The organism is Streptomyces angustmyceticus (assembly GCF_040701845.1).
Lineage (GTDB): Bacteria > Actinomycetota > Actinomycetes > Streptomycetales > Streptomycetaceae > Streptomyces > Streptomyces angustmyceticus_A.
In genome coordinates, this window is sequence record NZ_JBFBHQ010000002.1 from 571,493 (window position 1) to 684,051 (window position 112,559).

Annotated in this window: 101 protein-coding genes and 2 pseudogenes (2 of these 103 running past the window's edge); 57 read left to right on the forward strand and 46 right to left on the reverse strand. The window is 72.9% G+C overall.

Features of this window, described 5'->3' with window-relative positions; all coding sequences use genetic code 11:
* Both AB0411_RS06480 and gmd read right to left on the reverse strand, forming a co-directional pair.
* Nucleotides 1-240: the start of a putative colanic acid biosynthesis acetyltransferase gene (locus tag AB0411_RS06480; RefSeq protein ID WP_366416098.1), read on the reverse strand. 297 nt of this gene lie to the left of the window's left edge; 240 of the gene's 537 nt are visible here — the first part of the coding sequence; the start codon lies at nucleotides 238-240; the stop codon falls past the left edge of the window.
* Nucleotides 237-1,250, reverse strand: a complete 1,014-nt coding sequence (gene gmd, locus AB0411_RS06485) for a GDP-mannose 4,6-dehydratase (RefSeq protein WP_366416099.1) — start codon at nucleotides 1,248-1,250, stop codon at nucleotides 237-239. The genes AB0411_RS06480 and gmd overlap by 4 nt, the downstream gene beginning before the upstream one ends.
* 178 nt (nucleotides 1,251-1,428) lie before the next feature.
* On the opposite strand from gmd, the gene AB0411_RS06490 reads away from it, so the two are divergent.
* Nucleotides 1,429-2,373, forward strand: a complete 945-nt coding sequence (locus AB0411_RS06490) for a GDP-L-fucose synthase family protein (protein ID WP_366416100.1) — start codon at nucleotides 1,429-1,431, stop codon at nucleotides 2,371-2,373.
* Nucleotides 2,374-2,446: 73 nt separating this feature from the next.
* Here the strand turns inward: AB0411_RS06490 and AB0411_RS06495 are convergent, their stop codons facing one another.
* Nucleotides 2,447-3,916, reverse strand: coding sequence for a sugar transferase (locus tag AB0411_RS06495; RefSeq protein ID WP_366416101.1), 1,470 nt, complete (start codon nucleotides 3,914-3,916; stop codon nucleotides 2,447-2,449).
* Nucleotides 3,917-4,229: 313 nt separating this feature from the next.
* On the opposite strand from AB0411_RS06495, the gene AB0411_RS06500 reads away from it, so the two are divergent.
* Both AB0411_RS06500 and AB0411_RS06505 read left to right on the forward strand, forming a co-directional pair.
* Nucleotides 4,230-4,907 carry an AIM24 family protein gene (locus AB0411_RS06500; protein ID WP_366416102.1) on the forward strand — a complete coding sequence of 226 codons (678 nt, stop codon included), beginning with the start codon at nucleotides 4,230-4,232 and terminating at the stop codon, nucleotides 4,905-4,907.
* 163 nt (nucleotides 4,908-5,070) lie between these two features.
* Nucleotides 5,071-5,808 (forward strand): ribonuclease H family protein, encoded by a 738-nt coding sequence (locus AB0411_RS06505; RefSeq protein WP_366416103.1) that lies wholly within the window; start codon nucleotides 5,071-5,073, stop codon nucleotides 5,806-5,808.
* Nucleotides 5,809-5,850: 42 nt separating this feature from the next.
* Here the strand turns inward: AB0411_RS06505 and AB0411_RS06510 are convergent, their stop codons facing one another.
* Complete coding sequence (locus AB0411_RS06510; protein WP_366416104.1) at nucleotides 5,851-8,112, reverse strand: FUSC family protein; 2,262 nt, start codon at nucleotides 8,110-8,112, stop codon at nucleotides 5,851-5,853.
* A gap of 419 nt (nucleotides 8,113-8,531) precedes the next feature.
* Between AB0411_RS06510 and AB0411_RS06515 the strand changes: the two genes are divergently transcribed.
* A complete protein-coding gene (locus AB0411_RS06515) occupies nucleotides 8,532-9,077 on the forward strand; it encodes a DUF4232 domain-containing protein (RefSeq protein ID WP_366416105.1) in 546 nt (181 codons plus the stop codon).
* A gap of 66 nt (nucleotides 9,078-9,143) precedes the next feature.
* Here AB0411_RS06515 and AB0411_RS06520 read toward each other — a convergent pair whose 3' ends face one another.
* Nucleotides 9,144-10,100 (reverse strand): NAD-dependent epimerase/dehydratase family protein, encoded by a 957-nt coding sequence (locus tag AB0411_RS06520; protein WP_366416106.1) that lies wholly within the window; start codon nucleotides 10,098-10,100, stop codon nucleotides 9,144-9,146.
* 415 nt (nucleotides 10,101-10,515) lie between these two features.
* Here AB0411_RS06520 and AB0411_RS06525 point away from each other — a divergent pair, with 415 nt between their 5' ends.
* From AB0411_RS06525 to AB0411_RS06555, 7 genes are all read left to right on the forward strand, one after another.
* Nucleotides 10,516-11,331 (forward strand): thioesterase II family protein, encoded by an 816-nt coding sequence (locus AB0411_RS06525; RefSeq protein WP_366416107.1) that lies wholly within the window; start codon nucleotides 10,516-10,518, stop codon nucleotides 11,329-11,331.
* Nucleotides 11,328-12,944 (forward strand): MFS transporter, encoded by a 1,617-nt coding sequence (locus tag AB0411_RS06530; protein WP_366416108.1) that lies wholly within the window; start codon nucleotides 11,328-11,330, stop codon nucleotides 12,942-12,944. The genes AB0411_RS06525 and AB0411_RS06530 overlap by 4 nt, the downstream gene beginning before the upstream one ends.
* Before the next feature lie 277 nt (nucleotides 12,945-13,221).
* Nucleotides 13,222-13,485, forward strand: a complete 264-nt coding sequence (locus AB0411_RS06535) for an acyl carrier protein (protein WP_366416109.1) — start codon at nucleotides 13,222-13,224, stop codon at nucleotides 13,483-13,485.
* On the forward strand, nucleotides 13,485-14,714 hold the full coding sequence (locus tag AB0411_RS06540; RefSeq protein ID WP_366416110.1) for a beta-ketoacyl-[acyl-carrier-protein] synthase family protein: 1,230 nt from the start codon (nucleotides 13,485-13,487) through the stop codon (nucleotides 14,712-14,714). The genes AB0411_RS06535 and AB0411_RS06540 overlap by 1 nt, the downstream gene beginning before the upstream one ends.
* A gap of 200 nt (nucleotides 14,715-14,914) precedes the next feature.
* Nucleotides 14,915-16,450, forward strand: coding sequence for a phytoene desaturase family protein (crtI, locus tag AB0411_RS06545; RefSeq protein WP_366416111.1), 1,536 nt, complete (start codon nucleotides 14,915-14,917; stop codon nucleotides 16,448-16,450).
* Nucleotides 16,447-17,451, forward strand: coding sequence for a phytoene/squalene synthase family protein (locus tag AB0411_RS06550; RefSeq protein WP_366416112.1), 1,005 nt, complete (start codon nucleotides 16,447-16,449; stop codon nucleotides 17,449-17,451). The genes crtI and AB0411_RS06550 overlap by 4 nt, the downstream gene beginning before the upstream one ends.
* Nucleotides 17,448-18,518 (forward strand): DUF5914 domain-containing protein, encoded by a 1,071-nt coding sequence (locus AB0411_RS06555; protein ID WP_366416113.1) that lies wholly within the window; start codon nucleotides 17,448-17,450, stop codon nucleotides 18,516-18,518. Before AB0411_RS06550 ends, AB0411_RS06555 begins: the two co-directional genes overlap by 4 nt.
* 49 nt (nucleotides 18,519-18,567) lie before the next feature.
* Here the strand turns inward: AB0411_RS06555 and AB0411_RS06560 are convergent, their stop codons facing one another.
* Nucleotides 18,568-20,127, reverse strand: a complete 1,560-nt coding sequence (locus tag AB0411_RS06560; protein WP_366416114.1) for an FAD-dependent oxidoreductase — start codon at nucleotides 20,125-20,127, stop codon at nucleotides 18,568-18,570.
* A gap of 222 nt (nucleotides 20,128-20,349) precedes the next feature.
* Entirely contained in the window at nucleotides 20,350-21,540 is a 1,191-nt protein-coding gene (locus AB0411_RS06565) for a lycopene cyclase family protein (protein WP_366416115.1), read from the reverse strand.
* Between the two features lie 294 nt (nucleotides 21,541-21,834).
* Here AB0411_RS06565 and sigK point away from each other — a divergent pair, with 294 nt between their 5' ends.
* The 10 genes from sigK to tgmB all read left to right on the forward strand — a co-directional run bounded on the left by sigK (nucleotide 21,835) and on the right by tgmB (nucleotide 31,152).
* On the forward strand, nucleotides 21,835-22,422 hold the full coding sequence (sigK, locus tag AB0411_RS06570; protein ID WP_366416116.1) for an ECF RNA polymerase sigma factor SigK: 588 nt from the start codon (nucleotides 21,835-21,837) through the stop codon (nucleotides 22,420-22,422).
* Complete coding sequence (locus AB0411_RS06575) at nucleotides 22,419-23,165, forward strand: anti-sigma factor (RefSeq protein WP_366416117.1); 747 nt, start codon at nucleotides 22,419-22,421, stop codon at nucleotides 23,163-23,165. Before sigK ends, AB0411_RS06575 begins: the two co-directional genes overlap by 4 nt.
* A 269-nt stretch (nucleotides 23,166-23,434) precedes the next feature.
* On the forward strand, nucleotides 23,435-24,700 hold the full coding sequence (locus AB0411_RS06580) for an NAD(P)/FAD-dependent oxidoreductase (protein WP_366416118.1): 1,266 nt from the start codon (nucleotides 23,435-23,437) through the stop codon (nucleotides 24,698-24,700).
* Nucleotides 24,697-25,470 (forward strand): DUF1365 domain-containing protein, encoded by a 774-nt coding sequence (locus AB0411_RS06585; RefSeq protein WP_366416119.1) that lies wholly within the window; start codon nucleotides 24,697-24,699, stop codon nucleotides 25,468-25,470. Before AB0411_RS06580 ends, AB0411_RS06585 begins: the two co-directional genes overlap by 4 nt.
* The gene (locus tag AB0411_RS06590) at nucleotides 25,467-26,777 is read left to right on the forward strand and encodes a class I SAM-dependent methyltransferase (RefSeq protein ID WP_437041386.1); all 1,311 of its coding nucleotides are present in this window, start codon (nucleotides 25,467-25,469) and stop codon (nucleotides 26,775-26,777) included. Before AB0411_RS06585 ends, AB0411_RS06590 begins: the two co-directional genes overlap by 4 nt.
* Complete coding sequence (locus tag AB0411_RS06595) at nucleotides 26,774-28,069, forward strand: cyclopropane-fatty-acyl-phospholipid synthase family protein (protein WP_366416120.1); 1,296 nt, start codon at nucleotides 26,774-26,776, stop codon at nucleotides 28,067-28,069. The genes AB0411_RS06590 and AB0411_RS06595 overlap by 4 nt, the downstream gene beginning before the upstream one ends.
* Nucleotides 28,066-28,893, forward strand: a complete 828-nt coding sequence (locus AB0411_RS06600) for a DUF1295 domain-containing protein (RefSeq protein ID WP_366416121.1) — start codon at nucleotides 28,066-28,068, stop codon at nucleotides 28,891-28,893. The genes AB0411_RS06595 and AB0411_RS06600 overlap by 4 nt, the downstream gene beginning before the upstream one ends.
* Entirely contained in the window at nucleotides 28,890-29,600 is a 711-nt protein-coding gene (locus tag AB0411_RS06605) for an alpha/beta hydrolase (protein WP_366416122.1), read from the forward strand. The genes AB0411_RS06600 and AB0411_RS06605 overlap by 4 nt, the downstream gene beginning before the upstream one ends.
* Before the next feature lie 424 nt (nucleotides 29,601-30,024).
* On the forward strand, nucleotides 30,025-30,216 hold the full coding sequence (tgmA, locus tag AB0411_RS06610; RefSeq protein ID WP_167392716.1) for a putative ATP-grasp-modified RiPP: 192 nt from the start codon (nucleotides 30,025-30,027) through the stop codon (nucleotides 30,214-30,216).
* A gap of 6 nt (nucleotides 30,217-30,222) precedes the next feature.
* Complete coding sequence (gene tgmB / locus AB0411_RS06615) at nucleotides 30,223-31,152, forward strand: ATP-grasp ribosomal peptide maturase (protein WP_366416123.1); 930 nt, start codon at nucleotides 30,223-30,225, stop codon at nucleotides 31,150-31,152.
* 111 nt (nucleotides 31,153-31,263) lie between these two features.
* On the opposite strand, the gene AB0411_RS06620 is transcribed toward tgmB, so the two are convergent.
* The 3 genes from AB0411_RS06620 to AB0411_RS06630 all read right to left on the reverse strand — a co-directional run bounded on the left by AB0411_RS06620 (nucleotide 31,264) and on the right by AB0411_RS06630 (nucleotide 34,002).
* A complete protein-coding gene (locus AB0411_RS06620; RefSeq protein ID WP_366416124.1) occupies nucleotides 31,264-31,773 on the reverse strand; it encodes a hypothetical protein in 510 nt (169 codons plus the stop codon).
* A gap of 192 nt (nucleotides 31,774-31,965) precedes the next feature.
* Complete coding sequence (locus tag AB0411_RS06625; RefSeq protein WP_366416125.1) at nucleotides 31,966-33,231, reverse strand: acyl-CoA dehydrogenase; 1,266 nt, start codon at nucleotides 33,229-33,231, stop codon at nucleotides 31,966-31,968.
* Between the two features lie 312 nt (nucleotides 33,232-33,543).
* Entirely contained in the window at nucleotides 33,544-34,002 is a 459-nt protein-coding gene (locus AB0411_RS06630) for an RrF2 family transcriptional regulator (RefSeq protein WP_366416126.1), read from the reverse strand.
* Nucleotides 34,003-34,165: 163 nt separating this feature from the next.
* Between AB0411_RS06630 and AB0411_RS06635 the strand changes: the two genes are divergently transcribed.
* The 7 genes from AB0411_RS06635 to AB0411_RS06665 all read left to right on the forward strand — a co-directional run bounded on the left by AB0411_RS06635 (nucleotide 34,166) and on the right by AB0411_RS06665 (nucleotide 40,986).
* Nucleotides 34,166-34,681 (forward strand): (2Fe-2S)-binding protein, encoded by a 516-nt coding sequence (locus tag AB0411_RS06635; RefSeq protein WP_366416319.1) that lies wholly within the window; start codon nucleotides 34,166-34,168, stop codon nucleotides 34,679-34,681.
* Nucleotide 34,682: 1 nt separating this feature from the next.
* The gene (locus AB0411_RS06640; RefSeq protein ID WP_366416127.1) at nucleotides 34,683-35,681 is read left to right on the forward strand and encodes an FAD binding domain-containing protein; all 999 of its coding nucleotides are present in this window, start codon (nucleotides 34,683-34,685) and stop codon (nucleotides 35,679-35,681) included.
* On the forward strand, nucleotides 35,678-37,927 hold the full coding sequence (locus AB0411_RS06645) for a xanthine dehydrogenase family protein molybdopterin-binding subunit (protein WP_366416128.1): 2,250 nt from the start codon (nucleotides 35,678-35,680) through the stop codon (nucleotides 37,925-37,927). Before AB0411_RS06640 ends, AB0411_RS06645 begins: the two co-directional genes overlap by 4 nt.
* A gap of 174 nt (nucleotides 37,928-38,101) precedes the next feature.
* Complete coding sequence (locus AB0411_RS06650) at nucleotides 38,102-38,812, forward strand: response regulator transcription factor (protein WP_366416129.1); 711 nt, start codon at nucleotides 38,102-38,104, stop codon at nucleotides 38,810-38,812.
* Nucleotides 38,809-40,299 carry a sensor histidine kinase gene (locus AB0411_RS06655; protein WP_366416130.1) on the forward strand — a complete coding sequence of 497 codons (1,491 nt, stop codon included), beginning with the start codon at nucleotides 38,809-38,811 and terminating at the stop codon, nucleotides 40,297-40,299. The genes AB0411_RS06650 and AB0411_RS06655 overlap by 4 nt, the downstream gene beginning before the upstream one ends.
* Before the next feature lie 52 nt (nucleotides 40,300-40,351).
* On the forward strand, nucleotides 40,352-40,759 hold the full coding sequence (locus tag AB0411_RS06660) for a hypothetical protein (RefSeq protein WP_366416131.1): 408 nt from the start codon (nucleotides 40,352-40,354) through the stop codon (nucleotides 40,757-40,759).
* Entirely contained in the window at nucleotides 40,756-40,986 is a 231-nt protein-coding gene (locus tag AB0411_RS06665; RefSeq protein ID WP_366416132.1) for a hypothetical protein, read from the forward strand. Before AB0411_RS06660 ends, AB0411_RS06665 begins: the two co-directional genes overlap by 4 nt.
* An 81-nt stretch (nucleotides 40,987-41,067) precedes the next feature.
* On the opposite strand, the gene AB0411_RS06670 is transcribed toward AB0411_RS06665, so the two are convergent.
* Entirely contained in the window at nucleotides 41,068-41,727 is a 660-nt protein-coding gene (locus tag AB0411_RS06670) for an NADPH-dependent FMN reductase (RefSeq protein WP_366416133.1), read from the reverse strand.
* A gap of 177 nt (nucleotides 41,728-41,904) precedes the next feature.
* Nucleotides 41,905-42,159, reverse strand: a complete 255-nt coding sequence (locus AB0411_RS06675) for a WhiB family transcriptional regulator (RefSeq protein WP_366416134.1) — start codon at nucleotides 42,157-42,159, stop codon at nucleotides 41,905-41,907.
* 324 nt (nucleotides 42,160-42,483) lie between these two features.
* Between AB0411_RS06675 and AB0411_RS06680 the strand changes: the two genes are divergently transcribed.
* A complete protein-coding gene (locus tag AB0411_RS06680) occupies nucleotides 42,484-43,026 on the forward strand; it encodes an AAA family ATPase (protein WP_366416135.1) in 543 nt (180 codons plus the stop codon).
* A gap of 94 nt (nucleotides 43,027-43,120) precedes the next feature.
* Nucleotides 43,121-44,110, forward strand: a complete 990-nt coding sequence (locus AB0411_RS06685; RefSeq protein WP_366416136.1) for an ornithine cyclodeaminase family protein — start codon at nucleotides 43,121-43,123, stop codon at nucleotides 44,108-44,110.
* 133 nt (nucleotides 44,111-44,243) lie between these two features.
* Here AB0411_RS06685 and AB0411_RS06690 read toward each other — a convergent pair whose 3' ends face one another.
* Nucleotides 44,244-45,086 (reverse strand): alpha/beta fold hydrolase, encoded by an 843-nt coding sequence (locus tag AB0411_RS06690; RefSeq protein ID WP_366416137.1) that lies wholly within the window; start codon nucleotides 45,084-45,086, stop codon nucleotides 44,244-44,246.
* Between the two features lie 839 nt (nucleotides 45,087-45,925).
* Nucleotides 45,926-46,834: a LysR family transcriptional regulator gene (locus AB0411_RS06695; protein ID WP_366416139.1), complete on the reverse strand. Its 909-nt coding sequence runs from the start codon at nucleotides 46,832-46,834 to the stop codon at nucleotides 45,926-45,928.
* Nucleotides 46,835-46,918: 84 nt separating this feature from the next.
* Between AB0411_RS06695 and AB0411_RS06700 the strand changes: the two genes are divergently transcribed.
* Nucleotides 46,919-47,920 carry a PhzF family phenazine biosynthesis protein gene (locus AB0411_RS06700; protein WP_366416140.1) on the forward strand — a complete coding sequence of 334 codons (1,002 nt, stop codon included), beginning with the start codon at nucleotides 46,919-46,921 and terminating at the stop codon, nucleotides 47,918-47,920.
* Nucleotides 47,921-47,966: 46 nt separating this feature from the next.
* On the opposite strand, the gene AB0411_RS06705 is transcribed toward AB0411_RS06700, so the two are convergent.
* Nucleotides 47,967-48,545 carry a GNAT family N-acetyltransferase gene (locus AB0411_RS06705; RefSeq protein ID WP_366416141.1) on the reverse strand — a complete coding sequence of 193 codons (579 nt, stop codon included), beginning with the start codon at nucleotides 48,543-48,545 and terminating at the stop codon, nucleotides 47,967-47,969.
* 245 nt (nucleotides 48,546-48,790) lie between these two features.
* On the opposite strand from AB0411_RS06705, the gene AB0411_RS06710 reads away from it, so the two are divergent.
* Nucleotides 48,791-49,582 (forward strand): inositol monophosphatase family protein, encoded by a 792-nt coding sequence (locus tag AB0411_RS06710; protein WP_366416142.1) that lies wholly within the window; start codon nucleotides 48,791-48,793, stop codon nucleotides 49,580-49,582.
* 93 nt (nucleotides 49,583-49,675) lie between these two features.
* Nucleotides 49,676-50,113 (forward strand): protein-tyrosine phosphatase family protein, encoded by a 438-nt coding sequence (locus tag AB0411_RS06715; protein ID WP_366416143.1) that lies wholly within the window; start codon nucleotides 49,676-49,678, stop codon nucleotides 50,111-50,113.
* A gap of 87 nt (nucleotides 50,114-50,200) precedes the next feature.
* Here the strand turns inward: AB0411_RS06715 and AB0411_RS06720 are convergent, their stop codons facing one another.
* The 3 genes from AB0411_RS06720 to dacB all read right to left on the reverse strand — a co-directional run bounded on the left by AB0411_RS06720 (nucleotide 50,201) and on the right by dacB (nucleotide 53,956).
* Nucleotides 50,201-51,499 (reverse strand): globin domain-containing protein, encoded by a 1,299-nt coding sequence (locus tag AB0411_RS06720; RefSeq protein ID WP_366416144.1) that lies wholly within the window; start codon nucleotides 51,497-51,499, stop codon nucleotides 50,201-50,203.
* A 171-nt stretch (nucleotides 51,500-51,670) separates the two neighbouring features.
* Nucleotides 51,671-52,117 carry an RrF2 family transcriptional regulator gene (locus tag AB0411_RS06725; RefSeq protein WP_366416145.1) on the reverse strand — a complete coding sequence of 149 codons (447 nt, stop codon included), beginning with the start codon at nucleotides 52,115-52,117 and terminating at the stop codon, nucleotides 51,671-51,673.
* A 288-nt stretch (nucleotides 52,118-52,405) separates the two neighbouring features.
* On the reverse strand, nucleotides 52,406-53,956 hold the full coding sequence (gene dacB, locus AB0411_RS06730; protein WP_366416320.1) for a D-alanyl-D-alanine carboxypeptidase/D-alanyl-D-alanine endopeptidase: 1,551 nt from the start codon (nucleotides 53,954-53,956) through the stop codon (nucleotides 52,406-52,408).
* 358 nt (nucleotides 53,957-54,314) lie between these two features.
* Here dacB and AB0411_RS06735 point away from each other — a divergent pair.
* Nucleotides 54,315-54,592, forward strand: a pseudogene (locus AB0411_RS06735) (SAM-dependent methyltransferase); the annotation flags it as partial.
* 247 nt (nucleotides 54,593-54,839) lie between these two features.
* Here AB0411_RS06735 and AB0411_RS06740 read toward each other — a convergent pair.
* Both AB0411_RS06740 and AB0411_RS06745 read right to left on the reverse strand, forming a co-directional pair.
* Nucleotides 54,840-55,304 carry an ABA4-like family protein gene (locus AB0411_RS06740; protein ID WP_366416146.1) on the reverse strand — a complete coding sequence of 155 codons (465 nt, stop codon included), beginning with the start codon at nucleotides 55,302-55,304 and terminating at the stop codon, nucleotides 54,840-54,842.
* Complete coding sequence (locus AB0411_RS06745) at nucleotides 55,301-56,215, reverse strand: hypothetical protein (RefSeq protein ID WP_366416321.1); 915 nt, start codon at nucleotides 56,213-56,215, stop codon at nucleotides 55,301-55,303. Before AB0411_RS06745 ends, AB0411_RS06740 begins: the two co-directional genes overlap by 4 nt.
* Before the next feature lie 221 nt (nucleotides 56,216-56,436).
* On the opposite strand from AB0411_RS06745, the gene AB0411_RS06750 reads away from it, so the two are divergent.
* On the forward strand, nucleotides 56,437-57,090 hold the full coding sequence (locus AB0411_RS06750) for a MerR family transcriptional regulator (protein ID WP_366416147.1): 654 nt from the start codon (nucleotides 56,437-56,439) through the stop codon (nucleotides 57,088-57,090).
* An 89-nt stretch (nucleotides 57,091-57,179) separates the two neighbouring features.
* Here AB0411_RS06750 and AB0411_RS06755 read toward each other — a convergent pair whose 3' ends face one another.
* Complete coding sequence (locus tag AB0411_RS06755) at nucleotides 57,180-57,752, reverse strand: TetR/AcrR family transcriptional regulator (protein WP_366416148.1); 573 nt, start codon at nucleotides 57,750-57,752, stop codon at nucleotides 57,180-57,182.
* Between the two features lie 149 nt (nucleotides 57,753-57,901).
* Here AB0411_RS06755 and AB0411_RS06760 point away from each other — a divergent pair, with 149 nt between their 5' ends.
* Nucleotides 57,902-58,810 carry an NADP-dependent oxidoreductase gene (locus AB0411_RS06760; RefSeq protein WP_366416149.1) on the forward strand — a complete coding sequence of 303 codons (909 nt, stop codon included), beginning with the start codon at nucleotides 57,902-57,904 and terminating at the stop codon, nucleotides 58,808-58,810.
* A gap of 187 nt (nucleotides 58,811-58,997) precedes the next feature.
* On the forward strand, nucleotides 58,998-59,957 hold the full coding sequence (locus tag AB0411_RS06765) for an NAD(P)-dependent alcohol dehydrogenase (protein WP_366416150.1): 960 nt from the start codon (nucleotides 58,998-59,000) through the stop codon (nucleotides 59,955-59,957).
* Nucleotides 59,958-60,107: 150 nt separating this feature from the next.
* On the opposite strand, the gene AB0411_RS06770 is transcribed toward AB0411_RS06765, so the two are convergent.
* A complete protein-coding gene (locus AB0411_RS06770) occupies nucleotides 60,108-61,925 on the reverse strand; it encodes a TIGR03767 family metallophosphoesterase (RefSeq protein WP_366416151.1) in 1,818 nt (605 codons plus the stop codon).
* Between the two features lie 215 nt (nucleotides 61,926-62,140).
* Between AB0411_RS06770 and AB0411_RS06775 the strand changes: the two genes are divergently transcribed.
* Both AB0411_RS06775 and AB0411_RS06780 read left to right on the forward strand, forming a co-directional pair.
* Nucleotides 62,141-62,908: an HIT domain-containing protein gene (locus AB0411_RS06775; RefSeq protein WP_366416152.1), complete on the forward strand. Its 768-nt coding sequence runs from the start codon at nucleotides 62,141-62,143 to the stop codon at nucleotides 62,906-62,908.
* A gap of 88 nt (nucleotides 62,909-62,996) precedes the next feature.
* Entirely contained in the window at nucleotides 62,997-63,566 is a 570-nt protein-coding gene (locus tag AB0411_RS06780; RefSeq protein ID WP_366416153.1) for a YcxB family protein, read from the forward strand.
* A gap of 155 nt (nucleotides 63,567-63,721) precedes the next feature.
* On the opposite strand, the gene AB0411_RS06785 is transcribed toward AB0411_RS06780, so the two are convergent.
* Together AB0411_RS06785 and AB0411_RS06790 are read right to left on the reverse strand one after the other, a co-directional pair.
* Complete coding sequence (locus AB0411_RS06785) at nucleotides 63,722-64,501, reverse strand: hypothetical protein (protein ID WP_366416154.1); 780 nt, start codon at nucleotides 64,499-64,501, stop codon at nucleotides 63,722-63,724.
* Nucleotides 64,502-64,721: 220 nt separating this feature from the next.
* Complete coding sequence (locus AB0411_RS06790; RefSeq protein WP_366416155.1) at nucleotides 64,722-65,234, reverse strand: MarR family winged helix-turn-helix transcriptional regulator; 513 nt, start codon at nucleotides 65,232-65,234, stop codon at nucleotides 64,722-64,724.
* Nucleotides 65,235-65,316: 82 nt separating this feature from the next.
* On the opposite strand from AB0411_RS06790, the gene AB0411_RS06795 reads away from it, so the two are divergent.
* From AB0411_RS06795 to AB0411_RS06810, 4 genes are all read left to right on the forward strand, one after another.
* Nucleotides 65,317-65,760, forward strand: coding sequence for a hypothetical protein (locus AB0411_RS06795; protein WP_366416156.1), 444 nt, complete (start codon nucleotides 65,317-65,319; stop codon nucleotides 65,758-65,760).
* Between the two features lie 131 nt (nucleotides 65,761-65,891).
* Nucleotides 65,892-66,275 (forward strand): hypothetical protein, encoded by a 384-nt coding sequence (locus tag AB0411_RS06800; RefSeq protein WP_366416157.1) that lies wholly within the window; start codon nucleotides 65,892-65,894, stop codon nucleotides 66,273-66,275.
* Between the two features lie 206 nt (nucleotides 66,276-66,481).
* Complete coding sequence (locus AB0411_RS06805) at nucleotides 66,482-68,410, forward strand: glycoside hydrolase family 5 protein (protein WP_366416158.1); 1,929 nt, start codon at nucleotides 66,482-66,484, stop codon at nucleotides 68,408-68,410.
* A gap of 151 nt (nucleotides 68,411-68,561) precedes the next feature.
* A complete protein-coding gene (locus tag AB0411_RS06810) occupies nucleotides 68,562-68,858 on the forward strand; it encodes a hypothetical protein (protein ID WP_366416159.1) in 297 nt (98 codons plus the stop codon).
* Between the two features lie 30 nt (nucleotides 68,859-68,888).
* On the opposite strand, the gene AB0411_RS06815 is transcribed toward AB0411_RS06810, so the two are convergent.
* Entirely contained in the window at nucleotides 68,889-70,037 is a 1,149-nt protein-coding gene (locus tag AB0411_RS06815; RefSeq protein WP_366416160.1) for a Glu/Leu/Phe/Val family dehydrogenase, read from the reverse strand.
* Nucleotides 70,030-72,999 carry an FAD-binding and (Fe-S)-binding domain-containing protein gene (locus AB0411_RS06820; RefSeq protein WP_366416161.1) on the reverse strand — a complete coding sequence of 990 codons (2,970 nt, stop codon included), beginning with the start codon at nucleotides 72,997-72,999 and terminating at the stop codon, nucleotides 70,030-70,032. Before AB0411_RS06820 ends, AB0411_RS06815 begins: the two co-directional genes overlap by 8 nt.
* Nucleotides 73,000-73,186: 187 nt before the next feature.
* Here AB0411_RS06820 and AB0411_RS06825 point away from each other — a divergent pair, with 187 nt between their 5' ends.
* Entirely contained in the window at nucleotides 73,187-74,101 is a 915-nt protein-coding gene (locus AB0411_RS06825) for a LysR family transcriptional regulator (protein ID WP_366416163.1), read from the forward strand.
* Nucleotides 74,102-74,180: 79 nt separating this feature from the next.
* On the opposite strand, the gene AB0411_RS06830 is transcribed toward AB0411_RS06825, so the two are convergent.
* Both AB0411_RS06830 and AB0411_RS06835 read right to left on the reverse strand, forming a co-directional pair.
* Nucleotides 74,181-75,578 carry an amino acid permease gene (locus AB0411_RS06830; RefSeq protein WP_366416164.1) on the reverse strand — a complete coding sequence of 466 codons (1,398 nt, stop codon included), beginning with the start codon at nucleotides 75,576-75,578 and terminating at the stop codon, nucleotides 74,181-74,183.
* 370 nt (nucleotides 75,579-75,948) lie between these two features.
* Nucleotides 75,949-76,875 carry a LysR family transcriptional regulator gene (locus AB0411_RS06835; protein WP_366416165.1) on the reverse strand — a complete coding sequence of 309 codons (927 nt, stop codon included), beginning with the start codon at nucleotides 76,873-76,875 and terminating at the stop codon, nucleotides 75,949-75,951.
* 179 nt (nucleotides 76,876-77,054) lie between these two features.
* On the opposite strand from AB0411_RS06835, the gene AB0411_RS06840 reads away from it, so the two are divergent.
* From AB0411_RS06840 to AB0411_RS06855, 4 genes are all read left to right on the forward strand, one after another.
* Nucleotides 77,055-78,224, forward strand: coding sequence for an NAD(P)/FAD-dependent oxidoreductase (locus tag AB0411_RS06840; protein ID WP_366416166.1), 1,170 nt, complete (start codon nucleotides 77,055-77,057; stop codon nucleotides 78,222-78,224).
* Between the two features lie 28 nt (nucleotides 78,225-78,252).
* Nucleotides 78,253-79,644: a 2-oxoadipate dioxygenase/decarboxylase gene (gene hglS, locus AB0411_RS06845; RefSeq protein ID WP_366416167.1), complete on the forward strand. Its 1,392-nt coding sequence runs from the start codon at nucleotides 78,253-78,255 to the stop codon at nucleotides 79,642-79,644.
* A 45-nt stretch (nucleotides 79,645-79,689) separates the two neighbouring features.
* Nucleotides 79,690-81,219, forward strand: a complete 1,530-nt coding sequence (gene amaB / locus AB0411_RS06850; RefSeq protein WP_366416168.1) for an L-piperidine-6-carboxylate dehydrogenase — start codon at nucleotides 79,690-79,692, stop codon at nucleotides 81,217-81,219.
* Between the two features lie 355 nt (nucleotides 81,220-81,574).
* Entirely contained in the window at nucleotides 81,575-83,377 is a 1,803-nt protein-coding gene (locus tag AB0411_RS06855; protein ID WP_366416169.1) for a M28 family peptidase, read from the forward strand.
* A gap of 140 nt (nucleotides 83,378-83,517) precedes the next feature.
* Here AB0411_RS06855 and AB0411_RS06860 read toward each other — a convergent pair whose 3' ends face one another.
* From AB0411_RS06860 to AB0411_RS06880, 5 genes are all read right to left on the reverse strand, one after another.
* Nucleotides 83,518-83,844 (reverse strand): hypothetical protein, encoded by a 327-nt coding sequence (locus AB0411_RS06860; RefSeq protein ID WP_366416170.1) that lies wholly within the window; start codon nucleotides 83,842-83,844, stop codon nucleotides 83,518-83,520.
* 79 nt (nucleotides 83,845-83,923) lie between these two features.
* Nucleotides 83,924-84,766, reverse strand: coding sequence for a DUF1206 domain-containing protein (locus AB0411_RS06865; protein ID WP_366416172.1), 843 nt, complete (start codon nucleotides 84,764-84,766; stop codon nucleotides 83,924-83,926).
* Between the two features lie 175 nt (nucleotides 84,767-84,941).
* Nucleotides 84,942-86,231, reverse strand: coding sequence for a PP2C family protein-serine/threonine phosphatase (locus AB0411_RS06870; protein ID WP_437041433.1), 1,290 nt, complete (start codon nucleotides 86,229-86,231; stop codon nucleotides 84,942-84,944).
* Nucleotides 86,232-86,388: 157 nt separating this feature from the next.
* Entirely contained in the window at nucleotides 86,389-87,282 is an 894-nt protein-coding gene (locus AB0411_RS06875) for a Vgb family protein (protein ID WP_366416174.1), read from the reverse strand.
* Nucleotides 87,283-87,401: 119 nt separating this feature from the next.
* A complete protein-coding gene (locus AB0411_RS06880; protein ID WP_366416175.1) occupies nucleotides 87,402-88,148 on the reverse strand; it encodes a TetR/AcrR family transcriptional regulator in 747 nt (248 codons plus the stop codon).
* A 65-nt stretch (nucleotides 88,149-88,213) separates the two neighbouring features.
* Here AB0411_RS06880 and AB0411_RS06885 point away from each other — a divergent pair, with 65 nt between their 5' ends.
* Together AB0411_RS06885 and AB0411_RS06890 are read left to right on the forward strand one after the other, a co-directional pair.
* Complete coding sequence (locus tag AB0411_RS06885; RefSeq protein WP_366416176.1) at nucleotides 88,214-89,722, forward strand: hypothetical protein; 1,509 nt, start codon at nucleotides 88,214-88,216, stop codon at nucleotides 89,720-89,722.
* Between the two features lie 130 nt (nucleotides 89,723-89,852).
* Nucleotides 89,853-90,734, forward strand: coding sequence for a SigB/SigF/SigG family RNA polymerase sigma factor (locus tag AB0411_RS06890; RefSeq protein WP_366416177.1), 882 nt, complete (start codon nucleotides 89,853-89,855; stop codon nucleotides 90,732-90,734).
* A gap of 134 nt (nucleotides 90,735-90,868) precedes the next feature.
* Here the strand turns inward: AB0411_RS06890 and AB0411_RS06895 are convergent, their stop codons facing one another.
* The 3 genes from AB0411_RS06895 to AB0411_RS06905 all read right to left on the reverse strand — a co-directional run bounded on the left by AB0411_RS06895 (nucleotide 90,869) and on the right by AB0411_RS06905 (nucleotide 93,530).
* Nucleotides 90,869-91,288, reverse strand: a complete 420-nt coding sequence (locus AB0411_RS06895; RefSeq protein ID WP_366416178.1) for a PPOX class F420-dependent oxidoreductase — start codon at nucleotides 91,286-91,288, stop codon at nucleotides 90,869-90,871.
* 135 nt (nucleotides 91,289-91,423) lie between these two features.
* A complete protein-coding gene (locus tag AB0411_RS06900) occupies nucleotides 91,424-92,665 on the reverse strand; it encodes a PP2C family protein-serine/threonine phosphatase (protein WP_403146670.1) in 1,242 nt (413 codons plus the stop codon).
* 106 nt (nucleotides 92,666-92,771) lie between these two features.
* Nucleotides 92,772-93,530, reverse strand: a complete 759-nt coding sequence (locus AB0411_RS06905; RefSeq protein ID WP_366416179.1) for an IclR family transcriptional regulator — start codon at nucleotides 93,528-93,530, stop codon at nucleotides 92,772-92,774.
* A gap of 180 nt (nucleotides 93,531-93,710) precedes the next feature.
* Between AB0411_RS06905 and AB0411_RS06910 the strand changes: the two genes are divergently transcribed.
* Nucleotides 93,711-94,337 (forward strand): alpha-ketoglutarate-dependent dioxygenase AlkB, encoded by a 627-nt coding sequence (locus tag AB0411_RS06910; protein WP_366416180.1) that lies wholly within the window; start codon nucleotides 93,711-93,713, stop codon nucleotides 94,335-94,337.
* Between the two features lie 132 nt (nucleotides 94,338-94,469).
* Here the strand turns inward: AB0411_RS06910 and AB0411_RS06915 are convergent, their stop codons facing one another.
* The 4 genes from AB0411_RS06915 to AB0411_RS06930 all read right to left on the reverse strand — a co-directional run bounded on the left by AB0411_RS06915 (nucleotide 94,470) and on the right by AB0411_RS06930 (nucleotide 98,327).
* Complete coding sequence (locus AB0411_RS06915; RefSeq protein ID WP_366416181.1) at nucleotides 94,470-94,748, reverse strand: hypothetical protein; 279 nt, start codon at nucleotides 94,746-94,748, stop codon at nucleotides 94,470-94,472.
* 310 nt (nucleotides 94,749-95,058) lie between these two features.
* Nucleotides 95,059-96,546, reverse strand: coding sequence for a PLP-dependent aminotransferase family protein (locus AB0411_RS06920; RefSeq protein WP_366416182.1), 1,488 nt, complete (start codon nucleotides 96,544-96,546; stop codon nucleotides 95,059-95,061).
* A 222-nt stretch (nucleotides 96,547-96,768) separates the two neighbouring features.
* The gene (locus AB0411_RS06925) at nucleotides 96,769-97,533 is read right to left on the reverse strand and encodes an ankyrin repeat domain-containing protein (protein WP_366416183.1); all 765 of its coding nucleotides are present in this window, start codon (nucleotides 97,531-97,533) and stop codon (nucleotides 96,769-96,771) included.
* Nucleotides 97,534-97,718: 185 nt separating this feature from the next.
* Entirely contained in the window at nucleotides 97,719-98,327 is a 609-nt protein-coding gene (locus tag AB0411_RS06930; RefSeq protein ID WP_366416184.1) for a TetR/AcrR family transcriptional regulator, read from the reverse strand.
* A 100-nt stretch (nucleotides 98,328-98,427) separates the two neighbouring features.
* Here AB0411_RS06930 and AB0411_RS06935 point away from each other — a divergent pair, with 100 nt between their 5' ends.
* Nucleotides 98,428-99,363, forward strand: coding sequence for an alpha/beta fold hydrolase (locus AB0411_RS06935; protein WP_403146676.1), 936 nt, complete (start codon nucleotides 98,428-98,430; stop codon nucleotides 99,361-99,363).
* A gap of 174 nt (nucleotides 99,364-99,537) precedes the next feature.
* Here AB0411_RS06935 and AB0411_RS06940 read toward each other — a convergent pair whose 3' ends face one another.
* The 3 genes from AB0411_RS06940 to AB0411_RS06950 form a co-directional block, all read right to left on the reverse strand.
* Nucleotides 99,538-100,827, reverse strand: coding sequence for a glycosyltransferase (locus AB0411_RS06940; protein ID WP_366416186.1), 1,290 nt, complete (start codon nucleotides 100,825-100,827; stop codon nucleotides 99,538-99,540).
* 190 nt (nucleotides 100,828-101,017) lie between these two features.
* On the reverse strand, nucleotides 101,018-102,076 hold the full coding sequence (locus AB0411_RS06945) for a class I SAM-dependent methyltransferase (protein WP_366416187.1): 1,059 nt from the start codon (nucleotides 102,074-102,076) through the stop codon (nucleotides 101,018-101,020).
* Nucleotides 102,077-102,239: 163 nt separating this feature from the next.
* Nucleotides 102,240-103,436, reverse strand: coding sequence for an acyltransferase family protein (locus AB0411_RS06950; RefSeq protein ID WP_366416188.1), 1,197 nt, complete (start codon nucleotides 103,434-103,436; stop codon nucleotides 102,240-102,242).
* Between the two features lie 819 nt (nucleotides 103,437-104,255).
* Here AB0411_RS06950 and AB0411_RS06955 point away from each other — a divergent pair.
* Nucleotides 104,256-105,335 (forward strand): S1 family peptidase, encoded by a 1,080-nt coding sequence (locus AB0411_RS06955; RefSeq protein WP_366416189.1) that lies wholly within the window; start codon nucleotides 104,256-104,258, stop codon nucleotides 105,333-105,335.
* 50 nt (nucleotides 105,336-105,385) lie between these two features.
* On the opposite strand, the gene AB0411_RS06960 is transcribed toward AB0411_RS06955, so the two are convergent.
* From AB0411_RS06960 to AB0411_RS06970, 3 genes are all read right to left on the reverse strand, one after another.
* Nucleotides 105,386-105,952: a hypothetical protein gene (locus AB0411_RS06960; protein ID WP_366416190.1), complete on the reverse strand. Its 567-nt coding sequence runs from the start codon at nucleotides 105,950-105,952 to the stop codon at nucleotides 105,386-105,388.
* Nucleotides 105,953-106,289: 337 nt separating this feature from the next.
* Entirely contained in the window at nucleotides 106,290-107,318 is a 1,029-nt protein-coding gene (locus AB0411_RS06965) for an aminoglycoside phosphotransferase family protein (RefSeq protein WP_366416191.1), read from the reverse strand.
* A 393-nt stretch (nucleotides 107,319-107,711) separates the two neighbouring features.
* Nucleotides 107,712-108,632, reverse strand: a complete 921-nt coding sequence (locus AB0411_RS06970; RefSeq protein ID WP_366416192.1) for a hypothetical protein — start codon at nucleotides 108,630-108,632, stop codon at nucleotides 107,712-107,714.
* Nucleotides 108,633-109,589: 957 nt separating this feature from the next.
* Here AB0411_RS06970 and AB0411_RS06975 point away from each other — a divergent pair.
* The 4 genes and pseudogenes from AB0411_RS06975 to AB0411_RS38085 form a co-directional block, all read left to right on the forward strand.
* Nucleotides 109,590-110,282 carry a DUF1565 domain-containing protein gene (locus AB0411_RS06975; protein WP_366416193.1) on the forward strand — a complete coding sequence of 231 codons (693 nt, stop codon included), beginning with the start codon at nucleotides 109,590-109,592 and terminating at the stop codon, nucleotides 110,280-110,282.
* 122 nt (nucleotides 110,283-110,404) lie between these two features.
* Entirely contained in the window at nucleotides 110,405-111,157 is a 753-nt protein-coding gene (locus AB0411_RS06980) for an IPT/TIG domain-containing protein (protein ID WP_366416194.1), read from the forward strand.
* A 165-nt stretch (nucleotides 111,158-111,322) separates the two neighbouring features.
* Nucleotides 111,323-112,069: pseudogene (locus AB0411_RS38080) on the forward strand (IPT/TIG domain-containing protein); the annotation flags it as partial.
* A 45-nt stretch (nucleotides 112,070-112,114) separates the two neighbouring features.
* On the forward strand, nucleotides 112,115-112,559 hold the 5' portion of the coding sequence (locus tag AB0411_RS38085; RefSeq protein WP_403146782.1) for an IPT/TIG domain-containing protein. 590 nt of this gene lie beyond the right edge of the window; 445 of the gene's 1,035 nt are visible here — the first part of the coding sequence; it begins with the start codon at nucleotides 112,115-112,117; its stop codon lies off the right edge, out of view.

The following is a 112,559-nucleotide window of genomic DNA, read 5'->3' on the forward strand; positions in this document are numbered from 1 at the left end:
GCCGACCGACAGTTTCCACGGCCACTGCACCCGCACCCGGTGCCGTATCAGCACCCGTTCGCCGACGCGGGCGCCGAACGCCCGCAGCAGCGGGGGCCGCAGCCGCGGCGGGAACCACCACTTCATGAACACGAGGTTGAGCACGGCGAACCAGGCGGCCTGGGTCAGCAGCCCCCGGCCCTTGTCGTAGCCGGCGCCGCTGAATCCGCTCAGCCGGCGGGCGGTGGCGGGAGCCGTCATCGGTCCACCCGCACCCGGTGGCCGGAGAGCTCGTCCGCCAGCTGCCGTACGTCCGACTCGACCATGATCCGGGCGAGTTCGTCGAACTGCACCTTCGCCGACCAGTCCAGCAGGCTCTTGGCCTTGGACGCGTCGCCGATGAGCGCATCCACCTCCGAGGGGCGCTCGTACTTCGGATCGAAGCGCACATAGCGCTCCCAGTCCAGGTCCACCGTGGCGAAGGCGGCCTGCAGGAAGTCGCGCACCGTCGCGGCCACACCCGTCGCCACCACATAGTCGTCCGGCTCGTCCTGCTGGAGCATCAGCCACATGGCCTCGACGTACTCCGGGGCGTAGCCCCAGTCGCGGACGGCGTCGAGGTTGCCCAGGTAGAGGTGCTCCTGCAGTCCTGCCTGGATGCGGGCCACCGCGCGGGTTATCTTGCGGGTGACGAAGGTCTCGCCCCGCCGCGGGCTCTCGTGGTTGAAGAGGATGCCGTTGACGCCGAACAGGCCGTACGCCTCGCGGTAGTTGACCGTGGACCAGTAGGCCATGACCTTGGCGCAGCCGTACGGGCTGCGCGGATGGAAGGGCGTCGCCTCGTTCTGCGGCGGCGGGGTGGCGCCGAACATCTCCGAGGACGAGGCCTGGTAGAGCCGGGTCTGCACCCCGCTGGCGCGGATGGCCTCCAGCAGCCGTACGGCGCCCAGCCCGGTCACGTCGCCGGTGTACAGGGGCGCGTCGAAGGAGACCCGGACATGGGACTGGGCCCCGAGGTTGTAGACCTCGTCGGGTCGCACATCACGCAGCAGGTTCACCAGGGCGACCCCGTCCGAGAGGTCGCAGTGGTGCAGCACCAGTCTGCGGTCCGGGGTGTGCGGGTCCTGGTAGATGTGGTCGATGCGCTCGGTGTTGAAGCTCGACGAGCGTCTCATCAGCCCGTGCACCTCATAGCCCTTACCGAGCAGCAATTCGGCAAGATAGGAACCGTCCTGTCCGGTGATTCCGGTGATGACCGCGGTTTTCGGCATGGCTTCCCCCCACGAGAAGTGATGTACATCGGGATCGATCAATGGATTTCCCACGCGCCGGCGGACCGCGGGGGCGTGGACGCTACCCGCTCCCCGACCGGTGGTCGAGGGCGGAGAGCAGCAGGTATTTCCTGAAATAGCCGGTGGACGTATCGGGATGACTGACACAATCCGCCCCATGGATGACTTGCTGCCCACACCCGCCCGCGTCTTCGTCGCGGGCCACCGAGGCCTGGTGGGATCCGCCGTGGCCCGGCGGCTGACCGCCCAGGGCTATGACGTGGTGACCCGTACGCACGCGGAGCTCGACCTGCGTGACGCCGATGCCACCGCGGAGTTCCTGCGCGCCGCCCGGCCCGATGCCGTCGTCCTGGCGGCCGCCAAAGTCGGCGGAATCATGGCCAACAGCACCTACCCCGTGCAGTTCCTGGAGGACAACCTGAGCATCCAGCTCAGCGTCATCGCGGGTGCGCACCAGGCCGGGGTCCGCCGGCTGCTGTTCCTCGGATCGAGCTGCATCTACCCCAAGCACGCCGCGCAGCCCATCACCGAGGACGCCCTGCTGAGCGGGCCGTTGGAGCCCACCAACGAGGCGTACGCGATAGCCAAGATCGCCGGACTGGTCCAGATCCGCTCCTACCGCCGGCAGTACGGAGCCTCCTTCATCTCCGCCATGCCGACCAACCTCTACGGACCCGGCGACAACTTCGACCTGGAGACCTCGCACGTCCTGCCCGCGCTCATCCGCCGCTTCCACGAGGCGAAGGAGAAGGGGCAGGCAGAACTCACCCTCTGGGGCACCGGCACCCCGCTGCGCGAGTTCCTGCACGTCGACGACCTGGCCGCGGCCTGCGAGGTGCTGCTGCGCCGCTATGACGGCGACGACACCGTCAACGTCGGCTGCGGCGAGGACCTGACCATCGCCGAACTCGCCTCCTGTGTCGCCTCCGCGGTCGGATACGAGGGACGGATCTCCTTCGACCCGTCCCGCCCCGACGGCACCCCGCGCAAGCTGCTCGACATCAGCAGGATGCGTGCACTGGGCTGGTCGCCCACCATCCCGCTGGCCGAGGGCATCGCCCGCACCTACCGGGCGTGGCAGGAGGAGACGGCCCGGGTGTGAGACCCGTCCCCTGGTGCGCGGCCGGCGCCCGCCCCTCGGCGAGGCGCCGGCCGCACACCGGAGCCCTGTTTCCCTAGTAGGCACCGCGCCCGTCCACCACGGCGCGCACGGTCCGCACCAGCACACCGATGTCGCTGCCGTAGGACCAGTTGTCCACATAGCTCAGGTCCAGCGCCACGGTCTCGTCCCACGAGAGGTCGGACCGCCCGCTGACCTGCCACAGGCCGGTCAGCCCCGGCTTGACGGACAACCGGCGGATCTCGGTCCCGTCGTACCGCTCGACCTCCTCGGGAAGCGGCGGCCGCGGGCCGACCAAGGACATATGGCCGGCCAGGACGTTGAAGAGCTGGGGCAGTTCGTCCAGGGAGAAGCGCCGCAGCAGCCGGCCCACCCGGGTCACCCGCGGATCCCGCCGGATCTTGAACATCGCCCCGTCGTTCTCGTTGGCCGACTCCAGCGCGGCCCGCATCCGGTCGGCGGCGACCACCATCGTGCGGAACTTCCACATCCGAAACGGCGTCAGATCCCTGCCGACCCGGACCTGCCAGTAGAACACCGGGCCCGCAGTGGTGAGCCGTATGGCCGCCGCCACCGTGGCGAACACCGGCGCGAGCAGTACCAGCAGCAGCAGGGCCCCCAGCCGGTCGGTGGCCTGCTTCAGCAGCACCGGCAGCCCCCGTCGCGCCGCCGGGTCGATGTGCATCAGGGTCAGGCCCGCCGCCTTGGCCAGCCGGACCCGGTGCTGTGAGACGTCGATCAGCCCAGGAAGTATGGCCAGATTCCGCCCCTCGTCGTGCAACGCCCAGGCCAGCCGCCGTACCCGCGACGCCGAGAGCCGACGTCCCGGTGCCACGAAGACGAGATCGGCATCGAGTTCCGCGGCGCACCGCAGGACGGTCTCCCCGTCCAGCGCCCCTTCGGGCGACTCCCCGTCGGAGGCGATCCGCGCGGCCACGGGCAGCGCCGAGTCGGTGGCCTCCTCGCCGACGAGGCAGCTGCCGACGACCACGTATTCGTGGTCCGTGCGGTGCGCCAGCTCCGCGAGCACCACATCGACGGCGCCCGCCTCCCCGACGACCAGGACGCGTCGCAACGCCTGCGCACGGCGGCGCATCGCCAGCAGATACCGGTGTACGAGCTTGCGCCGGGCCACGCTCAGCCCCAGGCAGGGCAGCAGCGCGAGCACACAGACCTCGAGGTCCGCGTCGATCCGTGCCCCGACGCAGATGACGGCCAGCACGCCCAGCATGGTCAGCCAGTCCCGCACGACCGGCAGCGCCGCGTCGCCCCCGCTCAGTTCATCTCTGGTGTAACGATTCTTCGTTGTGCCGACCGCCAGCCACGCAAGACAGGCCAGCACCGCCGTGAGCCACGGCTGCGGCTGCCGTGTCACGGCACCGAGCACGCCGACCGGCACCAGGGTGCCCACGGCGTCCACGGCCCATGCCAGCCGCACGAGCCGGCGCTCGGCCGACCGGTGCCCGTCCTTCTCCCTGCGCTGCGGCGCACGCTCTAATCCGGCTGTTCCGGCGGGTGACTCCATCACCCGTGATCCGGCAGCTTCGAACAACCCCATGGCCCCCCACTTGGTCGTCCCCTCACCTTCCGGCGCGGCTGGAGCCCCCCGGCCACCCAATCCGCCTCCGTGTTCGGACGTGACGCTAGAGCACGTTGCGCCCGACTGCTGTGGTTTACCTAATTTGAGTGTTCTTGTGTCCCATTGTTTACAGGCCAACATTTTGTGTGATCGGGTTTCGGCCTCGCTCCGCGGCCCGCACCGGGCGGCCCGCACCGCCTCGTGTCCGCCGCCGGACTTCTCGATGTACCCGGTCCGCGTCCCGCTTAGCATGCAGGCCATGAACAGCGATCTCTTCTCCTCCGAGAACATGGCCACGCCCGCCACCGCGCCCGGCATGATCCAGCAGAACGCGAAGTCCATCAAGTACGCCCTGGACGGCGAGTGTTATGCACGGCAGGGCTCGATGATCGCCTACCGCGGCGACCTGCAGTTCGAGAAGCAGGGGCAGGGCGTCGGCAAGTTCCTCAAGCGCGCGGTCACCGGCGAGGGGTTGGCGCTGATGGCCGTACGGGGCCGGGGCGAGGTGTGGTTCGCGCACGAGGCCGCCAACTGCTTCGTCATCGACCTCGCCCCCGGTGACGGCATCACCGTCAACGGCCGCAATGTGCTGTGCTTCGACCCGTCGCTCTCCTACGAGATCAAGGTCGTCAAGGGCGCCGGCATGGTCGGCGGCGGGCTCTTCAACTCCGTCTTCAGCGGACAGGGCAAGCTGGCGGTGATGTGCGAGGGCAACCCCCTGGTCATACCCGTGTCCCCGCAGTCCCCGGTCTTCGTCGACACCGATGCCGTGGTCGGCTGGAGCAGCAGCCTGCAGACGACGCTGCACCGTTCGCAGAGCCTCGGTTCGATGCTGCGCGGCGGCTCCGGCGAGGCCGTCCAACTCCGCCTCGACGGCGAGGGTTTCGTGATCGTACGACCCAGCGAACTCCGCCCGGAGAAGGCAGCCGGCAACTGACCCGGACCGCCGGTGCGCCCCGCGGGACGGCGACGGAACAGGGCCGGCCCGCCGGACGCCGGCCCGTCGTCGGGGACCCTGCTGCGGTGGGGGACAGGGGCCCGCGGCGGGCCCGGCACCGGCCCCCGCGGAGGCGACTTCGCCCGGTGCGTCTCCGGCTGGCATGATCGCGCCCATGGCTGAACGCGTGATCGCCGCCTGTGACGGCGCGTCGAAAGGAAACCCCGGGCCCGCGGGCTGGGCCTGGGTCATCGCCGACGGTGCGGAAACCGTGGTGCGGTGGGAGGCCGGGCCGCTGGGCTCCGCGACGAACAACGTCGCGGAGCTCACCGCCCTGGAACGCCTGCTGGCCGCCACCGATCCGGCCGACGCCCTGGAGATCCGGATGGACTCCCAGTACGCGATGAAGGCCGTCACCACCTGGCTGCCCGGCTGGAAGCGCAAGGGGTGGAAGACCGCCGCGGGCAAGCCGGTCGCCAACCAGGAACTCGTGATGCGCATCGACGCGCTGCTCACGGGCCGCTCCGTGGAGTTCCGGTATGTGCCGGCGCACCAAGTGGACGGCGACCCGCTCAACGACCTCGCCGACCGGGCCGCCAGTCAGGCAGCGGTCGTCCAGGAGGCCGCCGGCAGCGAGCTCGGCTCCCCGGAGCCGCCGCCCTCCTCGGGCGCCGCCAAGCCCGCCGGATCCCGCCGGCCGGCCGCCGGCGGGGCGGCGAGGACGGCGTCGGCGTCCTCGCCGAAGCGGCGCACCTCGGGGAACTCGACGCGGACGCTCCACGCCAAGTTCCCCGGACGCTGCCGGTGCGGGCGCTCCTACGCGAAGGGCGAGCCCATCACCAAGAACCCGGACGGCTGGGGGCACCCCGACTGCCGCTCCGGTGCGGGCAGCGGCGGCTGAGCCCTGCGGTGAGCCGGGCCGCGGCCGCCGGGGCCCGAAGGGCTAGGGCTTGTTGCCCTTCGGGCCCGCCACCGGCACGCCGAGCGGGCGGGCGATACCCACCACCCCCTCGTCGAGGCGCTGGAGGTGCCGCAGCACGCGGAAGGTGACGGTGCCCGACTGCAGGGCCCCGGAACCGGCGGCGTCCAGCATCGCGGCGATGCTGACGCCCGATTCCACCGCGCCCTCGGTGGTCTCCTCCAGCACCCGCGCGACGATCAGGTCGATGTTGTGCGCGATCCGCCGGCCGGCTCCCGCCAGCCGCGGATCGGCCGCGATGGTCTTGCTGTACGGCACCAGTTCCGCCGTCGCCGCCAGGGAACGCGCGTGGTAGGCGGAGGTCTCCAGGAGCGCGACCAGGTAGCGGACGGTCCGCCGCCGTACGCGCAGCGGGGTGATCGGGTGCGTCAGGGGCTGGGTGGAGGCGCGCAGCTCGTCCAGGGCGGTGTCCAGATCGCGTGCCTTGCCCAGCAGGTCGACGGCCGGCCCGCCGCTGAGCTGTTCCACCGCGGCCGAGGCGACGTCCCGCAGCCGGACCAGCACCGTGCCCAGCAGCTCGTCCGTGCGGCGGTCCGTGTGCACCGGCAGCACGAGGACGGCGGCGATGATCCCGCAGGCGGCGCCCAGCGCCGTCTCCTCGATGCGCAGCACCAGCACGGAGAAGCTGTAGGTGTTGAGCAGGGTGTAGAGCAGCCCGAGCATCGCGGTGACGAAGAACGACATCAGCGCGTACGACAACGGCGCGGTGAACCACATCCCGAAGATGCAGAGCAGCACGAGGGCGAACGCGGCCCAGGTGTGGTTGCCGACCAGGCCGGCCAGCGCGACACCGGCGACCACGCCGAGGGCCGTGCCGACCAGCCGGCGGTAGCCCTTGACCATGATCTCGCCGGTGGACGCGGTGTTGAGGAAGACCACCCAGCAGGTCAGCACCGCCCAGTACCAGCGCTGGCTGGAGAGGAACTCGCCGCCGATGATGGCCAGGGTCGAGCCCACCGCGACCTGGAACGCGGCACGGGTGGTGGGCCTTTGGAACCCGGTACGGTCCTCCTCCGCCTCGTCGGTCTCCTCGGCGCCGACGATCGCGAGGTCCTCGGCGTCGAACTCCTCGCGGGAGCGGGTGGTGGCCGGGGAGTCGTCCGATTCGTCCTGCGGGCCGTCCAGCGCCAGGCGCAGACCCAGGACGGAGCGCGCGGCCTCACCGAGTCCGCGGAAGACGTCCTGGACGACGGGTGAGGCGCGCGGCAGGTTGTCCTCTTCGCGGTAGCCGAGCAGCCGGTTGCGCACATGGGCCAGCCCGGTGCCGCGGTCGTCGGGCGCGCGCCGCGCGACCAGCAGGAGCAGGGAGTTCAGGTCCCGGCGCAGGGTGACGGTGGCCTCGTCCTCGGTCCGGACGGGGGCCGTCGTGGCCGGTACGGGGGCGTGCGGGAGGTGCATGGTGAGGGTGTCGGCCCGCTCGGCGCTGCGGGCGTTGAGGATCAGCATGCCCAGGCGTTCGGCGGCGATCTCGGCCTCCGCGACGCGGCGTTGCACCAGTCGCGCCGCGGCCGCGTCCCGGGTGCCCTCCTCCAGGAGGCCCTGGATCATCAGGGCCGCCTCGTGCAGCCGGGCGGTGTGCCGCCGCAGGTCGTCGAGGACCTTGTCCCGTTCGTCGGGGCCGGCGTCCAGCAGTTCCAGCTGGGTGGCCAGCAGCTGGGCGAGGCGCGCCCGGAAGGCCTCGCGCAGCCGGTCCAGGGTGCGCTGGGGCGTCTGCGGGACGACGGCGAAGCGGACGACCGCGCTGCAGGCGAAGGCGATGCCCAGGGTCAGGTACAGCTCGGGGAGGGTGGGCACCGTGGCGTGCACGAACAGCGAGACGAAGTAGACCTGAAAGCCGATGAGGCCGAGCGCGGTGCCGCGGTCGCCGAACCGCCGGGCGTAGACGGCACTGAAGATCAGCAGGACGAAGAACAGGTCCCCGGGGACGACCAGGGCGTGCAGCACCGCCGCCAGGGACATGGCGGCGAGCGCGACCGGCAGGCCCAGCGCCAGCGTGATCGCCTGGCCGCGCACCTCCTTCTCCTTGACGGCGAAGGTGGCGACCATGGCGGCCATGGCGCCCGCGACCATCAGCGTGACGCCGGTGTGGAGCAGGGCGAGGGCGACGAGCGTGAGCACGATCGCCCCGACCGTCCGCAGCCCCGCCTTCAGTCGCAGCAGCCCTGGGTCGGATGCCGCGAAGCGGTCCCAGGTCCTCGTCCGAGCCCGCCGTATCGCTGCCCTCACGGTGCCGTACACTCCCACTTCTTGCCATCATCCGGGATGCCCCAGCATCGCACGTCTGATCGGAACGACTTCATCCGCATCGGCCCCGGGCCCCGCATGGCAGGTGTGAGCGCATTCCCCGCGAACTCCCCGCTCCCTTCGCTCTCTTACCTCCTCCTTCGCCTCTCTTTGCCCCGTTGCGCCCTCCTTTGTCGCTCTCGCGCCCTTGCTTTCCCCGGTGTTAGCCGCGCGTTAGCCGATCATCAGTGGGGGCGCCCAGGGTGGGTGGCGCGGAACGAAAGAGAACCCGCCGACCGGTCCCGCGGTCGGCTCCACGGCCGGGGGTGCCCTCGCGGGTGGCCGGGGAGCGCCGTGCGGGCCGGGCGGTGGACGCGCACCGGGGTCTCTCCCGGTGCCGGAGAAGAAGGAGTTGATGACTGATGACCATCCGTGGTCTGCGTACCGCCGTCACCGTCGCCGCCGCCGTTGCCCTCGCCGCGGGAGCGGGCGCCGGCATGGCCTCCGCGGCGGGTACGGCAGGACCGGGCGCCGCCGCGGCCGCCGCGTGCGGCCCGGGGACGCTGAAGGTCGCGACCACCAGCGCGGGGTCGAGCCAGGCCGGCATGAACCACCAGGGCACCTACCTGAAGGTGACCAACACCGGCGGGAGCACCTGCGCGATAGACGGGTACCCGGGGCTGGCGCTGGAGGGCGCCGGGCACACGGCCCTGAAGACCACCCCGCACCACGGTGACACCTACTTCGCCAAGGACCCGGGGGCGCACCGGATCACCCTGAAGCCGGGCGGGAGCGCCTTCGCGGACCTGGTCTGGACGCACGCCGGCCCGTCCTCCGCGCAGGCCAAGTACCTGCAGGTGTCCCCGACGGGCAGCAACTCGCACGGCGTCGTGGCGTTCGACAACGCCGTGGACGGCGGGAAGCTGTCCGTGACGGCCTGGTCGGCGACGCCGCCCGCCGCCTCCTGACCGCTGCCGGCAGGCCGGAGGCCCGACGCGTGGGGGCGTCGGGCCTCCGGCCTGCGGACGACCGGGTCAGCCGCGGGCGCCGGCCAGCAGGCCGCGGTACCAGTCGACGGTGGCGTCGAGGGTGGCGCTCAGCGGGGTCGGGTGCACGCCGAAGGTCCGCGCGAAGGCCGTGGAGTCCACGATCTGCGGCTCGGTGTGCTGGTAGAACATCTCCGCGTACTCGTTCATGAAGGCTTCGTCGAACGGTCCGAAGGGGCGCGGCTCGGGCAGGACCACACGGTGCAGCTGGCGCCCCACCCGCTCCTCGATCATCGTGTGGATCTGGCGCGTGGTGACGGCCGGCGCGGTGGGCAGATGCCACACCCTGCCGTCGCCCACCGGGAGTTCGCCGAGGGTGGCGAGGCCGGTCGCGACATCCCTGATGTCCGTGTAGCTGTGCGGCAGGTCGATGTCGCCCAGGCCGAGGACCTCCCCTCCGGTCAGCGCGCCGGGGAAGACCGCCCCGCCGAGCGTCGAGTTGAGCACGCCGGGGCCGACGAAGTCCGCCGCCCGCCCGAGGACGACCCGGGCACGCCCCGCGCGGTGGGAGTCGAGGTAGCGCTCGTCCAGCTCCGCCCGCATCCGTCCCTTGCGGCTGGTCGCCCGCCACGACGTGGCCTCCGTCATCACCTCCCCGTGCGTCGGGCCGTACGGGTACAGCGTGTCCAGGACGACCAGGCGGGCGCCCGTGGTCTCGACGGCGGCCAGCACCGCGCGCTGGACCCGGGGCATCACCTCGACCTGGCGGTGATAGTCGACGTTCACGCAGTGGTAGACGACGGCGGCGCCCTCGACGGCGGCCAGTGCCCCCTCCGGCGTGCTCACATCGGCCGCGCGCGGCTCGATGCCCTCGGCGGCGCCGTCCGGCCCGGAGCGGCTGACCAGTCGTACGGCGTGCCCGCGGCGGACGAGTTCGCCGGCGAGCGCGGTGCCTGCCGGTCCGGCACCCAGTACGGCGTGGAGGGGGCGTTCTGCAGCGGACATGGCGGTTCCTTCTCTACGGGGCGGTGGCCGGCGGGCGGGACCCGGGGGCGAGGAGCGGCGAGAGGCTTCACGGCGCTTCTCGTTCTGCGCCCTCGCTTCTGTTAGAGACTATAACGCTCGCGATGATGCGTAGCAATAGTTGTGCGGTCGTCCCGACTGCCGGGGCGGCTGCCGCCGTTGGTGTCAGAGGGCGGCGGTGCCGTGCGTGGTGTGTGGAGTGCGGCGGCGGGGGAGGGCAGGGTCGGCGTGGGCATCGGTCGTGTGCCCGGCCGGACGGCTCCCGGGCCCTGCCGGCCGGCCGTCCGTGGTGCCGGGGCCGCCCCGACGCCACGGCCGGACGCCGCCCCGTTCGGGGCGCCCGGCGCTACGAGGGCGGCGCCCGGACCAGTGCAGCGCGAGGCGAAGGGCGTGTGTCGTGGGTGTCGGTTTCACGGAAGAGTCGACGTCGGTGACGGTGGCGGCGTCGGCGGTGCCCCAGCGCGTGGTGCTCGCCGCCCGTCCGCAGGCGGCGCTGCGCCTGTACTGCGTGCCGCCCGCCGGGGCCGGCCCGGACTGCTATCTGCGGTGGGCGCCCCTGCTGCCGTCCTGGATCGAGCCGTGTTCCGTGGCGCTGCCCGGCCGGGGAGCCCGCTCGGCGGAACCGTCGCTGACCGATCCCGCCTACCTCAGCGCCCGGCTCGCCCCGGTGCTCGACGACTGGGCCGACCCCCGCCCGTTCGCCGTCTTCGGGCACAGCGCGGGAGCGCTGCTGGCCTACGAGGCGACCCGGCACCTGCGGCGCACCCACGGCCGCCTGCCCGCGCTGCTGGCGGTGTCCTCGCTGTCGGCGCCGCACCTCGACGCCTACAGCGCCGGTCTGCCGCCGCGCCTGACGGCCGGCCTGGAGGGCCTTCGCGAACTCGTCGGCCCGATCCCCGAACAACTGCTGGCCGACGCCCGTCTGATGGCCGCGGCCTGCACCCCGCTGCTGGCCGACTGCCTGCTGCTCCTGCACTACCGGCACCGCACCGGGCCCCCGCTGGACGTGCCGCTGGCCCTCTACGGCGGCGAGCAGGACCCGGTCACCCCCGTAGACGACCTCCAGTCCTGGAACGACCTGGTCACCACGCCCGCGGACCCCCGGCTCTTCCCCGGCGGGCACACCTACCTGCACACGGGGACGAAGGCGCTGGTGGACCACCTCACCGCTGCGCTGGACACCGTCATCAACCGGCCCGTGGCGACGGCATGACGGCCGCTTCGCCGGGCGGAGCCGCACGGCGCGCGGGCGCGGCCGCCGTGGTCTGCCTCGGGCTGTTCATGCTCGGCCTGGACCTGACGGTCCTCAATGTCGCCGTCCCCGATCTGCAGGGCGACCTGGACACCTCCACCGCGCAGGTGCAGTGGGTCGTGGACGGCTACGCCCTGGTGCTGGGCGGCACGGTGCTGGCCGTGGGAGCCTTCACCGACGCCTGGGGCCGGCGGCGTTCCTTCGTCTGCGGGGTGGCGGTCTGCGGGGCCTCCTCGCTCGGCGGCGCGCTGGCCGGTCACCCGTGGCAGGTGATCACGGCGCGCTGCTGCATGGGAGCCGGGGCCGCCCTGCTGATGCCGGCCACGCTGGCGGTCCTCCACCAGCTGTTCCCCGAGGCCCGGCTGCGCAGCCGGGCGATCGCCGCCTGGGCCGCGGTCGGCGGCATGGGCGGCCTGTGCGGCCCGGTCATCGGCGGCTGGCTGGTGGAGCACGCCTCCTGGCGCGCCGCGTTCTGGATCAACCTGCCGCTGGCCGGCACGGTCATCGTCCTGGCTCTGGTCCTGGTACCCGAGTCCCGGGCGCGGCGGCGCGACGGCTTCGACGTGCCCGGTGCCGTGCTGTCGGCCGCGGGGCTGCTGGCGCTGGTGTGGTCGATCACCGAGAGCCCGCACCGCGGCTGGACCAGCCCGGCCGCCCTCACCGGGTTCACCGCGGCCGCGCTGTTGCTGGCCGCCTTCGTCGGCCGGCAACTGCGCGCGCCCGCCCCCATGCTCCCGCTGCATCTGCTGCGGGTGCCGGACATCGGGGTGGCCGCGGCGGCCCTGGCGCTGATGTCCTTCGCCATGTTCGGGGCGCTGTTCGTCCTGACCCTCTACCTCCAAGGGGTGCTCGGCTACAGCCCCTTGCAGGCCGGGGTGCGGACGCTGCCGCTGCCGGCCGGACTCGCGCTCGGCGCGGTGTGCGCGGTGCCCCTGCGGGCACGACTGGGCGGCAGGCTCCCCGTCGTGGGCGGACTGCTGCTGGTGACGGCCGGCTTCGCCGTCCTGGCGACCACCACCCCCGACTCCGGCTACCCGCACTGCGCGGCCTTCCAACTGGTCGCGGGCGTGGGCGCCGGTCTGGTGGCGGCAGCCGCCACCGAGTCGGTGATGGGCTCGGTCGCCACCGACCGGGCCGGACTCGGCTCGGCCATCAACGACGCCACCCGCCAGGTCGGCTCCGCGCTCGGGGTCGCCGTCCAAGGCTCCCTGCTCGCCGCCGTCTTCACCTCGAAGTTCGGCGCCTCCCTCACCGGCCTGCACGCCCCGGCGCCGGTGGCGGAGGCGGCCGAGCACAGCCTGTTGTCCGTGCCCGCCCAGGCGATGCGCCTGCCCGGCCCACTGCGCGCCGGAGTGCTGGCCGCCGCGCGCCGGGCCTTCACGGACGCGATGACGCTCACCGCCGTCGTCGCCGGAGCCGTCACCCTGGTCACCGCCGCCGCGGCCGCCCGCTGGCTCGGCCGGCCGACGGGGCCCCACGACGCCCGCCTTGCCGCCGACGGCCGTGCCGGGCCGCCGGCCGCCGCCCCGGCCGCGGCCCGCGCAGGATCCGCCTCCGGGGTTATAGAGCGATAAGTCACTCGTACGGAGGTGCCTTCAAGGCCGCTGCCCGCGCACCGGTTCGGCGAAGGTAGGGAGCGCGAGACCGCTGCCCGCGCACCGGTCCGCGGTGCCGACCGCCGCCCGCCCGGAGCCGCGCGGCACGGCCCCGCCCGTGCCGGCCCGGTCCGGGACGCCCCGGTCCGCTGCGGAACGGGCGTGCGGTGCCCGTGCGCGCACCGGCGGACCGCGCCCGGACGGCACCGCGCCCGTGGCCTTCGCCGGCGCCACCCCACCCACCGAAGGAGTCACCGTGCCCACCAGTACCGAGCTGATCACCAGCACCCTCACCGAGACCTTCGACCTCGACCCGGCCGACGTCACCCCCGAGCGCACCTTCGAGGACCTGGGGCTGGACTCGCTGGCGCTCGTCGAGATGGGGCTGATGCTGCAGGAGCGCACCGGGATCTCGCTGGAGGACGTACCCCTGCAGACGACCATCGAGGAGCTGGCGGCCCTCATGGACGCCCGGGACGCCGGCTCGGTGCTGACCGCGGCACCGAACAGCGGGGCCTGATGACCGGTCAGTGCCGCGAGGTCGCCGTCACCGGCCTCGGGGTGATCAGCCCGGCCGGGATCGGCGCGGAGGCCACCTGGGACGGCCTGCTCACCGGCCGCTCCACCGCCGCCAGGGACCCCGGACTCGCGGGCCTGCCGGTGGACATCTCCTGCCGGGTACCGGACTTCGACACCGCCGCCCTGGTCGGCAGGAAGGCCGCCTGGCGGCTGGACCGCTTCGTCGCCATGGCCCTCCTCGCCGCCCGCCACGCCGTCGACGACGCCGGCCTGCGCCCCGCCGACTGGGACGCCGCGCGCGTCGGGGTGGTCATGGGGACCGGCACGGGCAGCATGGAGCGCTACCCCGGCGAGTTCGCCAAGCTCGCGGCCGGACGTCCCCTGGACATCTCACCGCTCGCCATCACCCGCAGCGTCCCCAACATGGCGGCCGCCGAAATCGCCCTCGACCTCACGGCCACCGGACCCAACTTCGCCGTCTCCACCGCCTGCGCCTCCGGCAGCAGCGCCCTGGGGGTCGCCCGTGATCTGCTGCGCGCCGGGACATGCGACATCGTCCTGGCCGGCGGGGCGGAATCCGCCTGCCACGCCATCCCCGCCGCCTGCTTCCACCGCATGGGAGCCCTCTCCCAGCGGACGACGGACCCCGCGGGCGCCTGCCGCCCCTTCGACGCCGGACGCGACGGCTTCGTCCTCGCCGAAGGCGCCGCCGTCCTGGTGCTGGAACGCCCCGCCCACGCGCGGGCCCGCGGCGCCCGCCCCCGCGCCCATCTGGCCGGCTACGGCGCGAGCTGCGACGCCTACCACTACGCCGCCCCCGATCCGGACGGCCGGGGAGCCGCGGCGGCCCTCACCGCGGCGCTGGCCGACGCCGGCGCGGCGCCCGCGGACATCGACCACATCAACGCGCACGGCACCGGAACCGGGCGCAACGACCTCGCCGAGGCCAGGGCGCTGCGCAGCGTCTTTCCCGAGCCCCCCGCCGTCACCTCCCTCAAGGGCGCGCTCGGGCACGCCATCGGAGCGGCGGGCGCCATCGAAGCGGCCGTCACCGTGCTGAGCCTGCAGCGGGACACCGTCCCGCCCACGGCCAACCACGAGGACACCGACCTCGACATCGACCTGGACATCGTGGCGAAAGTCCCCCGCACCACGGCCCAGTCCGCCGCAGCCAGCCTCTCCACCGGCTTCGGGGGCCAGAACGCCGCCCTGGTCTTCCGCTCCGCCTGACGTGCCCCCGGGCCGGCGAACAGCCCGGATGTGCGCCGGACTCCGCTCCTCGACGCGACGAGAGGACTCACCATGCGCCGTCGTACCGGGGCACGCACCCGCCCCGCCGCGCGCGAAGACGCATGCCGCGCGACCGCCGTCCCGCCCCCTGTCCGGCCCGGGGAGAACGCGCCCGTCCGGCGGGCCCGAGGGGGCGGTTCATGAGAGCGGTCAAGGGCCCCACCGACCACGTCGTGGTGGTCGGCGCCGGACTCTCCGGGCTGTCCGCCACGCTGCACCTGCTCGGCGCGGGGCGGCGGGTCACGGTCGTCGAGCGCGAGGCGCTGCCCGGCGGCCGGGCCGGCCGCATCGACCGCCACGGCTACCGCATCGACACCGGACCGACCGTGCTGACCATGCCGGACCTCATCGACGAGACCTTCGCGGCAGTCGGCGAACGGCTCACCGACCGGCTGGAACTGCGGGCACTGCACCCGGCGTACCGCGCCCGTTTCGCCGACGGCAGCGAGCTGGACGTCCATACGGACCCGCAGGCCATGGAGGCGGAGGTGGCACGGTTCGCCGGCCCCGCGGCGGCCCACGGCTACCGGCGGCTGCGGCACTGGCTCCAGCAGCTCTACGCGGTCCAGCGGCACCGCTTCATCGACGCCAACTTCGACTCCCCGCTGCAACTGCTGCACCCGGACCTCGTCCGCCTCGCCGCGCTCGGCGGCTTCGGCCGGCTCGACCACCGCATCGCCCGCTTCCTGCCGGACCCGCGGCTGCGCCGGGTCTTCTCCTTCCAGGCGCTGTACGCCGGTGTACCGCCCGCGCGCGCCCTGGCCGCCTACGCCGTCATCGCCTACATGGACACCGTCGCCGGGGTGTACTTCCCGCGCGGCGGGATGCACGCCCTGCCCCGCGCCATGGCGGCCGCGGCCGCCGACGCCGGTGCCGCGTTCCGCTACGGACACCCGGTCACCCGGCTGGAACGCAGCGGCGACCGGATCACGGCCGTGGTCACCGCGCACGAACGCATCCCCTGCGACGCGGTGGTCCTCACGCCCGACCTCCCGGTCGTCCACCGGCTGCTGGGCCGGCGCCCCCGCCGCCCGCTCCGCCTGCGCCACGCGCCCTCCGCGGTGGTCCTGCACGCCGGCACCGACCGCACATGGCCGCGGCTGGCGCACCACACGCTCTCCTTCGGCGCCGCCTGGGAGCGGACCTTCGACGAACTCACCCGCACCGGGCGGCTGATGAGCGACCCCTCGCTCCTCATCACCCGCCCCACCGCCACCGACCCCGGGCTCGCCCCTCCGGGGCGCCACCTGCACTACATCCTCGCGCCCTGCCCCAACACCGAGACCGGCCCGCGCGCCGGGGACTGGCACGACCTGGCCCCCCGGTACCGCGACAGCCTGCTCTCCGTACTGGAGCGCCGTGGACTCACCGGCATCGGCGCCGCCACCGAGATGCACCACCTGGTCACCCCCGCCGACTGGGCCGCGCAGGGGCTCGCCGCGGGAACACCCTTCTCCGCCGCCCACACCCTGGCGCAGACCGGCCCCTTCCGCCCCCGCAACCTCGTGCGCGGCACCGAGAACGCCGTGCTGGCGGGCTGCGGCACCACCCCCGGCGTCGGCGTCCCCACCGTGCTGATCTCCGGCAAGCTCGCCGCGGCCCGGATCACCGGCCCGCGGCCCATCCGCTCCCCGGCGGGCACCGTCCGCCCGACCCCGAGAGGCACCCCGGCATGACGGCTCGCGAACTGGACGCCGCAGGCATCACCGACCCCCTCCTGCGCGACGCCTACGCCCGGTGCCGCCGGCTCAACGCCCGGCACGGCAAGACCTACTTCCTCGCCACCCGGCTGCTGCCCGTGGAGCGACGGCCGGCCGTCCACGCCCTGTACGGCTTCGCCCGCCGGGCCGACGACCTCGTCGACGAACCCGGAGCAGGCCGCTCCACCGCCGACTGCGCACGGGCGCTCGACGCCCTCCAGCGCTGCCTGGAGGAGGCCCTGCGCGGGGGAGAGACCACGGAACCGGTGGTGCGCGCGGTGGCGCACACCGCTGCCGTGTACCGCATCGACCACCGGCACTTCGCGGACTTCATGGCGTCGATGCGCAGCGATCTGACGGTGACGGACTACCCGACGTACGAGGACCTGCGGCGCTATGTGCACGGCTCGGCCGCGGTGATGGGGCTGGAGATGCTGCCGGTGCTCGGCACGGTCGTGCCGCAGGAGGAGGCCGCGCCGCACGCCGCGGCCCTCGGCATCGCCTTCCAGCTCACCAACTTCCTGCGCGACGTGGGGGAGGACCTCGACCGGGGCCGGATCTATCTGCCCGCCGACCTGCTGGCGGCGCACGGCGTCGACCGCGCACTGCTGCGCTGGAGCCGCGACACCGGCCACCGCGACCCGCGGATCACCGCGGCCCTGGCGGCCGCCGCCGACCTCACCCGCGGCGTCTACCGCGAGGCGGCACCCGGCCTCGCCCTGCTCGACCCCGTCTCGCGCCCGTGCATCCGCACCGCGTTCGTCCTCTACGGCGCGATCCTCGACGCCGTGCGCGACGACGGGTACGCCGTGCTGCACCGCCGCTCGGTGGTCTCCCGCCGACGCCGCGCGGCCACCGCCCTCGGCGGGCTGGCCCGGCTCACCGCCGCCCGTATCGCCGCCCGCCGCCCCGCCGTGCCGCGCCCCGGGACGCCGCACTCCGGGGTGCCGCACCGCCCGCAGGAGGAGACGCCATGACCCCTCAGGCCCGCCGCCGGACCCACCAGACCCACGAGGCCCCTCAGTCACACGGGGCCCGACGGGCCGGCCGGACTGCGCGGCTCCCGCTCCGGCTGCGGCCCAGGCCCGTGCCGTGGGAGGCGCAGCGGCCGACCTGGCGCGAGGCCCGCCCCGCGCGCCTCGCCGACGCCGTCAAGGCCGCCCTCGCCCGCCCGTCCGGCAACTGGTTCGTCCTCGGCCCGTCCGACGGCATCGGCGCCCACCGCGCCGTCGGCCGCACCGTCGCCGGCGTCGAGGTCGTCGCCTGGCGCGACCAGGCCGGGCGGCTGCTCGCCGGGCCGGGGGCCTGCCCGCACCTCGGCGCGCCCCTGGACCGCGGCCCCGTGCACTGCGGCATCCTCCGCTGCCGCTGGCACGGACTCGCCCTGGACGGCGCCCCGTTCGCCGGCTGGAACCCGTTCCCCGCCCACGACGACGGACTGCTGGCCTGGGTGCGCCTCGACGCGGCCGGCGGCGAGGAGCCGCTGCCCGAGCCGGTGTTGCCGGTACGGCCGCGCCCGGCGGGTGCCGTCACCGCGGTCCACACCGTCACCGGCGGCTGCGACCCCGAGGACGTGATCGCCAACCGTCTCGACCCGTGGCACGGCGCATGGTTCCACCCCTACTCCTTCGTCGACCTCACCGTGGTGGACACCCCCTCGGAGGACGGCGCACGGCACGCCGACGGCATCGCCGTCGAGGTCTCCTTCAAGGTCGCCGGGCGCGCCGTGGTGCCGGTCACGGCCCTCTTCACCGCTCCCGAGCCCCGCACGGTGGTGATGCACATCGTGGCGGGCGAGGGGCAGGGCTCCGTGGTGGAGACCCATGCCACGCCGCTGGGCCCCGACGACCGGGGGCGGCCGCGCACCGCGGTCACCGAGGCGGTGCTCGCCACGTCCCGGCGCCCCGGCTTCGCCCTCGCGCGCGCGGCCGCCCCCGCCCTGCGCCCGCTGATGCGCGCCGCCTCGCGGCGGCTGTGGCGGGACGACCTGGCCTACGCCGAACGCCGCTGGGAACTGCGCAGCAGCGGACGCTTCCCGGGCTGACACCGGCCGCCGTTCGGCCCGCCGCGCCGGGGGCACGGGCACCCCCCGCTCACCGTTCGGCCTGCCGCGCCGCCCACCGCAGCGCCGCGGAGCGCCCCCTGCCCGGCACCGTCCACAGGGTCTGGCCGCGCACCCCCCAGCCCCGCAACAGCGCATTGGCCGCGAGGAACCCGGTCGTCGCGGCGCGCTCCATCAGCGCGACGGGGAACGGGGTGCGCACCGCGTCGCCCGCGACCACCACCCGCGGATCGGGCGTGTGCACCGTCGGCCGGTCGCCGAACCCGCCCACCGGGAACAACGGGCAGTCCGCCCGCCACTCGTCCCGCCGGTCGACGATCCGGACGCCGCGGGTCTCCGGGTAGACGGCGTGCAACTGCTCCACCAGGCGCCGCTGTACGCGTTCCCGGTCGGCTCCCGCGGCGACGGCGTAGGCGTGCAGTTCGAGGACCGAGCCGCCGGTGCGGGCCGACCAGCGGGCCGCCTCCCCCTCCCAGCGCTCCAGCACGCTGACGTTGTCCAACGAGCCGAAGCCGCTGGTGCCCAGGAAGCCGGGCCGGCCGGTGCGCACCCGCCGCTCCAGCCAGAGCCGCGACACCAGGAAGGGCGGCGCGGTCCGCAGCCGCCCGATCCGCGCCCGCCAGGCGGCGTCCCCCAACGTCTCGGACGCCGCGACGAGTTGACGCAGCCCGCCGGGGTCCGGCGCGAGCACCACCGCGTCGAACCGGCGCTCCTCGTCCCGCGCGACGACACGCACCCCGCCGTCCTCCGGTTCGACCCGCGTCACCGCCGTGTCCGTGCGCAGCCGCACCCCGTGCCCCGTCAGATACCGGCCGAGGGGGTGCCACAGGGCCTGCGGGAACGGCTCGGCGGGCACGTCGAAGAGCAGCCCTTCGCTGGAGCCGAGAAAGTAGATGTGGAACATCAACACCAGTTCCGCGGCGGACAGTTCCCGCGGGTCCGCGAAGAAGCTCCGGGAGAACACCTCGAACGCCAGGTGTCGCGCGGCCTCGGGGAAGCGGATGCGGGAGAGGAAGTCCTGGGCGCTGATGCCGTCCAGACGCTCGTAGACCTGCGGCACCCGTACGTCGAGCAGCGGCAGGGCCGCACCGGGCCGCATCCGCACCAGGTCCCGCCAGGTGAAGGTGGGGCTGAGCGCCGCGAAGCCCAGGGCGCTCCACGGCGGGGTGCGCGGCACCCGCGCGAAGCTGTCCCGCAGGCCCGCACGGTGGTGCAGCGGGTAGTCGGGCAACCGCCTGAGCACGTCCAGTCCCGGGTCGATCCGGCGCAGCAGCCCCCGCAGGTTGTAGTACTGCGGAAAGAACGCATGGAACCCACGGCTCATGGTCGCCGTCGAGCCGTCGGCGAGCCGCACGGGCCAGCCCGCCAGCCGTCCGCCCAGGTCCGCTCCCCGTTCGTACAGCGTCACCCGCACACCCCGCTCGGCCAGTGCGGTCGCGGCCGCGAGGCCCGCGATACCGCCGCCGATCACCGCCGCACCGGGCCCGCCGTCCGGGGCCCGCTCCCGCCCCGGCGGCCCCGGCACCCGTTGTGCCCGCCGGTCGCGACCGTGCCGCGCGGCCGCGCCGCGCGCCCGCCCGCCGGCGGTCATGTGCCCTCCGGGGAGGCGCACGACGCGGGCGGGACGTTCCCGGGCAGCCACGTCGAGGGCAGCAACGGCGTCAACGGCAGCATGGGGATCTGCGGCATCAGCGGCGTCGGCGACGTCACAGGTGTCCGTGGCATCAGCGGTCTGCGTGGTGTCAGCGGTCTGCGTGGTGTCAGCGATGACACGGTCTCTCTCCTCCGGTCCGGGGACGGACGAACGGCCGGTTCACCGCACGGTGACCCGACGTGGCAGCAGCGGGAGTTCGGCGGCGGTACGGAGCATGGGCAGCACCGGGGTGCGCAGGCCGATGGCGAGGTCCTCCCACAGGCGGGAGCGGCCGTCGAGGAACCGCAGCAGCCGCTCCATCGGCACCGCGCGGAACAGACCGGTGAAGAACTCGGCGCCGTCCACCCGGCCGCTGTCCAGCGCACGCAGCAGCACCGCGTCCATCGCCCGGTGCCGGGCCGAGTGCGCGGGCGGGGGGAGCGGCGGCCGGCCCGCCAGCAGCGCGGACACGATGTGCGCGGACTGCCGTTGGACAGCGGCGAAGGTATAGCCGGTCGACGCGCGGGTGGCGCCGCCCGCGGTCCCGATGCGGAACACCGAGCGGCCCGCCCGCCGCGGGAACCGCCCGTCGGTCATCGGGATCACGCCCTGCTCCACGGCGGTCACCCGGAACCCGCCCGGCCGCAGCACCCGCGCGGTGTAGTGGTGCAACGCCCGCTCGTAGGCGGCGGTGTCGAGGACCCGGCGGGAGAACTCGGTGTACTCCACGAGCGCGGTGTGCTCGCTCAGCGGCAGCACATACCCGAAGGACAGGCCCTGCGCGGGCTGCGGGGTGCGGAAGTCCATCAGATCCGCGGTCGTGGGGTCGAACGCCGGCTGCCGGGTGCGCACGAACCAGCCCCGGAAGTGCTGCTGGAGGGTGGTGCGGGCCGGCGGGAGCCGGCCGCCGGGACGGGAGTCGAAGGCCCAGCGCGCCCGGAGGACCACCGGCCGCCCCGCCGCGTCGCGCCCCCGTACCTCCGCGCCGCCGGCCACGTCCCGTACGGACTCCACCGTCGCGGCGACCCGGGCGACGCCGCCGTGGCCCGACAGCCGGGCGCCGACCAGCGCCTCGAAGTCGCGCGAGCGCAGCATCTTGTACCGGAAGGGCGCGGGCCGTCCCACCGTCGCCGCCCCGTCGGGGCCGTGCACGCGCAGCAGCTCCCACGAGGCGGTCAGCGCGGAGTCGAAGGCGCCGCCCGGCGCCTCCCAGTAACACCAGGTCCGTTCCTGCGGGGTGAGCGGCCCGTGCGGAGCGTCGACCAGCAGCACCCGTGGCGTGCCGGCGCCGGGTGCGGGGGCGCACAGCCGGTGGGCGAGCGACAGCCCGGCCGCGCCCGCGCCGACGATGACGGCATCCGCGTCCCGCACGCCCGGTCCTCCCTGCGCTCGACGGGCCCGACCGCGATCCTCGCGCAGCAAGGGGCCGGGAGGCGGTGTCCGACGCGCGGGAAACCGGCGGGCCGCGCGACGCCCGCGGCCCTCGCCGGCCGCTGTCCCGCCGTCAGGACCGCAGGCAGGCAAGGGCAGGATGCCGGGCCGGCGCCGTACCGGCCGGGCCCGCCCGCGGCGTCCGCCGGGGCGTACGTCAGAATCCTTTCCGACCAATCCAGGTGTCGCCCGGCGCCGAATCACTGGTGACCATGTCACAGTCCGGAGGTGTCCATGCCCGTCGCAGCCCGCGGCGACCGATCCTCAGCGCCGCATTCCGGTGCCCTGGAAACCCTGCTCGACCGCGTCTCCCGCGGCGACCAGCAAGCGTTCGAGAGTCTCTACACCGCGGTGGCCGGATCGGTACTGGGACTGGTGCGCCGGGTGGTGCGGGACCCGGCGCAGTCCGAGGAGGTGGCACAGGAGGTGCTGATCGACGTGTGGCGGTCGGCGGCCCGGTACGACGCGCGGCAGGGCAGCGCCATGGCCTGGATCATGACCTTGACGCACCGGCGGGCGGTGGACCGGGTGCGGTCGGCCCAGGCGGCGGCCGACCGCGACCACCGGGCCGCAGTGCACGGCTACACCACGGCCTTCGACGAGGTCAGCGAGCAGGTCGAGCGGCGTCTGGAGCGCGAGCAGGTGCGCCGCTGCCTGGGACAGCTGACCGAACTGCAGCGGGAGTCGGTGACGCTCGCCTACTACCGCGGGTACACCTACCGGGAGACCGCCGACCTGCTGGGCACGGCGCTGGGCACGGTCAAGACACGGCTGCGCGACGGTCTGATCCGGCTGCGCGACTGCTTGGGGGTGTCGGCATGAACACCGTCGATCTGCACACACTCACCGGTGCCTACGCCCTGGGCGCACTGTCCGAGCAGGAGGCCGCGGAGTTCGGCCGCCACCTCGCCCAGTGCGAGGCCTGCACCCGGGAGGTACGGGAACTGCAGGAGACCGCGGCCCGGCTCGCCCTGGCGGTCGCCGAGGTGCCCCCGGCGGACCTCAGGACCCGGGTGATGGCGGCCCTGCCCGAGGTCCGGCAGCTGCCGCCGATACCGCGCGAGGCGACCGTGCTCCCCATGCGCCGGCGGGTGCGCCACCGCCTGCCCTACCTCGCGGCGGCCGCCTGCCTGGTCGTCGCCGCGGTCGCCGGCGGACTGGCCGTCAAGTCCCGGCAGGACGCCGACGCACAGCGGGAGCGTTCCGTCCGCGCCGAGCAGCAGGCGGCCGTGGTCAGTGCCCTGATGGCCGCGCCGGACGCCACCTTCCACACCACGGCCCTCAAGGGCGGGGGCAGCGGGACGGTGGTGGCCTCCAAGCGGATGGGACGGGCGGCCTTCCTGTACCGCGGGCTGCCGGCCCTGCCGGAGCAGCGGGTGTACGAACTCTGGTACAGCCGCAACGGCAGCATGGTGCCCGCCGGACTCGTCGAGCCCGGCCGCTCCTCCGGCACGATGCTGCTGACCGGCGGACCGCGGGGCGCGGACGGCGTCGGCGTCACGGCCGAACCCCCGGGCGGCTCCAGCACTCCCACCAGCCCGCCGCTGGGCCTCCTGCGGGTATGACCCCGGGCAGCGGCACCTGACCCCGTAGCGGACAGGTGACCCGGAAAACGACGGATGACACCGGCGGCCGGCCTGGACCTCCCGGGGCCGGCCGCCGGTCCCGTCACCGCGCCCGGCCCCGCACCGCCGGCCCCCGCCCCGCACGCCGCCCGCGGCGACGGTCCGGAACATCAGGACCAATCCGCGCCGCCCCCGGCACCGAATCCTCCGTGAGCGGGCCGCCGCACCCCTGAAGCGGCCCGCCCCGACACGAGGAGGAGGCACCTGCTGTGGAGCGTCGACGGACAGCTGTGGTGGGCGGCGGGGTGGCGGGACTCACCGCCGCGTATGTGCTGCAGCAAGGCGGCTGCGAGGTGTCGCTGTACGAGGCGGACGACCGCCTCGGCGGTCACGCCCACACCCACGAGACGGTCTCGGCGGACGGCCGGGTGGTACGCGTCGACAGCGGCTTCATCGTCCACAACGAACGCACCTACCCGCTGCTGCTCCGGCTCTTCGGCGAACTCGGGGTGGCCACCCAGGACTCCGAGATGAGCATGTCCGTACGGTGCGAGGGCTGCGGCCTGGAGTACGCCGGCGCCCGCGGTCCCGCCGGGCTGTTCGCCCAGCCGCGCAGCGCCCTGCGGGGCCGCTACCTGCGGATGCTGACCGAGGTCCGGGCCTTCCACCGGGCGGCGCGCACCACGCTCGCCGCGGAGCGCGGGGACGGGCTGACCCTCGGAGAGTTCCTGCGCGGATGCGGCTTCTCGCGGTACTTCGTGACCCACTTCGTCACCCCGCTGGTGTCCGCGGTGTGGTCCTGCGCCCCCACGACGGCCATGGAGTATCCGGCCGTCTACCTCTTCCGCTTCCTGGAGCACCACGGCCTGTTGTCCGTCAGCGGCTCGCCGCAGTGGAAGACCGTGACCGGCGGCTCGGTCGAGTACGTCGGCCGGGTGGCCAAGCAGCTCACGGCGGTCCGCACCGGCACCCCGGTGCGCGCGGTGCACCGCGGCGGCGGCCGGGCCGGCATCGTCACCGAGGACGGTACGGAGCAGTCCTACGACGCGGTGGTGGTCGCCGTCCACCCCGACCAGGCCCTGCGGATGCTCGCCGACCCCACCGACGACGAACGGCGGGTCCTGGGCGCCTTCTCCTACTCGCGCAACACCACCCTGCTGCACGGCGACACCTCGCTGCTGCCCCGCGCCCGCGGGGCCCGGGCCTCGTGGAACTACCTGATGGCCTCCTGCACCACCCCCGCGGACAAGGTGCAGGTCACCTACCACATGAACCGGCTGCAGCGGCTGGACACCCCGGAGGACCACCTGGTCACCCTCAACGCCACCGACCGGGTCGCCCCCGACCGGATCCTGGCGCGCATGGTCTACGAACACCCCCTCTACACACCGGAGGCGGTCGCCGCGCAGCAGAGCCTGCCGCACCTGAACACCGCGGTCACCGCCTTCGCCGGTGCCTACCACGGCTGGGGCTTCCACGAGGACGGCTGCCGTTCCGGCGTCCGGGCCGCCGCGGCCCTGGGGGTGCGCTGGTGACATCCCCAGCGGCCACCCCGGCCGCCGCCCCCGCCACCGGCGTCCGCACCCCCGCCCTCTACACCTGCCTCGTCTCCCACGCCCGTACGTCCCCGGTGCACCACTCCCTGCGCCACCGCACCTACATGTGGCTGGTCGACCTCGACCACCTGCCGCAACTCCCCTCCGTCCTGCGCCCGTTGGCCCGGTTCGACGCCCGGGACCACTTCGCCGGCACCGCACCGACCCTCCGGGCCGGGCTGGAACGGTTCCTGACGAGCCGTGGGGTGCGGCTGGACGGCGGGCGGGTGCTGATGCTCGCGCACGCCAGGGTCCTGGGCCATGTCTTCAACCCGCTGACCCTGTACTGGTGCCACGACCCGAGCGGTGCGCCGCTCTGCGTCGTGGCCGAGGTGCACAACACCTACGGCGAGCGCCACTGCTATCTGCTGCACACCGACGCACAGGGCCGGGCGGAGACCGCCAAGGACTTCTACGTCTCGCCGTTCTTCCCGGTCGACGGCGCCTACCGGATGCGCCTGCCCGAACCGGCCGGCCGGCTCGATCTGACCGTACAACTGCGGCGCGGGGACACCAGGCCGTTCACCGCGACCGTGCGCGGCACCCGGCGGCCCGCGACCCCGCGGCACCTGCTGGCCTGCGTGCTGCGCCACCCCTGGTCGACGGCCGCCGTCTCGGCCGGGATCCGCCGCCACGGCATCGCCCTGTTCCTGCGCGGGCTGCCCGTCCAGCCCCGCCCCCGCCACCGTATCGAGGAAGGTACGCAGTGAAGACCTCAGCCCCGGACCGCACCGAAACCGCCCCCGCCCCGGCCCCCACACCCACCCCGGCCCCGGCGCGGGTGGACGCGGCCACCTGGCCGGATGTGGCGCGCGCCCCGCGCGCCTCGGCCGCCCGTACCGCCCTGACCCGGCTGCTCGTCCGCCGGGCACTCGCCTCCCTGCCGCTGCGGGTCGCGCTCGGCGACGCCCCCGTCACGGGCACCGAGGGCCCCCTGCTGCGGGTGCACGACCCGGACGCCTTCTTCCGCCGGATCGGAGCCGACGGGCTGATCGGCTTCGGCGAGTCCTACATGGCGGGGGAGTGGGACACCGACGAACTGGTCGCCGCGCTGACCGTCCTCGCCTCCCACGTCACCGCGCTGGTACCCCGCCCCCTGCAGCGGCTGCGCGGCGCCTGGGCGCACCGCAGGCCGCACGGACAGCGCAACACCCCGGAAGGCGCACGGGACAACATCCACCGGCACTACGACCTGTCCAACGACCTGTTCGCGCTCTTCCTCGACCGGACCATGACGTACTCCTCGGCCCTCTTCCGCAAGCGCCCCGCCGCATGGAGCGAGCTGGCCGGCGCCCAGCACCGCAAGATCGACCGGCTGCTGGACCTGGCCGGCGTCGGCGAGGGCACCCGCCTGCTGGAGATCGGCACCGGCTGGGGTGAACTCGCCCTGCGCGCCGCCGCCCGCGGCGCCCGGGTGGTCTCCGTGACCCTGTCGCAGGAGCAGCGCGCGCTCGCCATGGCGCGGCTCGCCGAGGCCGGTTACGCGGACCGGGTCTCGGTCGAACTGTGCGACTACCGGGAGGTGACCGGCGTCCACGACGCCGTGGTGAGCGTGGAGATGATCGAGGCCGTCGGCGCGGACTACTGGCCCGTCTACTTCGAGACCCTCCGGCGCCTGGTGGCGCCCGGCGGCCGGATCGCGCTCCAGGCGATCACCATGCCGCATGACCGGATGCGCGCCACCCGCACCACCTACACCTGGATCCACAAGTACATCTTCCCCGGCGGACTCATCCCCTCCGTCCGGGCCGTCGAGGAGTGCGCCGCGGGCGCCGGCCTGCGCGTACAGGGGAACGACGGATTCGGCGGCCACTACGCCGAAACGCTGCGGCTGTGGCGCGAACGCTTCACCGAACAGCACGCCGCGGTCGGCGCGTTGGGCTTCGACGCGGTGTTCCGCCGGATGTGGGAGTTCTATCTCGCCTACAGCGAGGCCGGCTTCCGCGCCGGCTACCTGGACGTCCGCCAACTGCTCCTGACCAGCGCCGGCACGTCGCAGGACGGAGGCCCGCGATGACGCGCGTCGCGCCCCGTCTCGCCGCACTGCTCGCCGGCTGCTTCGCGGGCCACCTGCCGGTGCGGCTGCGCGCCTGGGACGGCAGCGAAGCCGGGCCCAAGGACGCGCCGGTCGTGGTGCTGCGCTCACGCCGGGCGCTGCGCCGGCTGCTGTGGCAGCCCGGTGAACTCGGCCTGGCGCAGGCGTACATCGCCGGCGATCTGGACGTCGAGGGCGACCTCGCCGACGGACTGAGCCGGGTATGGCGCGCGGTACGCGCCCACGGCCCGGCTCCCGGCACCCCCGGCCCCCGGCAACTGGCCCGGATGGCCCGCACCGCCCTGCTGCTCGGCGTGCTGGGTCCGCGCCCGCCCGCACCCGGGGCCCCGCGGGCCCGGCTGCGCGGCGCCCTGCACAGCACCGCCCGCGACCGGGCCGCGATCAGCCACCACTACGACCTGTCCAACGACTGGTACGCGCTGCTGCTCGACGAGACCATGGCCTACTCCTGCGGCTACTGGAAGCGCCCGGCCGACCCGTCCTACGGTCCGGCCGACGCCCAGCGGGACAAACTGGAGCTGGTCTGCCGCAAGCTCGGACTCCGCCCCGGTGCCCGTCTGCTGGACATCGGCTGCGGCTGGGGCGGCCTCGCGCTGCACGCCGCGCGGGAGCACCACGCACAGGTCACCGCGGTCACCCTCGCGCAGGAGCAGCACGCGTTCGTGACCGCCCGCGTCCGCGAGTTGGGGCTGACCGAGCGGATCGACGTCGAACTCCGGCACTACCGCTACCTCACGGCGGACGGCTACGACGCGGTGAGCGCGATCGAGATGGGCGAGCATGTGGGCGACGCCGAGTACCCGGCCTTCGCCGCCCGGCTGCACGCCCTGGTGCGCCCCGGGGGACGGGTGCTGATCCAGCAGATGTCCCGTGGCGCCGCCGCGCCCGGAGGCGGCGCGTTCATCGAGTCCTACATCGCCCCCGACATGCATATGCGCCCGCTGGGGGAGACCGTGGGCTTGCTGGAGGCCGGCGGACTGGAGGTGCGCTCCGTGGAGTCGCTGCGCGAGCACTACGCACGGACCATCGCCGCCTGGCACCACACGCTGGAGACCCGCTGGCCGGAGTTCGTGGCGCTGGCGGGGGAACCGACCGCCCGGGTGTGGCGGCTCTACCTGGCCGGTTCCGGCCTGGCGTTCACCGAGCGCCGCATGGGCGTCGACCAGATCCTGGCCGTACGCCCCACACCGGACGGGGACGCCGGCCTGCCCGGCACGCCCTACGACTGGTACGCCGAGGACGTCCCGACATGACGGGACTGCCCTGGGCGGCCCTCGCCGTCAATCTCGCCGTGGCGGCCGGTGCCGCGTTCGCCGTCATGCTCACCACGTTCGCGCTCGCCCGGGCCAAGGGGCTGCACCGGCTGGTGGACATCGCCTGGGGAACGGCGTTCACGGCGGTGGCCCTGGCGACCTGTGCCCTGTCCGCCGGTCATGGGGACGACGGCCGGCGGATCCTGGTCACGGCCGCCACGGCGGTGTGGGGGCTGCGGTTGTCCGCCCACATCGCCCGGCGCGGACGCGGGCACGGTGAGGATCCGCGCTACGAGCGGCTGCTGGCCAAGGCCCCCGGCAGCCGCGACGCCTACGCCCTGCGCACGGTGTACCTGTTGCAGGGCGCTCTGGTGGGGCTGATCTCGCTGCCGGTGCAGGTGGCTCAGTACGTCCCCGTGCCGTTGGGGGCGAGTGCCGTCGCCGGCGCGGTGGTGTGGGCGACCGGCCTCGTCTTCGAGAGCGTCGGCGATTTCCAGCTCGGCCGGTTCCGGGCCAACCCCGGCAACCGGGGCCGCATCATGGACCGCGGCCTGTGGGGCTGGACCCGGCACCCCAACTACTTCGGTGACTTCCTCGTATGGTGGGGTCTGTTCCTGCTGGCCTGCGGCACCGTGCAGGCCGCCGCGGTCGCCGTGGTCTCGCCGCTGGTGATGTCGTACCTGCTCCTCCACGGCAGCGGCAAGCGACTGCTGGAGAACCACCTGGCCGACCGCCCCGGGTACGCCGCCTACACCGCTCGCACCAGCGGCTTCTTCCCACTGCCACCGCGCCGACAGCCCCACCAGGAGGACCCCCGCCCATGACGACAGGCCCGGCACAGCCCACGGAACCCGGTGGCGACGGAGACCGGGAACCGCACCGTCCGCTGGTCGTCCACCGGGCCCCCGACGCGCCACGGGCCGCCGTCCTGCTGCTGCACGGCGGCCGGGCCGACGGCCGCACCCCGCCGCCGCGGCTCAACCTCCCCGCGCTGCGGATGCGACCCTTCGGCTCCGCGCTGTCCCGGCCGCCGCGCGGGCGGGAACTGCTGCTCGCCTCCGTGCGGTACCGCTGCCGCGGATGGAACGGGCCGCAGGCGGACGCCGCCCGGGACGCCCGCCGGGCGCTCGACGAACTGGCCGCGCTCGCCGCCGGCGTGCCGGTCGTGCTCGTCGGCCACTCCATGGGCGGCAGGGCCGCCCTGCGCACCGGCGGGCATCCGGCGGTGCGCGGCATCGTCGCGCTCGCCCCCTGGTGCCCGTCCGATGAGCCCGTCTCCCATCTGCGGGACCGGACCGTCGTGCTGCTGCACGACGCACGCGACCGGATCACCGACGCCGAGGGCTCCCGGCTCTTCGCCGACCGGGCCCGGGACTCGGGGGCGCGGGCCCACGCGGTCACCATGCCGCGCGGCGGCCACACCATGCTCCGCGGCGCCCGCCAGTGGCACCGGCTGACCGTGGAGCTGGTCGCCGCGATCCTGGACGGGGCGCCGTTGCGGCTTCCGGCCGACGGAAAGATCCCCGGCTAGCCGCCCGCGCGGCACATACCGGCGGTCCCGTACGGCATCCCTTTCCGCACGCGTCCCGTCGGTCGCTCACAGGGCCGGGGCGCAGACAGCGGTGTGCGCGCTCCGGCGCGCGCTTTCGCCGCCGGACCGCCGTGCCGGGGCCCTTCCGCGTGCCCAAGTCCCGCATGGGGAAGTCTTCTTCCGGGTGGGGGATTTCCGCATGCGCTCCTGCCCGAACGGGCCGTCAGGACATGCCTCGACGGCGGTACTTGGCACGGCCGGCGAGTACGCGATCGTCGCTATTCAGTCAAGAGGATCGCCGGAAACGAGCAAAAGAGGCAACTTACTGACCAGATTGTCGCGTCTTCCGTGCAGAGTCATCAAACGGGACCCAGAAGTGTGCCCCGTGCCAAGGGCTCAGAAACCGGGCTTCGAAGGAGAAGGTATGCGACCGTTTGCGTTGAGCTACGCCCGTCCGGCGGTGAAAACACCGGCCACCACCCCCTACAGCTATGACGCCACACGGCAACTCAACGTCCTCCCGGACGGGCGCCCGGCCACTTGCAGCCGGGCGGTGCTGCTGGCGACCGGCACCACTGCCTCCACCGCCGGTTCCAAGACCCACTTCGACGACTGAGCGCCGATGACCGTCCTGGTCCTCACGTGCGAGGAAGACTTGACGGCGGACATCGTGGTGTCGACGCTGCAGGACCTCGGGGTCCCGCTCGTCCGCCTCGACCCCGCCGACCTGCCGGGGAAGGTCGCGCTGTCGGCGGAGTACGCCGGCGACGACTTCGACGGCTATCTCAAAGCGGGCGAACGCATGGTGAGCCTCGGCAGCCTGCGCTCGGTATGGGTGCGCCGCCCCGGCACCCCCGGGGCGCGCGCCCCGGAACAGTCCGCCTGGATCACGGCGGAGTCCGAGCAGGCGCTGTACGGCATGCTCTCCTGCACCCCGGCACGCTGGATGAACCACCCGGTCGCGTCGGTGCAGGCACGCAACAAGCCGTGGCAACTGCGCATCGCCCACCGCAGCGGATTCCTCGTACCCCCCACATTGATCACGACGTTCCCGGCCGTCGCCCGGCAGTTCGCCGCCGCCCACCAGGACCTGGTGGTGAAATCGGTCAGCGGAAAGCACCCCGGCGACCCGCCACTGGTGCTGCCCACCACGCGCATCAGCCCGGACGCGGACTTCAGCGGGGTCGCGGCCGGCCCCACCCTGCTCCAGCGGCACGTCCACAAGGAGGCCGACATCCGGCTGACCTGCGTCGGCGAGCACCTCTTCGCCGCCCGCAAGAAGGCCGATCCGGAAGAGGTGGACAGCCGTTTCACCCAGCACGGCACCTGGGAGCCCGCCGAAGTACCGGACTCCGTCGAACGGGCGGTGAGCCGCTATATGGCCACCGCCGGACTCGCCTACGGTGCCTTTGACTTCGCCGAGGACCCCGATGGGGCCTGGTGGTTCCTCGAATGCAACCAGGGCGGCCAGTTCGGCTTCGTCCAGTTGGAGACGGACCAGCCCATCGCCCAGGCCATCGCCACCTGGCTGGCGGTGGAATCCACCACCTGATTCCGGAGCAGCGGCCGGCCGCGGACCACGGTGCCGCGGCGCCGAGCCGCGCCGCTCCCGCTCGTTCCACGGTCCCGGCGCGCCGGCGCCCAGTACGGCGCGCCCGGGCCCCTACTTGCTCAAGACGTTCGCCACCACGATGAACAACCCGATCAGCACATCCACCCCGCCGACCCGGAAGGAGCCCGGCCAGCCCCGGCCCGCCACCCGGGCCGCCCACACCCCCCAGCCGAACAGCGCCACCATGTTGAAGCCCAGGGCGACATCGATCGCGCTCGCCTCGCCCCACCACCTCGCCTGGGCGCCGAGCAGCACCGCGATCGTCGGCACCATCGCGGCCACCAGCGGCCATTCGGTCAGCATGGAACGCACCGCGCTGGCGGTGACCTGGGCGTCCTCGTCCGTCCGGTGCGCGATGGAGTGGGCGTAGCCGTGCGCGGCGGCCGACGCCACCGCCGACAGCGCCACCCACAACGCGTCGTACCCGGGATCCGCGGGGGTGCCCTCATGGCCCAGCGCGGCCGCCAGCGCGCTGGCGAGCACCGAGCCGTACACCCCGCCGAACAGCAACCGCTGCAGAGGCTCCCCCCGTCTGGGAGGCGGCAGGGAATCGTTGCGCATCACGGACACGGCGCCACCTCCCAGGACCGACCGGGCCGCCCCGCTCCGGGAGCCCACCCGAGATGTAGCAGCCCCCGGCACGGAACCGTCCGAAGCTGCGCCGACGGCCCCGGCGAATTCCCTCCCCGCAACGGCGGCGCCTACCGCGGCCCGGCGCGGAACCGCGGGCTCCGCCCGGCGGGGGCAGCGTCGTCAGGCCCGCAGGGTCAAGGCGGGGTGCGTGCCGTTCAGGTAGTGGTCGCCGATGTCGCGGAGGCTGTGGGTGGGGGAGACCTGCGCCGTCAGGATGCGTGCATTGCGCCAGAACCTGTCGAATCCCAGGGCGCCCGCCGGGGAGTCCGCGCCCTGGGTGAGTTCCAGGACGCGGGTGGTGATGTCCATCGCCGTCCGGCCGGTGACGGCCTCGGCCGCGGCGACGAGGACCGCGATGTCGGCGCGCTCGTCCACCCCGAGTGCCTGGCCCGCGAGAAGACCCCGCGCCAGTGCCTCGGTCGCCGACTCGACCACAGCCGCGGCGGTGTGCGCGGCCGTCACCAGCTCCCCGTACGCGAGCAGGAGGTAGGGATCCGCACCCGGCCGGTCCGGGTACCCGCCGTCGTCCCGGCCCCCGGCCGCCCGGCCGCGCGGTGCCGCCCGGTTGAGGTCCCGTGCCTCGGCCAGCGCCCCTTCGGCGGTCCCCAGGCCGACGTGGACGAGGGCGAGCCGGAGCGCCAGCGGGGCGAGCGTGGCGAAGGGGGAGACGGCGTGCTCGTCCTGGGGGACGGCGCCGAGGACCTGGTCGGCGGGGACGGCGACGCCGTCGAAGCCGATGCTGCCGGCGCCCGTGAGCCGTTGGCCGAGGCGGTCGTGCTCGGCGTCGGCCGCCACCCCCGGGAGGGACGGGTCGACACAGACGACCACGGGATCACCGCTCTCGGCGCAGACCGCGCCGAGCACCAGCCGGTCGGCGACCTGGACGCCCGCGGCGAGCGTCGTGCACCCGTGGAGGACATGTCCGCCGTCGACCGGAGTCAGGGTCAGATCGGGGCCCGCCGTCGGCTCGGGGTCCGGGATGTCGGTGCTCCCGCCCCAGATCCACTGCTCGGCCGCCGCCCGGAGTTCGAGCGCGTCGGCCCTTTCCGGGGTGCTGAAGAACCGTGCGCTCCACGACAACGCATAGTGCCGGCCCAGCAGTTCGCCGATGGAGCTGTCCGCCGCGGCGATCTCCCGGACGACCGCGCAGGCGGTGCGCCAGTCGGTGCCGCGCCGGGCCGGTCCTGGTGGCATCAGCAGCGCGGGCAGCCCCGCCTCGCGCAGCCGGGCGACCTCGTCGAACGGAGGCTTGCCCGCACGGTCGCGGCTGAGGGCGTCGACGGCGAGGTCCTCCGCGACCTCCCGGGTGACACGGAGCCGGATTCCCTCGTCGGCAAGGTGGTCGGGCTCCGGGCGGGCGGGCCGTGCTGCGGATTTCTTCGGCATTGCGCCGTTCACCGTCCTGTCGGGTGCCTCCGGCGCGCGCAAGGAGCGGGCCGCCGCCCGGAGGAACGCACCCCGCCGGAGACCGCACGCCCACTTCTCCCGCCCCCGGATTCCCTAGTTTTCCCACTGGATTGATAGGAAAGAGGATGCGTCCGGACTGCGGGCGGATCAAGGGGTGTTCAAGGGGTGGACAGGCCGGTCTTGGCATCCGGACGTGTGCGGCGGACGCTCTCCGGGGCGGGCGCTCCCCGAAACGGGCGTTTTCCGGCAAGGACGCGCGGCCCGCCTCGGAGCGGACCCGCACGACACCCCTTAGGGGTTGGCCCAGGAGGCGGGGTTCTCGGTCAGGGCGGAGACCGGGTCCGGCAGCTCGGCCGACGCGACGTCGGCCAGCGAGACGCCGTCGAGGATCTGCCGGACGTTGGCCCGCAGGGCGATCCACAGCGGCAGCAGCGACTCGGCGGGCCCCGTGTACGACAACTCCGGCGGGCGGACGCCGCGTACCGATACCAGCGGCCCGTCCACGACGCGGATGACATCCGCGATGCTGATCTCCTCCGCGGGCTTGGCCAGCCGGTAGCCGCCGTTGCCGCCGCGCTGGCTGTGGACGAGCCCGCCCCGGCGCATGTCGTTCAGGATGCCCTCGAGGAATTTATGCGGAATGTCCTGTGCGGTGGCGATGGCCTCCGCCTTGAGCGGCCCCGCCTCCCGGGCGGCGGCGAGTTGCAGCGCCGCCCGCACGGCATAGTCCGCTCTGGCTGAAATCCGCATGCTCCGCATTATCCCGTAAGGGGCACGGCCCCCGGGCTCCGGGTGCACAACGGGCCCTGCCTTCGCACCCTCCTCGTCCGGTTGCGAGCCCGCCCGAGGCGGCGGAGGCTCGACGTACGGCATCGACTCCGAGGTGAGTGTCGTGGCAGACAAAGGCGTGCCCATGTCCGTGGCGCCGTCCACGGTCAGGGAGACACGAGGGCCCGGCAGCGTGGAAATGGCCCTCAGCGTCAACGGCGTCTCGCACGTGCTGGATCTGGAACCCCGGGTGAGCCTGCTGGACGCCCTGCGTGAGCATCTGGCTCTCACCGGTGCCAAAAAGGGCTGTGACCAGGGGACCTGCGGGGCGTGCACGGTCTGGGTCGACGGGCGCAGGGTGCTGGCCTGTCTGACACTGGCCGTCACCTGCGAAGGCCGCGAAGTGACCACCATCGAAGGTCTCGCCGAGGGCGACGAGCTGCACCCGATGCAACGCGCGTTCCTGGAGCACGACGCCTTCCAGTGCGGGTACTGCACCCCCGGGCAGATCATGTCGGCCGTCGCCGTGCTGGCCGAGGGGCACGCCGGGTCCGACAGCGAGATCGCCGAGTGGATGAGCGGCAACATCTGCCGGTGCGCGGCCTATCCCCACATCCGCTCCGCCATGCGCGAGGTGCGCGACCGGAAGACAGGACAGTGACGTGCGTGCCATCAGCTACACCCGGGCGACCGACGTCGGCGACGCGGTCGCGGCGGTGACCGGTGACCCCGGAAGTTCCTTCCTGGCGGGCGGCACCACGGAAGTCGACCTGCTCCGGCTGGATGTGCTGCGGCCCCACCGCCTGGTCGACATCAACCGGCTGCCGCTGGCCGGGATCGAGAACCGGTCCGACGGGGGGCTGGTCATCGGCGCGCTGGCCCGGATGAGCGAGGTGGCGGAAGCGCGGGCGGTCGTGGAGCGCTTCCCGATGCTCTCCCAGGCGCTGCTGCTCGGGGCCTCCGCCCAACTGCGGAACATGGCCTCCATGGGCGGAAACCTGATGCAGCGCGTGCGGTGCGGCTACTACCGCGACACCGAATCCGCATGCAACAAACGCGTTCCCGGCAGCGGCTGTTCCGCCCTGGAGGGCGTCCATCGCGGCCATGCGATCCTCGGCACGAGCGAGCACTGCATCGCCACCCACCCCTCGGACGCGGCGGTCGCACTCGTCGCCCTGGACGCCGTCGTGCACGTGGAGGGCACCCACGGCTCCCGCGGCATCCCGATCGACGACTTCTTCCTGCTCCCGGGCGACACACCCGAGCGGGAGCACCCCCTCACCCCCGGTGAACTGATCACCGCGATCGAGGTGCCCCCGGCCCCCGTGGCCCGGGGGTCGTGCTACCTCAAGGTGCGCGACCGCGAGTCCTACGAGTTCGCCCTCGCCTCGGCAGCGGCGGCGCTGGCGCTGGAGGACGGGGTGATCCGCGAGGTCCGGCTCGCCCTCGGCGGTGTGGCGACCAAGCCGTGGCGCGCCCGCGTGGCGGAGGGCGCCCTCGTGGGGCAGCGGGCCGACGCGGACGTGTTCGCCCGGGCCGCGGGCGCGGAGCTGGCCCCCGCGGTCACCCGGCCGATGAACGCGTTCAAGGCGGAACTCGCCCGGCGGACCCTCGTCCGTGCCCTGCTCACCGTTGCCGCACAAGGAGGCGGAACCGCATGACCACGGGCGCCACCCTCCCCGCCGTCGGCCGGCCCCTCACCCGCGTCGACGGCCCCGCCAAGGTCACCGGCAAGGGACGTTACGCGGCGGAGTACACCCTGCCCGGCACCGTGTACGCGGCGCTCGTCGGCGCCCGCACGGCCTGCGGACGGATCACCGGCATCGATACGAGCGCCGCGGAGAACGCGGACGGCGTGCTCGCCGTGCTGACGCACCGGAACCTGCCGAAGATCGCCGGCCCGCCCCGTCTGCTGCCGTCGCTGGCCGGGCACGCCGCCCCCGGGGAGAGCTTCTTCCCGATGCAGGACGAGGCCGTGCACTACTTCGGGCAGCCCGTCGCCATGGTGATCGCCGACTCCAGCGAACGCGCCCAGTTCGCGGCCCGGCAGGTCCATGTCGACTACGCCCGAAGCCCCTCCGTCACCACCCTCGACGAGGGCCGGGACCAGGCGTACGAGCCCGAAGCGATCTTCGCGGGGTTCCTTCCCGCACGCACGGTGCGCGGCGATGTCGAGGCCGGCTTCCAGGCCGCGACCCAACGACTCGACGCCACCTACCATTTCGCGGCAAACCATCACAACCCCATCGAACCGTCGGCCACCACAGCGGTCTGGGACGGCGACCGGCTCACCCTCTACGACGCCACCCAGGGCATCGTGGCGAGCCAGCACACCGTGGCGGCGCTGCTGGGCATCCCCCCGTCCAAAGTCCGGGTCCATGCGCCGTTCGTCGGCGGGGGATTCGGCTGCAAGGCCATGATCTGGCCGCATGTCACCCTGGCCGCCATGGCCGCACGCCAGGTGCGGCGCCCCGTCAAGCTGGCCCTCACCCGCGAGCAGATGTTCACCTCCTGCGGCCACCGCGAAGAGCAGGAGCAGCGCCTCGAAATAGGTGCCACGGACGACGGCCGCCTCACCGCCCTGCGGCACCACAAGCTCTCGCTGACCTCGCCCTTCGACGACTGGGCCGAACCCTCGCTCAGCATCGCCTCGCAGGCCTACGCCTGCCCCCACTACGAGGGCGTCTACCGGCTGATCCGCGGCAACACCATGACCCCGACCTTCACCCGCGGGCCCGGCGAGACCACCGGCATGTTCGCCCTGGAATGCCTGATGGACGAGCTCGCCCACCGCATCGGCGTCGACCCGGTGCAACTGCGGCTGCGCAACCACGCCCAGTACGACCCCGTCACCGGCCACCCGTGGTCGAGCGACGGCGCGGAGGAGTGCTACCGCCGTGGCGCGGCCCGTTTCGGCTGGCAGTCCCGCAACCCCGAACCCCGCTCCCGGCGGGACGGCAACTGGCTCATCGGCACCGGCATGGCCACCGCCGGATACCCGGTGTTCTTCCCCATGCAGCCGCAACGCGCCCGGGCCCGCCTCTACGCCGACGGCACCGCCGTGGTGCAGTCCGGCACCCAGGAGTTCGGAACCGGATCGGCCACCGCCATGACCCAGGTCGCCGCCGACGGCCTGGGCGTCGCCCTGGAGAACGTCCGGTTCGAGTACGGCGACACCGACCTGCCGAACGTCGCGGCGACGGTCGGCTCGGCCGGCGCCGGCATGATCAGTGCCGCGGTGCACACCGCGGCCACCACCCTCCGCGACCAGATGATCGAGCAAGCGGTCGCCGACCCCGACTCCCCGCTGCACCGGGCGGCCCCGGCCGACGTCGTCGTCCGCGACGGGCGGATGGCGCTACGGGACCGGCCCGACACCGGCGAGACCTACCGCGAGTTGATGCAGCGTCACTTCATGACCGACATGGACGCGCTCGGCAGCTGGAGCCCGCCGCCCCCGGACCTGCCGTACGGGCTCGCCACCTTCGGCGCGCAGTTCGCCGAGGTCGCCGTCGACCCGGACCTCGGTGTGGTCCGGGTGCGCCGGATGGTCGGCGCCTTCGCCCCGGGCCGGATCCTCAACGCCGCCACCGCCCGCGGCCAGGCCATGGGCGGCATGCTCTGGGGTATCGGGCAGGCCCTGCTGGAGGGGACCCTGGTCGACCCCCGCGACGGCCGCTGGGCCAACGCAAGCCTGGGGGAGTACCTGGTACCGGTCAACGCCGACGCCCCCGACGTCGACATCGAGTTCGTGGAGGTCGCGGACACGGTCGTGAACCCGCTGGGCGTCAAGGGCCTCGGCGAGGTCGGCATGGTCGGCGCCGCGGCGGCCATCGCCAACGCCGTCTTCCACGCGACCGGCTACCGCGCCCGCGAACTGCCCATCCGTATCGAGCACCTCCTGTAGCGGGCCCCGGCCCGCGAACCGCCTCCGCAGCCCTCCGCAGCCGCGCCATGCCCCGCCGCCACCCGGCGGCGCCACCGGCTTGCCCCGCATCCCGTACCTGCCGGACCGTGGCTGACGGCCGCCGGAACCCATGACGGATGATTCCGTCAGGCGGCGGTCACCACGGAGGGAAGCATGTACGGACAAAGCAGTACCGGCCGGGTCCTGCTGGTGGACGACGACGCGGCGATCCGGCGCTCGCTCGGGCGCGGGCTGCGGCTGAACGGCTTCGCCGTGGGGCTGGCGGAGGGCGGCCGGGCCGCGCTGGAGCGGATGGCCCAGACGCCGCCGGACGTGATGGTCCTCGACATCTCGATGCCCGACCTCGACGGCATCGCGGTGTGCCGGCGGCTCCGGGCGGACGGCAACGACCTGCCCGTGCTGATGCTGTCCGCGCTCGACGAGGTCACCGACCGGGTCGCCGGACTGCAAGCAGGCGGGGACGACTACCTCGTCAAACCCTTCGCCCTGGACGAGCTGGTGCTGCGGCTGCACGCGCTGCTGCGGCGCCGGCCGCCCGCCCCCACCGATGCCGTGCACGTCGGCGGTCTGGCGCTCGACACCGCGGCGCACCGCGCCCGCCTCGATGCCCGGGAGCTCGCGCTGACCCGGCGCGAGTTCGCCCTGCTGGAAGTCCTCGCCCGCAACGCCGGGCAGGTACTCACCCGCGACCAGCTGCTGGAACGCGTATGGGGCTACGACTTCGAGGTGCGCACCGACGCCGTGGACACCTTCGTCAGCTATCTGCGCCGCAAGCTGGAAGCCGGCGGGCGGAGCCGGATCGTGCACACGGTGCGCGGCGTCGGCTTCGTCCTGCGCGACGACGAGGACGGGGCGGCGCGATGAGGCTGTCCACCCGGATCGCGCTGGTGGTCGGCATGGTGGTGCCGGTCCTGGTCGTGGTGTCCGGCTGGCTCCTGGTGCAACTGGTCGGCAAGGACCTGCGCACCCAGGCGGATCAGCGCCTCGCCGCCCGCGCCCAGAGCGTGGCCGTGGTGGCGCGCGGCCTGCTGCGCGCCAGCTCGAACGACCGGCCCCGCGCCGAACAGGCCCGGCAGCGGAAGCTGTTCGCCGCGGCCCTGGACGTCGGCGTGCGGCTGGCCGGCCCCGACACCACCGTCATGGACGGCCCGCAGCCCGCCGTCTCGGTCCCCCTGCCCGCCCTGAACCGCCATCCGTCCACCGTGCGGTCGCGGGGCGAGAGCTGGCGGGTGCTGGCCGTGCCGGTCACCGGCGGCCCCGGGGTGCGCGGGACGCTGTGGCTGTTCTCCCCGGACACCGCGCGCGAGGCACAGCTCGCCGCGGTGCGCCGCCGGGTGATCACCGTCGCACTGCTCGCCGCCCCGCTGGCCGGTGCCGCGGCCTGGCTGCTCGCCGCCCGCGCGGCCCGGCCGCTGCGCCGTCTGCAGCAGGCGGCCGGTCGGCTCGACCCGCACACCAGCGCCGCCCGGCTGGATCACGCGCCGACGCGGATCACCGAGGTCGACGACCTCGCCAGGACGCTGCAGACCTTCCTGACCCGGTACGACGAGCAGGCCGCCCGCACCGCCGAGGCGCTGGCCTCGGCCCGCTCGTTCTCCGCCGCCGCGTCCCACGAACTGCGCACCCCGCTGATGAGCATGCAGACCAACCTCGACATCCTGGAGGCGTTCCAGGACCTCGACGCCGCCGACCGCGCGGAGACGGTCGCGGACCTCCGCCACGAACACGCCCGTCTGCTCGGCCTCCTGGTGATGCTGAGAGCGCTGGCCCAGGGCGACCTGGTCGAGGCGGACGCGTTCGCCGTCATCGACATGGCGGACCTCGCCGACGAGGCCGCGGCCGACCTCCGGCGGCGGTACCCCGAGGCCGAGGTGGCGGTCCACAGCAGTCCCGGGCTGACGATCCACGGATGGCAGCCCGGACTGCGCTCGATGCTCGACAACCTCCTGACCAACGCACTGGTCCACGGCCGGCCCGCCGGGGGCGGCGCCCCGGTGACGCTCTCCCTCCGGGGCGGCGAGGACGACGGCGTCCCGTGTGTCGTCCTCGGTGTCGAGGACCGCGGACCGGGGGTGCCGCAGCAGCGCCGGGAAGCGGTCTTCCAGCGCTTCCAGCGCCGTCCGGACAGCCCGGGATCCGGCCTCGGACTCACCCTGGTCGCCCAGCAGGCCGCCCTGCACCGGGCGCGGCTGCGGGTGCTGGACGGCCCCGGGGGCCGGGGCGCCCGCTTCGAGGTCGCCTTCCCCGCCGCGCCCGCCCACCGTCCCGTGCACCCGGCGCTGCCCGCGCACCGGGACTGGCTGGCCGACCCCGCGCACCGGCCACAAGGTTTCCACAAAGAACGTCCCTAACTTCTCCTCGCGGACGGGCACCGTGCCCGCCACGCACCTGAGGAGGACCTCCATGCGTACCCGGAACATCGCTCTCTCGTCGGTGGCTCTCGCGACAGCCGTGCTCGGTGTCGCGGGCACCGCGGTGGCCGACAGCGCCCCGGCACCGTCGGCCTCCGCCAAGACCCGTACGGGAGACGGCGCGCAGGCCCTGTGCAAGCGCGCCCCGAAGATCGAGAAGCGTCTGCACAGGGCACTCGGACGGCTCCAGGGCAAGGCCGGGGTCCGCGGCTCCGTCGCCCGCCTGGAGAAGCGTGTGGAGAAGGCGAAGGCCGCCGGGCACACCGAGATCGCGACCTTCCTCAACCACAAGCTCACCCACCGCAAGTCCCTCGTCCCCACCCTCCAGCAGCGGCAGAAGGACCTCGCCAAGGTCGCCACCTGGTGCCGCACCCAGCACAACGACGCGGCCTCGTCGTGACCCGGACCGGCCAGGCCGCGGTGCTCGCGGCGATCACCCTGGTGTGCGGCGCGCTCGTCGCCGGATGCGGCAACGGGGTGCGCACCGAGGGCGACGCCCCCCACGCGACCCCGTCGTCCTCCGCGCCCGCACCCGCGCCCTCCGACCTGTCGGACATGCGCAAACTGGTGGACGACGCCGCGAGCGCGGCGGCCGCCGCGGACTCCGATGCGGCCGCGGATCGCTGAGCCCTCCGGACACGGCACGCCGTCCGGCACCGCCGTTCCGCCGCCCGAGCGCGCCACCCGGGCGCGCTCGGGCGATCCGGCTCAGTCCTCGGCGCGCTGGGTGACCGGAGCCCCGGTGCGGTCGCCCGGGAACTCGTACCACCGGCGTTGCAGACAGACATAGCGCGCATCGGCCTCGACGAGACGGAGGAAGGCCGTCACGGTCTCCTCCAGACGCTGCTGCAACGCGGGATCGGACAGCTGCCCGTCCTCGGTGAAGCCCTGATGGGCCGCGGCGAGGCTGAACATGTCGGGGTAGACCCGGGTGCCGAGATGCTCCAGCGGAACCCGCAGCGCCCACAGCCCCCGGTTGCCGCCGACCAGGGACGGGGAGGCGGAGACCAGCAGCGCATGCTTGGTCTTGAACGGCTGCGGCCTGACCCGCGAGACCCAGTCGATCGCGTTCTTCACCACTCCCGGCACGGACGCGTTGTACTCGGGGGAGGCGAGCACGAAGGCATCGCAGCGCTCCAGCCGGTCACGCAGCGCCAGGGCACCGTCCGGCAGACCCTGTTCGGCCTCGACATCGCCGTCGTAGAGCGGCATGTCGAACTCCCGCATCCCGGCGAGATCCACCACGGCGCCCGCCCCGGTCATGATGTGCCCTACCAGAGCAGCCAGCCGGGCGTTGGTCGACCCCGCCCGCAGGGCGGCGCCGAGCACCAGCACACGCAGCGGTCCGGGGTGGGCATCCGTGGGCATGGGGACCGTCCTTCCGGCGCAGGAGAGCGCGTGCCCGTTGCCGCACACGCACGGCCACCGCCCGAGGTGACGAAAGCGTACCGGCGCGCAGGCGGCGCACCCGGCACCCACCACGCCATGTCCCGACCCGCTCCGCGAGCGCCACCACAGCCGGGACCGCCGCGGGCACCCACACCCCTACGCGGAGGCGCGCGCCCGGTTCCTGGCGGCCCGACGCCGCATGGCGCGCCGCTCGTCCTCGCTCATCCCGCCCCAGACACCCGCGTCCTGGCGGGATTCCAGCGCCCACTGCAAGCACTGCCCCATCACCGGGCAGCGGCGGCAGACGGCCTTGGCCTCCTCGATCTGCAGGAGCGCGGGGCCGGTGTTGCCGACGGGGAAGAAGATCTCCGGGTCCTCTGCGCGGCATACCGCGTCGTGGCGCCAGTCCATGGATACCTCCGAAAGTCCGCGGCCGGGCACGGTCGAGTCCCTTACTGCGAGGCGCGGGGCTGCCTGCTCACCTGCTCAACTGCCGTACCCGGCCATCTTGTCGTCCTCGCGTGCCCGATCCTGGGCGCGCAATGCCCCGCCCTCCACAACCGGCGCGTTCCGGTCCGGCGAGGCGGCCGCACCATTGCCCACGGCCGTCACACCGCCTACCCTCCACCCGCCGCGGCACTCCCACCCCGCTCCACCCGGCACACGCAGCCGGACCACCCGCGCCCCGCATCCGAGCCCGCTGACCGACGGCCGCAGCACCCCTAGGATCAGGCCATGCTGACTGTGCTCGTCAACGGCCTGCCCGGAGCCGGAAAGACGACGCTCGCACGCGCGCTGGCCGACGAGCTGACGCTCCCCCTCTTCAGCAAGGACGCGCTCAAGGAGACCCTGGCGGACACCCTCGAAGCGGTACGCCCGCCCCGGTGCACCCCTCGCGAATGGAGCCGCATCCTGGGCGCCGCGGCGGGCGAGAGCCTGTGGACGCTGCTCGGCGACGCGCGCGGCGCGGCCGTCCTGGAGAGCCCCTGGCACGCACAGCTGCGTCCCGTCGTCAGGTCCGGGCTGCGGCGGGCGGGCGTGACGACGGTGAACGAGGTGTGGTGCGATGTGCCCCTGGAGGTGGCCCGGTCCCGCTTCGCCGCCCGGGCCGCCGACCGCCACCCGGTGCACGGCGAAAGCACCGGCGCCCAGGCCGGCGAGTGGGAGGTGTGGGCCCGCGGAGCCGAGCCCCTCGGGCTGGGGGCGGTCCACCGGGTGGACACCACGAAACCGGTCGATGTCCCCGCCCTGGCGGCGTTGCTCACCGCCACCCGCTGATCGTTCACCGAACGACCACACGCGGGGGCCTTCGCCCGCCGCCACGGCTCGGCGTAACGTCGCCCGTACCGCTGTGATCAGGAGGTCGAGACGGATGCTGGTACTGGGGCGTGCGCAGGTCGAGACGCTGCTCGACATGGATTCGCTGATCGACGCCCTGGCGTCGGCCATGACGGACCTGAGCGCCGGCCGCGCTTCCGCACCGGACCGCGTCGCCGCCCTGGTACCGGAACGGGACGGCTTCCTGGCCGCCATGCCGGGCTTCGTCCCGTCGGCCGGGGTCCTCATGAGCAAGCTGGTCTCCGTCTTCCCGCACAACGGGGGCACCCCCGTGCCGACCCACCAGGCACTGATCGTCGTCTTCGATCCGCACACCGGAGAACCCACGGCGCTGCTGGACGGCACGGCCCTCACCGCCGCCCGCACCGCCGCCGCTTCGGCGCTCTCCGCGCGCCTGCTGGCCCGCGAGGACGCCTCCGTGCTGGCGGTCCTGGGCACCGGGGCGCAGGCCCGCTCGCACGCCGAGGCGATGTGCCGGGTCCGCCCGATCCGGCACATCCGCGTGGCCGGCCGCGACCGGGCCAAGGCGGTCGCCCTGGCCGACGCCCTGTCAGCTGACCTCCAGGTCCCCGCCGAGGCGACGGCCACCTACGCCGAGGCACTCGACGGCGCGGAGATCGCCGCCGCGACCACCCACGCCGTCGACCCCGTGATCCGCCGCTCCTGGCTGACGCCGGGCGTGCATGTGACCTCGGTGGGCTTCAACCCGGACGGCCGGGAGATCGACGACGCCACGGTGGCCGAGGCGCTGGTCTGCGTCGAGTCACGGCAGGCGGCGCTGGCGCCCTTCCCCGCCGGCAGCAACGACCTGCTGCTCCCGCTGCGCGACGGCATCATCACGGAAGCACATGTGCACGCCGAACTGGGCGAACTCCTCGCGGGCAGCAAGCCGGGCCGCTCCTCACGCGACCAGATCACCCTCTACAAGTCCGTCGGAGTGGCGGTGCAGGACGCGGCAGCCGCGGCCCTGGTCGTCGCCGAGGCCCGCGAACGGTCGGCCGGGACGGACATCCGGCTGGCGTGAGGCCCCTCCGCCAGGTGGCTCCGACCGCACGGCACCACGCCCTCCGGAGCTTTCCCGACGGGCGCACCCCCGTCGGCCGTGCAGGGGCGCGACGTCGTCACCCAGGGATCCCGCCCCGCTTCCCGGCACCCCTTCACCCCTGGAGGAACTCCACGACGGTGCGGGAAAAGCGGCGGGGGTCATCGAGCCACGGATAGTGGCCCGCGCCCGGCTGGACGGCCAGTTCCGCCCGGGGAAGCAACTCCGCGATGCGGGCCGCGATCCGAGGAAGCGGGCCGCTGTCCAGCTCTCCTGCGAGGATCAGGACCCGGGCGTCCCAAGCGGCGAGGGCGGCACGGGTCGCGGCAGGGTCGAAGGCGCCGGAGGACGCGTAGATCTCCGCGGCCGCGTCGTTGCTCTGCTCGACCTCCGTCGCCGCGTGCGCCCGAGCGGTCGTGTCCCAACGGCCGTAGAAGAACGGCACAGCGGCATCCCAGTCGTCATCGGTCGCCGTTCCGGCCCAGACCTTCTCGTAGGCCGCGTGCGCGGTACCGAACCACGGCTCGGCCGCCCGCAACGCGGCCGCCTCCCTGCGGTGTTCCTCCGTGAAATCGACCCCGAGGGCGCGGGCCCGTGCCGTGACCAGCGTGAGCGTGCGGATGCGCCGTGGGTGGCGCGCCGCGTGGAGGAGGGCGAGATCGCCGCCCGCCGAGTGCGTCAGCACATCGACCCGCTCCAGCCCGAGGTGCTGACGGAGTGCCTCCACATCGGCCACCTGCCGGTCGCAGCGGTAGGTGGCCGGGTCGTGGGGAACGCCGGAGTCGCCCGTGCCCCGCAGGTCGAGCAGGATCAGCTGCCGGTGCCGCGCCAGCCCGCCGAGATCGCCGAGGTAGGCCGACGCGCGCATCGGCCCTCCCGGCAGGCAGAGCAGCGGTTCGCCCGCACCCACCACGTGATAGGCGAGTTCGGTCCCGTCGGAAGCGGCGAAGGCAGGCATGGCGCCATCCTCATGAGCCGTGACGCCTCTGACAAGCGGGTTCTTGACGAGCGGCTCCCGAGGAGCGGTTCCTGACGAGCGGCTCACGCCGAGGCCGGACACGGCGGCCGGCCGAGGCCAACGACCACCACCCCGCGCCCTCTCCGGGGCGTCAGCGGCCGTACGTCCGGTGGCACAGCCGCAGAAGGTCCGCACGGACGCGGCCGGACGCCATCCGGCACATGAAGCCGGTATCGACGTTCGACCGCGGCGCCGACCGGCGGTTCTTCGGGGCCGCGGCTGCGGGGCGCCGATGCCGGGGCGTCGTACGCACCGGGGCCGTGTGTGGCCGCGGCGGCGTGATCCGGGCGGGGCGGGGCAACCCCGGGTGCACCGCCCGCTGCCGCCGCTGAGCAGGCGCCTCGTGCCGGGGAGCGGCATCTGCCGTGGACAACGTCGTATGCCGTTTCGCATGCGAGGTCGTGTGCCGTTTCGCCTTCCGCTTCATGGACGCCACGTCCACCAGTTGTTCGTGGGACGCGCCCTGCGTGGGCTGCAGCAGCGGTGAGGGCCGGGCCGGCGCGACCGTGCGTCCACCCGGTCCGCGACCGGGATCGTGCAAGGGTCCGCCGGCCGGAAGGGACACACAGCTGCTGGTGGCGAGGAGGACGACCGCCGCTGCGGTGAGGCGAAGGAGTAGTGGGCGCACGACCTCACGGTGTCGGAGGCCCGCGGGCTGTCCAAACGACGCGCCGGGCCTCCACGCGGACGAAGGACAAAACCGAACTCTCGTGGGACTCCTGAGCCGACGGGGAGAGGAAGGCGAGTCCGGGACCTCGAACGGCGTCCTGCCGGGGCGCTCACGCCGCCGCGAAGGTGCGCGCCAGCTCCTCGGCCACGATCTGCGCGCCCGGTGCGAACCACCGCCTCCGGTGCCGGACGAGCTGCACGGGCACGGGCGGCGCCCCCGGACCGTCCACCACCGTCAACCGGCCCTCGTGCAGGTGGCGTTCGACGGTCACCCGCGGCAGCAGCGTCAGACCGAGACCGGCCGCGACACACGACCGGGCGGCATCGATACTGCCGAACCGGGTGATCCGGGGCCGGGCACCGGGCAGGCCCAGCAGCGTACGGACGAGCCGGTCACTGTACGAGCAGCCCTCCTCGTGGACGAAGAAGCATTCATCCGCCAACTCCGCCCAACCGGCGGCGCGTCCGGCCAACGGATGGCCGGGCGCCGCCACGTACGCCAGCGGCTCGTCCGCGATCCGGCGGGCCAGCAGATCGCTCTCGTCCACCTCCGGCTCCAGCAGCAGCGCGATGTCGAGCCGGCCGGTGCGCAGTCCGTCCACCGCCGTTGCCGTGCTCGCGGCGTGCAGTTCGACGTCCAGGCGAGGTTGCGTGCGCCGCAACGAAGCGATCACCGGGGGCAGCCGTGAGGCGCACAGCGAATCACCCGCGCCGACGGCGACCTGCCCCTCGACCGCGCCGCCCGCCGCGTCACCCTGCCCGGACGCGGTGGCGGCCGTCGCACGGAGCCGGGCCACCGCGTCGAGCACCTCCTCGGCCTCCTCCAGCAGCCGCACCCCGGCCCGGGTCGGGACCGTCCCCGACGGCATCCTGTCGAACAGCGGGGTCCCCAACTCCCGTTCCAGAGTGCGGATGTGGACGGTGACCGTGGATTGGGCGAGATGGAGCGCGCGGGCCGCGGCGGTGAAGCTTCCCGCCCGGGCGAGCGTCACGAACGTGCGCAGAAGTCTGGTGTCCACCGTGCCCACGGTATCGCGATTCCCGATGGGAGCGAGCGAATACCATCGTTGGACGCGATCGCACCGCCCTGCCATCGTGAAGCCATGACCACGCACACGTTCCCCGCCGGCCAGGACCCGCACCCGGACACCACCGAGAGCCCGGACGCCCTCCCGAGCCCGTCCGCCGTCGAGACCCCCGAGACCCTCCCGAGCCCGGACGCCGTCGACGTCCTGCGGTACTCCGCCTTCACCACCGACCCGGCGGGTGGCAACCCGGCCGGTGTGGTGCTCGATGCCGCAACCCTCGACGACGCCCGGATGCTCGCCCTGGCCGCGGAGGTCGGGTACTCGGAGACCGCCTTCGTCACGGCACATGACCACGCCGCCCGCCGCTACCGGCTGCGCTACTTCAGCCCCCGCGCCGAGGTCGCCTTCTGCGGACACGCCACGATCGCCACGGCCGTGGCCCTCGCCTCCCGCACCGGAGCCGGTGAGCTGCTGTTCGACACACCCGTGGGCGAGATCCGGGTGGGGACGAGCCTCGTCGACGGACTCGTCCGGGCCACGCTCACCAGCGTGCCGGCGCACTCCCGCCCGGCCGAGGAGGCCACCCAGGTCGAGCCGGCGCTACGGGCCCTGCGCTGGACCAGGGACGACCTGGACGACGCTCTCCCGCCGCACATCGCCTTCGCGGGCAACGACCACCTCGTCCTGGGCGTCCGCAGCCGGGCACGACTGGCCGCCCTCGACTACGACTTCGACGCGCTGCACGACCTCATGCGGGACCAGGGCTGGACGACCGTGCACCTCGTCCACCGCGCGTCCCCCGACCGCCTCGACTTCGACGCCCGGGACCCCTTCCCCGTCGGCGGCGTCGTGGAGGACCCGGCAACCGGCGCCGCCGCCGCGGCCTTCGGCGGTTACCTGCGCGCCCTGGGCCTGGTCACACAGCCCCTGCGGGTGCACCTCCGGCAGGGCGAGGACATGGGCAGGCCCAGCGACCTCTACGTCGACCTCCACCCCGACGACCCGCGGGCGCGGGTGACGGGCACGGCCGTCCCCCTCCCGGCCCCGGCCGCCCCTGTCCCCGCTCCGGGCCGCTGAGCCCGGCGACGCGGGGGAGGGGCGCCGGAGAGGGGCGGGGCGCTGCTCACATGGGAAGGGACAGCAGACGCACCGGCCCGCTCCCGCCGGGCCAACGCGCCCCGGCGCGCAGGGGGATCCACATGGTCCGCAACGGCATGACCACGGGCCCGTCGGGTTGCTCGACGTGTACGTCCTCCTCCCGCGTCCGCCAGCCGAGGCGCTGGTAGAGGGGGACCAGATGCGGCCGGCAGAAGAGGAGGCCGCACTCCGGTCCGCATGTCCGGGCGTGCTCCAGGGCGCCGGTGACCACGAGCCGCGCCAATCCGTGCCCCCGCAGTCCGGGAGCGACGACCACCCCGCCGAACCCCACCACCTCCGTCTCGACCGGCCCCACCGCAAGGGGCAGCGTCACCAGACCGGTGTGCGCCACCAGGCGGCCGTCCCGCCTGATGCCGAAGTGCTCCTGCTTGGGCAGCCACGTCAGACCCGCCTCGGCGACTCCGAAGGGGTCATCGTCGTCCCCGACGATCTCGTGCAGCTCGGTCGTCGAGTAGCGCGCGAGCCGGACCACCGCGGGCGGCGCCGAAGCCGGGGGCGCCGACGGCAGGTCTGCTGACGTCGGGGCCGATGAAGCCGGGTTCACCAAAGCCGGGTTCACCGACGTCGGGTTCGCTGCACTGGGGTCCGCCGAAGTCGGTTGCTTCGAAGGTGCGTTCGTCGTCATTCTCCGCATCATGCGGTCCGTACGGGCGACAGGCAACGCCGGTCCTGCGGACTCGCTGGTGCTGTGACCACACGGGCTCACCGGTTGAGGAATGCGGAGGCGTGGTAGCTGCCGGCTGGCGCTGCGTACCGGCGAGGCCGCGCCGTCCCGGTACTCTGCACGCCGTGATCAACTCCCATGCGCGCCTTGACGATGCCGATGTGGCGATAGCCGCGGCGGGTGCCGGTGCGGATGCCGTGCGCGCCGGGTACGGACGGCGGCTCACCCGCATCGACAAAGGTGCCGGGGACTTCGCCACCGACGCCGATGTGGCGGCTGAAGAGGCAATCCTCGGCGTCATCCGTGCCGCGCGGCCGGAAGATGCGGTGCACGGCGAGGAGGGCGGGCAGCAGGGCGCGGCCGACGCGGCGCGCCAATGGTTGGTGGACCCCTTGTGCGGCACGCTCAACTACGCCGTCGGCACCACGCTGGTCGCCGTCAACGTGGCACTGCGCGACGGCCCGGCCGCGGTGGCTGATCCGTTCAGCGGCGAGGTCTTCCACACCGACGGTCGGACCGCTTGGGTTCGGCGTGACGGCAGCGACACGCGGCTGGCGCCGACCGCTGCCACCCAGTTGGTGGACGTGAACCTGGATCCGCCCTTTCCGAGCGCGCCTGGATTCCGGGCTGTGGACCTGCTCGCCCACCCTGGATTCGTCGAACGGTTCCGGCCGCGGGTGGTGTCCACGACCCTGGCGCTGGCCTGGGTGGCGGCCGGCAAGCGCGCCGCATACGTCACCGACGGTGGTGACCTGACGGAGAGTGTGCACTTCGCCGCCGGCATCGCACTGTGCCGGGCTTCCGGCTGTGTGGTCACCGGAGTCGACGGCGCTCCGACCGGGCCGGCAGGCCGTGGGCTCGTGGTGGCCGCGGACGCCGAGACTCACGGGCTGCTGTTGTCGATGATCCGCGGTTGACGCCGGATCGCGCACGGTGCCTGGTCCGCCCGGGCCGGCCTCGCGATCACCGGGACGCTGTTCCCGTCCCGGGCGCAGCACTAGGGTGCACGGATGACGGAGAACTGGAGCGACTGGGACCCGGGAGTCATGTCCTTCCCCTCGGGCGCACTGGTGCGCGGCCGCGGACTGCGCAACCCCCTTCCTCCAGGACCGACGCCCGCCTTCGCCCTCTATCTCCTCGGCAAGCAGCCGCCCTCCACCGAGTGGGAGGCACGCTGGCTGCCCTGGCCTGATTTCCGGCTCCCGAAGGACCGCCGGCAGGCCCGCCTCGCCTTCGAGGAGGTACTGACCCGCGCGGCCGACGAACGCGTCGAAGTGGCCTGCGACGGCGGCCGTGGACGGACCGGAACGGCGCTGGCATGCATGGCCGTTCTGGAGGGGGTGCCGGCGGACGAGGCAGTGGCCTTCGTCCGCCGGCACTATCACCCTCGCGCCGTGGAAACCCCCTGGCAGCGACGCTACGTGCGGAACTTCGCCGCCGACGGGTAGCGCGGCCGGCGGCAACCGCAGAGCAGCCCGCCGCAACCGGACCTGCGCATGCGGGCAACCGCTCGGCCCGCCCCTGGCCGCGCCCGCCTAGAGCCCGGGATCGGGGCCGAAGACCTCGTAGTGGATACGCGAGGCGGGTACGCCGGCGGCCAGGAGCTGGGCACGTACCGCCTTCATGAAGGGCACCGGCCCGCAGAGGTACGCGGTGGTACCGGCCGGAACGGCGATCTGCGTCAGATCCATCATCCCGGAGCGCACGGTCACCGGATCCACCGCCCCTTCCGCCGCTTCGCCCGTACGCCACGCCCCTTCCTCTTCCCCGCCCGGCAGCCCGTCGCCCCGCCGGAGTCCGTCGTCGTGAGGGAGTGGGGCCTCGTACCAGAGTTCCGCTGTCGCATCGGCGAGTTTGCCGGTGAGCCGGTGGAGGTCCGTACGGAACGGATGGGTGGCAGGCGACCGGTCGGCGTGGGCGGCGACGATGCGGCGTCGGGAGCCGGTGGTGGCGAGATGCGCGAGCATGGCCATCATCGGCGTGCACCCGATGCCCGCCGAGGCGAAGAGCAGCGGACCCTCGCCGTCGTCGCCGAGCACCACCTCACCGAACGGCGGGCTGACGTGCAGGATCTCGCCGCCGTGGACATGCGCGTGCAGAGAGCCGGAGACCTCGCCCGCGGGATCGTCGGACGGGGCGCCGGGCCGGCGCCAGCCCACCACCCGCTTCACGGAGATCTGCAGCCCGTCGTCCGGCTGTCCCGACAAGCTGTACTGCCGTATCTGCCGTGCACCGTCGGGAAGTTGCACCTGTACGGAGACATACTGGCCGGGGCGGGACGGGGGAACGGGCGCACCATCCGCCGGACGCAGAAGGAAGGTCGCGACCTCCGCGGTCTCCTCGATACGTGCCGCCACTCGGAAGGGCCGCCACACCTCACCGTCCGGCGCACCCGCCTCGTCCAAGAGCTGCTTCTCGACGGCGATCAGCGCGTGGGCCATCAGCCAGTACACCTCGTCCCAGGCCCGTACGACCTCGTCGGTCACCGCCTCGCCGAGCACCTCCGCGATGGCCGCGAAGAGGTGTTCCCGCACGACCGGGTACTGATCCGGCCGCACCCCGAGAGAGGCGTGCTTGTGCGCGATCCTCGTGAGCAGGGCATCCGGTCGGCCGTCCGGGTGCTCGATGAGATGACGGGCGAACGTGACGACGGCCCCGGCGAGAGCCCGCTGTTGGCCGCCGTTGGCCTGGTTGCCGCGGTTGAAGAGGTGGCGCAGCAGCTCGGGGTGGGCGGCGAACAGCTTCTCGTAGAAGAGCGTCGTGATCTCACCGATGGCTCCGCTCACGGCGGGCAGGGTGGCACGTACGGTCTCGGCGGACTTCGGCGACAGCATCGGCAACTCCGGACTCTCGAAGGGGGAGGGGGAGGGTAAGGAAACTGGCATCTGAGATTCGCATTTTTGGGTGTGCGGTGGGGGGTGAGGGTGGGGCGTGGGGGTGAGGTGTGTGCGGGGTGGGGGGCGGCTCTGTGGTGGTGCGGGTCGGAGGGGGCGAGGCCGACGCGCTCAGTCCGCGGGGCGAGGTGTCAGGCCGAGAAGGAGCGGCCCGGTCGGGGCCTCGACCAGATCGGCGATCGAGAGCGGGTCGAGTGAGGCGTAGAAGGCCTCCTGCGCCACCCGTAGTGCGCCGCGCAGCCGGCAGCCGCCGCGCAACGGGCAGGGCGGGTCGTCCTCGCAGCCCACGACATCATCGGTCCCCTCCAGCTGACGCACCAGACGCCCCAGCGAACCCGCGCGCCCCGCGGTGGTCAGCGTCAGCCCGCCGCCCCGTCCGCGCCGCGCCTCGACGGCGCCGAGGTGCTGAAGCTTGCTCACCACCTTGGCGGCATGGGTGTACGGCACGACGACGGCGCTCGCCACCTCGCGGGTGGTGGGGGCCTCGTCCGTGTCGCCGAGCACCGCGAGGCGCATGGCGATACGGAGGGCGATGTCGGTGCTCTTGGTGAGTCGCACCCCTGCACTCTATATAAGTGGCATTCTAGATGCCAATTTACGCTCCTCGCGCGAGAGGGGCGCCGCCGGTCGATCAAGGCGGGGGCGGGGCGGGCCGACCTCACCGGCGGGGCGGGCCGACCTCACCCCGCGAGACGGCGCGCCAACTCAAGAAGCTCCGGCAGCCTCCGCCCCCCACCGAACCCGGCAGTGGCACAGGCAGAGGCGGGAGACGCCGGACACCACGCCACTCCGCCAACGCCGGACGACCGTGCCGCCGCCCGCCCACTGCCTCCCCCTCCGCCTCGTTCAGCCGCGGCCCGCGGCAGCCTGTTGCTGGAGACGGGCGGCGACATCGGCCACGTCGTTCCCGGTGGCCAGGACGCCCTTGATCCTGGCGTTGGGGGTGGACGCGCCGTTCACGCCGGCGAAGAACACATCGAAGTGGCCCCGCCGCGTCTCCAGATAGCCGGCCGCGGTCTCCGCGCCCACGGCCAGTCGGTCGTTGAGGGCGTCACCGCCCGCCACGGTGCCGGTCTTGGCGAAGACCTTGCCGCGTGACGGGCAACGGCGGCAGGAATCCGCCAGGGTCCCGTCGACGCCCAGGACCGGCAGTGAGGTACGGAAGATTCCGGCGTCCCGGGTGTGCTGCCAGTACGTCAGGATCTGCGCCAGGGCGCGTGGTGTGGTCCGGTCGGCCGGGTTGCCGCCGCGGCCGTCGGCGAGCTGCACGGCCTTGCGGTCGATGTGCGCGTGGTCCAGGAACGAGGCCAGCACGGGGAAGCCGTTCTCGCAGTCGGGGCTTCCCGTACTGGTGGCCATCAGGCAGATCCCGAGGTTCGCCCCCAGGTTGTGGCTCACTTTGAAGATGAGCTCGGCGTACTCGGAGTACCGGGGCGAGGTGTACCGCGCCACCGCCGGCGCGCCCTGGTAGGACTTCGGCACCCGCCCGGCCGGGTTGGGGCCGATCTCCTTCGCACGGACCTCGACCCCGGCCTGTTTCAGTGCCTCGATCATGGCCGTCCGGCCGAAGGCATTCGGATCCTTGACGGCCGACACCCGCAGGACGGGAGCGGACCCGGCGGCGATGGTGCCGGACAGACGGATGCGGGTGCCGTCGGGGGAACTGCTCACGGTGATGTCGGACGGCTTGTCCGCCGCGACCGTGCGGACGGCTGAGGTGACGTGGTAGGGCGCGACCTTCGGGCGCCACTCCAGGCCGGCCGGGGCACCCGCCTTGGCGCCGGGGGAGGTCAGCAGGTCGATGAGGTTGTCGTTGATGATCAGCGGCGTGGGGGTCGGGTCGAGGACCGGGTCCGGGCGGAACAGCCGTGCGTCGACGACCACATCGCCGTCGACCCGGCGGATTCCCGAGTCGTGCACCTGCCGTGCCAGGTGGTGGACGCCGGCCAGTGGGTCCTGCGGGGTGAGGGTGGCGCCCGGGATGCTGTTGGCGTAGGTGTGGTCGATGGTGGTGAAGGCGACGGTGCCGTCCTTGCGGGTCCGGCCACCGAGGGTCAGATCGCCCTGCGCGACCAGGACCAGGTTGCCCTTGAGCGTGCTGTTGCGGCGCTGCCCGACGGCATGGATCGGGGTGACGAAGCGGTGGGCGCTGCCGAGGGTGTGCCAGGTACCGCTGACGCTGACCAGCTTGGCCGTCGAGCCGGGGATGAAGAACTGGTCGGCGTATCGGTCCTGCGTCACCTTGCCGGTCTCCGGGTTCTGCTGGAACAGCCCCCACCGGGCGTGCCGGTAGTCCGGCTTCCGCATGATCGACGTGATCCTCGGGTCGAGCGCCCCGGGTGTGGGGGACGGCGCGGCCTGGACGAGCCCGATGAGGACGACGCCGACGGCCACCACAACGCTCAACGTGCCGACGAGACGCCTGCGGCTGGACCGGACAGGGACGGAGGATGACATGCGGACTCCACCGATGGTGTAGATCTATCGCTTATATACCGCTATATCCCCTCGAAGGTACTGCTCCCCGCGACCACCGGAAGGCAGGTGCGGCCGGGCTCTTCGACGGACTTTCCCGCGACCCTCGTCAAGGAGGTTCCCGAGCGGTCGTCCCGAACCCGAACCGGGTGAGCGTTGCCGGTGCGGCCGCAGGGCCGGGCCCAAGGGCGTCGTCGTCCGGCTTCCGAGGGGAAAACCCCGCGCGTCAGGGGGGCGCGAGGGCTACGGTCTCGGGATGCATGAGGGAGACGGATACTTCGGTCAGAATGCCGTGCCGTTCCACATCAGCCCTACGCGGTGGGCGTTCGAACCTACGACGTGGCCACTCAGGCGATGAGCTCGCACTACGTGACGATCGTGGACGGGCGCGCCGAGTACGAGTCCATCCCGTTCCGGTACGTATGGCCGGCCGAACTGGATCCGATGGCGCGTCTCGCCGGGCTGCGGCTGCGCGACCGGTGGGCGGAGTGGACACGAGCTCCGTTCACCAGTGAGAGCAGCCGCCATGTCTCGGTGTGGGAGAAGCCCGTCGGCTGAGGGAGCAGGGGCGGGGTGGACGGCTCGATCCCCGAGGGGCGGACAAGCACGCGGAGGCTCCTGGCCGGACAGCTGATCTCGGCAATCACCCGTCTGCCAGGAGCTTTTCCGCATGGGTACCGCCTCTGGCTCACCTCCCGCCACCTGCAGTCCAGTTGAGGCCGGCTTCCGTTTCCGGGGCCCCAAGCGGGCTCGAACTGCCGATCAGTCTTCTGTGGCGGGCGGGCGGGGCGGGGCCGGGCTCCGTCTATGTGGCTCCGCGGGACGCGGGAACCGCGAGGTCGCGGCGGGGCGGACGCCGTACCCTCGCCGATCGCAGCCCCAGGAACACCAGCAGCCCGAGGGGCGACAGCAGGATCGTGAAGACGAGCAGGGGCCCCATCAGCAGGGCGGGGATCCTGAGTCGTCTGGCCTCCCGGTACATCCACTGCCCGAGGAGAAGATCCCAGGCAATGACCTGCGACCAGATGGCTCCCGCGCCGTCCGCGAGCGCGGTCAGCTCGCGGAAGGTGCCGAGGTCCGGGCTGCGGACCGCGGTCCAGAGTTCGGGGAACACCGGGACGGCGAGCGCGAGATAGACGAGCAGCACGGGCACCACGGTCAGCGGTGACCCGGCGATGCGGGCGGTCGGGCCCCATGCGGGGGCGAAGATCATGAGCAGCCAGACGGGTGCGGCCAGCCAGAAGGAGAGCTCGAAGAGGAATCCGGTCATGACACGAGTTCCTTCGAGGCGCTGACGTCTTCAGCGGTTGCCCTGCCCGCAGGGGGAGTCGGAACCCGCAGGGATCCGTACGTCCCGAGAACGGCGGCCACCAGGATCAGGCCGGCCGCCCGCAGCGTCACGCCGTCCGGCTGGATCAGCGGCTGACCCCGCAGCGCCTGCCAGAGGACCAGGGCGAAGGCGGCGGCGTACACGCCCGAGGCGAGCAGCACCAGGCGCAGCCGTACCCGGTCGTCGGCAAGCCGGGCGGAGCGGGGTGCGAGGGCGGTCAGCACCATGACCAGCAGCGGCAGGAGTTGCAGTGCATGCATGCCGACGAAGTGCGGGATCCGCAGATCTCCGCCGGTCGTCGACCAGCCGGTCAGCGGCATGGCGGGACCGCCGTCCGGCACGCCCACGCTGTGCGCGCCGACCACCTTGGAGACACCGCGCCGCTGCCCTGGCGCGGGCTGTGTCATCAGGAATCCGACGGCGGCCCCGGCCAGCGCCAGGGCGATGCCCGAGCGCATCGCCCAGGCGGACGCACGGTCGGCGATGCGGGCGCGGAGCAACAGCACGGCGACGGCGAACGTGCCGAGCCACAGGATGACGACCGTGACGGCCATCGCGTTGAACAGCGACTCGTCGAAGGGCGTTTCGTGGTTGAAGTGGCTCCGCTTCCCGCGCATCGCCTGCCCGGCGATGATCACCATCTCGACGAGGCTGGCCAGCGCGACGACCGTCCCCGCCCACCAGCCCACGCGCCGGCCTCGGGGGAGCAGCGAAAGCATCCAGGCCAGGGAGAGGCAGTACGCCACGAAGGAGACCGAGAACTTCAACGGCTTGGCCCAGATCGGCGCGCCCACCAGCACGCGGTCGTCGGCGACGAGCCCCACGGCCGAGACGACCGCCATCACCACCATGGCCGCCGAGATCAGCACCAGCGGCCGATGCCACGCCCGCCAAGGAGCCGAAGGCCCCCACGACGGCACGGACCACGAAGACGGAAGTAACGAAGACATGATGACCCCCTAATGGATAGCAGCACTATCTGCTATCTGGTAGCCCAACTATCTATGATGGGAGGCGAAGCTGGCAAGGGCCGGCGAGATGCGCGGGTCGACGGTCGAGGAGTGAACCGGCAGTGCGAATGGGAGAATTGAGCCGAACAACCGGAGTGCCGGTGCCGACGATCAAGTACTACGTCCGTGAGGGGCTGCTGCCTCCGGGCGAGCTGACCAGCCCGAATCAAGCGACCTACGGCGAGGTGCACGAGCGCCGGCTGCGGCTCATCCGCGCCCTGCTCGATGTGGGCGGCATGAAGGTGGCCGAAATCGCGGACGTACTGACCGCCATCGACGACCCCGCGCGTCCGCTGCACAAAGTGCTCGGTGCCGCCGCGGACCGCCTCGGCGCATCAAGCGTCGAACACGACGACACCGAGTCGGCGGCCGCGCATGCCGTCGTCACCGACCTCGTCTCCCGGCGTGGCTGGCGGACGCATGAGGCGGACCCCGCCGCGGCCGACCTGGCCAAGGCCCTTGCCGCCATGGCCCGGTTGGGGCACGGGGCGTTCGTCGAGGTGCTCGACGACTACGCCGACGCTGCCGAGCAGGTCGCCCGCGCCGACCTCGCGTACGTGGGCCGGCGGGTGTCGGTCGAGGACATGGTGGAGAGCGTGGTGATCGGAACCGTACTGGGTGAGGCGGTGTTCAGCGCGCTGCGCCGGCTGGCCCATGTGGACGCCTCGGCGCAGCGGTACGGCGCGGACGGGCCGCCGGAGCCGAAGACGAGCTGAGCCGGCGCATGTTGGGGAAGGCTCGGTGAAGGGGCTCGCCGGTCCCGGCAGGAGTGTGCACTACCGGGGCCTGCTGACCGTCGTCGCGGCTACGCGAGCGTGGTGAGCCACTGGGAGACGGCGGTGTCGATGAACTCGTCGGTGACGTGGCTGCGGTCGAGGAAGAGGCGGGCGAGGACCGGGCCGTAGAGCAGGGTGTACTCGGCGGCGTCGAGCTGGACGCCCGAGGGCTCCAGCAGTTCGTTGAGGGCCGCGCGGCGGTCCTGGCCGATGCGTTCCAGGGCCTGGGCGCTGTCGGGGTCGTGGTCGGCCTGGGCGGTGACGGCCAGTACTGCGGTGCGGATGGCCGGTTCGCTGATGCCGTCGCGCAGGCTCTTCAGCCAGGCGGTGGCAACGGTGCGTACGTCGCTGCCCGGCTCGGGGTAGTTGCCGAGGTCGGGGCCCTCCAGGATCAGGTCGAAGAGCAGCGCGGCCCGGTTGGGCCAGTGCCGGTAGAGGGTCTGGCGGGTGACGTCGGCGCGCTCGGCCAGCAGTGCGTACGTCAGGCCGGTCGGTCCGACCCGGGGCAGCAGCTCACGTGCGACCGCCAATACGCGATGGCGGGTGCGCTGAACGCGTGGGTTGGTCGGGGTGGGCTGGCGGCGGTGGAGGGGCTCCTGCATGGGACCCATCCTATCCATGAATCATACGGGTCGTGTGATTCAAGCCACACATCGAATCATACGCGGCGTGTGATACAAAGAAATCACACGCACTGGATGATTCATGGTGCGTGCCGTACCCCCGTCACCCCCTCCTCAGGAAGTGCCTGATGTCTCTTGCCATTACCGTCTCCGCGTACGGCGGACCCGAGGTTCTCGCCCTGTCGCAGGTCGCCGCCCCCGAGCCGGGGCCGGGCCAGGTCCGTGTCCGGGTGCGAGCGAGCGCCGTCAATCCGATCGATGTGCGGATCCGCGCCGGGATGATGCAGGGCGTCTTCCCGGTGACGTTCCCGATGGTCCCGGGCTGGGACGTGGCCGGTGTCGTCGACAAGGTCGGCGAGGGTGCCGCCGCGTCGGTCGGCGACGAGGTCTTCGGCGTCGCCCCGGCCGGCGGCTACAGCCAGTACGCCGTGCTCGACCGGCCCGTCGACAAGCCGAAGGAGCTGTCGTTCGAGACCGCGGCCGCGATGGTCACGGTGGGTGAGGCCGCCTACCGGGCGATCGAGCACCTCGGTGTGCAGCCGGGGCGGACACTGCTCATCCATGGCGCCGGCGGCAGTGTGGGCGCCCTTGCGGTGCAGGTGGCCGTGGCCCGTGGAATCACCGTGATCGGCACTGCCGCCGAGCGGGATCTTCAGCGCCTCACCGGCCTCGGTGCGCGCGCCGTGCGCTATGGCGAGGGCTGGGCGGAGCGTGTGGGAGCCGCCGCGCCGGGCGGTGTGGACTTCGTGTTCGACGCCTCGGGCGCGGGGGTGCTCGCCGATTCCGTCGCCCTGGTCGGCGAGCCGGGCAGGGTCATCACGATTGCGGACCCGGCCTTCGCTGAGCACGGGGTGCGGTTCACGGGCATGGACCCGGCCGACCGCTGCCCCGAAGCTCTTCCGCGACTGGCCGGCCTGATCGCGGCCGGCAAGCTCGATGTCCCCGTCTGGCGCGCGTATCCGCTCGCCGAGGCCGCCCGGGCCCATGCCGACATCGAGGCCCGCCGCAACAAGGGCAAGGTTGTCCTGCTGCCCTGACCCGGGCTGGGTGCTTGGCGTCATGCGCCGCCCGGGTCCCCGCCGTTCTCGGCCACCGGCTCCCCGGCCACCACGGCCCCGAGGCCCGCGCCCCCGGGCCGCACGCCTTCGTGCACCGTCAAAGCCTCGTCCCCAGCCGCTCCCCAACCCCCACTGCCCCACCGCCATCCCCCGAAAGGACCACGAAATGAAGGCCGCCCAGATCACCCGCTACGGTGCGCCGACTACCCTGCAGATCAATGACGTTGACCGTCCCGACCCCGGCACCGGCGACGTGCTGGTATCGGTCGGGGCGTCGAGTGTGAACGGGCTCGACACGATCGTTCGTTCCGGGGGAGTGCGTGTCGTGACCGGGTTCCGGTTTCCGATCGGCGTGGGGCTGGACTTCGCCGGTGTGGTCGCGGCGACCGGGGCCGACGTGTCCACGTACCAGGTGGGAGACCGGGTGTGGGGCACGGTGCAGCCGCTCAAGCGGTGCACGGTCGCCGGCGCCGCCGAGTACGTCGTGGTCCCCGCGGACCGCATCGGGCCCGCGCCGGCCGGCTTCGCGCCGGTGGAGTCGGCCTCCCTGGTCGTCGCGGGAACGACCGCGCTGATCGCACTACGGGACACGCTGCAGCTCACCGGCGGGGAACGCGTCCTGGTGCGGGGCGCCGCCGGCGGGGTCGGCACGGCCGCCGTGCAACTCGCCCACGCGATGGGGGCTCACGTCACCGCGCTGTCCCGCGAGCGCCATGCGGGGGCGCTGCGCGAGCTGGGGGCCGACGAGGTCTTCGACTACGGTTCCACCGCGCCGGAGGAGACCGGACCGTTCGATGCCATCTTGGACACCGTCGGCTCGGAACTGAACTCCTTCCGGCGTCGGCTGACCCGTCAAGGCAGGATGGCCACCATCGCGCTGTCGGCATCCTCCATGGCCGCCATCGCCGCGTCGAGCGTGCACGGCGCCCGCCGCATCCGCACGTTGAGCGCCAACCCCGACACCGCGTTGCTGCGCGACCTGGCCGACCATGTGACCTCCGGTGGGCTGCGACCCGTCGTCGACAGCGTGTATCCGCTGACCGACATCGCCTCGGCGCATCAGGCATTCGAGCGAGGCGGAGTGGTGGGCAAGCAGGTGGTGGCCGTGGCGGCGACGGCCAAGTAGCCCTCGTATGGGGGTGGCGGCCGGCTCGGCGGCCATGGTCGGGTCGGCCGGCCGTCCGGGAGACGGTGCCCGCGACCTCGTCGGCGTCGGGCGCCCGGCGGGCCGATGGGCACATGGGGGCGACCGTGCCCCACAGGCCGGACGGCCCGCTCAGCCCCGGCGGACCAGGAGTTCGGTGTTGCGGTCCGCCGGGGTGCCCGCCATTTTTTCGTGGACGCCGTCGGTCAGGCCGGCGGCGAGGCCCGGTGCGTTGTAGGACAGCTCGCGGTAGAGCGAGGCGAGGCCGACGGCGGAGAGGTCGTCGAAGTCCGTGTGGTGCGGGGCGGCGGATTCGATGAGGGTGGTGAACAGGGACAGTGTCCCGTCGTGGTTGTCGGCGAGTTCGATGATCCGTGCGTGCTGCGGATAGTCCACGTGCGAAGCGGTGTTGACCTCCCAGAAGGAGCGGGCGGCCGTGGGGTGGGCGTGCGGCGTGATGTGGTTGATGTGGCTGTGGCCGTTGATCCACGCCACCACGTTCGGGAACCGGCTCAGCAGCGCGATGACCTCTTCGCCGTCGTGCCGCTTCTCCTCCGAACGGGCCGCGTCCGGGCGCCGGGTCATACTCGGGCTGTGGTGGTGGCTGAACACCAGGATGTGCGCGTCGTCGGCGCCGGTGTTGCGGACCAGCCGGCCGTCCGCGTCGTAATGGCGGGAACTGTGGGCCGCCAACGTCCGCTCCAGCCAACGGAGTTGTTCGGTGCCGAGCGACCCTTCGTAGTGGCCGCTGCGGTAGGTGGTGTCGATGCTGATGCCGATGACGCCGTCGGCGACGGTGAAGGAGTAGTACATCCGGTCGCCGTCGAGGTGGTTGTCGGTGTAGCCGTGGCCGACCGGCCCCGCTCCCTTGAAGGCCGGATCCAGGTGGGCCCGCAGGTATTCGTGGGGCGTGAACATCCGGCGGCGCTCGTCGGCGGTCACGGTACGGGCTCGGGCGGCGTTGTGGCGGAGGATGTCCTTGAGCACGGTGCTCTTGGGGTCGCCGCCGGTGTCCAGCACCTTCGCGAAGGCGGCCACCTCGGTGTCCGGTACGGAGAACAGCTTGCGCGCCCCGGTGATGTAGTCGGCCAGCTCGGGGTCCTGCGGGGCCAGGGCGCCGCCCGGCAGGTCGTCGTGGTTGCCGGGCGTCGAGTACCACGGAAGCCGCAGGCCGGGGCTGACGACCGGGCGCCTCGCGGCTTCGAGGTAGCCGGGTATCCGCGGCAGGCCGCGTCTCTTGTCCTGGTCGCGCAGGGGGTCGTCCGGGTGCCAGTACAGCGCGAGGCCGGAATTCTGCACGCCCTCGTAGGCCGTCGGGTCGCCGGTGTTGGGGGTGATGCGGCCCCCGCTCATGAGGGTGAGGAACCAGTCCAGCTCCACCATGGAGTGGTTGTCGATGTTGTCACCCGTGGACATCACGAAGGCGGGCGGCCGCCCGGTGTGCGGTCCGCTGCGGACCGCGTTGGCCTGCTCGACCAGCGACACCGCACCGGCCACCGACAGCGCCTCCTGCGCCCGCCACGAACCCGGCGATCCGGCGCGCAGGAACTCGCTGCGCAAGGGGCTCTGGACATCGGCCACATGGAGATCGGTGAACTGGACGAAGCACGCCAGGGGAGTGCGCCGGTCCTGGCGCCCGGACGCCGCGGCGGCGAGTTCACCGCGGACGACCAGGGGCCATCCGGGGCCCGAAGTGATCCGGCGGTAGCCGCCGCTGCCGGTGAGGCGCGCCGCGGTGTCCAGTGTGGTGGCCCCGTGCGGTGCCGCGCGTCGCGCACCGGTGCGGGCCGGCGACGTGCGGGTGAGGGGCTGTGCGGGTGCGCCGCCCGGGGCGCCGCTGCTGCGCCGGCCCGGCAGTGCCCATGCGGCACCGACTCCGGCGACGGCGCCACCGGAGCTGAGGAGGAAGCGACGACGGTTGGTGGGGAAGTGGGTTTCAATACCGGCCATGAGGCCCTCCGTGCCGTGGCCGGCAGTGCCTGACCACAGCGGGGTCACCAAGCGGAATTTCTCATTCCAGAGCGTGGCCGGGGAGCGTGACCGGAAGCTGAACAGGTCCGGAACTGGGCACACCGATTGCCCGTCGGTACGGTCCCGTTGCCCGTCGGTACGGTTCCGTTGCCATTCGGTGTGGCCCGTTTGCCCGCCCCATGACAGGAGAGGTCATGCCCAGTAGCGTCGCCCCGGTCCGGATCACGTCCTACGGCGCCCGCTGGGGCGCCCCGCCCCGGCATGACACCGGCGCCCTCGTGCTGGATGTCCGGGACCGGATGTGGGACCCGGCCGACACCGCCCTCACCGAGGCCCTCGTTCCGCTCACCGGACTGGACCCCGCGGTCCGTGACTACGTCCTCTCCGCCCCGGACGCCCGGGGGACCGTCGAGCGCACCGGCCGTCAGATCCTGGCCCTGCACCGGGCCGCCGCAGACGAAGCCGTTCATCTGTACGTTGCCTGCTGGTACGGCCGCCACCGCGCTCCGGCCGTTGCCGGGGCGGTCGCCGACTGGCTGGCCGAACGCGGTACCCCCGCCGATGTCGAGCACCGCGACATCGCCCGTCCGCTCATCCACCGCGAACCGGCGAAACAGCTGGAGTCCTGCGCGTTCTGCCGCATCGTCTCGGGCGCCGCGCCCGCCCGGCTCGTCCGTGAGTGGCCGGAGGCCCTGGCGATCGTGCCCCGCCGGCCGGTCGCCCCCGGTCACCTCCTGGTCGTCCCGCGCCGCCACGTACGGGACGCGACGACCGACCCGGCCGTGACCGCCGCGGTGATGCAGCGCGCGGCGGAACTGGGCGCGGAAGTGGCGGGCGACCTGAACATCATCACCGCGGTCGGTCCGGCGGCGACACAGACGGTCTTCCACGCCCACGTCCATCTGGTGCCCCGGCGCGACGGTGACGGGCTTCCGCTGCCGTGGACTCCCCAGCGGCAGTGACGGCGACGGGCCGCCGGGCCGCGGCACCCCGACCCCGCCGCGCCCGCGCGGATGCCGGGGCTACGATCTTCGTTCGGATACTTCGGCGGTGAACGTGGATGAGCGGGGGCAACGGGGCATGGCACGGGTGGAGTTGTCGTACAGACCGACGGTCGAGGACTTCCGGGAGGCGCTGGGCGCCCGGGCGAAGGTCTCGGTGTCGGCCCGCCGCACCCGCCGGCTCCTGGCGCTCGTGGCCCTGTGCCTGGTGAGTGCGGTGGCGCTGTCGTTGGCGGGCGACGACAGCGTGGATCCGCCCGTCGTCGTGATGGCGCTGGTCTTCCCGCTGGTCCTGCTGGGGCAGACCCGGATGCAGGCCAGGAGCCTCCACCGGCTGGCCGCGGCGAAGGGCGAGCAGCGGATCGTCGTGGACGAGTCCGGCGTCACCGTCGCGACCGAGCACGGCACCAGCAGCCTCACCTGGCAGGCCGCGCCCCGCTACGCCGAGACGCCCCGGCTCTTCGTCCTGCTGAGCGGTGACAAGAACGCCTCCGGTGTCACCCTGCTGCCCAAGCACGGGGCGAGCGGGGCGGGGGATGCCGACCGGCTGCGCGCCCTGCTCGACCAGCGTGCCTCGCGTGTCGGGACCGTGGCGTCACAGGGGCGGGCGGGCTCGTAGGACCGGGGCACGCTGAAGGGTCGTGTCGGCATGCTCCTCGGTGTGCCTCGTCGGGGGCCCGGTGTGTGCGGCGCGTCCGGGCGGCCCGGCCGGCGTGCCTCGCCCCGGCCCCGACGCTTCGGGTGACGCACCTGGGCAGCGCCGCTCCCTGTCGTTCAGTGCTGTGAGGCGGGGACCGTTCGTGGCCGTGCGCTGGGTACCGCCCGGTCCTCCTCGTCGGTCCGGGGTGTGGGCCGGCCCAGGTGGAGGGCGGTGACGAGGTCGACGGACGGGTCGAGCGCGGCGTCGATACGGATGTGCAGCAGCGGACCGCCGCGGGTGAAGAACGCGGTGCCGAGGGCCGCGTTGAGCCGGGCGGCGGCGGTCGAGGTGACGGTGATGCCGGTGTCCATGCGCAGGACGGCGGCCTCGGTGTCGATCGCGGACCTGGTGCGGGGCCGGGTGAAGGTGCCCAGGGTGGTCTTCGTGCCGCGGCTCAGGACGGCGTGCAGGGTGCCCTGGGAGAGGTCGCCGACGAAACCGGTGATCTTGACGACCTTCTTCGTCTTGATGTTGATCAGTGCGATACCGGCGCGGGAGAACCGGAGCTCGCCGCCGACCTTGCCGCCGCTGTTGGTGACCGCGCCGCTCTTGATGCCGAGACGGATGCTGCCGGTGGAGTAGTGCGGGCTGATCTGGCCCTGGGTGTCGATCTCCGCGATCGCGACGCCGCGGGACTTGAGCGCGGCGAGGGTCTTCGGGGGCGCGTCGAAGCGGGCCGAACCGCCCCTGACGGGGACCTCGGTGCTTCCGGCGAGGCGAGGGGCGCCGGCCCGGCCAGGGGGCGGCGTGAGGGAAGCGGGAGTGCTGGGGGAAGGGCGTACCGGGGCGGCGGCTGCGAGGAGAGTGGTGGTGAGCGCCAGAACGGCAGCCGTGGCGAGAGGGCGGGCGCGCATGCAGGTCCCTTTCTCCGGTGGGGGCCGAGTGCCTGCGGAGGCACCCGTTTCCGTGATGGTGTGATCACCCTACGTGCTCGATGGTGCGGGTCGGCGGTGGCGGCGGTGCGCCGGGCCGGGGCGTACGCCGCTCAGCCCTGCGACGGCGAGGCGGCGGAGGGCGAGGAGCGTCGTATGCTGCTCGGCCCGCGGCGGCGAGCGGGTGCGGCGTCCGCGCCGGTCAGGGGTGGTGCCCCTCCAGGCTGATCAGGAGGGTGCGCAGCGCGGCATTGAGCTCCTGCTGCTGTTCGTGGGTGAACGCGGAGAGCAGGGTGCGCTCGGCCTCGGTCTTCGTGGCGAAGACCCGCAGCGCGCGGCCGAGACCGCGCTCGGTGAGTGTGACGAGGACGCTCCGGCGGTCGTCCGGGTCGAGTTCCCTGCTGACCCACCCTTTGGCCTCGAGTCGTGAGACGCGGTTGGTGACGGCTCCGGTGGTCAGCTGCATCTGGGCCATCAGGTCTTTGGCGCTGAGGCGATGGCGCGGAGCGGCCCTGCGCAGGCAGGCCAGCAGCTCCAGCTCCCACAGCTCGATGCCGTGCCGGGCCAGTTCGCGCTTGAGCTCGATCTCCATGTGGTGCGCCACCCGCCGCAGGCGGTAGGCCAGCGCTTTGGATTCCAGGTCCGCCGGGCCGTGCGAACCGGAGATGACGTCGATCATGCCGTCGACGCGGTCGCGGGGCGAGCTTTCGGTCACGCGTCGGACCTTATCAGCGCGTTGACCAAAGAACGAACGTTAATTATCTTCACGTTAAGCTATTTGGCTCCAAGGAGGCATGATGAGCAGCACGCGGGAAAAGGTCGGCCGGGTCGTCACCGGCGCCGGAATGGTGGCGGCCCTGCCCTCGGTCTGGCAGACCGTCACCCACATCACGGACGACACCTATCGGGCGCCCGAGGCGCGGGACGGCGCGGGCCATGTGCAGTACCACATGGCCCGCGAGGCCCTGATCACCGCGGGAAGCCTGGCGGCTGTCGGGATCGGCGTGCTCGCGGGGCCGCGGCGCGGCCGGGAGCTGTGGGGCGCGATGGCGGCCGCCGGGGCCGGTTTTGCGGCGGCGATGTGGTCCGGGGGCCCCACCACAGGTGTCTGGGCGCCCAACAGGAAGGCGTTCGCGGTGCATGTCGCCTCCACCGCCGGTCTCGTCGCGGGCGTCTGGCTGCTGCGTCCCGAGCGGGGGAGGGCGGGCGTCGAGCGCACGGACCGGCGTTCCGGAGCCTGAGGAAGTGTTAGCCGGGTGTTAGCGGATCAACAGCGGTTCGCCGCAGGCTGGTTCCCAAGGCTCCTCCGGACCGCTGAAACGCCGGATCGCGGACCCGTGGAGCCGCAGGACCGGAACCATCAGGGGGAACCATGTCGGACCACATCACGCACCATCGCGGCCGTAAGACCGTCGCCGCCACGCTGATCGCCGCAGCGGCACTGGTGTTGACGGCCGCCTGCCAGCACTCCGCGTCCGGCGCGGCGGAATCGCGTTCCGGTGCTGCCGCGGCCGCCGCGGGTGCCCCCGCCGCGAACGCCCCGATCGTGCACGCCCCGATCGTGCACGCCGCCGACTCCGGTGCGGCCCGGGTGACCACCGTCGTCGCCGGCCGCGGCGCCCACGCCGGAACCCTCTCTGCCGCACATGCCGTGACCGTCCGTCTGCTGCCTTCGGCCGGCGGCCGGGACAAGAAGATCGAGCCGGGCAGGGTGCTGGTCGTCCCGCGGGACGAGGCGCGACACTCCCGGCTGTAGTGGCCGAGCCGCCGTCTCCTCCGCCCCGACCGCCCCGGAAATCCCGCCGAGGCGGTATGGCATCGTCCGTCACCCGTAGGTAGCTTGTCGATGCTCCGTCGGTGGTGTGCTGTCGCGCGGGGCTGCTCGTCGGGCGGACCCGGCGGGGACACCCGACGGAGCGGGCGGATGATGTGAAGCCTTTCTTACGTTCGGCGTGCGGAGCCGTGGCGGTATGCCTCGGCCTCATCCTCACGGGCAGCGGGGTCACGGGAGCGGTCGCCGCCCCCGTCGTGCGCGAGGCAGCCGCTGCCGCCGCCGGGTCGACGTCACCGGCACCAGGACCCGCCCCGGCATGGACCGCCCCCCTGTCCACCAGAGGCCGCTACATCGTCGACGCCGACGGGAAGCGGATCCGCTGGAAGTCCGGCAACTGGGACGGTGCGCAGGGCTCGTGGAACGGTTCGGGCGACATCGATGACGCGGGCAGCCACCACAGCGGACAGAACTCCCACGGCATCCCGCTCGGGCTCGACCGGGTGGGCATCGCCGTGCTGCTGCGCGACTTCCGCGCACTGGGGCTCAACAGCATCCGGCTGCCGTTCTCCAACGAGATGGTCCACTCCACTGCGCCGGTGCCGGACGCCGCGGTGGCCGCCAACCCGCAGCTGCGCGGCAGGACACCGCTGCAGATCTTTGACGCCGTGGTCGAGGCGCTGACCGCGGACGGCTTCGCCGTCATCCTCAACAACCACACCAACACCACCCGATGGTGCTGCGGCCTCGACGGCAACGAACGGTGGAACAGCCGCCAGGCCACCCGGCAGTGGGAGGACGACTGGGTCTTCATGGCCCGGCGCTACCAGGACAACGGCCGTGTCGTGGGGGCGGACCTCTACAACGAGGTGCGCCGCGACGGCTGGGACGACCCCAACTGGGGCCGGGGCGACAACCACGACTGGCAGGCCGCCGCGCAGGAGGCCGCGGACCGGATCCAGACCGAGGCCAACCCCCGGCTCCTCCTCATCATCGAGGGCATCAACTGGACCGGGCTGCCGGTGGACGGACTGCCGCACGGGCGCCCCACCCTCGCCCCGGTCCGTACGCTGTCGCACACCCTGGTCCGCTCCGGGAAACTCGTCTACTCCGCCCACTTCTACGGCTACACCGGTCCGCACCACAGCGGCGCCACCGGGGTGGGGGAGACCAACGACCCCCGCTACCAGGACCTGAACGGCGACCAGTTGCGCGCCACGCTGCGCGAGCAGGCGTTCTTCGTCTCCGCCGAGACCGGGCAGCACTTCACCGCGCCCCTGTGGATCAGCGAATTCGGCATCGGCGCCGACGAGGGCGGCCAGGCCGCCCGCACCTGGTTCACCCGGATCACGGACTACCTCGCCGCCACCGACACGGATTTCGCCTACTGGCCGCTCGTCGGCTGGAGCACCGATGCCCAGGGCCGCCCGGCCGGGGACAGCTGGGCCCTGCTGCGCTACGACAAGGACGGGAGCCGCAGCGGGATCCTCGACGGTGCCGACTGGCGAGCGGCGGCGTGGCACCGGCTGATGACGGCACCGCAGCGGACGGGGCCGGTGCCGCCGACCCCCGCCTGGCACCAGCTCACCGTCGACCACCGCGACTTCGTCCAGTCCCTGAGCACTCGGGCCCTCGGCGACTGGGACGTCGGTGCCCGCAAGGCGGCCTGCCCCGACGGGGAGCGGCTGATCGGCATCGGCCACACCGGGGGTCGCGGGCTGTGCACCGACGCTCCCACCGCCCGCGCTCTGCGCGCGCCGGGAAGCACCCCGGAGGTCGTACGCGACGAGCGGTACGTCCCTGCCGGCGGGGACTGGGCTCCCGGCTACCGCAAGCTCCAGTGCCCGCAGGGCAGCTTCCTCTCCGGCTACAGCCTGCGCGGCGAGCGGGTCTCCGCCGCGGTGTGCACGCCCGCCCGCACCTCGCTCGGCACGGCGGGGGAGACCGTCTGGTTCGACCGTGGCGACCACCGTCCGCCCGGCGACCCCGGTGGGGACTTCGCGTACGGCCACTACAAGGGCCAGTGCCCGTCCGACGCCTACGCGGCGGGCATCGCCCACACCAGCCGCCCCGGCCACCGGGACAGCCCCGAGGCCCTGCTCTGCCGGCCCCTTTCCTGACGGGGCCGGTCCGGGAAGTGCGGTGCCCCTCGGGGCCGGTGCCCCTCAGGGCGGCGGGGGCCGACTCCGGTGCCGTGACGGGACCCGGTTCCGGTGGCCGTGACGGGTGCCGGCCCCGGTGACCGTGGCGCGTCGTGATCGTTCTTTGGTCGTGAACAGAATCGCCACCGCCTCGGTCCTCTCCCTCTGCTGCCTGGTTCCGGCTGTGCCGGCCCAGGCGGACGGACCCGAGAGGATGCCGCAGGTGGCCGGCCACCGGCTGGTCTCCGCCTACGCGGCTCTCCACTACGACACCTCCGTTCGGCTCAAGGACGGGCGCGGTGCGGGCCGCCATGTGCTGTGGCCTGCGGCCTGGAAGGTCTGTGCGCAGGATCCGGCGGCGGGCGCCCCGCTGCAGGGCCGGCGGGTCACGCTCACCGTCGTCAAGCGCGACGAGTCGTGCCCGTAGCAGTCGCGCGCCCGCCGGCCGGCGGGCGCCTCAGCCGCGGGGGAGGCGCCCCTTGCTGTGCATGGCGGTGCGGACGCGGTCCTCGGCCAGGCTGCGCCCGGCGGCGTGCGGCGTGACGCGCTGCTGCCGGGCCGCGTCCAGCACGGTCATGGTGTTGGCGCGCAGCCGGGTCGAGACCGTCTCGACGATGGTGGACGTGTCGGGCCGGAACCCGGAGTAGCGGGCGTCCATCGCGAAGGCGGCCGCGACGACGCCGCCGGCGTTCGCGACGAAGTCGGGCAGCACGGTGATGCCGCGCTCCGCCAGGATGCTCCGGGCGTCCGCGGAGGTGGGCAGGTTGGCGCCCTCCACGACCAGCTTCGCCTTGATCTCGTGCGCGGTGGTGCGGTCGATGACGTCCTGCAGGGCGGCGGGTACCAGGATGTCGCAGTCCACGGTGAGTTCGCCGCCCGGGGCGAGCACGGCGCCGGGGGAGTGGCGGGTGACGAACCGGTCGCCGTGCTCGTCCCGGGCGGCCAGAAGCGCGTCGACGTCGAGGCCGCTGGGGTCGTGCAGTGCCCCGTGCGCCGTGGACACCGCGACGACGGTGGCACCGAGTTCGGCGAAGCGGCGGGCGGCCGCGCTGCCGACCGCACCGAAGCCCTGGAGGGCGACCCGGGAGCCGGCCATCGGCAGCCCCTGGTGCCGGGCTGCGGCGTCGGCCGCCTCGGCGACGCCGTAGCCGGTGACGCCCAGCTTGTCGTAGGCCACGCCGCCGAGGTGCTCGGGAGTGCCGACGGCGGCGCCGCGGTCGCCCAGCTCGTCCTGGATGAGGGCGGCGTCGCTCTCGGTCAGGCCCATGTCGAGCCCCATCACATACTCGCGGGGCACCTCGTTGGACAGCGCGCGGGCGAAGGCGCGCAGCACCGCCTCCTTGTCGCGGGCGGCCGGGTCGGCGACGATGCCGGCCTTGGCGCCGCCGTAGAAGAGGTCGACGGCGGCCCACTTCCACGTCATGACGCGAGCCAGCCGGGCCACCTCGTCGACGGTCACGCCGGGACCCATGCGGGTGCCGCCCTTGCCGATGCCGCGCGCGGTGTTGTCGATCACCAGGACGCCCTTCATGCCGGTGCGCCGGTGCGAGACGACGACGATCTTCTCGGGGCCCCACTCGTCGACGAGGGAGAGTGCGTCAGTCACGGGTGTGTTCCTTGTCGGTAGGCGGAAGGGACGGTGCGGGCAGGGCGGAGGCGCCGGCCGGGGGCAGTGCCCGGGCGATCAGCTCGGCGAGGTGGGTGCCGCCGCGATCGGTCTGCTGGGCGATCTGGGTGCGGCAGCTGAAGCCGTCGGCCAGGATCCGGGTGTCGGCGGCGGCCGAGCGCACCGCGGGCAGCAGCACCTGTTCACCCGCGGCGACCGACACGTCGTAGTGGCCGCGTTCGAAACCGAAGTTCCCGGCGAGGCCGCAACAGCCGGAATCGAGCGCGGTGTTGTCGATTCCCATCCGGGCCAGCAGCGTGGCGTCGGCGCCGAAGCCGGAGGTGGCGTGCTGGTGGCAGTGGGTCTGGCTGAGGGAGCGGCCCTCGACCTGCGGGGGCTGCCAGCCGGGTGTGTGGTGGACGAGGAGTTCGGCGAGGGTGAGGGTCGCGTCGGCGAGGGCGCGGGCGTCCTCGTCTCCGTCGAGGAGTTCGGGGAGGTCGCTCTTGAGGGCCGCCGTGCAGCTCGGTTCCAGCCCGACGACGGGGGTGCCGACGCGGACATCGGGAGCCAGTGCGGCGACGGTCCGCCGGGCGATGCGGCGGGCGATGCCGAGCTGCCCGGTGGTGATCCAGGTGAGCCCGCAGCACTGGGTGCCGTCGGGGACCCGCACCCGGAAGCCGGCGTGCTCCAGCACGGCCACACCCGCCTTGAGGACCTCGGGGCCGAAGTGGTTGTTGAAGGAGTCGACCCACAGCAGGACCGGGCCGCGCCGGCCGTCGCCCTGGGGCGTGCGGCGGCGGAACCAGGTCAGGAAGGTCTGGTCGGCGAAGCGGGGGAGGTCCCGCTGCGCGGCGATGCCGCCGAGCCGCTTGACGGCGGGGGCCAGGCGCGACGAGGCGAGCGCGTTGACCAGCCCGGGGACCCGGGCGGCCAGGCGCGCCAGCAGCGGCAGCCAGCCCATGGTGTAGTGCGCGGCGGGCCGCAGACGCCCCTTGTAGTGGTGGTGGAGGAACTCCGACTTGTAGGTGGCCATGTCCACGCCGACGGGGCAGTCGGCGCTGCATCCCTTGCACGACAGGCACAGGTCGAGGGCGTCCCGGACCTCGGTGGAGCGCCAGCCGTCGGTGATCACCTCGCCCTGGGTCATCTCGTACAGCAGCCGGGCGCGGCCGCGGGTGGAGTCCTTCTCGTCCCGGGTGACCCGGTAGCTGGGGCACATCACATCGCCGCGGTGATCTGCGGAGCGGCACTTGCCGACGCCCACGCAACGGCGGGTGGCCTTGGCGAAGTCGCCGTCGTCGGCGTGGAAGGGGAAGACGGTGGCCAGGGGCAGCGGGGTGCGGTGCGGGCTGACGCGGAGGTTGCCGTCGACGGGCAGCGGACGCACGATCATGCCGGGGTTGAGGCCGTTGTCGGGGTCCCAGACGTTCTTGAACTCCTCGAACAGGGCGATGACGTCGGGCCCGTACATCAGGGGCAGCAGCGCGGAGCGGGCCTGGCCGTCGCCGTGCTCGCCGGACAGCGAGCCGCCGTGCGCGGCGACCAGCCGGGCGGCGTCGGCGAGGAAGGCGCGGAAGACGGCGGTGCCCTGCTCGGTGCTGAAGTCGAAGTTGATCCGGACGTGCAGACAGCCCTCGCCGAAGTGCCCGTAGACGGCGCCCCGCAGCTCGTAGCGGTGCAGCAGCTCGGTGAACCGGCGCAGGTAGGAGCCCAGTTGGTCGGGCGGGACGGCCGCGTCCTCCCAGCCGGGCCAGGCCTCGGCCCCGCCCTCGGCGCCGGTGCCCGGGGGCAGGCGGGTGGCCAGGCCCGCACCGTCCTCGCGGATCCGCCACAGGCCGCGGGCACGGGCGGGATCGGTGACGATCTCGTGGCCGGTGCAGCCGGCCCGCTGCGCCGTTGCGGCCAGCGCTTCGGCCTGCCGGGGCAGCGCGTCCGCGGGGCCGCCGAGTTCCGCGAACAGCCAGGCCTGCCCGGCGGGCAGGGTGTCGATGGTGGCCCTGGTGCCGGGCCGGGTGACGATGTCGGTCAGCGCGCGGTCGAGTCCCTCCAGGGCCAGCGGCTCGTGCCGGAGCAGTGCGGGGACCGCGTCGGCCGCGGCGCCGGCGTCCGGGAACCCGAGGACGACCAGGGCCCGTGCGGGGGGAGGCGCCAGTAGGCGGACGGTGGCCGAGAGGACGACGGCCAGCGTGCCCTCGCTGCCGACCAGGGCTCTGGCGAGGTGGAAGCGCCGCTCGGGCAGCAGTTGTTCCAGCGCGTAGCCCGACACCTGCCGGGGGAACTGCCCCAGTTGGGTGCGGAGCGTCGCCAGATTGCGCCGGGCGAGCCGGTCCAGGGCGGCGATCAGCTCTCCCCGGTCGTCTCCCGCGGCCACGGCCGCGTCGATCTCCGCACGGGTCATCTCGCCGAGCCGGACCACCGTGCCGCGGTAGGTGACCACCTCGAGTTCCACGATGTTGTCCGCGGTGCGGCCCCAGGCGAGGGAGTGCGAACCGCACGCGTTGTTGCCGATCATTCCGCCCAGGGTGCAGCGGCTGTGGGTGGAGGGGTCGGCGCCGAACAGCAGGCCGTGCTCGGCGGCGGCGCTCTGCAGGTCGTCCAGGACGATGCCGGGCTCCACGGTCGCCGTCCGGGCCTGCGGGTCCAGCGCGATCAGCCGGTTGAACCAGCGGGAGAAGTCGAGCACCACGCCCGGCCCGACGGCCTGTCCGGAGGTGCTGGTGCCGGCGCCGCGCGCGGTGATCGGCACCCCCAGGCGACGGCACACGCGCAGCGCGTTGAGGACGTGCTGCCGCTCGCGGGGGAAGACCACGGCCAGCGGGATCCGGCGGTAGTTGGAGGCATCGGCCGAGTACTGGGCGCGGCGACCGGCGTCGCCGGCGACCGTGCCGCAGTCCGCCTCGTCGAGGGCGGCGGCCACCGCTGTCGCATCGAGGCTGCCGACGTCCTGGGCTGTCGAGGTCACCGTGCTCGCTCCTTCTGGATCACCGGTCGTGTTCCGCCTGGTCCCGACCACGATGTGGGCCGCCGGGGGCCACGGACAAGGCCCAGCAGGACGAAAGAATGCGGTCTTGAGAGAAAGGAATGCTGAGGCTCGCGTTCGAGGGCGGCGGATGCTTATGCTCGCCTCCCGCGTTCGTTGGGAGCCCGCGTTGCTGAAGCCACTGCATCTGCTCACCCTCAAGGCCGTCGTGCGCAGCGCCTCGTTCGCCCTGGCGGCCCGCGACCTCGGCTACACCGCCTCCGCCATCTCGCAGCAGATCTCCGCGCTGGAGAAGGAGACCGGCCTGGTGCTGTTCGAGCGGGAGGCGCACGGCATCCGTCCCACGGCCGCGGCGCACCGGCTGGTCGACCTCAGCACCCATGTGCTGGCGGCCATGGACGATCTGGACCACCAGGTGCAGGAACTGGCCACCGGCGCCACCGGCCGGCTGCGGCTGGGCAGTTTTCCCACCGCCGACGTGCGGCTGGTGCCCTCCGCCCTGTCCGCGCTCGTCGAGAGCCATCCGCGGGCACGGATCCAACTGGAGGAGGGCGAGCCCGAGGAGCTCATCACCGCACTCAGCCACGGCGACCTCGATGTCGCGCTGGTCTTCGAGTACGGGCTCAGCCCCCGCCAGTGGCCCGCCGGCCTCACCCGCCACCAACTGCTGCGCGAGGACCTCGTCCTGCTCCGGGCCCGTGACAGCGGCCTCGGCGGACAGCTGTCCCAGCTGTCCGGGGCCCGCTGGATCACCAGCCGGGAGGACACCGCCGGGGCCCGCTCGTTCGTCCGCCTCTGCGCGGCCGCCGGTTTCGAGGCCGCCGTCGCCTTCCGCAGCAACAACTACGACGTGGTGCGGGAGCTGGTCTCCGCGGGTCTTGGTGTGGCCGTGGTCCCGGCGCTCGGCCATGTGCCCGGCGACGGCATCGAGGCGACCCGGGTCACCCAGCGCTCCGCGCACCGCACGGTGATGGCGCTGCACCGCAGCGAGAACAGCAACCCGCTGCTGCCCGCGGTGCTCCGCTGCCTGCGGCGCGCGGTGCCCGCCGGCGAGGCGTATCTGCACCCCGCGCCTGCCGGGTGACCGGCCGGGCGCGGGCGGGCTCCGCCGCTCCCGGGGAGGGGGGAGCGGCGGAGCGGCCGCGGGGACGGCTGACCACCTGTCACGGAGTGGGTGCGGGCTCGGGTTCGTCGGACTCCGACATCCGGTCGAGGTCGTCGAGGTCCACCGAGCCGCCCGGCATCACCTTGCGGGTGCGGCGGTATCCGTAGCCCGCGTAGATGGCCAGGCCGACGACCAGCCAGCCGCCGAGCCGCACCCAGGTCTCCCATTGCAGGAACGACATCAGCCAGACCGAGAAAGCCATCCCGAGGACGGGCACCACCGGCATTCCCGGGCAGCGGAACCCGCGCTTGAGGTGCGGCTTCCGGTAGCGCAGGACCAGCACGGAGGCCGAGACCACCACGAACGCCAGCAGCACCCCGATGTTGGTGAGTTCCGCGACCGCGTTGATGGGCAGCAGACCCGCTAGTACGGCCGACACGGCCCCGATCAGCCAGGTGGCGCGGTGCGGGACCTTGCGCCGGGGGTGGATGGCGCCGAACCACGCCGGCATCAGCCCGTCGCGGCTGAGGGCGTACCACAGGCGGGAGGCGCCCATCATGAAGGAGAAGGTCACGGTGACGATGCCGATGACCGCGCCGACGGCGATCACATTGGCCAGCCCGCTCAGCCCCACGCTCTGGAACGCGCTGGAGATCCCGCTGTTCGGATTGAGCTCGCTGTAGCGCTGCATCCCGGTGAGCACGATGCAGACCAGCACGTACAGCACCATGGAGACCGCCAGCGACAGCATCATCGCCTTCGGCAGCTTGCGCCGTGCCTCCACCGATTCCTCCGCGGCCGTGCTCAGCGCGTCGTAGCCGAACACGGCGAAGAAGACCGTGGCCGCCCCGGTGAAGGCCCCGCCGAAGCCGAACGGTGCGAAGGGATGCAGGTTGCCGGTCCTGACCTTGGTGAAGCCCACCACGATCACCAGCAGCACGATGGCGATCTTGACGACGGTCAGCACCGTCTCCACCCGGGCCGAGGTGCGGGTGCCCCGGGTCAGCAGCCAGGCCACGCCGAGACAGATCGCCACCGCGAGCAGATCGACCCGGTGGCCGGCGCCGGTGCCCGGGGCGCCCAGGGCCCAGGCCGGCAGGTGGATGCCGACGGCCTCCAGCAGGAAGCCCAGATAGCCCGACATGCCGATCGCCACGACGGCGACGATGGCGGTGTACTCCAGGAGCAGGTCCCAGCCCACGATCCAGCCCACGATCTCCCCGAGGACCGCGGCGCAGTAGGTGTAGGACGAGCCCGCCTTCGGCACCATGCCGGCGAACTCGGCATAGGCGAAGGCCGCACAGAGCGAGGCGGCTCCGGCCACCAGGAACGAGATGAGCACGGCGGGCCCCGCGACATCGCGGGCGACGGCCGCGGCCAGGCTGAAGATGCCGGCCCCGATGATGGCGCCGATGCCGATCATCGTCAGCTGGGTGAGGCCGAGCGTGCGCACCATGCGCTCACCGCCGGGCTGTTCGTGCGGCAGTGTTCGCCTGAAGATTCCCTGGGGGCCTCTTCCCAGCAGTGCGCGAAGGGGGGAATTGGGGGTGTGATGGGGGGACATCGCTCGCTCCCTGTCAGGCAACGGCGGCACGACGGGCCACCGTCGTGGCGGGGGTCACCACTGCCCGAACCCTCACCCACGATCCTCCCCGGCAAAAGGGACCGCAGCGCGACAACTTGCGGGGCTGAGGGCAAGCGGATCTGGTGGAGGAGAGCCGCAGCGCGAGAAGTCCGGATTCTGCTGCATGCTGCATCTTGTTGCGGTGGTGGGCCGACCCGCCCAGCGGGAAGCCCCGTTGGGGAAGCGGCGGACGGCCCCCGTCCTACGGATCGCGGCGGGCCGCCGTGCCGCGCCGGGCCCCGGACACCGCCCGCAGGACGTCGATCAGCGCCGCCACCGTCGGCCGGTGCTCGACGGAGGAGCGGCACATCACCACGATGTGCCGCTCGACCTTCTCCCGCAGCCGTACGACATCGAGGCGGGAGGCGCGCAGGCCGAGCATCAGATCCGTCACCGTGCTCACCCCGATTCCCGCCTCGACCAGCGCCAGCGTGGCCGCGGTGTCGGTCACCTCGTGCTGGACGAGGGGTTCGACGCCCGCCCGCCGGCACGCGGTGCGCACCGCGCGGCCGTAGTAGCTGTCGGCCGACGGCAGGATCCATCCCAGTTCCCGGGTCTCCGCCAGGCCGATCACCTCACGGCCGTCCAGCGACCCGGCGGGCACCGCCAGGGAGAAGCGCTCGCGGTACAGCTGCCGCACCTGCAGGGCGGGCTCGCGCGGAATCGGCACATCCGGGTAGTCCAGGCCCAGTGCCAGGTCCACCGCTCCGGACGCGACCGCGTCGTGCACCTCGTCCACGTCCATGTCGCGGCTGTGCACCGTCAGCCCCGGATGCACCCGCCGCACCTCCTGCAGCGCCCGCGGCAGGATCTCGGCCGCCGCCGTGGCGAACAGCCCCACCTGCAGCACCCCGGAGATCTCGTGACGGGTGCGCTCCAGTGCCTCGACGGCTTCCGCCTCCGTCGACAGGATCCGCTCGGCGTGGCACGCCAGCGTCCGGCCGGCATCGGTCAGCTCCACCCGCCGCCCGACCCGCCGCAGCAGCTCCATGCCGGCGGCCTTCTCCAGCGCGGCGATCTGCTGGGAGACCCCACCGGGCGTGTATCCAAGGGCCTGTGCCGCCGCGGTGATCGTGCCGCGCCTGGTCAGCTCCACCAGGGACCGCAGCTGGGCGCTCGTCCAGTCCATATAGAGATCGTAATAGATCGGACGCACTAACTGTTCGTAGACGTCAACGGTTGGAGTGCTGCACGATGACGGGCAGCTAGCTGATCAGCTCTTCTCGCCATGCACTGACAGCCCCGCCACGCGCCGGACGGACACCCCGGCGCAGGCGCCGGCCTCCGGAAGGGATCGGCCTCTTGTCCATGTCATCCAACTCCCGCACCGTGCCGCCGACTGCCGACGTCGTGATCGTCGGCGGCGGCGTGATCGGCACCAGCATCGCCTTCCACCTGGCCGAGGCCGGAGTGACCGATATCGTCGTCATCGAGCGCGGCGAGCTGGGCAGCGGCAGCTCGGGCAAGCCCATCGGCGGGGTGCGGGCGCAGTTCTCCGACCCGCTCAACATCGCGCTGGGCAGCAGGAGCCTGCGGGCCTGGCAGGACTTCGGACAGCGCCCCGGCGCCGACATCCGGCTGGACGACGTCGGCTACCTCTTCCTGCTCACCAGCGACCAACAGGCCGCCGACTTCGAGACCTCGGTCCGGATCCAGAACGAACTCGGCGTCCCCAGCCGCATCATCGGCCCCCGCGAGGCACAGCGGCTGTGCCCCTACGTCACCACCGACGGGCTGGTGGCCGCGGCCTACTCCCCGACCGACGGCCACGCCCGGCCCGGGCTCGCGGTCCGCGGCTATGCGCACGCCGCCGCCCGGGCCGGCGTCACCTTCGCCACGCACACCACCGTCACCGGACTCGACACCACCGCGGACCGGGTCACGGCCGTCCACACCGATCACGGCCGGATCACCTGCTCCACGGTCGTCTGCGCCGCGGGCGCCTGGTCCGCGCGGCTCGGCGAGATGGCGGGTGTCCACCTCCCCGTGCGTCCGGTGCGCCGCCAGCTCGCCTTCACCGCGCCGCTCGCGCCGCCCGCCCCGCGCATCCCCTTCACCATCGACTTCGACTCGACGGCCTACTTCCACAACAGCGACGACGGCCTGCTGTTCGGCCTCGCCGACCCCGACCAGGCCGACGGCTTCGACACCACCTGGACCCCGGACTGGCTCACCCTGTTCCGCGCCGCCGCCCGGCGCAGGGCCCCCGCCCTCGCCGACATGGCGACCGACGGCGGCTGGGCCGGACTGTACGAGGTCACCCCGGACCACAACGCACTGATCGGACGCGCCGGAACGCCGCACAACTTCCTGTACGCGACCGGGTTCTCCGGCCACGGCTTCCTGCAGGCACCGGCCGTCGGCGAGATCGTGCGCGACCTCCACCTGGAGCGCACCCCGTTCCTCGACGTCACCGCCTTCGGCGCCGACCGCTTCACGACCGGAGCCGAGACCCGCCCCGAAATCCACGTGGTGTGAATCCCCCCGACGGAAGGACGACCTGCCGATGATCAGCCAGTGGCACCTGCGCGCCGCGTTCGCCCAGCGGCTCTCGGACATGTACGGGCGGGAAGTGCCCGCCTACACCACGCTCGTGGACGTCTCCCGCGAGGTCAACGAGGACGTGCTGAAGGCCCAGGGCGCCGACGCCGAGCGCCTGGGCTCCATCGGCCGGGTGACCGCGGAGCGGCACGGCGCCATCCGCGTCGGCACGCCGGAGGAACTCCGCCAGGTCGCCCGCGTCTTCGGAGCCCTCGGCATGCGCCCGGTCGGCTTCTACGACCTGCGGGAAGCCGCCGCCAGCGCGGTCCCCGTCGTGTCGACCGCGTTCCGCCCCGTCGACGGCGAGGAGCTGGCCCGCAACCCCTTCCGCGTCTTCACCTCCTTGCTCACCCCCGCCGACCCCCGGTTCTTCGATCCCGAACTGCGGGCCCGTCTGGAGAACTTCCTCGCCGGCCGTGAGCTCTTCCCGCCGGAACTGCTGGACCTCGCCGACCGTGCGGAAGGCGCCGGGGAACTGTCCGAGGCGGATGCCGAACGGTTCCTCCACCTCGCCGTGCGGGCCTTCGAGCTGTCCCCCGAGCCCGTCGACCAGGCCTGGTACAGCACGCTGGAACGGGTCTCCGCCGTCGCCGCGGACATCGGCGGCGTCCGCAGCACCCATATCAACCACCTCACCCCGCGCGTCCTGGACATCGACGAGCTGTACCGGCGGATGACCGAGCGCGGCATCGAGATGATCGACACCATTCAGGGGCCGCCCCGCTGGAAGGGCCCCGACGTCCTGCTGCGCCAGACCTCCTTCCGTGCGCTCGCCGAGCCCCGTGCCCTGCGCACCCCGGACGGCAGCGTGATCAGCGGGGCCCTGCGGGTGCGCTTCGGCGAGGTCGAGGCCCGCGGTATCGCCCTCAGCCGTACCGGCCGGGCCCGCTACGACCGGCTGCTCGCCCGCGTCGACGAGGAGGCCGCAGGCCTGCCCCGGCCCGACCGGGACCGACTCGCCCGCGACCTGTGGGCACAGGAGATCCCCGACAGCGAGCAGGGGCTCGCCGCACAGGGCCTGGCGCACTTCACCTACCACGTCGCGCCCGACCGGCCGCGCGACGGAAGCCGGCCGCCCGCCGGGCTCGGCGACCTGCTGGAACAGGGCTGGATCCGGGCCGAACCCCTCGTCTACGAGGACTTCCTGCCCCGCTCGGCGGCCGGCATCTTCCAGTCCAACCTCAGCGAGGAGGGCTCCCGGAACAACGACCAGCAGGGGGCCGCCTACGACAGCGCCTGGCTCTCCGGCGTCCTGGGCCGTGACGTCCTGGACCCCTTCGACCTCTACGAGGAGCAGCAGAACCGCTCCCTCGGGCAGGTCACCCGCGAACTCGGTCTCGACGGCACGCCCGTCTGACCCCCGGCCCGCCACCCGCACCCCTCCACACCCCTAGGGAGCACCATGACCCGCACCATCCTCCCCACCACCGAGGACCTGCGCACCCGTGCCCGCGGCAGCCTCGCCGCCCTCGGCGTCACCGTCCCGGAGGGCGACGACTTCGCCGCCCGCAGCCCGATCACCGGCGAGGACCTGTTCGGCCTGCGCGCGGCCACCGCCGCCGACACCGAGGAGGCCGTCGCCGCCACCCGCGAGGCGTTCCTCACCTGGCGCACCACCCCCGCGCCCCGCCGCGGTGAACTGGTGCGCCGCCTGGGCGAGTTGCTGCGCGACCACAAGGGCGAGCTGGCCGATCTCATCACCATCGAAGCGGGCAAGATCCGCTCCGAGGCGCTCGGCGAGGTCCAGGAGATGATCGACATCTGCGACTTCGCCGTCGGCCTGTCCCGCCAGCTCTACGGCCGCACGATCGCCTCCGAGCGCCCCGGCCACCGTCTCGCCGAGACCTGGCACCCGCTCGGAGTGGTGGGCGTGATCTCCGCGTTCAACTTCCCCGCCGCGGTGTGGTCGTGGAACACCGCCGTCGCGCTGGCCTGCGGTGACACCGTGATCTGGAAGCCCTCGGAGCTCACCTCGCTGATCTCGCTCGCCTGCGACCGGCTGCTGGCACAGGCCGCCGAGGACGTCGGCGCCCCCCGCGATGTGCACCGCCTGCTGCTGGGCGACCGCACCCTCGGCGAGAAGCTCGTCGACGACCCCCGTATCGCGCTGATCAGCGCCACCGGCTCCACCCGCATGGGACGCGAGGTCGGCCCCCGCGTCGCCGCCCGCTTCGGACGCAGCCTGCTCGAACTCGGCGGCAACAACGCGGCCGTGGTCACCCCCTCCGCCGACCTCGACCTCGCCGTACAGGGCATCGTCTTCGCCGCGGCCGGCACCGCGGGCCAGCGCTGCACCACGCTGCGGCGTCTGATCGTCCACCGGGACATCGCCGACACCCTCATCGCACGGCTGACCGCCGCCTACCAGAAGCTCCCCATCGGCGACCCGTTCGACGAGGCCACCCTCGTCGGCCCGCTGATCTCCACCACCGCCCTGGACACCATGCAGGACGCCCTCACCCGGGCGCAGGCCGAGGGCGGCAAGATCCTCGCGGGCGGCAACCGGCGCCTCGCCGACGCCGCGCCCCGGGCCGGATACGTCGAACCGGTCATCGTCCGCGTCGACGAACAGACCGACGTCGTCCGCGAGGAGACCTTCGCCCCCATCCTGTACGTGCAGACCTACGAGACCCTGGAGGAGGCCATCGCCCTGCACAACGACGTCCCGCAGGGCCTCTCGTCCAGCATCTTCACCCGCGACCAGCAGGAAGCCGAACTCTTCCTGTCCGCGGAGGGCTCCGACTGCGGCATCGCCAACGTCAACATCGGCACCTCCGGCGCCGAGATCGGCGGGGCCTTCGGCGGGGAGAAGGAGACCGGCGGCGGCCGCGAGTCCGGCTCCGACGCCTGGCGCGCCTACATGCGCTCCGCCACCAACACCATCAACTACTCCAGCCGCCTCGCCCTCGCCCAGAACGTCAGCTTCCTCTAGGCGCCGGACGGGCCCGCGCCCGCACCGAAACGTCCTCGACCGCCCCCGTCCTGCCGTGCGCAGGGCGGGGGTTCGTCGTGCCCGGGGCGTCCGAAACCGCCCGCGGACCCGGCCAAGTGCCCGGTTATCGGGCGCCACCTGCCGTTTTTCGTCAAACACGGCGCTGCACCGGGACATCCGTTGACGCGGTGGGTGCCGCGGTGTGATGGTACGGCGGCCTGGGTCATGGACATGTCGCCCTTCCGCCGTGCGGACGCCGCCCCACGGGGCCGAAGCCGGCAGGACGACGACACCGCGAAGACCCGGCGCTCCACCAGAACCTCCGTCGGTAGCACTCCCTACCCCTCAAGGAGCCATGGTGTTCCGAAGACTCGCGGTGGCCGGCGTATCGCTCGCCGCCACCCTCCAGGCAGCCCTGCTGCCCCTCGCCCCCACCGCGGCGGCCGCCCCGCAGGCCGCCCAGCCGCTCCACCCGCCCGTCACGGCGATATCGGCCGTCGACCGGGCTGCGCACCACGCCACCGCCCGCACCCGGGCCGCCGAGGCCCCCGACATCGACGTGGCCAAGGTCCAGGCGCATCTGACCGAGCTGAACGCCATCGCCACCCGCAACGGCGGCACCCGCAAATCCAGCGGGCAGGGCTACCGGGACTCGGTCGCCTATGCCAAGGCCAAGCTGCAGGCCGCCGGTTACACCGTCACCGAGCAGCCCTGCACCTCCGGCTGCGCCTCCGGCGCCGGCCCCAACCTGATCGCCGAGTGGCCGCAGGGCGACGCCGGCAACGTGTACATGTTCGGCTCCCACCTCGACAGCGTGGGCGCGGGGCCGGGCATCAACGACAACGGTTCCGGCTCGGCCGCGCTGCTGGAGACGGCGCTCACCCTCGCGCAGCAGCACCCCACCATGGCGGCCCGCGTCCGTTTCGGCTGGTGGACGGATGAGGAACAGGGCCTCAACGGCTCCGACTTCTACGTCAACTCCCTCTCCTCCGCCGAGCGCTCGAAGATCAAGGCGTACTACAACTTCGACATGATCGCCTCGCTCAACGGCGGCTACTTCATCAACCACCTGACCTCGGCGGCCGCCCAGCCGATGAAGGCGTACTGGGACTCGCTGGGCCTCCAGCCCGAGGAGAACACCGAGGGCGCCGGCCGCTCCGACGACTACTCCTTCGAGCAGGCGGGCATCCCCACCTCCGGATACGCGATGGGCGCCAGCGCCCGGAAGACCTCCGCACAGGCGGCCAAGTGGGGCGGCACCGCGAACCGCGCCTACGACTCCTGCTACCACCAGTCCTGCGACACCACCAGCAACATCAACGCCACCGGACTGAACCGCAGCGTCGACGGCATCGCCGCCACCCTGTGGAAGGTCGCCGTCGCCGACACCGCACCGGCGAACGACTTCTCCCTGACCGCCGGCCCCGCCGCCGGCAGCGTCGACCCCGGGGCCTCGGCCACCAGCACCCTTTCCACGGCCACCACCAGCGGGTCCGCGCAGACGGTGACGTTGTCGGCCTCGGGCGCTCCGGCCGGTGTGACCGTCTCCTTCAGCCCCGCCTCGGTGACCTCCGGCGGCAGCTCCACCATGACCCTCGCCACGACCTCGAGCGCGGCGCCCGGCACCTACCCCCTCACCGTCACCGGCACCGGGTCCGTCACCCACACCACGCCGTACACCCTGACGATCAAGGGCACCGGAGGCTGCACCACCCAACAGCTCCTCGCCAACGGCGGGTTCGAGAACGGCACCACCCCCTGGACCGGCGACACCGGCGCGATCGGCGCCCACGCCGGCCAGTCCGCCCACAGCGGCAGCAGGTTCGCCTGGCTCGGCGGCTACGGCTCCTCCGCCACCGACTCCCTCGGCCAGTCGGTGACCGTGCCCGCCGGATGCAGCAGGGTGACCCTGACGTACTGGCTGCACATCGACACCGACGAGACCGACCGCACCGCCTACGACACCTTCAAGGTCAAGGTGGGCAGCACCACCCTGACGACCCTCTCCAACACCGATGCGTCGAGCGGCTACACCCAGCGCTCCCTGGACCTGAGCCGGTACGCCGGCCAGCGGATCACGCTGACCTTCACCGCCACCGAGGACTCCAGCCTGCAGAGCAGCTTCGTCGTCGACGACGCGACCCTGCAGACCGGCTGACCGACTGCCTGACCGAGCCGGCCGCCCACGACCGGTCCACCGCTGCCGGCTGGTCCGACCGACCGATCGACGGCCGGAGGGGCGGGCGCCCCGCGCCCGCCCCTCCGGTGCCGTCTCCCTGCGTTCGCCGGCCCGCCCGGTCAGGCGGGCGCCTCGTCCGTCGCGTAGCACGACGCGGCGTAGTGCCCCCGGTCGCCGGTGGGCGTCCAGCCGCCGGTGCCCTGCCCGGGGTCGGCGAGGGTGAAGCCGTTGTCGAGCAGTTGCGCGCCGAGGGACGCGGCGGGGAAGCCGCTGCCGTCGGGCGTCTCCTCGACCGGCCACAACGTGACGAGCAGGGCCTCGGTGTCGCCGGTGTCGGGCTCGCTGTCGAGAGTGGCGACTTCGAGGTGCCAGCGGCCGTTGCGCACAAAGGCCTCGGCGCGGTAGGCGGCGCGTGCGGCCGGGGCGTTCTGATGGGTTTCGGTCATGCGAAGGGTGCTCCTGTCGTGGGGGAGGGGCCGGACGTCCTGGGACGATTCTGCGGGACGGCGGCCGGATGGCGCCGGTTCAGATGTTCCGCCAGCGGGCCATGGCGAAGGAGAAGAGGCCGAACAGCGCCAGGCCCGCGGCGATCGCGGCCAGCAGCCAGGGGCCGGCCGAGGTGTCGGCGAGGGAGCGGAGCGTGTCGTCCATGCCCTTGGCGCGGTCGGGGTCGTAGGTCACCGCGGCCTTGACGACGAAGATGCCGGCAACCGCGAACACCCCGCCGCGGGCGACACCGCCCGCTACGCCGAGGACATCGACCCCGCGCCTGACGGGCCGCGACATCCCGCTCCGGTCGAGGTGCTTGTGGAACGAGCGCAGCGCGGCCCGCACCGCGATCCAGATTCCGGCCACGGCGATGCCCACTCCCGCCGCGGCCACCAGCCAGGGGCCGCCGGGCAGATTCAGCGCGCCGGCCGTGGCATCCCGGGACTGCTGGTCGCTCGCCCCGCTGCCGCTGCCCTTCTCCCCCGCCGCGAAGGACAGCACGGAGAACGACACCACGGCGTAGAAGACGCAGCGGGCGAGCGAGAGCAGCCGCGTCCCGGTCTTGTGGCCCTCGGGCCCCGCCGCGCCGAAGGCCGCCTCGGACAGCCGCCACAGCGCCATCCCCGCCAGCCCCAGGCCGAGCGCCCATATCAGCACGCTGCCGAACGGCCGGGCGGCGATCTCGGCCAGCGCTCCGCCCCGGTCGGCCTGCTCACCGCTGTCGCCGAAGGCGATCCGCAGCGCCAGCACGCCCACGAGCAGGTAGATCACGCCCCGGGCCGCGAACCCACATCGTGCCGCGGCCCGGACCGCCGGGCTGCGGGCGGCGCGGTGGGCGGTGCGTCGTCCGATGTGCGGTAGCGCAGTAGTCGATGGCATCTGTGACCTCCAGAGGGCTTCTGCCCCGACGTCGGGGCGCACCCGGCCGGTCGCGGGGACCGACGAGAGCGTGATGCTTCTGCCCCGTCGCCGGGGACGCACTCCGGATTTCTCCGGAGGAGGGACCCCCATGGCCCGTCGTCCGCCTCCTGCGGGGGACCCGTGCCCTGGCGCCCTACAGGACGTCTCTGGTGGGTGTGGCCCAGGGAGTCGCGAGAGGCGGCTCGGCGGTGCTGTGCTCCGGGAGGCCGGCGAGGGCCTCGACCCGTGCGGGGCGGTAGGGGGTGGGGCCGCTCCACTCCAGCAGCAGGACCGTGGCGTCGTCGCCGAGCCGTCCGCCGTGGTAGGCGAGATGACGCCTGATCAGGCGGCGCAGGGTCTCCGGGACGGGCAGCCCGTCGGCATGGTGCTGGATGAGGAAGTCGGTGAAGCCGTCGAGTCCGAACTCCCGGCCCTCGTGGTTACGGGCCTCGGTGATGCCGTCGGTGTAGAGCAGCAGGCGGTCGCCGGGCTCCAGCTGCTCCCGGCTCAGGGTGGGCAGCATCCCCAGGTCGGTGCCCATGGGAGGAGCGGGCGGGCAGGTCAGGCTGAGTGCGGTGCGCCCCTTGCGGATGATGACCGGAGTGGGGTGGCCCAGGCTGGTCCAGGTGAGCGTGCCGGTATCGGAGTTCAGCTCGGCCAGGATGCCCGTGGCGTAGCGGCTCGAACCGAACTGTTCCACGAGGGCGTGTTCCACGGCCTCGGCGATCGACAGGATTCCGGCGTTCTGCCGGCGCCGGTTGCGGCTGGCGGCGACCGCGAGGTTCGCGGTCAGCCCGGCTGCCGTGTCGTGGCCCATGGCGTCGAAGAGTGCCAGATGCACGGTCTTGTCGGCGATCGCGTAGTCGAAGACATCACCACTGACCTCGTAGGCGGGCTCCATCACCGCGCTGATCAGCACCCGGTCGGTGGCGAAGGTCCGCGGCGGCATGATGCGCCACTCCATCTCGGCGGCCACATTCATCCTCCGGCGCCGCACCAGCTGGGCATAGGTGTCGCTCGCCCCCCGTTTGCTGACGATCATCAAGGCGATCAGCCCGGCGAGGTTGCGCAGGTCCAGGGCGGCCTGGGAGTCCATCTCCGTGTCCGGCGCGGCCGAGGCGCGCAGGACGCCCAGCCGCTCGGTGCCGTCGAGCAGCGGAACCCACCAGTGCCCCGCCTCGGTCGTGGGGCCCCCGACGATGCCCCCGGTCTGGAACGCCCGCCCGGCGAGGGTGCCCTCCACCCGCACCACGTCCGGCGGCGCCGTGGCCCCGCCGCCGGCGCCGGGGCCACGGCCGGCGAGCAGGCACAGGACGTCCTGCTGCAGATCGGCCAGGTAGACCAGCACCCCCGGCCAGCCGACCCGGGCCGCATGCTTGACGACCAGGTCCGGCAGCTGCTCCAGCGTGATCACATGGCTGGCGGCGATCAGGTCACCCAGCATCCGGGCCCGGGCGTCTGGACTGCTCATGCCGGCACCTCTCCTCGGATCGCAGCTCGCCGAGCCTTCGCCCCGTGTGCTGTCCCTACGGCGGCACCGTCGGTCGCCCTTGCTCCCAGCGGCGCTGCCTGTGCTCTCGATGGTGACACCGACAAGGGGCTCAGGGCGTCATCCGGGCGATCGCGCCGGTCTCCAGTGCCACGTACAGCGTGCCGTCGGTCCCGAAGGCCAGGCCGTGCGGTTCCGCATCGGGGGTCGGCAGGTCGTACTCCTCGATACGGCCTTCGGGAGTGAGGGAGCCGATGCGGTTGGCGCCCCATTCGGTGAACCAGCAGGTGCCGTCCGGGCCGGTGACGATTGCGTGCGGCCGGCACGCCGGGTCCGGCAGGGGGAACTCGTCGATCCGTCCGCGGGTGGTGATCCGGCCGATCCGGCCGGCGCCTATCTCGACGAACCAGAGCGCGCCGTCCGCGCCGCAGGTGATGCCGACCGGCGCGGCGTTGTCGGTCGGGAGCCGGTGGAGGGTGAGGTCGCCGTCGAGTCCGAGGCGGCCGATCGCGTGCGCTTGGTTGAGGGTGAACCACAGGGCGTCGTCGGGGCCGGTGGTCAGGGCGGAGGGGAAGGCGCCGGTGAGGGGCAGCGGGAACTCCGTGACCCGGCCGTCGGTGTCGATTCGCCCGATGCGGTCGGAGTGCAGCTGGGTGAACCACAGGGCGCCGTCCGGGCCGGACGCCATGCCGAACGGGCCGCAGCCGGGATCGGGCAGGGCGAACGAGGTCGCCTTCCCGTCGACCGTGATCCGTCCGATCCGGCCGTCCTGGCTCCGGGTGAACCACAGCGCTCCGTCGGGTCCCGGGGTGATGACGGCGGGCCCGCAGGAAGCGGAGTCGAGTGCGTAGTGGTCCAGCCGGCCGTCCGGCGCCAGGCGGGCGATCCGACCGGCGTGGACCAAGGTGCACCACAGGGCGTCGTCGGGGCCCGTGGTGAGGGTGTAGGGGCCTGCGTGGGCGTCGGAGACCGGAATCTCCTCGAACGAGACGGTGCGGCGGGACATCGGCTGGCTCTTCCCTGGAAGCTCTTTACTGCAACGGATGTTGCATTAAGAGACTCTCACGGGTCCCGCCGCACGCGCAACGGAATTCTGGGCGCGATCTTCCGGGCGCGACCCCGCCGCTACCCGCCCGCAGGCGCGTCCCGGCCCGGCAGGCGCGCCGCGATGCCCTCGACGAGGAACGCCAGGCTGAGCGCGAACTGCTCGTCCATCCCGGCTCCCGAGGGGGCGGTCATCCACTCCGTGAGCAGGGGGTGGCGCCCGCCCTCGGCGGCCAGCGCGCGGGCGGCGGTGATGGCCTCGCCGAGCTGCTGCGGCGAGTGGAGTCCGTACCGGCGGCGCATGGCGAGCTCCTCCGCCTCCTGCTGTGCGCTGCCGAGGATGTGCCGGTCCAGGAGGGCCGCATAGGTCATGGCCTCGCCGACCGGGAGGCCCTGGCCCACCAGCACCTGCAGGAGGAACTCGGTGCGGCGCATCAGGTGCGGGCCCAAGGGCGGGCGGGTGGGCATGAGCTGGGCGTACCAGAGGTGGCGCTTGACCATCGCCCAGCTCTCGGTGGCCAGGGCGTGCAGGTCGGCGCGCCAGTCGTCGCCCGGCGCGTCCGGCACCGGGATCTCCGCCGTGACGCTGTCGAGCATCAGGTCGACCAGGCCGTCCTTGCTGAGGACGTAGCGGTACAGCGCCATCGGTGTGTAGGGCCCGAGCCGCTTGGCGACCGCCGTCATCGTCAGCGCCTGCGCCCCGCCCTCGTCCGCCACCGCGACGGCTGCCCGCACGATGTCGTCCCGCTCCAGGGGGCTGCGGCGCCGCTGCGGCGAGGGCTGGGTCCAGATCAAAGGGGCCGGTGAGCTGCTGGAATGTTCCTTCACGCACCGAGTTTATCGAATCAAGCTAAGGTATATGCCATATACGCAAGCCGAGGGAGATCGATCGCATGAGTCAGTCAGCCGCCCCGGCCGGGGTGCGTCTGGGCATCGTCAGGGGCATCAGCTACGGCCTGTTCGGAACGCCGGACAGCTTTGTGCCCGCGATGAGGAAGCTCGGCGGCACCCTGGTGCGGGTCTACGTCTACTGGGGCCAGGTCGAACCGGAGCCGGGACGCTACGACTGGACGGTCGTCGACGCGATCCTCGGCCAGCTGGATCCGGCCGACGAGGTGTGGGTGACCGTGTGCTCCAGCTCCCCGTGGGCGACCCGGCACCCGAGCGGCTTCCTGCCGTCCTCGCCCGCCCGCGACCCGCGGCAGTACGAGCGCTTCGTCGGCGACCTGGTGGGCCGCTGCCGGGGCCGTGTCCACTACTGGCAGTGCAACAACGAGCCCAGCAACACGGGTCTGCTGTGGGCGGGAACCGCGCCGGACTACGTCGAGCAGCTCACCGCCTTCCACCGCCGGGTGCGCGCCGCGGACCCGGCGGCACGGGTCGTCCTCGGGGGATGCGGCTACGACGTCCTCGCCGCTCCCGCCGACGGCCCGGCCCGGCAGTTCTTCGACCACGTCCTCGCACACGGCCGCGACGCCTTCGACCTCTTCTCCGTCCACCTCTACGGCGACCCGCACGACATCCCCGAGCAGGTGGAGACCGTCCGCCGGATGATGCGCCGGCACGGCTACGAGCGGCCGGTGGTGGCGGGGGAGTACAACGGGCCGACACTCTTCGAATTCCCCGACGCCCAGGCCGCGTTCCAGCAGACGATGATGGCGGCCTTCGCGGAATCCGGCCGGGACACCCCGAAGACGCGGCCCGCGGAAGCGGCAGCCGATGCGGTGTCGACCGCGACCGCGTCCCCGGACGAGGCATCCCACGAGCCCCCCGACCGTGCGGCCATGCGGATGCTCTACGCCGGCGCGGCCCAACTCCCGCCGCAGTTGCGGATGTTCATGGAGGACTGTCCGACCGAGCTGGCCGCGAAGCGGGACCGGATCAACTGCCGCCAGCTCGTCACCCGGAACATCCTCGCCCTCGCCGCCGGTGTGACCCGGACGGCATGCTGGAACCTGGCCCCCGAGATCCCGGGCTACCGCGACCGGCTGAACATGATGGGCTTCTTGTTCGGCAGGCTCGCCCTGATGGACTACGAGGGCACCGCCCTCACCCGGCGCCACCCGTCCGCCGACACCTTCGCCCTGCTCACCGCCTGTCTCGACGGCACCACCCAGGTCCGCCGCCTGGCGGCCGACGCCCGGCCGGAGGTGTACGCGTTCGAGGTGACCCGCACGGGCCGCGGTCCGCTGCACGTCCTGTGGACGGCCGGGGACACCTTCACCGGGGAGGACGAACCCGCGACGCCCGTCGACTGGCCGTGGCCCCATGCGACGGTCCACGCCCTCGACGCGTTCGGCAGCCGCGTCCCGGTCGAACCGGACGGCGCCACCGTGCGCCTCCACGCCTCGGTCACACCACTGTTCCTGTCCACCGGGCCGGAGGCGCCGGCCCGGAACTGAACTGGTCCGCCGGGCACGAGGGTTGCCCGGCGGCGCGGGCAAAGAAGGACAAACGACCGGGACATGCCCGTGGCGGCGTCGGGTAGGGGAGCGTCCGACGGGGGCTCAGCAACAGGCGGGAGCCAAGAGCATGAGCAGCAACAGCACCTTGAACGCCGGAACGGAGCCGCAGACCACCTCGAAGGAGAGCACCGCTCCGGCTCCGACGGTGCTGCCGCAGATCCAGGTCCCGCAGCGGGTCGCGCCCTCCGACGCACGGGAGTTGTCCCGGCAGTTCCTGGAGCGGTTGCACGACGTGGAGGAGGGGACGCCCGAGTACCAGTACGCGCGCAACACCCTCATCGAGATGAACCTCTCCCTGGTGCGCTATGTCGCCCGCCGCTTCTCCAGCCGCAGGGAGTCCACGGAGGACGTCCTGCAGGTCGGGACGATCGGCCTGATCAAGGCCATCGACCGCTACGACCCCTCCCGCGACGTGGAGTTCACCACGCTGGCCGTCCCCTACATCCAGGGCGAGATCAAGCGGTTCTTCCGCGACACCACCTGGTCGGTGCGGGTGCCGCGGCGCCTGCAGGAACTCCGCATCGACCTGGCCCGCGCCCGGGAGGAGCTGGAGAGCGAGGGCGGCCACGAGCCCACCGTCGCCGACCTCGCGGCCCGTCTGGACATGCCGGAGGGCGAAGTGGCGGAGGGGCTGATGGCCAGCAACGGCTACGACAGCGACTCCATAGACCGGCCCATCCAGACCGGCGGCAAGCGGGAGACCGGACTCGTCGCCGACCTCATCGGCACCGAGGACCCCGCCCTCGCCCTGGCGGAGGACGTCCAGGCCCTGAAGCCGCATCTGGTCGAGCTCGACGACCGCGACCGCACCCTCCTTCAGCTGCGCTTCGGGGAGGAGATGACGCAGGCCGAGATCGGCAAGGAGCTCGGCCTCTCCCAGATGCACGTCTCCCGCCTGCTGACCCGTGCCTGTGCCACCCTGCGCAAGGGACTCCTGGCCGAGAGGTGACGCCCGCGCTGTGGGGGCCACGGGGCATCCGCTTCCGGCGCGCGCCGTTCCGCGGGAGCGAGGCGGGCGGACGACCGGCCTGCGACCGCCGCCGTACCGCGCCGGCGGGGGAGGGAGGGCCGGCCCCGCCGTCGTCAGCCCGCCTGGCTGCTGTCCTTCATGCTGCCCCAGCCGTGCCAGCGGTCGATCTCGATCCAGGCACTGACCCGGCGGCGGTCCCGCTGCGGGTACGGCTTGCCGAGGTACTGCCGTGCGAGCCGGTCGATGTCGGCGAGCCCTTCGTCGTCACGGAATGCGGCGACCCGGCCGACGACGCTGAGGTGTGTGTACCAGTTGCCCTCGTCCAGCACGGTCAGCGAGACCCGCGGGTCGTTGCGGACATGCTCCAGCCGTTTGCGGCCCTCATCCATGTTGACCAGGATCCGGCCGTCGTCCCAGAGGTACCAGGTGGCCGTGGACACCGGCTGCCCATCCGGCCGCAGCGTCGTGATGACGGCCGGATTCGCCTTGCCCAACATGGCGACTGCTGCATCGGGAAGGGGTGGTTTCGACATACGAGGCGCTCCTCAGTACGTGCGTACGGTGCCGTCGGCCGTCCGGAACGGCCAACATGATCGACTGTACTCAGCTCACCACCGGCATCCGTCTCGCGCTTCGCCGCCACACCGCACACCTCCGCCGAGGCCCTGTTATTCGGCGGCCACCCGGGGGGAGCAGCACCGTCCGGGCAGCGGTTCCGCCTCCTGCGGTGCCGCCGACGCGCTGCCGGCCGGCTTCCGCAGCAGGAGCATGGCGGCGTCGTCGTGCAGCTCGCCGCCCACGTGCGCCAGCAGGTCCTCGTGCAGCGCGGCGAGGGTGCGGGAGGGCTCCTCCGACAGGTGCCGGGACAGCCGTTCCACGAGCGGATAGAACTCCCGCTGGTGGTCGCGGGCCTCGGTCACCCCGTCGGTGTAGAAGAGTAGTTGGTCGCCGTCGGACAGGGAGATCTCCTGGAGCGCGGGGGCCTCGCCGGCCAGGGACCGCAGGCCCAGGGGCGGGGCCGGACGGACCGGCTCGACGGGCAGCACACCCGAGTCGTGGACCAGGAGCGGAGCGGCATGCCCGCAGTTGACCAGCTCCATACGGTCGGCCTCCGGATACCCGGCCAGTACCGCGGTGACGAAGTCGTCGGGGCCGAGGTTGCGGGCGAGGCTCCGCTCGATCCGGTGGACCACGTCGAGCAGGTCGGGCTCGTCGTAGGCAGCTTCCCGGAACACGCCCAGGACCAGCGCGGCGATGCCCACCGCCGGCAGCCCCTTGCCCCGGACATCGCCCACGATCAGCCGGACCCCGTACGGCGTCGGCACCAGCGCGTACAGGTCCCCGCCGACCCGGGCCTCGGCAGCGGCGGCGCTGTAGCGGACCGCCGTCTGGAAGTGCCCGACCGTCGCCGGCACCGGCTTGAGGAAGGCGTGCTGGGCGGCCTCGGCGACGGAGCGCACGGCTGCCAGCACCTGTTCGCGGCGCCTGCGCAGGGCGCTGGCCAGACCGCTGGCCAGCGTCACGGCGGACAGCGTGGACAGGACGATCGCCTGCTCGGCGCCCGGCGCCCCACCGTGCACACCCAGCGCCGCACCCAGGGCCACCGCCAGGACACCGATCCGGAGCACCCCCCACGGCCCGCTGGTGGCCGCGGCCAGCGCGGGGCCCACGGCGAGCAGCGGCAGCCAGCTCATACCGGTCCCGCCGGAGAAGGCGAGGACCGCCACGGCCGCGATGATCAGCACCGGCACGCCGGAGGTGCAGTGCCGGCGAGCGCCTGCCGCACCGGCCGCCCCGTCGCCCCGGGGCTGGACGAGGTGTCGGACGGCTTCCCGCAGGGCGGAGAACGGGTTCGTCAGCTGCCACCGCGGCCGGTGGCGGTCCTGGTGATGGATCCGGGCTTGGCGCATGGAGTGGTTTGGGGCTCGCTTCCCTACTCAGTGCACTGACACAGTCAAAAATGTCCGTTTCCTCAAGGAAAGCGGCATCTGCGGGGGAGCGGCAAGGGCCGGGATTTCAGATAGTGAGCGAGAGTCCCCTGGTCACACGGCTCGCGGTCGGCAGCAGCCGGTTGCGGACCTCATCGATACGGGAGACCCGGTCGGCCCGGAGCGAGACGCCCAGGGATCCGAGCGTCTGACCGCTGTAGACCGGCACCGCGACGCAGAACGTGCCGAGCGCGTACTCCTCCATGTCCGTGACCAGCGGCGCCATGGGCAGGGTGTGGAGCTTGCGGAGCAGTTCGGCACGGCCGGTGATGGTGCGGGGTGTGAGGTCGGCGAGGGGGTGGCGGGAGAGATAGTCGTCCCGGGCCTCGTCGTCCAGTTCACGCAGGACGCACTTGCCCAGCGCCGTGGCGTGCCCGGCGTCCTCGAACCCCACCCAGAGATCGACCCGGGGCGCCCGGGGGCCGTCGACGATCTCGGCGACGCGGATCTCGCCGTCCTCGTAGAAGGTCAGGTAGGCGGCGGCCGACAGATCGTCCCGCAGTGCCGTGAGTGCGGGGCGGACCCGGTTGAGCAGCGCCTGCCCCTGCCCGCCGGCATGCAGGGTCTCCAGCCGGTCGCCCAGGACGAAACCGCCGTCCGCCAGCTTCCGGACGTACCCGTCGTGAGCCAGCGTGCGCAGCAGGTGATACGTGGTGGCCAGCGGCAGCCCCGTCTCGCGTGCCAGCTGTTTCGCCGGTGCGCCGCCCTCGTGCGCACCCACGGCCTCCATCAGGCGGAAGGCCCGCTGGACGGAAGTGATGAGCGTAGGGCCGTCTCCGTTGCCCATGTCTTCAGCGTGCGCCCGGCGCCCCGCGCAGGCAAGGCCGGCCCGGGGCGGGCGCTCGCGGAGGCGTAGCGCCGGCGGGTGCGCGCGCGGTGGCTGCCGCGCGCCGGACCGACGGAGCCGAGCGCCCCGGCGCGCAACGGCGCACAGAACACACATTCGATTATTGGGTACCCTGACACCATGGCCATGCACCTCCAGGGCTCGCTCTTCGACCAGGCCGACGAGATCCGTCTCGGCCCGCTGGGCGGGCTGCGCAGGACCGAGCTCGGCGACGGGGCCTGGCTCGACCTGCTGCCCGGGTGGCTCGGCGGGGCCGACGCCCTGTTCGCGCGGCTCGCCGCCGAGGTGCCCTGGCAGGCCGAGCGCCGGCGGATGTACGAGCAGGTGGTGGACGTACCGCGGCTGCTGTCCTTCTACCGCGCCGACGACGCGCTGCCGCACCCCGTACTCGACGAGGCGAGGGACGCGCTCTCCGCCCACTACGCCACCGAACTCGGCGAACCCTTCACCACCGCCGGACTCTGCTACTACCGGGACGGCCGCGACAGCGTCGCCTGGCACGGCGACCGGATCGGGCGCGGCAGGCGCGAGAACACCATGGTCGCCATCCTGTCCGTGGGGGCGCCGCGCGATCTGCTGCTCCGCCCGCGGGGCGGCGGGCACGCCGTACGGCACCCGCTCGGGCACGGCGACCTGCTCGTGATGGGGGGCTCTTGCCAGCGGACCTGGGAACACGCCATCCCCAAGACCGCACACGCGGCGGGGCCGCGGATCAGCATCCAGTTCCGGCCGCACGGCGTGCGCTGACGCCGGCCCTTCCTTCCGCCGCGGGGCCGTCGCGGATCCGGGTGAGGTCTCGGCATGCGCACATCGGTGTGCACAAAGGGGCAGGGCCCCCGAGTCCGTGTCGACTCGGAGGCCCTGCAAAAGGGGGTGCGGTCAGTGGCGGTGGCAGACCAGGTGCTCCCGGTGCCAGGTACGGGTCCAGTAGCCGTGGTGACGCACGCCGTGGTGGTCACGCCAGGCCGGGTGCCAGGTGCGGGTCCAGTGCCCGTGGACCATGTGGCACCGGCCCCTGTCGATGTGTCGCGTGGGCGAGTGGTCTCCGGGGTGCGACGGCGCGGCCGAGGCGACGCCCACCGAAGAGAGGAGGGCGCCTCCGGCGAGGGCAACGGTGGCGGCGCCGAGGGCGATGGCGCGCTTGAATCCGTCAGTCATTGAGGATTGCCTTTCTGCATTGCCATGGTGCGAGATGCCCCGCCGATGGCCGGGCAGGACAGAGAATGCACCCGCGACGCCCACCAAATCCGGCCAACACCAAAGGCTTTACACAATCAAGAAGAATGGCGAAACAGAGTAATTATCGGACTAATGTGGCCGGAGGGGTGAGATCGTCGCCCGGTGGTCACGGTGAGGTCGGGCGGCGTTGCGGGAGCTCGGGGGAGGACGCCAACTCCGGGGCGGCGCGCACCGGGTGGCGGTTCCGCCCCCGACGGGCCCGCTCGGAAGCGTGTCCGAGGCGGGCGGCTCAGACGACCCAGTGCTCCCGCCGGCTGGTCCACGACGGTACCGGGCCTTCGGCGAGGGCGGTGGCCATGCGGTGCACGGCGTCCCGCAGGGTGTCGGGGGAGGTGGTGTACGGGATGCGCATCCGTTGTTCGAACAGGCCCGGGTCGGGGGCGAAGTGTGCGCCGCCCTCGATCCGCACCCCGTGGTCCAGGGCCCGGTCGGCCAGCGCCGAGGCGATCGGCGCGCCGAGGTCGACCCACAACGACAGCCCGCCGGGCGGCAGGTGCCATGTCCACTGCGGCACGTGCTCGGCCAGGGCCGCACCCAGCGCCTCGCGCTGCCGGCGCAGCTGTTCCAGGCGGGGCGGCAGCAGTTCCCCGGCGCGGTCCAGCAACGAGAGGGCCAGCAGCTGGTCCAGGACCGAGCCGCCCATGTCGGTGGCGACGCGCTGCCCGGCGAGTTCGGTGACCAGCCGCGCGGGGGCGCGCAGCCAGCCCATGCGCAGACCGCCCCAATGCGTCTTGCTCATCGAGCCGATGGTGATGACCCGGCCGGCTCCGCCGGGCGTGGTGCGGGAGGCGAAGGGCGGTGGGGCGGGGACGTCGAGCGCGAGGTCGGCCAGGGTCTCGTCGACGACCAGCCAGGCACCACAACGTCCCGCGGCGCGCAGGATGCGGACGCGCTCGTCGTCGGGCATGAGGCAGCCGGTCGGATTGTGGAAGTCGGGGATCAGATAGGCGAGTCGGGGGACCGACTGGCGGAACGTCGATTCGGTGATCTCGATGTCCCAGCCGGTGTCGGTCACCGGGACCGACAGGGTGCGCAGCCGGGCGCGGCGGATGGCCTCCAGCGCGTTCGGGTACGACGGGTTCTCGACCATGACCCGGTCACCGGGGCGGCACAGCAGTCCCAGGACGAGTGTGAGCGCGTGCTGGGCGCCGGCGGTCACCAGGATCTGTTCGGGCACGGTGGCCAGCCCCCGACGGGTGAACCGGTCGGCGACGGCGGCGCGCAACTCCGGGAGCCCGTAGGGGTGGTAGCCGGGAGTGTGCGCATGCTCGGCCAGGCGAGGGGCGACCTGGGCGAGGGCGTCGACGAGGGTCCGCTCCGGCAGTCCGGGGGCGGCCCTGGCCAGGTCGATCGCGGTGTCCTCGGGGCCGAGGAGCCGGGTGATCCCGCTGGGGGCCCGGCCCTCCGGCAGGGTCGTCCAGGTGCCGGAGCCCCGGCGGCTGTGTGCGTAACCGCTCTCGCGCAGCAGGTCGTACAGGGCGGTGACGGTGGCCCGGCTGGTGTTCAGGGCGGCGGCCAGTTCCCGTTCGGCGGGAAGCCTGACGTGCAGCGCGAGACGCCCGTCCAGGATCAGCACGCTGATCGCCCGGGCCAGGTGGCGGTAGGCCGGACGCGCCCGCGCCGGGTCGGGAAGCATCGCGGCGAGCTGCCGGCTCCCCACGGTCCGGTCGCTGCGCTCCGCCCCTTCCCCGTGCCGGAACGGACGCGCCTCGGCCATACGAATCTCCCGGAAATGGATCGTGTTCCCCGGGCCGGTCACTCTACCGACGTGACCCAACGGCCGTGCACGGCATGGGCTCCGGGCGGCGTGGCAGGTGAGGTGCACGGGTCTTGAGGCGCACGGGTCCGGCGGCCCCCGCCCGCGGGGGAGACGACCCGGCGTGCGACAGGGACGGCACGGGGCCACGCAGGCCGCCCGGGGCCGCCCCGCCGACGAGCTTCAACCCCGTTGGTGCTCCTGCAGCAGCGCCACGATCGCGGCGTGCCCCGTTTCCGCCTGCCAAGTGGCCCCGCCTCTTCCGTCCGGTGCGCTGATCGTGACCTCGATCAGCTCCGTGCCCTCGGGGCGGGGGCTGCGCAGGATCACGCACTTGTCGTCGGGGGCGGTGCGCGCCTGCCCCCGCAGCTCGTGTGCGAGGTCCTTGCCGCACTTCTCGCGGGCGAGGCTCTCTGCCGTACGCCCCTCTGCATCGGTGCGATGAGGGTCGGCGCCGTGGTGCAGCAGGGCCCGCACCACCGCGATCGATCCCCGTTCGGCCGCCGCCATCAACGGGGTGCGCCCGCCCTGGTCCGCGTCGGGGTCGGCCCGCGCTTCGAGCAGGAGGCGGGCGGTGTGGTGGTGGCCGCCGGAGGCCGCCCACATCAGGGGTGTGCAGGACGTGCCGTCGTCCTCCCGCCGGTCGGGGTCGGCGCCATGGGCCAGCAGTTCGCGCACCGCCTCCCAGTGGTCCCAGGCCGCCGCCGCACACAGCGGCAGGCCTTCGCTTCCCGGCGCTCCCCTGCTCTCCGCATTGGGTGCGGCGCCCGCTTCCAGGAGCAGCCTCACCATCTCCGTGTGCCCACCGACCGCGGCGAGGTACAACGGCGTCTCCCCGCCGGGGTCCGGTGCGGACGGGGAAGCGCCCTGTCGCAGGAGCGCCGCCGCCCGGTCCACCTCGTCCTCGTAGACGGCGGCGATGAGTCGCCGCGTCAACGCCTCGGTCATGCACGTTCCTTCCTCGGGAGCGTCATCGCTCGTGCGCAGGTGCTCCGGGAAGAGACGCGCAGGGTGCTCCCGGAGGTCGAGGCTAGTTCCGGGATCCTAGGGTGTCGACGCAATTCCGGAGCCGGGGCGTCCGGCAGGTCGAGCGGGGCCGCCGATGCCTCAAGCGGCCTGCCGGCGGGGCCGGTTCACCCGCGGTTCCGGAAGAGCCGGTCCAGGTGGTGGCGGAGGACCGCCGTGGCGGCCTCCGGGGTGCGCTGGCCCACCAGGACGCTGGTGCCCAGGCCCGCGGACAGGGCGAGGAGGCTGATCGCCTCCGTGCGCACGTCCATGTCGGGCGCGGTGAGGCCGGCGTCGCGCGCCCGCTCCAGTTGGCTGGCCACCAGTTCCTCGGCGGCATTGGGGCCGTCGATGAACGGCTGGGCGGCCAGGGCCTCGTCCGTCACGGAGAGCACGGCGTAGGAGGTGTAGACGAGGTGGAAGGTCCGGGTCTCCTCGTCGGTGGGGAGCGCTTCGAGGAGCACGGCCTCGATCGTCTCGCGCGGTCCGGGTGCCTCGCCGACGGCCCGGACCCGGTCGGCGATGCGGGCGCCGAACCCGGTGGTCAGCTGCTGCAGTCCATGGAGCAGCAGCTTCTCCTTGGTCTCGAAGTAGTACTGCACCAGCCGCAGGGACACTCCTGCTTCGGCCGCCACATCGCGCATCCCGATGGCGTGCAGTCCGCGCCGCCCGGCGACCCGGACCAGCGCCTCCGCGATCTGGGTGCGCCGTTCCTCGTGGTCCACGCGCTTCGGCATCAGCCCGTGCCCTCCGCCTCGTTCGTTCCGTCCGGCCTGCGGGATCGGCTACATGGTACCGCTGTACCACTTTGGTGATACGGTGGTACCACTAAACCTGATGAGCCGGAGGTGGCCTGCTGTGCCCGACACCACGACGCGCGACCGCGACCGCGCCGTCGGCCGCTATGTGAACGAGGCCGTGCGCGACCGCTACTTCGCCGCGTGCGACGCCGTCTACGCCCTGGGGCCGGCCCCGAGCGGGGAGTGCGACGTGGAGACCCGCTTCGGGACCACGCACGTCTACCACTACGCGCCGACGGACCCCGGCGCCGCGGCCCGCACCCCCGCCGTCCTGGTGCACGGCGCCGGCGGCAACTCCTCGCAGTGGTACCCGAACGTCGCCGCCCTGAGCGCGCAGCGCCCGGTCTATGCGCTCGACACCCCGGGCGACCCGGGCCGCAGCGTGCACCGCGAACCGATCCACCAGCCCGAACGTGCCGCACAGTGGCTCGACGAGGCCCTCGAAGGACTCGGACTCGACCGCGTCCACCTCGTCGGGTCCTCCTACGGCGGCTGGCTCGCCCTGAACCAGGCACTGCACCGGCCCGGCCGACTGGCCTCCATCACCCTGCTGGACCCCGGTGGCCTGGAGAAGGTGGGACTCCGGTTCTTCGTCTGGATCTTCGTCAGCCTCTTCGCGACCTGCGCGCCGAAAGCGCTGCGCCCACGCCTGGCCGCCTGGCTCGACCAGCCGGTCCTGGTGGTGCCGGAACTGCGCGCGATGGTGCGGCTGGGCGTGCGCGCCTACCGCATCCGCCGCCCCGCGCCGCTCCCCCTCAGCGAAGCGGAGCTGCGCCGCATCCGTACCCCGCTCCACCTGCTGCTCGGCAAGCGGAGCCTGCTGGTGCATCCGCGACGGCAGCAGGAGCGTGTCCCGCGCCTGGTGCCCGGCGCCCGCGTCGAGATCGTCGCCGACACCGGTCACGGACCCCAGATCGACCACGCGGAAGCGGTCAACGACCGCATGGTGAGTTTCATGGCCTCCCTCGACTGAGGTGCGTGCGCCGGCCTGACGGGGGAGGGCGGGGCGGCCGGGCCGGTCGGCGGCCGGCTGCTCGGACCTTCAGGCGCCGGACGGTCCGGATCGGTCGGCCCGGCGGCTCCGAGTGCCGTCCGCGGCGACGCGTGCGGATCCGTGCTCATGCCCGCCGACACGCGTCAAGCGGCCTCAGCGCCCCGGGTCTTGGCCCTCCGCGCCGCCTCCTCGGCCCCCATTGCTGTCGCCTCCGGCCAACTGCTCCACCGCCGCCAGCACCCGGCCGGCGCCGTCCTCCGTGGCGAGCAGCGCCGCCACCTGCCGGGCGCGACGGCCGTATCGGGGGTCGTGCACGGCCTTCCGCACCGCGGCCGCGAGATTCTCCGCCGTCAGCCGCTGGAAGGGGACCGATCCGGGGCTGACGCCGAGTGAGATGAGCCGTGCCGCCCAGAAGGGCTGGTCCAGCATCATCGGCACCGGGACCGCGGGCACGCCCGCGCGCAGACCGGCGGCCGTGGTGCCGGCCCCCGCATGGTGGACCACGGCTGCCATCTGCGGAAACAGCCGGGCGTGCGGGACCTCGCCCACCGTCAGGACCTCGTCCCCCTCGACCGACAGACCGGCCCAGCTCGACTGGACGACGCCGCGCACCCCGGCGATCCGCAGGGCGCGTACCAGGAGGCGTCCGAGCCGTTCCGGATCGCTCGGCGCCATGCTGCCGAAACCCACGAACACCGGCGGCGGGCCGGCCCGGAGGAAATCGGCCAGCCGGGAATCCGGCGTCCAGTCGGGGGGCTCCGACGGCCACCAGTAGCCCGCGACCTCCATGCCCGGCCGCCAGTCGGCGGGCCGGGGCACCACCGCCGGACTGAAACCGTGGTGGACGGGCCATGTCGCCCGACGCCGGGCCAGAGCCTCCGGCGTCACGCCCAGCCTGCGCTGCAGATGACGCACCCCAGGTGCGAAGGCCCGGGCCAGCAACGACTGGGCACACTGTCCCAGGGCCCGGTTGGCGAACGGGCCCCACGACGGCATGTCGAAGATGACCGGCGGGAACTCCCGGGTGGGCTCCAGGGGCTGCAAGAACACGCCGATGCTGGGAAGTCGCAGACCCTCCGCCGCCACCAGCCCCAGGGGCGCCAGGCTGCTGGAGAACAGGAGGACGTCGGCTCCCGAGGCGCAGGCGCCCGTCACCGCGTCGGCCATCTCCGGCGCCAACTCCCGTGCCAGCTTCATCTGTTCGACCTTGGAGAGGCCGGCGGTCTTCCCCCGTTCCCGCCCCTGCGGGTCGTCCGTTGCGGACGTGGCGTACCGGTCGAGCGGCAGGGGGTGGAAGCCCAGGCCGCTGCGGCGCACCAGCCCGGCCGAGCGCTCGTGTGTGGCCATCACCACCCGGTGCCCGGCGCGGTGCAGCCGGGTCCCCAGGCCGGTGTAAGGAGCCACGTCCCCGTGCGAACCTGCGGTAGCGATCAGGATGTGCATGGTCGGCAGTGTTCCGTTTCGTCGGCTGCGATGATTCCGGCCGCGCTCGGCTTCACTCGGGTGGTGTACCGAGGAAGTTCTTGTTCAGCCGAACGTGCGGGAAAGCAACCGCAGTTGTGTGGTGGACGAGGGCCGGGCGGCGTTCCCTCAGGGGCAGCGGGGCGCCTCCGCGGGCGGTTCGGCGCCGCGGTCAGTCGCGGCGTGCGACCACCCGGTAGGCGTTGGACAGCCGGGTGCGCCGGGTGAGCGGGGCCAGCGCTGTGTCGAGCCCTATGAGGACGACGAGCACGGGGGCGACGGCCAGCAGGCCCAGCCGGCGGACCCAGCGGCTGAGCGGTCCCGGCCGCTCGGGCAGCCAGGGCAGATCCTCGCTCGGCAGAACGGACTTGAGCAGGTTCACCGCCGCCGACGTCAGATCCGTGGGGACATGGGGCTCTTGCCGGTCGGTGGCCACGACGGTGAACCCCTGCTCGGCCAGTGCGCCACACAGGTTGTCCAGGGGGACGAAGTGCAGATGCTGCGGCTGGAGCCACGGGCCCCACCACTGGCCGAGCAGCCGGGCGGAGGTCGATTCCGGGTCGGGCACCTCCACCAGGAGATGCCCTCCGGGCCGTAGCGCGGTGTGGGCGGCGGCCAGTTCCTGCCGTGGCGCCAGGGTGTGTTCCAGGTAGTGGTGCATGCTCACGACGTCGTACTGGCAGGCGAGTTGGCCCGCCATCCCGACGAAGGAGCCGCGGTAGGCCCGCGCGATGCGGCCCTCGCGTGCGGCGATCTCGACGCCCTCGCCCCAGTCGAGCCCGTGGAAGTGGGTGTCCGGGTGGATCCTGCGGGCCTCGGCGCAGAAGTGGCCGTGACCGGTGCCCACGTCCAGCCAGCGTAACGGGCGGCCGAACGGGAGCAGGGCGCGGGCGCGGGCCCGGTAGAGCCGTACCGCGAGGGGCGAACCGGCCAGTCGTGCCATCGTCGCCTCGCCCAGGCCGTCGTAACAGTCGCGGTAGTAGAAATCCAGCCCGTCCGCGCTCAGCCGGGGGTTCTGGAACACATGCCCGCAACTGCGGCACTGGTCGAGGGCGAACGTCCCCGGTTTGTGCTGGGGATGGTCGGTGGTGCGCAGGTGCCCGCGCAGCCGAGAGGAGCTGCACCAGGGGCAGGTGGTGCGCCGTGGTTCGAAGAACCGGTCCAGCCCACGGGCCAGTTCGTCCTGGTATCGGGGCCGGTGGGCGGCGATCTGCGCGCTTCGCGTACTCATCATGGGGGGCCTCTTTCCGAGGTAGTCCTGGAGGTGGTCCGGAGGGGGGTGCGCCGGCACCGGTGCGGAGGGCGGACCCGGAACGCCGGGCGGGCGGGGCGTGCCGGGGGGGCTCCGAAGGGCGGGCACGCACCGCGGGCACCACCGGAGAGAGCGGGCGTGTTCACGAAGTCGTGGCGGTACGCGCACGCGCCCGGCGCGACACGGAGAAGCGCCGCACACACGGCCGTTCCACGCCCGCGTACAGCAGCCACGAGGTCAGCAGTACGACGGGAAGGCCGGCCAGCACCACGGAGAGGTTGCTCCATCCCTGACCCGTCAGGGCCAGGTACATCAGGCCCAGCACCAGGAAATGGACGAGGTACATGGCGTAGGAGATCTCACCGAGGAACACCAGGGCGGGCGCGCGCAGCAGCGACCTCCTGCCGCGCAGGTCCAGCTCCGCGGTCGCATGGACGAGCACGGCCAGCGGCACCACGGTCGAGGCCGCGTACAGGAAGCTGTGCGGCAGGAGCGCACTGTTCACCACGATCGTGCTGATGACGCCCAGCGCCGCCGGGAGCACACCGATCCGCGGAATCCGCATTCCCGTCGCGGAAATACGGGCCAGCAACATGCCGAGGACGAATTCGGGCAGCCGCGTGACCGGCAGCATGTACAAGGACCAGTATCCGGGGAACGACGGGCCGCCCGGATGGAGGACGAACTCGTAGAGCGCCGGGCAGATCCAGACGACGGCCACGGAGGTTCCCGCACCGATCAACAGCCCCCGGATCGACAGCCGTTTGACCCATGGCAGGAGCAGCGGGAAGAGGAGATAGAAGAACATTTCGGCGGCCAGCGACCAGGAAACCGGGTTGCCCGCGGAGAGGAAACGCTGACTGGGCACCCAGGTGTTCACCAGGAAGAGACTGGCGAGGTTCGCCGGCCATGCGGAGGCGCGCGTGGCGGCGGCCGCTCCGGCACAGGCGAGCGCACCGATCACCACACACCAGGTCAGGACATGATTGGGCAGGATCTTGGCGGCACGCCGTCGCCAGAAAGCGCGGGCGGTGTCGGTCGGGCGGGCGGAATGCGTCAGCACATAGCCGCTCAGAATGAAGAACAGCGACACCGCACTCGCCCCCACCCACACCTCGGGCCCGAGGGTCCGAGCGAGGTGAGGATCGACCAGCAGGGAGCTGTGGGTGAAGACGACCCCGCCCGCGGCCGCGAAGCGCAGCCCGGTCAGGGAAGGCAGCCGCTGGGGACGGCCGGGGCGTGTGCCGCCCTTCGCCGACGGCCCCTCCGCGCCGATGCGGCCGACGACGCGGCCGGCCGTGGCGGTGGACCGGGACGACGGTCTGGGGAGATCGTGCACGAGAGGCCTCCTGCGAGGGAACGCCCAGGCCCGTGACGACCACGCACATGCGGGGAGAGGCGCGGGTGGGGTCGCCGGGGGATCGGGGGAACGGCTGATCCGGCCCGTGCGGAGGAATGGGCGGCCCGTCGCGCGGATACCCCGATTGACCCACCGCGCCACGTCCCGTGCATAGGAGAGCGACCCGATTTCACTCGTACGGCGCAGCGCCTCGCGAGTGCCGTCCGCATCAATGGATCCGGCGTGTGGTAGCGGGAGAGGGGTTTGGGTCCTTCGTGGAACGCGTTGACGGAGCACATCGGCGGAGCGCATTCACCAACGGATTCGCAGGGCGGATTACGGAACACGCTCATGGAATGCCGCCGTTCACGGAATATCTGGCGTGTGCGCCGGCCCGGAAGCGGCCGTGAGCCGTGGTCGTCGAGGCATGACGGGCGCGGTGGTATCCGGGTACCGGCCGGTTGCGCCACCGGCCGTACAGGTGATTCCTGCGGAGCTGTGGCCGGGTGGGTGTAGCGCGCAGCCGGCGCAGGAAAGAATGGTTCCATTCCGCCGAGCCACACCCGCCGGTCGCCTGTGGCGCCGATAACCCTCAAGGGCAAGGCATATGACGAGGCAACAAATGTCGACGCGCATGGTGTTCGGTACGAGCGGTACGGCGATATAGAGCGATCTGAAGTGCCGTCGGCGGCGCGCGGGAATTCCCGCGCGAAGGACGGGGCGACGCCGGCACGACATCGTCACGGGGGAGGGGAAACGCCTGCCTCCCGCGGGCCCGGATATCCCTTGCAGGTCCAACTCCACACCAAAGGCCTTGAGTTGAAGCACACACGCGTACCTCAGTCCCGCACCGTCCTCGGCAGTATGGGGGCGGCGGCCCTGATCGCCGCCGCACTCACCCTGCAGAGCGCCCAGGCCGCCCCTGCCAAGGCCGCCCCCGAGCCCCCGACCGCCTCCGCAGCCGCACAGCGCGCCAGGAGCATCAGCTCCGCCCTCGGCGCCGACGCGGCGGGCTTCTATTACGACGCCCCCCACCGCAAGCTCATCGTCAACGTCACCACCGGGACCGCCGCGGCCAAGGTCCGCGGGGCCGGCGCCGAAGCCAAGATCGTCAAGCACTCGCTCACGTCGCTGAACTCCGCCCGGGCGACCCTCAAGCAGAAGGCCACGATCATCGGGACGTCCTGGGCGATGGACCCCAAGTCCAACCAGGTGGTCGTCGTCGCCGACCGCACGGTTACGGGCGACCGCCTGGAGCAGCTCAAGAAGGTCGTCGCCTCGCTCGGCGACCGGGCCGTCCTCAAGCAGTCGCCCGGCACGCTCCGGCCGCTGATCGCCGGCGGCAACGCCATCTGGGGGACCGCCGCACGCTGCTCGCTCGGCTTCAACGTCATCAGGGACGGGCAGCCGTACTTCCTGACCGCCGGGCACTGCGCCAACGCGGTACGGAGCTGGTCGGCCTCGCAAGGAGGCCCGGAGTTCGGCGTGACGGAGGCCGGCTCCTTCCCCGGCGACGACTTCGGGATCGCGAAGTACACCGACGCCACCGATGCGCACCCCGGCCAGGTGGACCTCTACAACGGCAGCATGCAGGCCGTCGGCAAGGTCGGCGATGCCATCGTGGGCGAGCCGGTGCGGCGCAGCGGCAGCAGCACCCGCCTCCGCAGCGGTGACGTCATCGCCGTCGAGGTGACGGCCAACTACCAGGAAGGGCCGGTCGACGACCTGGTCCAGGCCTCCATCTGCGCGGAGTCCGGGGACAGCGGAGGCCCGCTCTTCGAGGGCGACACCGCACTGGGCATCACCTCGGGCGGCCGCGGCACCTGCGCGTCGAACGGCGAGTCGTTCTACCAGCCCGTACGCGAGGCCCTGGAGAAGACCGGATCGCACCTCGGCTGAGCCGCCCGGACGTTCTGCCGCCGCCGCGCCCCGCGCGGAGGTCACCGCGGTCATGCGGTGACCCTCCGGGGGGCGCGGCGGCGCCGGTAGTAGTGCACGGTCACGATGCCGAGCAGCGGGCCCCAGGCGGCCAACGGCACATAGGCAACGGCGAAGGCGACGGTTTGCCCACCGTGCAGGATCACACCCGAGCCGGGTGTCCCGTCGAGCATCCGGCCGAGGGCCGACATGATCAGCGCGTACGGGAAGAGCAGCGTGAGCACCGTCGCGCCCAGGCCGGCGGGAACGACGGCGGCGAGGACCGGCACCCGGCGGCCGCCCAGTACGGGGACCCAGCGCGGCACCACCTCGCCCCACTCGCTGACCAGCCCGATGGTGAGGTACGCCAGCGCCTCGCTGACCACGCTCAACACCAGCACGTACCACCAGCCGGTGAACACCACCGGTCCATGACCACGGACCATCGTCGTCGCGGGTTCGAGCAGCGGCGCATGGAAGTTCATGGCCGCGATCCGCCAGACGCAGGAGGGCAGCGTGGTCAGTGTGGTGGCGTACGCGGCCCACACGGCCCATCGGGGCACACCCTCCGCCGTCCGGCCGTGCAGCTTCGCCGACATGCGGCGAACGGTCGGGCGCCTTGCTCGTCCAGGGTCTGCGGGGCCGCCGTCCGACTCGGCTGCCCGAGGCGGCCGCGTTGAAGTGTCGGATGCGTCTTTCCCAGGTGTCTGCGGTCCGGTCATCTTCCGATGGTCCGGCGGTGCCGTTGTCCGCGGCATCGGCCTGGCGACGCAACGGCATCAGCCGTGCGGGGGAGGCCGGTTCGTCCTCAGTCGCCTTGCGGAGGACGGCGCCGGGGCGTAGCTGGTAGCCGTGCGTCCTCCCACCGGTCGGTACCCACACCTGCCTCCCGTGCCCCGAGGCAGGCCCCTACGGGACGACTGCGCGGGCCGGCCGCTACGGGCGCCGCGAGGGCAGCGGTCCGAGCCGGGGCCACCGGGTCAGCATCCGCCGGCGCAGGTCGGCACAGAGTCGGTGCAGACCGCGGAGGTCGCCCCGCTCGGCCGTCCGATGCCCGACGACGCCGAGCCGGTGGACCAGCCGCTGACGGGCGGTCGCCGTACCCCACTCCCAGTCGTGGCCCGGGATCCGGGCCAGGTGGTCGACGGTGCCACGGTGTGCCCGCTGCACCAGTGCGTCGCCGCGCAGCAGCCAGCCGGCACAGGCGTCGGTCAGATCGCCTTGGGGCTCGGTGCCGGTCGCGGCCACCCACGCGGTCCGGTAGGCAGCCTCGGCGCGGTCGATGAGCGCAGTGGTCGGCGCGGTGGAGCACCAGCAGGTGGGGAATCCGATGCGCAGGTAAGCGAGTTCCATGATGCCGCTGCCCAGCGCGGCCTGTTCGAAGTCGATGAACCTGACGCCCCGTGCGGTGTGCAGATCGTTGCCGGGGCAGGGGTCTCCGTGGAGCAGGGCGTGCCCCGGTGCCCGGTCGATCCGGTCCACGAGCGCCTCCAGTTCGGCGGGTGCGCAGGACGGCACGGACACCTCGAGCGCCTCGGCGAGGTGGAGGAAGGAGCCGATGTCGTCCTGTGTCGGTCCGGACCAGGCCGGCAGGAGGCCGGTGTCCTCGGGGGTGCCGGTGGCATGCAGCCGGGCGAGGGCGGCGGCGTAGTCGACGAGCCAGTCGGAGGACGGCTCACGGGACTCCAGATGCTCCAGGACCAGGACGCGCTCCGCTTCGTCGGTCCCCAACAGGGCGGGGACGATGGTCGGTCGGGCCCGGGAGGCGAGCCGCAGGGCCGCCACCTCGTGCGCGTACCGCTGTGCGGCATCGGGCGCCTCGACGAGCTGCTTGACCACCACCGGTGTCCCGTCCAGCTCGACGCGCCAGACGTGCGAGCGGGGGCTGCTCTCCAGGATCTTGTGCTTCCCGGGCGTCCCCAGCTCCTGCCGTAACCGGTCTCCGAAAGGAAGTCGCGTCATCATGACGCTCATCCTTCCATCCGGTCGAACGCGGCTGCCCGGATGGTGAGTTCGGCGCTCTGTCGCGACTCCTTCCCGATGCGGGCCGGGCTGCGGCAGCCCCCTGCCACTTCGTCCGCTTCACGAACGTGCGGGGCGGGTGGGCACGCCAAGATCCTCCCGGGTGATGGCCACCCGGGAGGGTCGGTCCCCGGACCGTCCTGCGCCGGTACCACCGTCCCGACGAGGAATGTGGACGACCGCGGGGAGGATTGACTACCAATCCACCTGCTCGGCGGCGGGAACAGTGGCCCACGCCCCCTTTGGAGGTCCCCCGAGCGGGCACTCTCCTAGGCGCCCGCTGCCACCATCAGGTCGTTCCCACCGCCGAAGGCTCTGCACAGCGCGTGGCTCGCGTCAGCCGATGGTGGCGCCGGTCGAGGTGGCACCCGTGGTCCCGCCACCGCCGCCGCCGATGGTCGCGCCGGTGGTGGTGGCGCCGGTCGTGCCGCCGCCCCCGCCGCCGATCGTGGCGCCGGTGGTGGTGGCGCCGGTCGTGCCGCCGCCCCCGCCGCCGATGGTCGCGCCGGTGGTGGTGGCACCGGTCGTGCCGCCCACACCGCCGCCGATCGTCGCGCCAGTGGTGGTCGCGCCCGTCGTACCACCGACGAGACCGCCGATGGTCGCGCCGGTCGTGGTGGCACCGGTCGTGCCGCCGACCCTGCCGCCGATGGTTGCGCCGGTCGTCGTGGCACCCGTGGTCCCGCCACCGAGGCTGCAGCCCCTCGGGAGGAGGACGAGCCTGCCCTGCACGACGCGGACCTGGCACCTCACACCGCCGCCACCGCCGATGGTCGCGCCGGTGGTAGTGGCACCCGTGGTCCCGCCGACGCCGCCGCCGATGGTCGCGCCGGTCGTGGTCGCGCCGGTCGTGCCGCCCACGAGACCGCCGATGGTCGCGCCGGTCGTGGTGGCACCGGTCGTGCCGCCGACGCCGCCGCCGATCGTCGCGCCCGTGGTGGTCGCGCCGGTCGTGCCGCCGACGCCGCCGCCGATCGTCGCACCGGTGGTGGTCGCGCCGGTCGTGCCGCCGACGCCGCCGCCGATGGTCGCACCGGTGGTGGTGGCGCCTGTGGTCCCGCCGACGCCGCCGCCGATGGTCGCACCGGTGGTGGTGGCACCTGTGGTCTGTTCGTTGCTGGTCGGGGCCGAAGCGTTCGCTGTCTGAGGCGATTCACTGCTCATCGCGGTGATCGCGCCCACCGTTCCGGTGAGAGTCACGGCCAGGAAGGACGCGCCGATCACGTGGGGAATGCGCTTCCGGATGTTTGTCGCCATGATGCCTCCTCTTGAGTGGATGGGCCGTCGCTAGCCAGCCTGGAGGGTCGGCCATGACCGTGGTGTTGAACGGGCGTGGCCCTCGCGTGACGCGCTCAGTACCGGACGCGGAAAGCCGCCGTGAGCTGCGGAAAGCCGGGCTCTTCTGCGTCGATCGGCTACCGGTTACCTGTTTCCGGGTGCCGGTGCTCGGTGCGATGCCCCTGCTCGGACCTGCCGTGCTCGACCAAGAGGACAGACGGGTGGTTGCTGAACGTGCCGAGCCGATGACCGAAGGTGTCAGGCGGGTGGCTGCGACCCCTCAGTGGGGCGGTGCCTGCTCCGGTGGTTTCGGACTCGTACATCAGGAACGGTTCCGCCTCATACAAAGGAACGGTTCCGCTCCGACTCGTACATCCCGCACCGCACCGGCCGACTGGGAGCGGTCGCCGACGTCAGTACCCACGTCCGTGTCCGCAGCGAGATCCGGGGGTGAGTCCGGGGGAGGGGCCCGGTACGCCGGACCGGTCGATCGGAGGGAGAAGCCGGGCCCGCGAACAGGCCCGGCACAGGCAGGCAGCCGGGCCCGGCGGAGGCAGGCAGCCGGGCCCGGCGGAGGCAGGCAGTCGGGCCCGGTGCAGGCGGACGGCCGGGGTGGCGCAGGCCCGGACCCGCCCGCACCACCGACGTTGTGCACCGGGCCCGAAGCACGCTCTGCCATCCGGGTGACGGGCCATCAAGAGCGTTGCAGGCGTGCTCACTCGGGTGGGTTACTGAGGTCATCCAATCCGGTGGGCCGCCCATCCTCTCGGGGAGGGGCAACTCGCCTACCCGAAGACCCACTTCAGCGTAGGCGGTGGCGCCGCCCTGGTGCCGCCGCGGGTGCCCTCCTGCGCAGAGGATGTCAAGGCAGCGTGCCGTGCCGCTCGTCGGCACCGGCCGGTGCATCGGCTCACGTCACCACTTCCTGGGGACGTCATGCGAACTGTCCGTACCTTGCGCTCCATCCTCGGTGTCTGCGCCCTGACCGTGGCGCTGACCGCCGGGCTGGTCGCGGTCCCGAACGAAGCCCGTGCCCAGACCCCCGTGCTGTGCAGCGAGACCTCGCTGGTGAACGCGATCACAGCGGCCAATGCGGCCGGCGGGGACACCCTGGCGCTGGTTCCGTTCTGCACGTACCAACTCACCAGCGCGCACGGCAGCGGGCCCACCGGCCCGGTCGGACTCCCGCCCATCACCACTCCGATCACCCTGCTGGGGATGGGAGTCACCATCACCCGTGACCCGAGCGCACCCGCATTCCGGATCCTTCAGGTCCAGGGAGCCGCCAACGTGCCGGGCACCAAAGGCCAGTTGAGCATGGTGGGGGTCACTGTCCGCGGCGGCAGTGCCGTGTCCCCCTGGCCGGGGGGCGGCATCTCGAACCTCGGGGGCACGGTCTCGCTGCTCACCAGTGCCGTCACCGGCAACACCGCCGTTGCCGGGGGCGGGATCTACACCGACAACGGCGCCGTGTCGCTGGTCGGCAGCTCCGTCACCGGTAACACCGCCGTCTCCAGCGGCGGCGGCATCTACGTCAACTCCGGGGGCGCGACCCTGCTGGGCACGAACGTGAGCGGCAACACCCCGGACAACTGTGCTCCGTCAGGCAGCGTCATCGGCTGCACCTGACGGCCCGGCCGGTGCACCGGCCACCACGAACCAGGCAGCTCACCCCGATGCCGGCGGTGGACACCGCCGCCCGGCCTCGGCTGATCACTCCCACTCACACACTCCACCGAAGGAGCATTGCCATGCCCATCTCTCCCAGTCAGGGGTCGACCGGCGGCGGGACCATCGTCACCATCACGGGTACCAACCTCGGCGGCGCCACCGCCGTGCGGTTCGGCACCAAGACAGCCACCATCACCGCCAACACGCCCACCTCGGTCACCGTCATCAGCCCGTCGGGCAGCGGTACGGTTCCGGTGACCGTGACCACGCCCGGCGGAACCAGCAACCCGCTGTCGTTCTTCTACGTAGGCGCGCCCTTCAAGTCCAGTATCTCCCCCGTGTCCGGCGTCACCGCGGGCGGCAACACCATCACCATCACCGGTACCGGCCTGTCCACCGCCACCGCGGTGAAGTTCGGTACCGTCACGGCGACCCCGACCGTGGTCAACGACGGCCAGCTGACCGTCGCGGTGCCGGCGGGCACGGGGCCCGGACCGGTGGGCGTCAGCGTCACCACCGCGGGCGGTACCAACAACGGTCTGTCCTACACCTACGTCGACGCCCCGACCATCGGCACGCTGAACCCTGATTCCGGCCCGGCCAGCGGCGGAACCGTGGTGACCATCACCGGCACCAACCTCAGCAGCACCCAGTCGGTCCTCTTCGGCGCCACGCCCGCACCGTTCACCGTCATCAGCGACACCGCGGTGTCCGTCGTCACCCCGCCCACGCCGGATGGTGCCCCCGGCCCCGCCGACGTCACCGTCACCACCACGGGAGGCAGCGCCTTGCTCGCCGGCGGCTTCACCTACCTGGCCGGCCCCGGCATCTGACCGGAACCCCGAGCCGCTGATCGTCTGGTCCCCGCACCAGGCACCCGAACCACCCGTCCGGACAGGGTGCGCCCTGCCCTGCCCGGTTCCCCCCCAGCTCACCGACGAGCCTCGGCCCGGCGCTTCTCCTCGGCGGCCGGCCGGGGCTCACGCTCTCGAAGGACCATGGCCGTGAATCGCTCAGCAGAACCGCCAACCGCTTCCGCCGCGCAGACGCCGGCCGCAGCCACACCCGCCGTCCTCTCCGTCTCTCCCGCCTCGGGATCCTCCGGGGGCGGCACCACCGTGACGATCACCGGCACCGGCTTCACCGGTGCCACCGCCGTGCGCTTCGGCGCCACCCCGGCGCCGTCGTTCACCGTCGTCTCCGACACCCAGATCACCGCCACCACCCCGCTCGGCACGGGCACGGTACAGGTCACCGTCACCACCCCCAGCGGCACCAGCAACCAGTTCGTCACCTTCTCCTATGTCGCCGCGCCCGCACCGGTGTTGACGTCGGTGAGTCCCACGTCGGGTCCGTCGGCGGGTGGTACGTCGGTGACGTTGACGGGTTCGGGTTTCACGGGTGCGTCGGCGGTGCGGTTCGGTGGGGTGTCGGCGTCGTTCGTGGTCAACTCCGCTTCGCAGATCACTGCGGTGGCGCCTGCGGGTTCGGGCACGGTGCAGGTCACGGTGACGGGGCCGGGGGGTACGAGCAACGGTGTGTCGTTCGCGTATGTCTCGGTTTCGGTGCCGGTGTTGGCGTCGGTGAGTCCCGCTTCGGGTCCGCCGGGCGGGGGTACCGCGGTGACTCTTAGCGGTACGGGTTTGGCCACTGCCACGGCGGTGCGGTTCGGCAGTACACCGGCCACCTCGTTCACCGTTGTCTCGGACACCCAGATCACTGCGGTGGCGCCTGCGGGTTCGGGCACGGTGCAGGTCACGGTGACGGGGCCGGGGGGTACGAGCAACGGTGTGTCGTTCGCGTATGTCTCGGTTTCGGTGCCGGTGTTGGCGTCGGTGAGTCCCGCTTCGGGTCCGCCGGGCGGGGGTACCGCGGTGACTCTCACCGGTACGGGTTTGGCCACTGCCACGGCCGTGCGGTTCGGCAGTACACCGGCCACCTCGTTCACCGTTGTCTCCGATACCCACATCACCGCGGTCGCCCCGGCCGGGACCGGCACGGTGCAGGTCACGGTCACGACCGCCGGCGGTACCAGCAACGGCGTCTCCTACACCTACGCCCTGACGCCCACCCTGAGCGGCATCATCCCCAACCAAGGCCCCACCTCCGGCGGGAACACCGTCACCCTCACCGGCACCAACTTCACGGGAACGACCGCGGTCACCTTCGGCACCACCCCCGCGACCTCCTTCACGGTCGTGTCCCCGACCCAGATCACCGCTGTGGTCCCCGCGG

Coding starts and splice junctions, on each gene's coding strand:
- AB0411_RS06870 (WP_437041433.1), bottom strand. CDS start 86,231: ATGCTGGGTGACCTGATCGCCGCCAGCCATGTGATCACGCTGGAGCAG.
- AB0411_RS06595 (WP_366416120.1), top strand. CDS start 26,774: ATGACGCGCGTCGCGCCCCGTCTCGCCGCACTGCTCGCCGGCTGCTTC.
- AB0411_RS06500 (WP_366416102.1), top strand. CDS start 4,230: ATGAACAGCGATCTCTTCTCCTCCGAGAACATGGCCACGCCCGCCACC.
- AB0411_RS06715 (WP_366416143.1), top strand. CDS start 49,676: ATGACGGAGAACTGGAGCGACTGGGACCCGGGAGTCATGTCCTTCCCC.
- AB0411_RS06945 (WP_366416187.1), bottom strand. CDS start 102,076: ATGAGTACGCGAAGCGCGCAGATCGCCGCCCACCGGCCCCGATACCAG.
- AB0411_RS06900 (WP_403146670.1), bottom strand. CDS start 92,665: ATGCGCCAAGCCCGGATCCATCACCAGGACCGCCACCGGCCGCGGTGG.
- AB0411_RS06630 (WP_366416126.1), bottom strand. CDS start 34,002: ATGCGGATTTCAGCCAGAGCGGACTATGCCGTGCGGGCGGCGCTGCAA.
- AB0411_RS06935 (WP_403146676.1), top strand. CDS start 98,428: ATGAGCCGGAGGTGGCCTGCTGTGCCCGACACCACGACGCGCGACCGC.
- AB0411_RS06690 (WP_366416137.1), bottom strand. CDS start 45,086: ATGCCTGCCTTCGCCGCTTCCGACGGGACCGAACTCGCCTATCACGTG.
- AB0411_RS06980 (WP_366416194.1), top strand. CDS start 110,405: ATGCCCATCTCTCCCAGTCAGGGGTCGACCGGCGGCGGGACCATCGTC.
- AB0411_RS06800 (WP_366416157.1), top strand. CDS start 65,892: ATGTCGGACCACATCACGCACCATCGCGGCCGTAAGACCGTCGCCGCC.
- AB0411_RS06685 (WP_366416136.1), top strand. CDS start 43,121: ATGCTGGTACTGGGGCGTGCGCAGGTCGAGACGCTGCTCGACATGGAT.
- AB0411_RS06655 (WP_366416130.1), top strand. CDS start 38,809: ATGAGGCTGTCCACCCGGATCGCGCTGGTGGTCGGCATGGTGGTGCCG.
- AB0411_RS06860 (WP_366416170.1), bottom strand. CDS start 83,844: ATGACCGAAACCCATCAGAACGCCCCGGCCGCACGCGCCGCCTACCGC.
- AB0411_RS06680 (WP_366416135.1), top strand. CDS start 42,484: ATGCTGACTGTGCTCGTCAACGGCCTGCCCGGAGCCGGAAAGACGACG.
- AB0411_RS06840 (WP_366416166.1), top strand. CDS start 77,055: ATGTCATCCAACTCCCGCACCGTGCCGCCGACTGCCGACGTCGTGATC.
- AB0411_RS06765 (WP_366416150.1), top strand. CDS start 58,998: ATGAAGGCCGCCCAGATCACCCGCTACGGTGCGCCGACTACCCTGCAG.
- AB0411_RS06675 (WP_366416134.1), bottom strand. CDS start 42,159: ATGGACTGGCGCCACGACGCGGTATGCCGCGCAGAGGACCCGGAGATC.
- AB0411_RS06855 (WP_366416169.1), top strand. CDS start 81,575: ATGGTGTTCCGAAGACTCGCGGTGGCCGGCGTATCGCTCGCCGCCACC.
- AB0411_RS06555 (WP_366416113.1), top strand. CDS start 17,448: ATGACCCCTCAGGCCCGCCGCCGGACCCACCAGACCCACGAGGCCCCT.
- AB0411_RS06920 (WP_366416182.1), bottom strand. CDS start 96,546: ATGGCCGAGGCGCGTCCGTTCCGGCACGGGGAAGGGGCGGAGCGCAGC.
- AB0411_RS06605 (WP_366416122.1), top strand. CDS start 28,890: ATGACGACAGGCCCGGCACAGCCCACGGAACCCGGTGGCGACGGAGAC.
- tgmB (WP_366416123.1), top strand. CDS start 30,223: ATGACCGTCCTGGTCCTCACGTGCGAGGAAGACTTGACGGCGGACATC.
- AB0411_RS06515 (WP_366416105.1), top strand. CDS start 8,532: ATGACCATCCGTGGTCTGCGTACCGCCGTCACCGTCGCCGCCGCCGTT.
- crtI (WP_366416111.1), top strand. CDS start 14,915: ATGAGAGCGGTCAAGGGCCCCACCGACCACGTCGTGGTGGTCGGCGCC.
- gmd (WP_366416099.1), bottom strand. CDS start 1,250: ATGCCGAAAACCGCGGTCATCACCGGAATCACCGGACAGGACGGTTCC.
- AB0411_RS06700 (WP_366416140.1), top strand. CDS start 46,919: ATGACCACGCACACGTTCCCCGCCGGCCAGGACCCGCACCCGGACACC.
- AB0411_RS06830 (WP_366416164.1), bottom strand. CDS start 75,578: ATGGTGCGCACGCTCGGCCTCACCCAGCTGACGATGATCGGCATCGGC.
- hglS (WP_366416167.1), top strand. CDS start 78,253: ATGATCAGCCAGTGGCACCTGCGCGCCGCGTTCGCCCAGCGGCTCTCG.
- AB0411_RS06740 (WP_366416146.1), bottom strand. CDS start 55,304: ATGACCGGATTCCTCTTCGAGCTCTCCTTCTGGCTGGCCGCACCCGTC.
- AB0411_RS06965 (WP_366416191.1), bottom strand. CDS start 107,318: ATGATGACGCGACTTCCTTTCGGAGACCGGTTACGGCAGGAGCTGGGG.
- AB0411_RS06625 (WP_366416125.1), bottom strand. CDS start 33,231: ATGCCGAAGAAATCCGCAGCACGGCCCGCCCGCCCGGAGCCCGACCAC.
- AB0411_RS06650 (WP_366416129.1), top strand. CDS start 38,102: ATGTACGGACAAAGCAGTACCGGCCGGGTCCTGCTGGTGGACGACGAC.
- AB0411_RS06720 (WP_366416144.1), bottom strand. CDS start 51,499: ATGCTGTCGCCGAAGTCCGCCGAGACCGTACGTGCCACCCTGCCCGCC.
- AB0411_RS06660 (WP_366416131.1), top strand. CDS start 40,352: ATGCGTACCCGGAACATCGCTCTCTCGTCGGTGGCTCTCGCGACAGCC.
- AB0411_RS06890 (WP_366416177.1), top strand. CDS start 89,853: ATGAGCAGCAACAGCACCTTGAACGCCGGAACGGAGCCGCAGACCACC.
- AB0411_RS06940 (WP_366416186.1), bottom strand. CDS start 100,827: ATGCACATCCTGATCGCTACCGCAGGTTCGCACGGGGACGTGGCTCCT.
- AB0411_RS06670 (WP_366416133.1), bottom strand. CDS start 41,727: ATGCCCACGGATGCCCACCCCGGACCGCTGCGTGTGCTGGTGCTCGGC.
- AB0411_RS06905 (WP_366416179.1), bottom strand. CDS start 93,530: ATGGGCAACGGAGACGGCCCTACGCTCATCACTTCCGTCCAGCGGGCC.
- AB0411_RS06895 (WP_366416178.1), bottom strand. CDS start 91,288: ATGTCGAAACCACCCCTTCCCGATGCAGCAGTCGCCATGTTGGGCAAG.
- AB0411_RS06530 (WP_366416108.1), top strand. CDS start 11,328: ATGACGGCCGCTTCGCCGGGCGGAGCCGCACGGCGCGCGGGCGCGGCC.
- AB0411_RS06645 (WP_366416128.1), top strand. CDS start 35,678: ATGACCACGGGCGCCACCCTCCCCGCCGTCGGCCGGCCCCTCACCCGC.
- AB0411_RS06785 (WP_366416154.1), bottom strand. CDS start 64,501: ATGCGCGCCCGCCCTCTCGCCACGGCTGCCGTTCTGGCGCTCACCACC.
- amaB (WP_366416168.1), top strand. CDS start 79,690: ATGACCCGCACCATCCTCCCCACCACCGAGGACCTGCGCACCCGTGCC.
- sigK (WP_366416116.1), top strand. CDS start 21,835: ATGCCCGTCGCAGCCCGCGGCGACCGATCCTCAGCGCCGCATTCCGGT.
- AB0411_RS06560 (WP_366416114.1), bottom strand. CDS start 20,127: ATGACCGCCGGCGGGCGGGCGCGCGGCGCGGCCGCGCGGCACGGTCGC.
- tgmA (WP_167392716.1), top strand. CDS start 30,025: ATGCGACCGTTTGCGTTGAGCTACGCCCGTCCGGCGGTGAAAACACCG.
- AB0411_RS06775 (WP_366416152.1), top strand. CDS start 62,141: ATGCCCAGTAGCGTCGCCCCGGTCCGGATCACGTCCTACGGCGCCCGC.
- AB0411_RS06865 (WP_366416172.1), bottom strand. CDS start 84,766: ATGCCATCGACTACTGCGCTACCGCACATCGGACGACGCACCGCCCAC.
- AB0411_RS06910 (WP_366416180.1), top strand. CDS start 93,711: ATGGCCATGCACCTCCAGGGCTCGCTCTTCGACCAGGCCGACGAGATC.
- AB0411_RS06550 (WP_366416112.1), top strand. CDS start 16,447: ATGACGGCTCGCGAACTGGACGCCGCAGGCATCACCGACCCCCTCCTG.
- AB0411_RS06970 (WP_366416192.1), bottom strand. CDS start 108,632: ATGGCGACAAACATCCGGAAGCGCATTCCCCACGTGATCGGCGCGTCC.
- AB0411_RS06885 (WP_366416176.1), top strand. CDS start 88,214: ATGAGTCAGTCAGCCGCCCCGGCCGGGGTGCGTCTGGGCATCGTCAGG.
- AB0411_RS06490 (WP_366416100.1), top strand. CDS start 1,429: ATGGATGACTTGCTGCCCACACCCGCCCGCGTCTTCGTCGCGGGCCAC.
- AB0411_RS06915 (WP_366416181.1), bottom strand. CDS start 94,748: ATGACTGACGGATTCAAGCGCGCCATCGCCCTCGGCGCCGCCACCGTT.
- AB0411_RS06505 (WP_366416103.1), top strand. CDS start 5,071: ATGATCGCGCCCATGGCTGAACGCGTGATCGCCGCCTGTGACGGCGCG.
- AB0411_RS06540 (WP_366416110.1), top strand. CDS start 13,485: ATGACCGGTCAGTGCCGCGAGGTCGCCGTCACCGGCCTCGGGGTGATC.
- AB0411_RS06795 (WP_366416156.1), top strand. CDS start 65,317: ATGAGCAGCACGCGGGAAAAGGTCGGCCGGGTCGTCACCGGCGCCGGA.
- AB0411_RS06925 (WP_366416183.1), bottom strand. CDS start 97,533: ATGACCGAGGCGTTGACGCGGCGACTCATCGCCGCCGTCTACGAGGAC.
- AB0411_RS06620 (WP_366416124.1), bottom strand. CDS start 31,773: ATGCGCAACGATTCCCTGCCGCCTCCCAGACGGGGGGAGCCTCTGCAG.
- AB0411_RS06745 (WP_366416321.1), bottom strand. CDS start 56,215: ATGGTGGTGATGGCGGTCGTCTCGGCCGTGGGGCTCGTCGCCGACGAC.
- AB0411_RS06575 (WP_366416117.1), top strand. CDS start 22,419: ATGAACACCGTCGATCTGCACACACTCACCGGTGCCTACGCCCTGGGC.
- AB0411_RS06975 (WP_366416193.1), top strand. CDS start 109,590: ATGCGAACTGTCCGTACCTTGCGCTCCATCCTCGGTGTCTGCGCCCTG.
- AB0411_RS06875 (WP_366416174.1), bottom strand. CDS start 87,282: ATGTCCCGCCGCACCGTCTCGTTCGAGGAGATTCCGGTCTCCGACGCC.
- AB0411_RS06760 (WP_366416149.1), top strand. CDS start 57,902: ATGTCTCTTGCCATTACCGTCTCCGCGTACGGCGGACCCGAGGTTCTC.
- AB0411_RS06835 (WP_366416165.1), bottom strand. CDS start 76,875: ATGGACTGGACGAGCGCCCAGCTGCGGTCCCTGGTGGAGCTGACCAGG.
- AB0411_RS06755 (WP_366416148.1), bottom strand. CDS start 57,752: ATGCAGGAGCCCCTCCACCGCCGCCAGCCCACCCCGACCAACCCACGC.
- AB0411_RS06600 (WP_366416121.1), top strand. CDS start 28,066: ATGACGGGACTGCCCTGGGCGGCCCTCGCCGTCAATCTCGCCGTGGCG.
- AB0411_RS06770 (WP_366416151.1), bottom strand. CDS start 61,925: ATGGCCGGTATTGAAACCCACTTCCCCACCAACCGTCGTCGCTTCCTC.
- AB0411_RS06930 (WP_366416184.1), bottom strand. CDS start 98,327: ATGCCGAAGCGCGTGGACCACGAGGAACGGCGCACCCAGATCGCGGAG.
- AB0411_RS06495 (WP_366416101.1), bottom strand. CDS start 3,916: ATGGAGTCACCCGCCGGAACAGCCGGATTAGAGCGTGCGCCGCAGCGC.
- AB0411_RS06635 (WP_366416319.1), top strand. CDS start 34,166: ATGTCCGTGGCGCCGTCCACGGTCAGGGAGACACGAGGGCCCGGCAGC.
- AB0411_RS06960 (WP_366416190.1), bottom strand. CDS start 105,952: ATGTCGGCGAAGCTGCACGGCCGGACGGCGGAGGGTGTGCCCCGATGG.
- AB0411_RS06520 (WP_366416106.1), bottom strand. CDS start 10,100: ATGTCCGCTGCAGAACGCCCCCTCCACGCCGTACTGGGTGCCGGACCG.